Here is a 110357-nt window from a genome sequence, read left to right on the forward strand (position 1 = left end):
AACGCCCGGTTACATTCCGAACCCGGAAGCTAAGCCTCACAGCGCCGATGGTACTGCAGGGGGGACCCTGTGGGAGAGTAGGACGCCGCCGAACTTTTCTTATAGCCGTGGCTCCTGGAATTAAATTCCAGGAGCCACGGCTTTTTTGTTTTGCTGTCAAGTGTTTTGTTGTCAAGGGCCCCGGCCACCCCTCTGCACCGATGCACGGCAACTGAGGGTAAGGTCAGGGGGCATCATTGGCTCTTTCCCACAGGAGGCCCCCGGGTGGAGGTCCAGGAGACTCGCGTCCAGACGGACCGGGTCCTCACCATCCCGAACATCCTCAGCATGGCGCGTCTCGCCGGCGTGCCCCTCTTCCTGTGGTTGATCCTCAGGCCGGAGTTCGGAGGGCCCAACTGCGACGGCTGGGCGCTGCTGGTCCTGGCGCTGAGCGGGGTCAGTGACTACCTCGACGGCAAGCTCGCGCGCCGATGGAACCAGATCAGCAACCTGGGGCGGCTGCTCGACCCCGCGGCCGACCGGCTCTATATCCTCTCGACGCTGGTCGGGCTGACGTGGCGCGAGATTCTTCCGCTCTGGCTGACCGCGGTACTGCTGCTGCGCGAGCTGACTCTGCTGGTGATGGTGGGGATCCTCAGGCGCCACGGCTATCCGCCGCCCCAGGTGAACTTCCTGGGCAAGGCAGCGACCTTCAACCTGATGTACGCCTTTCCACTACTGCTCCTCAGTGACGGAACTAGCTGGCTCGCCTCACTCGCTGCTATTTTCGGATGGGCGTTCGCCGGATGGGGTACAACGCTGTACTGGTGGGCAGGGATCCTCTACGTGGTTCAGGTCCGCCGACTCGTGAAGGCGGACAACACAGCCGATTGAGCTTGCCGATTCGGCGGCTGTAGAGGCTCGAAGGCCCGCATCCGACATATGCGGGCTCATCCTGGCGGGCTAAGTCGGCTAGATCGTCGTCTATTTAGGAGGACGTTTCCGACATGAAGGCCGTCGTGATGGCCGGCGGTGAGGGCACTCGCCTTCGCCCCATGACCTCGAGTATGCCCAAGCCGCTCCTGCCGGTGGCCAACCGGCCGATCATGGAGCATGTGCTGCGCCTGCTGAAGAGGCATGGGCTCACCGAGACCGTAGTGACAGTGCAGTTCTTGGCGTCGCTCGTCAAGAACTACTTCGGCGACGGCGAAGAGCTCGGGATGGAGCTCACCTATGCCAATGAGGAGAAACCTCTTGGCACGGCCGGCAGCGTGAAGAACGCCGAGGAAGCACTGAAGGACGACGCCTTCCTTGTGATCTCCGGTGACGCTCTCACCGACTTCGACCTCACCGAGCTCATTTCCTTCCACAAGGAAAAGGGCGCCCTCGTCACCGTCTGTCTGACGCGTGTGCCCAATCCGCTGGAATTCGGCATCACCATCGTCGACGAAGAAGGAAAGGTCGAGCGCTTCCTCGAGAAGCCGACCTGGGGGCAGGTTTTCTCCGACACGGTGAACACGGGCATCTATGTGATGGAGCCCGAGGTCTTCGACTACGTCGAGGCCGATGTGCCGGTCGACTGGTCCGGCGACGTCTTCCCGCAGCTCATGAAGGAGGGCAAGCCCGTCTACGGGTATGTCGCCGAGGGCTACTGGGAGGACGTCGGCACGCACGAGAGCTACGTCAAGGCGCAGGCCGACGTGCTGGAGGGCAAGGTCGACGTCGAGCTCGACGGCTTCGAGATCTCGCCCGGGGTGTGGGTCGCCGAGGGCGCCGAAGTGCATCCTGACGCCGTGCTGCGTGGTCCGCTGTATATCGGGGACTACGCCAAGGTCGAGGCGAACGTCGAGATCCGTGAGCACACCGTCGTGGGCTCGAATGTCGTGGTGAAGAGCGGCGCCTTCCTGCACAAGGCCGTCGTGCACGACAACGTCTACATCGGGCAGCACAGTAATCTGCGGGGTTGCGTCGTCGGGAAGAACACCGACATCATGCGAGCCGCCCGCATCGAGGACGGTGCGGTCATCGGCGACGAGTGCCTCGTCGGCGAAGAATCGATCGTTCAGGGCAATGTGCGGGTCTACCCGTTCAAGACGATCGAGGCCGGCGCCTTCGTCAACACCTCCGTCATCTGGGAGTCCCGGGGCCAGGCGCATCTGTTCGGGGCGCGCGGGGTGTCCGGAATCCTGAACGTGGAGATCACGCCCGAGCTCGCGGTGCGCCTTGCGGGGGCGTATGCGACCACTCTGAAGAAGGGCTCGACCGTCACCACCGCGCGTGATCACTCGCGAGGCGCGCGGGCGCTGAAGCGGGCGGTGATCTCGGCGCTGCAGGCCAGCGCCATCGACGTACGCGACCTGGAGAACGTGCCGCTGCCGGTGGCTCGGCAGCAGACGGCCCGGGGGAGCGCCGGCGGGATCATGATCCGGACAACGCCCGGAGTGCCGGACTCCGTCGACATCATGTTCTTCGACGGGCGGGGAGCGGACCTGTCGCAGGGGAGCCAGCGGAAGCTGGACCGGGTGTACGCGCGTCAGGAGTACCGGCGGGCCTTCCCCGGTGAGATCGGGGACCTGCACTTCCCGTCGAGTGTCTTCGACTCCTACACGGGGTCCCTGCTGCGGAACGTGGACACCACAGGGGTGGCCGAGTCCGAGCTGAAGGTCGTGGTCGACGCGTCCAACGGAAGTGCCGGGCTCGTGCTGCCGAGCCTGCTCGGGAAGCTCGGGGTGGACGCCCTGACCATCAATCCGGGGCTCGACGAGTCGCGGCCCACGGAGACCGCCGACGCGCGGCGCTCCGGGCTCGTGCGGCTCGGGGAGATCGTGGCGTCCGCGCGGGCGGCCTTCGGGGTGCGGTTCGACCCGGTCGGCGAGCGGCTCTCGCTCGTGGACGAGAAGGGGCGGATCGTCGAGGACGACCGCGCCCTGCTGGTCATGCTCGACCTGGTGGCCGCCGAGCGGCGCAGCGGGCGGGTGGCGCTGCCGGTGACGACGACGCGCATCGCCGAGCAGGTCGCCGCGTACCACGGGACGCAGGTGGACTGGACGACCACGTCGCCCGACGACCTGACGAGGGTGGGGCGCGGGGACTCGACCATCTTCGGAGGCGATGGGCGGGGCGGGTTCATCGTGCCCGAGTTCAGCAGTGTCTTCGATGGAACCGCGGCGTTCGTGCGGCTCATCGGGCTGGTGGCGCGCACGCAGCTCACCCTGAGCCAGATCGACGCGCGCATCCCGCGCGCCCATGTGCTGCGGCGTGATCTCGCGACTCCGTGGGCCGTCAAGGGGCTTGTGATGCGGCGTGTGGTGGAGGCGGCGGGGGAGCGGTCCGTGGACACCACCGACGGGGTGCGGGTGGTGGAGACCGACGGGCGCTGGGTGCTCGTGCTGCCCGATCCGGCCGAGGCCGTCACCCATCTGTGGGCCGAAGGGCCCGATGACGCGTCCGCCCAGGCGCTGCTCGACGAGTGGTCCGCGGTGGTGGACAGCGCAGGTCGTTGACCTTTTCGGGGCGCCGGGCAGCACATGCAACAGGTGCTGCCCGGCGCGCCGGTGGGGCCATTCGGAGGTAGCGCCCGCGACGTGCGACGATGTGCGGCATGCCGCAGCAGCCCCCCGTTCGGAGCACCCCCTCGCGCCCCCGGCGCCCGGACGCCTCCATGTCGCTGCTCACCACCGTCATGGACCACAGTCTCGACGAGGGGTACGCGGAGGCGGCCGCCCGGAAGAAGGCCAGGGGGGACAGTGGTGTCCCTCGTCCGTTGCGGGCCAAACTCGGGCTCGCGGCAGGGCTCGTCCTTGCCGCGCTCGTGGTCACCGTGGGCGCCGCGCAGGCGCGGATAGCCGCTCCGGTGGTCGCCAAGGAGCGCGAGGAGCTCATCGACCGGGTCGAGGAGGCCACGGCCGGGGCCGACAAGCTCGAGGACGACGTGGACACGCTCCGCGACGACGTGGGCGAGCGGCAGCGTGCCGCGCTGAAGAAGCACGGCGGCAGCCAGGGCGAGTTGGTGGGCCTGCTCTCCGGCGCCACGGAAGTGCAGGGGCCCGGCGTCAAGCTGGTCGTGGACGACAAAAAGGAAGCCGACCAGGGTGGTGGCGGGCCGCGCGAGAGCGCCGGGTTCTCCGACACCGGGCGGGTGCGCGACCGCGACATGCAGCGTGTCGTCAACGGGCTGTGGCAGTCGGGCGCCGAGGCGATCTCGATCAATGACCAGCGGCTGACCGCACTGTCGGCGATCAGGGCCGCAGGTGACGCGATACTGGTCGACAACAGGCCGCTGGTGCCGCCGTATACGGTGCTGGCGGTGGGGGACGGGAAGCGCTTGAGCACCCGGTTCCAGAACAGCCGCGACGGTCAGTATCTGCATGCTCTGCAGGAGAACTTCGGCATCCGGACCAGCATTTCCGTGTCGGACGAGCTCGTGCTGCCGGCAGCGCCGAGTGTGACCGTACGAACAGCAGAGCCGAAGGCAGGAAAGGGCACATCGTGATCGCCGTACTGGGCCTCGTCGTGGGAGTCGTGGCCGGATTGTTGGTTCGGCCCGAGGTTCCGGCGGTGGTCGAGCCGTACCTTCCGATCGCCGTGGTCGCGGCACTCGACGCGGTGTTCGGAGGCCTGCGCGCGATGCTCGACGGCATCTTCGACGACAAGGTCTTCGTGGTGTCGTTCCTGTCGAACGTGGTGGTGGCCGCGCTGATCGTGTTCCTGGGCGACAAGTTGGGCGTGGGCGCCCAGCTGTCGACCGGTGTGGTCGTGGTCCTCGGCATCCGGATCTTCTCCAACGCCGCCGCGATCCGCCGGCACGTCTTCAGGGCGTGACGCCGATGAGCGCTGACGAGACGCCCGACTACAACCGCCGCAGGGAACTGCCCGCGGAGGTCCCGAGCGAGCCCGAGACGCCCGCCTCGGCGGAGCCCGAGGGGAAGCCGCAGCTCACCGGCCGTCAGAGGCTGGTGAAGGGGCTGTGGCCGCCGCGGGTGACCCGGCCTCAACTCATCGTCGCCCTGCTGCTGTTCGTGCTCGGCCTCGGTTTGGCCATCCAGGTGAGGTCCAACAACGACAGCAGTGCGCTGCGCGGCGCGCGACAGGAAGATCTCGTACGCATTCTCGATGAACTGGATGACCGTACTGAGCGTCTGGAAGAAGAGAAGCGGCGCCTCGAAGAGCAGCGGACCGGACTGGAGAACAGTTCGGACCAGGCCGAGGAGGCCCGCAAGCAGACGGTCGAGCGGGAGAGGCAACTCGGCATCCTGGCAGGCACGGTGGCGGCCCAAGGGCCCGGCATCACGCTGACCATCGAGGACAAGAAGGGGGCGATCGAGGCGGACATGCTGCTCGACGCCATTCAGGAACTGCGCGCCGCCGGCGCCGAGGCGATTCAGATCAATGACGTACGGGTGGTGGCCAACACCTACCTGTCGGACGCCGACGGCGGTGGCGTACGGGTGGACGGCCGCAAGGTCGGCGCACCGTACCTCTTCAAGGTGATCGGCAAGCCGCAGGATCTGGAACCTGCGCTGAACATCCCGGGAGGCGTGGTGCAGACTCTGGAGAAGGAGCAGGCCACGGTCACCGTGGAACGCTCGGAGAAGATCGTCGTGAGCGCCTTGCGACCTGCGAAGCGGCCTGACTACGCTCGGTCGTCCTCCCAGTGAGGGCGGGGCGCATGGGGGTCGCAAGGCGAGGGCATGAGGTTGCGGGGGGTCGGCGCACTGGAAGCCCGGTGCGTGGTGGAAACTGTTTGGTGGGTACGGACGTTGTGAGGATGTCCGGTTCACCGATGAATGCCGGTGTGTGCAATCAGGGTTCGTCCTGCCCCACGGGCGGGTCTGTTTCGGTCAAGGGGAATCGCCCGTGAAGTTGTTTGCGAAGTTGTTCGGCAAGAGTGCACGTGAGGACAGCGGCAATCCCGCCACTGCCCGACACCGTGCCCCGCGCCATGGAGACGCCGAGGACCAGGGCGCCGGGCGCCCGATGTTCCGCGATCAGGTCGCTGGTCCAGGTGGTGACATTTCGGGCGGACAGGGCGCGTCATCTGTTGACCCTGCCGGTCCCGGCCGCATAGGTTTCGGAGAACCGTCAACCTCAAGTACGGGTGGAGGGTTCACCCCCGACCCGTACGCATCGAATGCCCCCGCGGGGCAGCCGCGGCAGGAGGACCCGTCCATGGCTTTGGTGTGTACGAGGTGCGGGAACCGCAACGCCGAGGCGAGCCGGTTCTGTTCCAACTGCGGTGCGCCGCTGCGGGCCGGGGCCACGCCGGAGCGTGCGTCCGAGACGACCTCGACGATCTCCATCTCGGGCCTCGAGGCCTACGAGGCGGAGACGACGGGGCAGACTCCGTCCCCCGCGCTCTCGCCGGAGGCCCAGGCGGCCGTCGACGCGCTGCCGCTCGGTTCGGCGCTGCTCGTGGTGCGCCGCGGGCCGAACTCGGGCAGCCGTTTCCTGCTCGACGGCGAGCTGACCACCGCGGGCCGTCACCCGCAGAGCGACATCTTCCTGGACGACGTGACCGTGTCGCGTCGCCACGTGGAGTTCCGTCGCGTCCAGGACGGTTCCTTCACCGTCGCGGATGTGGGCAGTCTCAACGGCACGTACGTCAACCGGGAGCGGATCGACTCCGTCGCGCTGTCGAACGGTGACGAGGTGCAGATCGGCAAGTACCGCCTGGTCTTCTACGCGAGCCAGCGGGGCATCTGAACCACCCCCAGACTGCGTCTGGGGTGATCCCCAGGGAAGGTCCATGCTTCAAACACCGAGGGGCGGTGCCGGCAGCGGCACCGCCGCCGCGGACCGTCGGCTGATGAGCATCGGTACCGTGCTGAACGCGCTGCGTGACGAGTTTCCCGAGGTCACGATCTCCAAGATCAGGTTCTTGGAGGCCGAGGGGCTCATCGAGCCGCAGCGCACCCCTTCCGGATACCGGAAGTTCAGCCCGGAGGATGTCGAACGGCTCGGCCACGTCCTGAGGATGCAGCGGGACCACTATCTGCCGCTCAAGGTCATTCGTGAGCACCTGGACGCCCTGGCGCGCGGTGAGCGGCCTCCGCTGCCGTCCCTGGGGCGTCAGCGGGACGCCGGCGACGGTCAGGGCCCCGACGAGGCCGAGGGGCCGACGGCGGCCCGTGTGGGCCGGGACGAGCTGCTCGCCGCCGCGGAGATCGACGAGGGGCAGCTCGACGAGTGGGAGACGTACGGACTCGTCGCACCGCTGCCCGACGGCGGTTACGACGCGGAGGCCGTCACGGTCGCCTCGCTCGTCGTCGAACTCGGCCGGTTCGGGATCGAGCCACGGCATCTGCGGGCCATGAAGGCCGCCGCCGAGCGGGAGGCCGGGCTCGTGGACCAGGTGGTCGCGCCGCTGCGGCGGCACCGCAATCCGCAGACCAGGGCCCACGCCGAGGCCCGCACCAAGGAGCTGGCCGGGCTCACCGGTCGGCTGCACTCGGCGCTCGTACAGACCGCGCTCGGGGTCAGACTGCCCTGACTCGGTCAGTGCCCGGCCGGTACTCGGCGGGTGCCCGACTACCCAAACCTGCCAGCCACGTCCTAGGGTTGCTGTGTGAACGAGCTCGACGTCGTAGGTGTCCGGGTCGAAATGCCCTCCAACCAACCGATCGTGCTCCTGCGTGAAGTGGGAGGCGACCGGTACCTCCCCATCTGGATCGGACCAGGTGAGGCGACCGCCATCGCCTTTGCACAGCAGGGCATGGCACCCGCACGGCCGCTGACCCACGACCTGTTCAAGGACGTGCTGGAAGCGGTGGGCCAGGAGCTCTCCGAAGTGCGCATCACGGACCTGCGCGAAGGCGTCTTCTACGCCGAGCTGGTCTTCGCCAGCGGTGTCGAGGTCAGTGCGCGTCCGTCCGACGCCATAGCGCTGGCGCTGCGCACCGGGACGCCGATCTTCGGCAGCGACGGTGTCCTGGACGACGCGGGGATCGCGATCCCGGACGAGCAGGAGGACGAGGTGGAGAAGTTCCGCGAGTTCCTCGACCAGATCTCGCCCGAGGACTTCGGTACCAACAGCCAGTGAGCCGCTTTCCGGCGGCCCGCGTCGGACCATTCGGCTAGCCTTTCCCCGCGGTGAGGTACGGGAAACCACTCTCAGGGTGATTATCACTCGGCGTGCCGAGTGTGGCGATCGTTGACGAGCCCCTGGCGACTGCCTACCGTCGAGAAGGCAGGTCAAGGAGGGAGGTCGGCGTGAGAAGCAGCGGCGACGGTACGGCGATGGGCGGTCCGTTTCCGCTCCACGGCAGCGCGGCCGATCACTCTCCGAAACGACCGATGGCGGTCCAGGGGGGCGGGGACGCTACGTTCGAGCATTCCGAGCAGATCGGCTACCGCGGTCCCACCGCGTGCGCGGCCGCGGGCATCACGTACCGACAGCTCGACTACTGGGCACGGACCGGTCTGGTCGAGCCCAGTGTGCGTGCCGCGGGCGGTTCCGGTACGCAGCGGCTCTACAGCTTCCGCGACGTGGTCGTCCTCAAGGTCGTGAAGCGGTTCCTGGACACCGGGGTGTCGCTGCAGAACATTCGCACGACCGTCCAGCACCTGCGGGAGCGCGGGTTCCGTGACCTCGAGCGGATGACGCTCATGAGCGACGGCGCGACGGTGTACGAGTGCACGTCGCCCAGCGAGGTCCACGATCTGCTCCAGGGTGGGCAGGGGGTCTTCGGGATCGCCGTGGGGGTCGTCTGGCGGGATGTCGAGGCCGCGCTGTCCCAGTTGCACGGGGAGCGCATCGACACCGGCGAGACGCTTGTCGGGCACAACCCCGCCGACGAGCTGGCCAGACGGCGCAACAGGGCCGTCTGAGGCCGCGTTGTCAGTGGCGTAGGGCAGCATCGGAGATGTGAGAAGCGCGCCGACGATTCTGCATCTGGACATGGATGCCTTCTACGCGTCCGCGGAGCAGGCCGCGAAGCCGAGCCTGCGCGGCAAGGCCGTGGTGGTGGGCGGCCTCGGGCCGCGGGGTGTGGTGGCCACCGCTTCCTATGAGGCGCGGCGGTTCGGTGTGCACTCGGCGATGCCGATGGGGCAGGCGCGCAGGCTGGCGCCCAACGCCGCCTATCTTGTGCCGCGCTTCGGGTTGTACCGCGAGGTCAGCGAGCAGGTGATGGGGCTGCTGCGGGAGCTGTCGCCGCTGGTGGAGCCACTCAGTCTGGACGAGGCCTTCGTGGACCTGGAGGCGGGGGGCGTCGCCGACGACGAGGCGTCGGCCAGGGCCGTGGGGGAGCGGCTGCGGGCGGACATCAGGGCGGTCACCGGGCTCACCGGGTCGGTGGGGCTCGCCGTCTCCAAGATGCTGGCGAAGATCGCCTCCGAGGAGGCGAAGCCGGACGGGCTGCGGTTGATAGCGCCGGGCACCGAGAGGGCGTTGCTGGGGCCGATGCCGGTGCGGACGCTGCCCGGGGTGGGGCCGGCCACCGGGGACCATCTGCGGCGGGCCGGGATCACCACGGTCGAGGAGCTCGCGGAGGCCGGCGAGGACGAGCTCGTACGGCTGTTGGGCAAGGCGCACGGGGGCTCGCTGTACGCGATGGCGCTCGCGCACGACGAGCGGCCGGTGGTGGCCGAGCGGGACACGAAGTCGGTCAGCGTCGAGGACACGTACGACGTGGACATCCATGACCGGGTGCGGGTGCGGACCGAGGTCGCGCGGCTCGCCGACCGGTGCGTGCAGCGGTTGCGGGCCGCGGGGCACTCCGGGCGGACCATCGTGCTGAAGGTGCGGCGGTTCGACTTCTCGACGCTGACGCGTTCCGAGACGCTGAGAGGGCCCACGGACGACCCTGGAGTGGTGCGGGAGGCGGCGGCGCGGCTGCTGGAGTCCGTGGACACCACCGGGGGTGTTCGGCTGCTGGGGGTGGGCGTCACGGGGCTTGCTGACTACACGCAGGAGGACCTCTTCGCGCAGGCGCAGGCCGCTGAGGCCGAGGGCGAGGTGGAGGCGGCCGGGGAGGTGGAGCTCGGGGGCGAGGCGGATGACGAGGCACGGCCGGTGGAGGACGGGGGCGGTGCGGAGCCCGTGGCCCTGGTCGAGCGGCGGTGGGCGGCCGGGCACGATGTGCGGCACGCCGAGTACGGGCACGGGTGGGTGCAGGGGAGCGGCCTCGGCCGGGTGACCGTGCGCTTCGAGACGCCGTGGTCGGAGCCGGGGCGCGTGCGGACGTTCAGGACGGATGACCCGGATCTGGCGTCGGCGGAGCCGTTGCCGCTGGTGGGTGGGGAGTTGGCGGAGAGGGGTGAGCTGGGCGGGGCGGATGCCATGGGGCACGTCCTGGCCGTGGCTCCGGGACGGCCGTCCTCGGATGTCGCCGGGCAGGGGGAGGCGCCGCAGGTGGTGGGAGGGACGTAGGGGCAGGAGGGAGCAGGGGGTACTGGGGTGGGAGCGGGTTCTGGTGGTGGTCTTGCGGGGGTGGCGGGCCGCGGTGACGCTCGGGCGGCGACAGGAGCTGTGGGATGTCCTCGGCGGACGTGGGGCCGGTCGGTGGGTCAGGGGGTGTCTGTTCCTGCTATCTGGCCGAACGTCGTGTCGGGGGGCGGGGGCTGCGGGGGTGTGATGTCCAGGCCGTAGTGGTGGTAGAGCTGGAGTTCCTGTTCCGGGGAGAGGTGGCGGCCCACTCCGAAGTCCGGGGCGTCCTTGATCAGGGCTCGGTCGAAGGGGATGCGCAGGGTGCCGTCGTCGACCAGTTCGCTCGGTTCCAGCGGGACGAAGGCGTCGCGGCTGAACAGGCCGGTGCGTATGGCCGCCCACTCCGGGGTGCCGGTGGCATCGTCGAGATAGACCTCGTCGATCGTGCCGATCTTCGCCCCGTTCCGGTCGAACGCCTTGCGGCCGATCAGATTGCGCGGATCGATGTCGGTCTGCACGGGCCCTCCAGCTGATCGCGGGGTGTCGGATTTGGGCGTAACTCATCTTTAATCGCTCGTACTCACTACGAAAGAGCACTTCGGGGCAGGCGGCCACTCGAGGGATCGGCCATGGTCCTCGCTGGTAGGCTGGCGGCTGGCTGCTGACCCCGTGCGGGAGAGCTCTCCGGAACGCGATTCCCGGAGGCGCCGAAGGAGCAAATCCTCCCCGGAAACTCTCAGGCACCCGTACCGCACGGACGAGGTCACTCTGGAAAGCAGGGCGGGCGTCGGGCGGGCACGCCCGGGATCCTCCCTCACCGACGGTGAAAGCAGGACTGTCCACGGACGGGCCTGTGAAGCTCTCAGGTTGAGATGACAGAGGGGGAGGCCGTCCGGGTACCCGCGCCGGGGTACCCCTCGTAGGTCGCGCAGACCAGGAGGCCTCCGCAATGACTGCCACCAATCGCATCCCGCTCTCCGAGCTCGAACAGGGCATCCCCTTCGAGCAGCGGCACATCGGGCCCGATGCGGAAGCGCGGGCCAAGATGCTCGCCCAGGTCGGGTACGGCTCGCTCGACGAGCTGACCGCCGCCGCGGTGCCGGATGTGATCAAGAACGCCGAGGCGCTCGACCTGCCCGGCGCGCGCACCGAGGCCGAGGTCCTCGCCGAGCTGCGCTCCCTCGCGGACCGGAACCAGGTCCTCGATTCCATGATCGGGCTGGGCTATTACGGGACCTTCACCCCGCCGGTGATCCTGCGGAACGTCATGGAGAACCCGGCTTGGTACACGGCCTACACGCCCTACCAGCCCGAGATCTCGCAGGGGCGGCTCGAGGCGCTGCTCAACTTCCAGACGATGGTCGCCGAGCTGACCGGCCTGCCCACCTCCGGGGCCTCGCTCCTCGACGAGGGCACCGCCGCCGCCGAGGCCATGGCCCTGTCCCGGCGCATGGGCAAGGTCAAGAACGGCGTTTTCGTCGTTGACGCCGATGCTCTGCCGCAGACCGTCGCCGTGATGCGGACCCGTGCCGAGCCGACCGGCGTCGAGATCGTCGTCGCCGACCTGAGCGAGGGCATTCCCGCAGAGGTCGCCGAGCGCGGTGTCGTGGGCGTGCTCGTCCAGTACCCGGGCGCCTCCGGCGTCGTACGCGACATCAAGCCGCTCATCGACCAAGCGCACGAGCTCGGTGCCGTCGTCACCGTCGCCGCCGACCTGCTCGCCCTGACGCTGCTCACCTCGCCCGGTGAGCTCGGCGCCGACATCGCCGTCGGTACGACGCAGCGCTTCGGTGTCCCGATGGGCTTCGGCGGTCCGCACGCCGGGTACATGGCGGTGCGCGAGAAGTTCGCGCGCAGCCTGCCCGGCCGGCTCGTCGGCGTCTCCGTCGACGCGGACGGCAACAAGGCCTACCGGCTCGCGCTGCAGACCCGCGAGCAGCACATCCGCCGTGAGAAGGCCACCAGCAACATCTGTACCGCCCAGGTGCTGCTCGCCGTCATGGCCGGAATGTACGCCGTCTACCACGGGCCCGAGGGGCTCAGGGCCATCGCGCGGCGCACCCACAGGTACGCGACGCTGCTCGCCGCGGGGCTCACCGCCGGTGGCGTCGAGGTCGTGCACGGCGCGTACTTCGACACGCTGACCGTGCGGGTTCCCGGCAAGGCCGACGAGCTCGTCTCCGCCGCCCGCGAAGGCGGCGTGAACATCCACCAGGTCGACGCCGACCACGTCTCCATCGCCTGCGACGAGACCACCACGCGCAAGCAACTGACCGCCGTGTGGGGGGCCTTCGGGGTCGAGGCGGACGTCGAGGCGCTCGACGCCGAGGTCGCGGACACGCTGCCCGAGGCCCTGCTGCGCGGTGACGACTACCTCGCGCACCCGGTCTTCCACCAGCACCGCTCCGAGACCGCGATGCTGCGCTACCTGCGCAAGCTCGCCGACCGCGACTACGCGCTCGACCGCGGCATGATCCCGCTGGGCTCCTGCACGATGAAGCTCAACGCGACCACCGAGATGGAGCCGGTCACCTGGCCCGAGTTCGGCCAGCTGCACCCCTTCGCGCCCGCGCAGCAGGCGCAGGGCTACCTCACGCTCATCCGTGAGCTGGAGGAGCGGCTCGCCGAGGTCACCGGGTACGACAAGGTCTCGCTGCAGCCCAACGCCGGTTCGCAGGGCGAGCTCGCCGGACTGCTCGCCGTGCGCGGCTACCACCGCGCCAACGGCGACGAGCAGCGCACCGTCTGCCTCATCCCGTCCTCCGCGCACGGCACGAACGCGGCGAGCGCCGTCATGGCCGGCATGAAGGTCGTCGTCGTGAAGACCGCCGACGACGGCGAGATCGACGTCGCGGACCTGCGCGCCAAGATCGAGAAGCACCGCGACGAGCTGTCGGTGCTGATGATCACGTACCCGTCGACGCACGGTGTGTTCGAGGAGCACGTCGCCGACATCTGCGCCGAGGTGCACGAGGCCGGCGGCCAGGTGTACGTCGACGGCGCCAACCTCAACGCCCTGGTGGGCCTTGCCAAGCCGGGGCACTTCGGTGGCGACGTCTCGCACCTGAACCTGCACAAGACCTTCTGCATCCCGCACGGCGGCGGCGGCCCCGGCGTCGGCCCGGTCGGTGTGCGCCAGCACCTCGCGCCGTACCTGCCCAACCACCCGCTGCAGCCCGCGGCAGGTCCCGACACCGGTGTCGGCCCGATCTCCGCGGCGCCGTGGGGATCGGCCGGGATCCTGCCGATCTCCTGGTCGTACGTACGCCTCATGGGCGGCGAGGGGCTCAAGCGCGCCACCCAGGTCGCCGTCCTGTCGGCGAACTACATCGCCAAGCGGCTGGAGCCGCACTTCCCGGTGCTCTACACCGGCCCCGGCGACCTCGTCGCGCACGAGTGCATCATCGATCTGCGTCCGCTCTCCAAGGAGACCGGCGTCAGCGTGGACGACATCGCCAAGCGGCTCATCGACTACGGCTTCCACGCGCCGACCATGTCGTTCCCGGTCGCGGGGACGCTGATGATCGAGCCGACGGAGAGCGAGGACCTGAACGAGATCGACCGGTTCTGCGAGGCGATGATCGCCATCCGCCGGGAGATCGAGAAGGTCGGGAACGGGGAGTGGGCCGCGGACGACAACCCGCTGCGGAACGCCCCGCACACCGCCGCCGCGCTGAGCGGTGAGTGGGAGCACGGCTACAGCCGCGAGGAGGCCGTCTTCCCGGCCGGCGTGTCGGCCTCGGAGAAGTACTGGCCGCCGGTGCGCCGCATCGACCAGGCGTACGGCGACCGGAACCTGGTCTGCTCCTGCCCGCCGCTGGATGCGTACGAGGACTGATCCCGTGCCCGCGCGTGCGGGCATGCGGTGGGGCCGGTTCGGAGAGTCTCTCCGGGCCGGCCCCTCGTCTTTCGGTGGTGCGTCTTGTGTTCTTCGGTGGTGCGTCGCGCGCGGTGCGGTCGTGCGGATGTGCCCTCGTGCTCAGGCGGCTGTCATGACCTGGTCGGTGCCCAGCGGTCGGTGCGGGGCGATGATCTGGCCGTCCGGCAGCAGCTCACCGGTGTCCTCGAAGAGCAGGACGCCGTTGCACAGCAGGCTCCAGCCCTGCTCCGGGTGGCTTGCCGTGAGGAGCGCGGCTTCCCGGTCGGCGGAGTCGGCTGTCGGGCACGGTGGTTGGTGCTGGCACATGGAAGGGTTCTTTCGCTGCGATGAGATGGCTGTGACGTCGGTCCTGTGACTCGATGCGGTGTTCATAACCGCCCCCCGTTGTAGTCGGTCCGATCCCAGTGTTGCCCCACAGCCTGTCAATCCGCAGGGATTTTGCTGCAGCGGCTCCTACTGCTTAATGACGTATCACCCGGCCGGACGGTTCAGCCCAACTCCCCTGTCTCTTCGGGTGGTTCGGGGTGGCCCCTCTGGGCTAGTCCACCTGGGTGGGCAGCGCTGTGCCCCGCGGCCGGGCACCGCGGGGCACAGGAAGCGCGAGGGGTTCCGTCAGGCGGGTGAGCCGAGGAGCGGCGCCGGCGCCAGGCGGTGGTTGAGCATCGGAAGCAGTTCGGCGACGCGGTGCGGGCGGTGGGCCGCGATACCGGGCGGGGCGGGCGCGAGCGGGACGAGCAGGTCGGTGGCGGCCAGGGGGCCCTCGGCACCGTCGTCCGTGCAGTCGCGGTGCAGCCAGAGCGTGAGCATGTAGAGCTCGGGCACGGAGAGCAGGCGCGGCTGGCACGCCATCGGCATCGCCTCGGCGTGGCGCAGAGCGCGCTCGGTGGAGGCGATGTACGGGCCTTCGAAGAAGTGCGAGAAGGCCCAGCCGTCCGGAGTGAGCATCGTGTCGGCCGCGGCGAGGGCGCGCTCGCCGCAGCGGATCAGGAAGCGCCAGCCGGCGAGGCGGGTGGGCGCGGTGCCCTCGGGGGTGATGCGGTCCAACACGTGGACGGGCAGCGGGAGTTCCGGGCTCGTCGGGCCCTGGGCGGCCCGCAGGGACGGCGTGCGTGCCTCGCGTACGGCCGTGGGGGAACCGAGTGCCGCGAGGACGCTGCGCAGGGCGGGCGCGGGAGCCGGGGGGACATGCAGCGGCATGGTGGGTCGCCTCTCTCGTTCGACAGGCACGGTGGAGCGGGGGCAGGTGCGTGACGGCGCTGTCAGCTCTGGGACATCTGGGTCAGAGGGGCGGGGGCCGGGGACCGCGAGCGCCAACTCTCTGCCTAGATTGCGGAGTTTATACGAGGCGTGTTCGGGCGGTGTTTCGTCTAGACGTGCCCGATATTGTGAGCAAGGCCTTAACCGGCCGTTCTTGTGAGGGTTTTATCCCGATTTCGCGACGGCCCCGCTTCCGTGACCTCGGATTACCCGAGGCGAGCGGTCGGCCGATTCCCGTCGGTAGTTTTGACCAGGTACTTCGGAAGGGAATCTTCACCATGCCGCATGCCCGGTGAATGTGCCGGACCGCAACGGTGTCGAGCGTACTGGTCCACGGGCCCGCGCGGGGCGTTATCGATCACATTGGCTGGGCATCATCCCCCGTACACAGCGGCCGGACCCTTGGCTGCCCGATCGAGGAGGGACGCTCCGATGGGCGAGAAGGTCGTGGCGGGCACGTTCGACCTGACCGACCGGCACCTCTACCGCAAGAAGCTCCGGGAGTGTCTGACGGGTCTGGAGCGACTGTTGGAAGAGGGGCGCTTCGATCGTCCCAAGAATCTGATGGGCATGGAGATCGAGCTGAATCTCGCCGGGCCCGACGGACTGCCGAGAATGTTGAATGCGCAGGTTCTCGAGCGCATCGCGAGCCGGGATTTCCAGACCGAACTCGGAATGTTCAATCTGGAAGTGAACATTGCCCCGCACCGGCTCGGTGGACGCGTTCTCGACCAGCTCGCCGAAGAGCTGCGCACCGGGCTCAACTACGCCCACAGGAAAGCGAACGAGCTCTCTGCCGGCATTGTCATGATCGGTATTCTGCCGACCCTGAACCGGGCCGACCTCGTCTCCGCGAACCTCTCCGACGTCGACCGCTACGCCCTCCTGAACGACCAGATCGTGGCGGCGCGCGGTGAGCGCTTCGCCCTGGACATCGAGGGCGTGGAGCGGCTCACCTGCACCTCGGCCTCGATAGCGCCCGAAGCGGCGTGCACCTCCGTGCAGCTGCATCTGCAGGTCACCCCCGGCCGGTTCGCCGACGTGTGGAACGCGGCGCAGGCCGTCGCCGCGGCCCAGATCGCCGTGGGGGCCAACGCGCCGTTCCTGTTCGGCCGTGAGCTGTGGCGCGAGTCGCGGCCGCCGCTGTTCCTGCAGTCCACCGACACGCGCCCGCCCGAGTTGCAGGTCCAGGGGGTGCGGCCGCGTACCTGGTTCGGGGAGCGGTGGATCACCGGGCCGCTGGACCTGTTCGAGGAGAACCTGCGCTACTTCCCCGCGCTGCTGCCGCTGATGGACGAGGAGAACCCCCTGGGCGTCCTCGACGCGGGCGGAGTGCCGCGGCTCGGTGAACTGGTCCTGCACAACGGCACCGTGTACCGCTGGAACCGCCCGGTGTACGGCATCGCCGACGGCGTCCCGCATCTGCGCGTGGAGAACCGCGTGCTGCCCGCGGGGCCCACCATCACCGACGTCATCGCCAACGCCGCCTTCTACTACGGCCTCGTGCGGGCGCTCGCCGAGGAGGCGCGGCCCGTGTGGTCCCGGCTTCCCTTCGAGGCCGCGGCCCGCAACTTCGACATCGCCTGCCGGCACGGCATCGACGCCCGGCTGCAGTGGCCGCGGCGCGGCAGGCTCGGCGGCACCGCCGAGGTGGCGGCCGTCGATCTCGTACGCGACGAACTGCTGCCGCTCGCGGCCGCCGGGCTCGACGCGTGGGGCGTGGAGCCCGCCGACCGCGACCTGTACCTCGGGGTGATCGAGGAGCGGTGCCGACGGCGGGTCAACGGCGCGTCGTGGCAGGCGGCCACCTATCACCGGGCCCTGGACACGGGGCTCGCCAGGGAGGACGCGCTCGCCGCCACCACCAAGCGGTACTTCGAGCTGATGCATGAGGGAGAGCCCGTGCACACGTGGCCCGTGGGGCTGCCGGAGCCGGCGGTGCCGCTGGGCTGAGGCCTGCGCGCCGCTCGGCTCGGGGTGGCTCAGCCCTGGTTGCTGCCCGCCTCCGTGATGGCCTTGAGGATGACCGCGTGGATCTGCGCCGGGTCGTCGACCTGGTGGCCGGAGCCGCCGGTGGCCGCCGCGATCTGCTGGACCTCGTCCTTGTCCGCGTCGGGGCCGACAGCGATCGCGATGATCGGCACCGGCCTGCCGGGGTCGGAGAGGTCCTCGAGCTGGGAGATGAGGGAGCTGCGCGAGATGCTGCCCGGGTCCTGGTTCGCGCCGTCGGTCAGGATCACCAGGGCGTTGAACTTGCCGCGCGCGTACGACGAGCATGCCTCCTTGTAGGCGGCGAGCGTGGTGTCGTACAGGCCGGTCGCACCGCCCGGCACGGGCTGCAGATCGCTGAACGCCTGCGACAGCTCGTCGCGGTGGGTCACGCCTCCCTTGCGGTCGCCGAGCCTCTCGGTGGGCTGCAGCTTGCGGTAGTCACGGGTGCCGTCGAGCGCGGTGGCGAACTCCCACAGGCCGATCTCGTCCTCGTCGGTGAATCCGGCGAGCGCCTGCAGCAGCGAGGACTTGGTGACCTCCATGCGGGACTGGTTGCGGCCGGGGACGAGCTGGTTCATGGACTCCGACGCGTCGACGACCGTGCTGAGCCGGGCGCTCTGCACCGTGATCGTCCACATGCCCAGGGTCTCCTGGAGCTGCTTGTCCGAGGGCGGGTCGGTGGCCTCGGCGGCGTACGGCTGCGGGGCGCGGCCGCCCGCGGCGGCGACGAGTTCGTCGGAGGGCTGGTCGGGGTCGGTCCTGAACCCGTGGTCGGTCAGGATCTTCTGGCCCTCCGCGTCGCTGAACATCGTCATGAAGCGCAGCGCCGCGCGGCTCATGTCGGTGGACATCTTGTCGTCCTCGACGAGCGTGTACGGATAGTCGAGCCGGGGCGTGCCGTCCTTGGGATAGAACAGGTCGAGGCTGTTCTTCTCGCCCGCCGACGCGTTGTGCTCGAAGGCGGCCTGCTCGGAGAGGATCAGCGCCTGATTGCGGCGGGGGTTGCCCTGCTCGGTGCCCGAGTCGTCGCGGGCCAGGGTGTCCAGGAGCTGGCCGTCGCTGTCGGTGGTGCGGGTGGCCAGGGCCTTCGCGATGGAGGCGGCCTGGGTGTCGCCCTCCTTGCCGCCCCGCTTCTGCGCGGACGCGCCCAGTTTGGCGAGGGCGAGCAGTCCGGTCGCGCTGCGCGCGGGGTCGGCCGCGCCCAGGCGCAGCTTCTCGTCCTTCATGGCGGCCGCGGTCAACTCGGGCCAGTCGTACGTCTTCTCGGGCCAGCCCAGCGATTCGGCGGCGGACGGGACCATGGCGATGCCGACGGGCGACGAGGCGATGTTGCCCGCGGGGGAGACCTTGGTCTGCTTGGTGCCGAGGCCGACGCGCTGCACCCATATGTCGGAGTCCGGCACCCATACGTCGTACTCCGGGTCGTCTTTGCCGGAGCGGAGTTCGTCGGCGACCTTGTACGAGTCGCGCGCGGTGACCCGTACGTCAATGCAGTGCCCGTCCGAGGTGATCTCCGTCTCGCGGGCCTCGTCGGCGGCCTCGCGCAGGGCGGGGGCGATGTCGGGGGCGGAGGCGACGTCGAGGCGTACCGCGTCGTCCTCGCAGGAGCCGCCGAAGGAGAGGACCCCGCTGCGGACGGCTGCCGCCGTGCCTCCCGCGACCACGAGTACGAGAGCCGTGGCGATGGCGACCGTGCGGCCGCGGGCGCGCGGTCGGGGGTCGGGCGCGCCCGACCCGTGCTCATCGGGCAAGCTGTGACGTCCCATGGCGGTGGTGCCCCTCCTTGAGTGATGAAGCAAGGAAAGAGGGGGCGGTTCGCCCGAAATCGGCGTCCGTCCCCCTCGGCCTGTCGCGCACGATCTTCGTAACTTCTTTCGAGACCCTAGCGGGACGAGGATGGGGATGAGGCGGGAACACTCAACTGGAGGCGCAAGTGCAAGCGGAGCCGGGGCCGATGGCCGGTTCTTTTCCGCCGGGGGGACCCTCGCGGCGGATCCTGAGGGACGAGACGCTGCTCGTCCTGGCCCTCTCGCTCGGGGCGAGCGGGGTGTCCGCGCTGATCAGCTTTGTCGGGTCGGTCACCAAACCGGGCGGTCTGAAGGACCAGGCGGCCACCATGAACGCGTCGGCGGCGCCGGGTCGGCCGTGGCTTGATCTCGCGTGGCAATTGTTCGGAATCGCGAGTGCGTTGGTGCCGGTCGCGCTGGTCGCGCACTTCCTGCTGCGCGAGGGGGCCGGGCTGCGGACGCTCGGTTTCGACCGGACGCGGCCGTGGCCGGACCTGGGGCGCGGCACGGCGATCGCCGCGGTGATCGGCAGCACCGGTATCGCCTTCTATCTGGCGGCCCGTGGGCTCGGCTTCAATCTGACCGTGGTGCCCGAGGCGCTGCCCGACGTGTGGTGGAAGTACCCGGTCCTCGTGCTGTCCGCGGTGCAGAACGCGGTCCTCGAGGAAGTGATCGTCGTCGGGTATCTGCTGCGCAGGTTCGGGCAGTTGGGGTGGACGCCGATGGCCGCGCTGGTGGGCAGTTCGGTGCTGCGTGGCTCGTACCACCTGTATCAGGGCATCGGCGGGTTCATCGGGAACATGGCGATGGGGGTGGTCTTCGTGCTGCTCTACCGCCGGTGGGGGCGGGTCGGGCCGCTGGTGGTGGCCCATTCCCTGCTGGATGTCGGGGCGTTCGTGGGGTACGCGCTGCTCGCGGGGAAGGTGGGGTGGCTGCCCACGCCTTAGTGGGCAGCCACCTGTGATCTCGCCCGTCGGTGCCTCTTCGTCGCGTCAGGCGAGGAGGTCGCCCTCGATGACCGTGACCGCGTGTCCGGTCAGGAGCGTGCGGTCGCCGCGCAGTCGGGTGCGGACCAGGCCGGTGCGGGACGAGGCCTGCAGACCGGTCAGGTCCGTGCGGCCGAGGCGCTCGGACCAGAAGGGGGCGAGGGCCGTGTGCGCGCTGCCCGTCACCGGGTCCTCGTCGATGCCGACGCGCGGGAAGAAGCCGCGCGACACGAAGTCGTAGCCGCGGGAGGGGTCTTCGGCCGCGGCCGTGGCGATGATGCCGCGCTCGGAGAGGCGTACGAGGGCCTTGTGGTCGGGGGTGAGTGCGCGGACCGTCTTCTCGTCGGCGAGCTCGACCAGCAGGTCGCCGAGGTGCGGACCGGTGTCGTACGTGGCGAGCGGCTGGGCGCCGAGGGCCTCGGCGACGCCCTCGGGGGCCTCGGTGGCGGTGAGCGGGGCGGTCGGGAAGTCGAGGGTGAGGGTGCCGTCCTCATGCGCCGTCGCGGTGAGGACGCCCGCGCGGGTGGCGAAGCGGATCAGACCGGTGGCGGTACCCGTGGTGTGCAGGACGTGCGCCGTGGCCAAAGTGGCATGGCCGCAGAGGTCGACCTCGGTGGCGGGCGTGAACCAGCGCAGCGCCCAGTCGGCGTCGCCGCCCTCGGGCAGGCGGTGGGCGAACGCGGTCTCGGCGTGGTTGACCTCCCTGGCCACGTTCTGGAGCCAGGCGTCGTCGGGGTAGGCGTCGAGGAGAAGGACGCCCGCCGGGTTGCCGGCGAAGGGGCGGTCGGTGAAGGCGTCGACGATGCGGATGCGGTGGGAAGTCGGCATGTCGATGACGGTAGAGGGCCGACTCGGGGGTGGGGTAATGCCAATCGCGAGTTGTTGGACTGGTTCGTGGCCTTAACGGTGGGGTGCTGTTCGTCGGGCATTGCCATCCGAACAGTTCCGATATATCGTTGACGCATCGCGACAGATTCGCGACTGATCAAGGATTGATCGGAGACTGGTCGAGGCCGAGCGGCCCGATCAGGAGAACGACGAGCAGCAGTCAGAGGAGTGATCGTCATGCGTTCCCATGGCTTTGAACACGAGCACGGACGCGGCCGCCACGGCGGCGGCCACCCGGGCCGAGAGGGATTCGGCCGCGAAGGATTCGGCGGCTTCGGGGGCTTCGAGGGGCGGCGCGGCGCGTTCGGCCCGTTCGGTCCCGGCTTCGGCGGGCCCGGTGGCCCCTGGGGCGGCCGCGGCGGGCGAGGCGGAGGGCCGCGGGGGAGGGCGCGGCGCGGTGACGTACGCGCGTCGATCCTCGCCCTCCTGAAGGACCGCCCCATGCACGGCTACGAAATGATCCAGGAGATCGCCGAGCGCAGCGGCGGGGCGTGGAAGCCCAGCCCCGGTTCGGTGTACCCGACCCTCCAACTCCTGGAGGACGAGGGCCTGATCAGCAGCGCGAGCGAGGGCGGCAAGAAGCTCTTCTCGCTCACCGAGGCCGGTACCGAGGCGGCCGAAGAGGGTCCCGAAGCGCCCTGGGAAGAGGCCGGGCGCGGCGTCGACTGGGACACGCTGAACGAGATCCGGCAGGCCGGCTTCGGTCTGATGGAGGCGTTCGGCCAGGTCTGGAAGACCGGGAGCAAGGAGCAGCGCGAGAAGGCGCTCTCCGTCATCAACGACGCCCGCAAGAAGCTGTACCTGATTCTCGCCGATGAGGACTGAGGTGGTCGGGGCCGACGGTCCCTGCCACAGATGAGGCGCCCCGCACGGATGGTGTGGGGCGCCTCGTTGGTGTCTTCGTTGTTGGTGTCTCCGCTGTGCCTCGCCCGCTGTGCCCGCTGTGCCGTGCCCGCCGCGCTTGTCGGGCGGTCGGCTCCTCGGTGTCGCGGGGGCTTCAGGTCACCAGGCCGTCCAGTTTGCGCAGCGACTCGTTCAGGGCGGCGGTCGCCGAGTCCTTCAGCTTGCCCGCCATCAGGGATACGGCCGCGCCGGTGAACTCCCCCTCGATGCGGACCAGGGTGCCGGTCCCGTCCGGGAGGAGGGTGTAGCGGGTGCCGACGTTCACGCCCATCGGGCCCTTGCCCGCGATGGCCAGCGTGCGGGCGGTCTCCAACTCCTCGATGGTCCAGTCGACCTCGGCCGGGAAGCCCATGAGCTTCATGTTCTCCACGAAGGTGCCGCCCACCTCCAGGGTGGTGGGGCCGCCCTTGGGGAAGTTGGTGTGCGTGGCGTTCCACTCTCCGTACGAGGAGAAGTCGGTGAGTTGGGCCCAGACCTTCTCGACGGGTGCCTCGATCCGTGCTTCCGCGCTGACTTCGGCCATGCGGCCACCCCTTTCCGTCGGGTGCTGCGACAGCCGCAGCTACGGTGTCGCGGAACGTAGCCGCAGGGCCTGCAACATTCAATACTGATGAACCGTCAGATGTTGTGGAGCGTCCGACCTCGGCAGTTCCGACGCAGGTGGGGTACTGTTCCCCTGCTCTGCGACGGACGCAGGCGACGTGCCTTTGGAGGTGAGACCCATTACCGCAGCAGCAGGTCGGGTGCTCCCCTCTCGCGACCGCGCGGTTCACCGGGCATAGGTGAGCCGAGGGAGCCCCATCGGGATCCCGGAAGGTTTTCTTCGCATGTCGGTTTCGCGCCTCTCAGCTTTCTCCTCCTCGGCTTTCTCCCCCTCGGACTTCTCCCCTTCGGACTTCTCTCCCTCGGATCGGGCCTCCGCCGTCACCGCGCTGCGCGCCGCGGGCTGCGTCTTCGCCGAGGACGAGGCGGAGTTGATCCTTTCCACCGCGCGCACCCCGGACGAACTGGCCGCCATGGTGGAGCGCCGCGCCGGCGGGCTGCCGCTCGAACACGTCCTGGGCTGGGCCGAGTTCCGTGGCCTGCGCATCGCCGTCGACCCGGGGGTCTTCGTGCCGCGCAGGCGCACCGAGTTCCTCGTCGGACAGGCCGCCGCGCTCGCCGGGCGCGAAGCCGTCGTCGTCGATCTGTGCTGCGGGTCCGGGGCGCTCGGGGCCGCGCTCGCCGCGGGGCTCGGACGGGTCGAGCTGCACGCCGCCGACATCGACCCCGCGGCGGTCCGCTGCGCCCGCCGCAACGTCGCCGACGCCAGGGGGGAGGTGTACGAGGGCGACCTCTACGAACCGCTGCCCGGCGCGCTGCGGGGCCGTGTCGACATCCTGCTCGCCAACGTGCCCTACGTCCCCACCGAAGAGGTCGGCCTGCTGCCCGCCGAGGCCCGTGTCCACGAGGCGCTGGTGGCGCTCGACGGCGGCGCGGACGGGCTCGACGTCCTGCGACGGGTGACCGAGGAGGCGCCGGTGTGGCTCGCGCCCGGCGGCCATCTGCTGTTCGAGACGAGCGAGGGCCAGGTGCCCGCGGCCGTCGCCGCCGTCGAGCGGGCCGGTCTGGTGGCGCGGGTGGTGGACGACGAGGAGATGTACGCCACGGTCGTCATCGGGACCCGGCAACACGGGACCCGGCAACAGGTGTACGACGGTCAGGCGGGGTAGGCGTACACAGACAGAGAAGACCGGAGTTCCGGCTGGGAGGGCCGGGTGCGGGCGTTCGTCGGGGAGGCTCAGCCGACCCGTCGTATCACCGCCGCGTCGAACAGGTCCGACGCCCTCGGGAACGGGCCCTCGTCGTGGCAGTGCCAGGCCTCCCAGAACAGGTCGGCGGGCAGCGCGTCGTCGGGTGCGTACACCCGGTACACGTACTGCCTGCCGTCGATCGCCGGCAGGGCGACCATCCAGCACCCGTTCTCCATGCCTGTGAGGGACGTGTGGGGATGCGTCGTGGTTGCGTACGGGGCGCGGGGCAACATGGCGCGCGCCCCCGGAGGCACTTCGGTCAGATCTCATCCGTAAGGAGGACAACCAGCGCGCGGATGCCCAACCTGTGTCGGACGCGGAAATGCTTCCCGCCGCCGATGCATATGCCGCTGGGGGTTGATGTGGTGGGAGATGTGCAAAGCCGTACCCCGCCGGGTGCCGAATCCGGTCCGACCCGAGCAGACCTCGACTCCCGACTCAGCGCCGAGCTGGCGTCGGTGGTCGTCGGCGCGCGCCGTCGTGCCGTGCGGGACGGGGACCGGCAGATCGACACCGCGCACCTGCTCCACTCGCTCCTGGAGAGCGACCCCGAGGTCCGTGCCGCCTTCGAGAGCGGCGCGCACGTCGTGCGGCTCCTCGGCTATCTCGTGCAGCGCAGCATCGGCTACGGCCTGCAGTGGCAGGGCACCGTCGAGGACTCCGGCGCCGTGCCGGTGGTGACGTCCGTGAAGGAAGCGGGCTGGTCGCCCGCCGCCACCACCGCGATGGAGGTGGCCCTGGAGCGCGCCGAGCTGCGCGGTGAACCGCGGGCCCTCGGCATGGACCTGCTCGCGGGGCTCGTCGCCGACCCGGACTGCCGGGCCGTCGAGGTCCTCGCGCGGGCGGGCGTCGACGTCTCGACGCTCCTGCACCGTGTGGAGGCGGGGTGCAGGCAGTACGCGTCGGGGGGCCACGGATACGCCGGAGGTCAGGGCGCGGGGCACTGAGCGTCTTTCCGGTCCGTGGGTCGGTGAGCGTTTTCCCGGTCCGTGGGTCACTGAGCGACGTCCCGGTCCGCGAGTCTCTGGTTGTGGCCCTGGTCCGCGAGTCACTGGTTGCCGTCCCGGTCCGCGACGCACTGGTTGCCGTCCCGGTCGGGGGCCGTTGAGCGCCGTTGCGGTCGGGGGTCCGGCGTCCGCCGGTTGAGACAGGCGCCATACAGGGTGACGCTCATGACACTGCCTGCCATGATGTGCCGGTGCAAGCGTCTGACGGGATTCAGGAGAGCCGGGGGAGCCGGGCGAGTCGGGGGAACGCGGAGGCTCGGGGCGGGCGGGGGAGCGGCGGCAAGGGTGTCGGGCTCGGGCTCGCCCTGGTGTCGGCGGTCGCCTTCGGTGGCTCCGGTGTGGCGGCGAAGCCGCTGATCGAGGCGGGCCTCGACCCCCTGCACGTGGTGTGGCTGCGCGTCGCGGGCGCCGCCCTGGTGATGCTGCCCGTGGCCTGGCGCCACCGCGGACTGCTGCGGAGCAGGCCCGCGCTGCTCGCCGGGTTCGGTCTCCTCGCCGTCGCGGGCGTCCAGGCCTGCTACTTCGCCGCGCTCTCCCGCATCCCCGTCGGTGTCGCGCTGCTCATCGAGTACCTCGCGCCCGCGCTCGTCCTCGGCTGGGTGCGCTTCGTGCAGCGACGGCCCGTGACGCGGGCCGCCGCGCTCGGCGTGGTGCTCGCCGTCGGCGGTCTCGCCTGCGTCGTCGAGGTGTGGGCGGGGCTGAGCTTCGATGCCGTGGGTCTGCTGCTCGCGCTCGGGGCCGCCTGCTGCCAGGTCGGCTACTTCGTCCTGTCCGACCAGGGCAGCGAAGCGGGCGCGGACGCCCCCGACCCGCTCGGTGTCATCGCGTACGGACTGCTCGTCGGCACCGCCGTGCTGACCGTCGTCGCGCGGCCGTGGGGCATGGACTGGTCGGTGCTCGCGGGCGGCGCGGACCTGGACGGCTCGACCGTCCCCGCCTGGACCCTGCTCGCCTGGATCGTCCTGGTCGCGACCGTCGTCGCGTACGTCACCGGAGTGCTGTCCGTGCGCAGGCTCTCGCCCCAGGTCGCCGGCGTCGTGGCCTGCCTCGAAGCGGTCATCGCCACCGCGCTGGCCTGGGTGATCCTCGGCGAGCACCTCTCGGCGCCGCAGATCGTCGGCGGCGCCGTCGTGCTGGTGGGCGCGTTCATCGCCCAGTCGTCGGCACCGGCGGAAACCGTCGTGCGGGACGAGATCCCGCGATCCGAAACGGAGTTGTCGCGCAGCGGGAGCCGGTCCTAGGGCGCCGATCATGGTTCCGCACGTGCTCGTTCTCTCGCCGCCGCCCGCCGCTTAGCGCGGGGCGCCCACGGATGATGCCCGGGCCGGTGTGTTCTTGGCGCGGGGGCTGTTCTGTCGCGTTGGTGTTCCGGGCCGGTGACATGGGGCCGGTCAGCCTCTCTTTCTGGCAGTGCGCGGGCGGGTTCGTCCTGCTGCTCGCCGCGCGTCTGGTGCAGCCGCGCCGGGCGGCGCCGCGGCCTCGCCGAGTCCGTCGGATCGTGGGCGCTCGCCGGTCTGGTCGTTCTCGTCCTCGGCGACGGGGGCGGGGGCGGCGAAGCCGTCGTGGCGCCCGCGGGTGTCGGCTGGGCGCTCGTGTCGGCGGAGGGCCTGCTGCCGCACGCCGCCGACCCCGCGCGCGTGGGTGTCTGTCTGCTGTACATCGCCGCCGTGTCGACGGCGCTCGCGTACGCGCTGGACTTCGCGGGGGCGGCCGTCGTGCGGTCCGCGACCGTCTCCGTGATCACGCTTCTGGAGCCGGTGGGCGCCGCGGTCGTCGCGGTCGTGCTGCCGGGGGAGGCGATGACGGCGGCGACCGTGGCGGGCACCGTGCTGATGCTGGCCGCCGTGACAGGGCTCGCTGTCGCCGAGGCGTGCGGTGTCGCGGCGGCTCGGCGGGAAGTGGCCGCGGCGTAAGGGGAGTTGAGGCTTGGGTGGGTGCGCGGCGCCGTCGTGCCGCGCACCCGCGTGCGGCAGCGCGTGGCCCGGAGCCGTGCTCTGTCATGTGGCTCGGAGTCGTGTCGTGGTCCGTGGTCCGGAGTCGCGCAGCGTCGGCGGCTCAGGTTTCGCGGCGGCGCAGTTGGTGGGCGCGGGCCGACGCGTCCCGGGGGCCGCTCCGCTCGGCGAGGCCCGCGGCGATGCGGTCCTGTACCGCTTCCGGCTTGTGACTCGCGTACTTGAACTTCGCCCGTACGGCGGTGACGTCGAGGCGCAGCGCGCGGATGCCGGAGAGCATGCGGCCGTACGGGGCCTCGCCCACGGCCGCCCGCGCGGAACCCCCTTCCGGCTGGAAGTGGTCGACCTGGCGGTTCAGGAGGTCGGCCTTCTCGTCGGGGTCGTCGACGACGTGGGCGGTGCAGCGGAGCTGGACGGCGGCGTAGAAGCTGGTCGGCACGCCGTGCTCCGACGGGATGTCAGGCGCGGCCTGCCAGGGGCCCGGCACGTGCACGTAGTCGTCGACGACGCTCAACAGCACGTCGGGGTTGGTCTCCAGGGCGGGCCACAGGGGGTTGGGGCGCGCCAGGTGGGCGAGGACCCGGCCGTGCGGTCCGTGCTCCGCCTCGTACGTGAAGTGGAGAGGCTGGACGTGCGGCGGCTCGCCCGCAAGGCCGTTGACCGCGAGCTGGCCGAAGTCGTGCGCGGCCAGCCACTGTTGCCACTCGGTATCGGCGCGGGCCGCGTCCCAGGGGTGGATCAGCATCACAACTCGACCAGGTAGTCGGGGACTTCGGTGCCGGGGGCGAGGTCGGCGGCGGGGATGAGGGGGGCGTGGCCCTTGCGGAGCGGGACCACGCCCGCCCAGTGGGGGAGATCCATGTCTTCGGGGTCGTCGTTCGGGCCGCCGGTGCGGGCCTTCGCCGACACCTCGGTGAGGTCGAGGCGGATCACGGCGGTCGCCGCGAGCTCCTTGGCGTTCGCGGGGCGGGAGTCGGCGGAGCGGCCCGGCACGACGTGGTCGACCAGGGCGTCCAACGCGGTGCGCTTCTCCTCGGGGTCCGTGACCTGGTGGGCGGTGCCGTGGATCACCACGGAGCGGTAGTTGATCGAGTGGTGGAAGGCGGAGCGGGCCAGCACGAGGCCGTCGACATGGGTGACGGTCAGGCACACCTGCAGGCCCGGGTCCTCCTCCTGGCCCTGGGCGGCACCCGCCATGCGCAGCGGCCGGGAGCCGGTCGAGCCGTGTACGTAGAGGCGGTTGCCCACGCGGCCGTAGAGCGTCGGCAGCACGACAGGGGCGCCGTCGCGCACGAAGCCGAGGTGGCAGACGTACGCCTCGTCGAGTATCGCGTGCACCGTCTCGTGGTCGTACGCGGCGCGTTCCCGTGAGCGGGTGGGGACGGTGCGGTCGGTCGGTGCGTAGGCGGCGCTGTCCGGCTGGGCGGTGTCGGTGGTCGGCGTCGTCTGCATGGCCTCTCCCTGTACTGAACTGATCTGCGGGCTGTGCTGTGCTGATCTGTGTTCCGCTTGCTGTCGTTATTGCACTAGTGCATAATCTCTTTTGTGCTAGGAGAGTATCCGATCGAGGGTCGGCGCGCAGCAGAGATTGCGGCGAGCGTGGAGCGGGCCGTGGGTGACGGCGGCCTCGAGCCGGGTCAACTGCTGCCGCCTATGCGTGAGTTGGCGACGCGCCTGGGCGTGAATCCCAACACGGTCGCCGCCGCGTATCGCACGCTGCGTGAGCGCGGAGTCATCGAGACGGCGGGGCGGCGCGGCAGCCGCGTACGCCCGAAGCCCGCCACGACCGCGCGGGAACTGATGCGGGCGGACGTGCCGCCCGGCGTGCGGGACGTCTCCAAGGGGAACCCCGATCCGGCGCTTCTGCCCGCGCTCGCCGAGGCGTTCACCGCGGCCGCGGAGCAGTCCGACAAGGAACCCGTCCTCTACGGAGAGAGCTCCGTCGACCCGGAACTCGAACGGCACGCGCGTGTGGCCTTCGACGCGGACGGCATTCCCGCAGGGCCCGTCGCCGTCACCTCCGGATCGCTCGACGCCATCGAGCGGGTGCTCGCCGTCCACCTCAAGCCCGGCGACGCGGTGGCCGTCGAGGACCCGGGCTGGGGCAGCCTCCTCGATCTCGTCCCGGCGCTCGGGCTGCGCGTGGTCCCGGTCGGCGTGGACGACGAGGGGCCGCTGCCGGCCGATGTGGAGCGGGCGTTGGCGGGCGGGGCGCGCGCGGTGGTCGTGACGGACCGCGCGCAGAACCCCTGGGGCGCGGCCGTCACCGCTTCACGCGCGCGTGCCCTGCGGAAGGTGTTCGCCGCGCACAAGGACGTGCTGCTCATCGAGGACGACCATGGCCACGGCATCGTCGACCTGCCGCTGCACCCGCTGGCCGGGGTGACCCGCAGCTGGGCCCTGGTCCGCTCGACCGCCAAGGCGTACGGCCCCGACCTGCGGCTCGCCGTGCTCACCGGGGACCCCGTCACCGTGGACCGGCTGCTGGGGCGCCAGCGGCTCGGGCCCGGCTGGGTGAGCCGCCTCGTGCAGCGCGCCGTGGTGCGGCTCTGGGACGGCGGCGCGGTCGACGCGCGCGTGGTGGCCGCTTCCTACGGTCGGCGGCGGAACGCGCTGATCGCGGCGCTCGCCGAGCGGGGCGTGCCCTCGTACGGGCGCAGCGGCATGAACGTATGGGTGCCGGTGTCCGACGAGACCGGGGCGGTCGCGCGGCTGCTGCACGCCGGGTGGGCCGTCGCTCCGGGGGCACGGTTCCGGATGAGCGCGCCTCCCGCGGTGCGGATCACCGTGGCCGCGCTCGCCGACGAGGAGATCGTGGCGGTGGCGGACGCCGTGGCTTCGGCGGTCGGACCGGCGCCGGTGCGGCGGTACGACTGAGGGGAGGGTGGGGTCGGGGGCGGCTGTCCGGTGGGGTTGCCTGCCGGGCGGGGGCGTTGTGGTTGTCGCGGTGCGCGGTCGTGGTGGGTTCGGTGGTCGGGTCCGCGCCTGTGTGGTGGTGCGGCTGAGGAGTGCGGCCGGATGGGGCTGTCCAGTGGGGGGGTGTGCCGGGCGGGGCCGGGCGCCCGGCGGGGTTGCTTGCCGGGCGGGGCCGGGTGGCCGGTGGGGTCATTGGGTCGGGCGGGCTCGTGGTGTGCGCGGGCGGGACTGGGTGAGTGCCGCGCCCGCCAGGACGATCACCGCGCCGACCGGCGTCGACCAGCTCAGGGACTCGCCGAGCAGCGCGACGCCCGCCGCGGTCGCGATGACCGGGATGAAGTACGTGACCATCTGGGCGGTGGTCGGGCCGACCTCGGCGACCAGGGCGTACTGCAGCAGGAACGCGAGGCCCGTGCCGAGGGCGCCAAGTGCCACGATCGCCAGCAGTGGCACGACGGGGAAGTGCGTCGGCAGCGAGGTGAACAGCGGTGTCACGACGGCCAGTTCGGCGGTCGCGACCAGCAGCTGGGCACCGGACAGGGAGAGGTTCGAGTAGCCGGAACCCGCCAGGGTGCGGCGCACGTAGATCCAGCCGATCGGGTAGCTCAGCGAGGCGAGCAGTGCCATCGCGGTGCCGCGGAGGTCGAGGCCGCTGAAGCCCTGCCAGGCGCCGAGCACCGTGAGCACCCCGAAGAATCCGATGGCCAGGCCCGCGACGCGGCGCCGGGTCGGCCGGTCCTCGGAGAGCGCGACCAGTGACAGGGCCATGCCCCACAGCGGCGACGTCGCGTTGCAGATTCCGGCGAGCGTGGACGGAATCGTCAGCTCCGAGTACGCGAAGAGCGAGAACGGCAGGGCGTTGAGCAGGAAGGCCGCCACCGTCAGATGCAGCCAGGTCCGCGCCCCGCGAGGCAGGCGCTCGCGCTTGACCACCAGCACGGCGGCGACCACCGCCGTGCCGAACACCAGCCTGCCCAGGGTGACTTGGAAGGGGGCGTACCCCTCCGTGCCCACCTTGATCAGCAGGAAGCTGAAGCCCCAGATCGCGGAGAGGATGCCGAAGCGGACGCGCCAGTCGAGGGCGGGGCGCTTGGGGGTGACGCTGGTGGCTGTGGCTGTGGCTGTGGCTGTGGCTGTGGCTGTGGCGGTGGTGGTGGTTGGGCCCGTGGCGGTCGCTGGCGTGGGGGCGGTGGCTGTGGTGCGGGACGACGGGGTGGCGGTGCTCATGCGTCTCACGATGGGGTCTCGCGATCTCTTAGCACAAGCGAGATTTCGTGCCCGGTATCGCGTAGCATTGCTTACATGTTGAACCTGGAGCGCCTGCGTACGCTCGACGCCCTCGCCCGGCACGGCTCGGTCAGCGGTGCCGCCGCGGGACTGCACGTCACGACGTCGGCGGTCTCGCAGCAGATGACGAAGCTGGAGCGCGAGGTGGGCCAGCAGCTCCTCGCCAAGAACGGCCGCGGGGTGCGCCTGACCGATGCGGGGCGCCTGCTCGCCGAGCACGCCGCGCGGATCCTCTCGCAGGTCGAGCTGGCCCAGGCCGACCTGGAGGAGCAGCGCGGCAAGGCGGTCGGAGAGCTGCGGATCTCCGCGTTCCCCACGGCCATGCGCGGACTGATGCCCGCCACGCTGTCCGCGCTGCGCGCCGACCACCCCGGGCTCCGGGTCGGCTGCCAGGAGCTGGAGCCGACGCCGGCGGTGGCGGCCGTGGTGCGCGGCGACATCGACCTGGCGGTGGTCCTCGACTGGTACAACAAGCCGCTGCCGATCCCGGAGGGCCTGGCCAAGGCCCCGCTCCTCGACGACCCCGCCGATGTCGCGATGCCCGCGGCGCACCCCCTCGCCGACCGCGCCGAGGTGGACCTGGAGGAGTTCGCGGAGGACGAGTGGATCGCCTGGGCGGAGGGCGAGTTCTGCCACGAGTGGCTGATGTTCACGTTGCGCGGCAAGGGCATCGAACCGCGCGTCGCGCACCGCGCGGAGGAGCACCACACCCAGCTCGCGCTGGTCGCGGCCGGCCTCGGGGTGTGCGTGGCGCCGCGGTTGGGCCGCGACCCGATGCCTTCGGGGGTGCGTACGGTCCCGGTGCGGCATCGGGTGCGGCGCCATGTGTACGTGGTGTGGCGAGCGGACGCGGATCGCCGCCCGTCGATCCGCGCGGCGGTGGAGGCGCTGCGGGCGGCGGGGGCGGGGCTTCGGTAGGGGCGACCGGGCGCCCCCCAGGGGGCAGGGGGCAGGCGGCGGCCGGGCGAGCCCCCAGAGGCCCACCTCCATGGCTTCGTCAGGGGGCGAGACAGGCGTATCGAGTCAGACGTCTCATGCGTGTCGGCTCAGGCCTCCCAGGCGTGTCGGCTCAGGCGTCTCAGGCGTCTCAGGTGTGTCGGCTCAGGCGTCGAGCAGGAGGTCGAGGAGGAAAGCCGTCACGCCGTCGGCAGCTTGCGGAAGTCCCACGACGCCACCGCGTCCGGTGTCAGGCGCGCCCAGGCGTGGCGGCCGTCGTGCGGCATCTCGTCCAGGCCGAAGTTCTTGCGGGCGAACAGCCGCTCCGGGGCGTCGAGTTCGGGGCACGGTTCGCCCGTGCGCGGCGCCTCGCCGACGAACTCCACGGTGCCGGACAGCTCGACGCCGCGCAGCTCGCCGTACTCCTCACCGGCGTCGACCACCACGGCGATCCTGCCGTCCTTGCGCAGGTCGGCCCAGCGCTTGCTGCGGGTGATCGAGTACAGCCACAGCGAGGTGCCGTCCCAGGCGAACCAGAGCGTGCTGACGTGCGGGGCGCCGTCGGGGGACACGGTCGCCACCCGGCAGGTGCGCTCCGTGGTGAGGAACGTGTCGAGCTCGTCCGGCGTCATCATGATCCTGCGGCCCCGGCGTTGAGTGACGGCCATGTGTGGTCCTCCCGAGTGGCATCCCCGTGTTCGGCTGGGGGCACGGTCTCCACCTGCCCCCACGGTCTCCATCTGTCCCCACAGTCTCGACCTGCCCTGCAGTCCCGACCCGTCCTGCAGTCCCGACCCGTCCCGCAGTCTCACTTGCCCCTGCAGTCTCCACCTGCCCCGCAGCCTCTGACTGTGTGTCAGGAAAAGAATGGAGGGTCTTCCTTCGTGGCGCAATGGTCGTTAGCCTCGCGCGGATTCCGGGCGCCGGCCGTCCGGAGCGCCCACCGCCCCGGACGTCCGCGACAGGGGGAACCATGCCGTCGTACGAACAGCTCAGGGAACTCCTCGACCCCGCCACCACGGCCCTGCTCACCGTCGAGTGCCAGCAGGGCGTCGTGGGCACCGAGAGCGCGCTGCCCGAACTCGCCCGGGAGGCAAGGGCGTCGGGAGCCCTCGCCAATGTCGCGCGGCTGGTGTCCGCGGCCCACCAGAGCGGCGTCCAGGTGCTGCACGCCGTCGCCGAGCGGCGGCCCGACGGGCGCGGGGCCAGCCACAACGCACGCCTGTTCCGTGCCGCCTCCCGCCTGCCCGTGCAGCAGCTCTCGGGCACCACCGCCGTACGCATCGCGCCGCCGATCGAGGTGGCCGACGAGGACTTGGTCGTACGCCGCCTGCACGGCCTCTCGCCCCTGGCGGGCACCGACGTCGACCCCCTGCTGCGCAACCTGGGCTGCCGCACCCTGCTGGTGACCGGCGTCTCGGCCAACGTCGCGATCCCGAACGCCGTGTTCGACGCCGTGAACCTCGGCTACACCGTCTGTGTGCCCGCCGACGCCATCGCGGGAGTGCCCGCCGACTACACGCCCGCCATGGTCCGCAACACCCTCGCGCTCGTCGCGACCATCACCGCCACGCAGGACGTGCTCGGCGTCTGGAAGCGGCCGGGCCGCGCGAACTAGGCCAGTTTGATCGAGCCGCCCGTCACGGTGATGTCGGCCGCGGGCAGCGGCTGCGGCGCGGGGCCGCCGCGTACGCCGCCGTCCGCGATGTCGAACTTGCTGCCGTGGCAGGGGCAGTTGATCGTGCCGCCCTCGACGCTCGTCACCGGGCACTGCTTGTGGGTGCAGCGGTTGGAGAACGCCTTGAACTCACCCTTGGTGGGCTGGGTGACCACCACTTCCCGGTCCTTGAAGATCTTGCCCCCGCCGACGGGGATGTCCGACGTGCTGGCCAGCACGGCCCCGCCCGCGCCGCCGCCGTCGGGCGACGGCGCGCCCGCGGGCTCGGAGGAGTCCTTGTCGTCGCCCCCGCCACCGCAGGCGGTGAGGGCGGCGGCGAGGCCCGCGGCGCCGATCGTGGCCACGACGGTGCGGCGGCAGGGCGCGGAGACGGTCTCTTCGGCGGAGACGGTCCCTTCAGAAGTCGTCATGCCCAGAGGTACGGGGCCGCCGGCCGCTGTGTTCAAACGGTCAAGGATTTCTTCAGAAAGTCGAGTTCGAGCCGGAGCAGGTTCGCCGCCACCTCCTCCTGGGCGACCAGATGGCTCGCGCCGGGCAGCGGCAGCACCGTGTGCGGGCGCCCCGCGGCCAGCAGCGCCGCGGAGAAGCGCAGCATGTGGGCGGGCAGGACGTTGTCGTCCGAGAGCCCGTGCACCAGCATCAGAGGCCGCTCCAGGAGATGCGCGTGCGCGACCAGCGAGTTGCGCTCGTACTGCTCGGGCTGGACGTCGGGATGGCCCAGATAGCGCTCCTTCCAGTGCGTGTCGTACAGCCGCAGGTCCGTCGGGGCGGCGCCCGCCACCGCCGCGTGGAAGACGTCCGGGCGGTGCAGCACCGCGCCCGCCGCGAGGAAGCCGCCGAAGGACCAGCCGCGGATGCCCACGCGCTCCAGGTCCAGGTCGGGGAACCGCTCGGCCGCGGCGTGCAGCGCGTCCACCTGGTCGTCGATCACCGGCGTCAACTGGTCGCCGTGCACGGCCTTCTCCCAGTCCTCGCCGCGACCGGGGGTGCCGCGCCCGTCCGTGATCAGCACCGCGTAGCCCTGCTCGGCGAACCACTGCGCCACGACCGTCCACCACGCGCGCGCGTGGACCACGAGTTGGAGTCCCGGACCCGCATAGGGGCAGAGCAGCACCGGCAGCTTCCCGGAGCCCGCCTCGTGCCAGGACGGCAGGTACAGGGCGCTGCGCAACTCGCGCTTGCCGAGGGTGAGATGGCGGGGCCGGGGCGTCACCACCGGTTCCTCGGCGAACACCGCGATCCGCCCGGCGGGTTCGCCGCCGCGCAGCACGGTCACCGTCTGCCCCTCGGGGGTCCTGCTGTCGAGGACCACCGTGTCGCCGCCGACGGCCGCCGTGTGCACGCCCGGACCCTCGCTGATCCGCCGCGGGGTGCCGGTGCGGAGTTCGGGGTCGGGCTCGTCGTCCTGGTGGTCGAACGACCAGACGTGGACCTGGGTGGGGTCATCGGACGTCGCGGTGAACCACACCCGCTCGCCGACACGGCCCAGGACCTCCCGCACCTGCAGGCCGCGCGGCGTCCTGGTGTCGCCGACCCGCAGACCGCGCGTTCCGCCGACGACGTTCCAGGGCCGCACGGCCCGGCCGCTCGCGAGGCGCAGCGGCGTGCCCGGCATCAACTCCAGCCAGGCGGTGTCCCGTTGGTGCGAGACCATCCGCGTCTCGCCGGACCCCGGGTCCACCTCCATGATGTACATCGAGCGCTGGTCGCGGGTCTGGAGCGTGATCAGGGGGCCATGGGCGTCCCAGCACACCGTGGGGACGTACTGGAAGGCGCCGTCCGTCCACGCTCCGGAGTAGTGGTACTCGGAGACGTGGTCCGGGGTGCGCACCGCGACCCGCGTCCCGTCCACGCCCAGGACGTGCAGCGACGTCTCGGCGTTGGCGGTGCCCGCCGCCGGATAGCGCACCGCGCGCGGCGGCAGCTCGGGCCGTGCGGGGTCGGAGATCCACCACCGCTGCACCTGGGAGGCGTCCACGCGCGCGACGATCAGCGCGTCGCTCCGCGGGGACCACCAGAAGCCCCGCTGCCGGCCCATGGACTCGGCGGCCGCGTGATCGGCGAGACCGTACGTGACGTCGTCGCCCTCGGGCTCGGCGAGCACCCGGTCGTCCGTGCCGTCGGTGCCGATGACGCGCAGGGCGCCGCCGGTGACGTACGCGATGCGGGTCCCGTCGGGCGAGGGGCGCGGGTCGACCACGGGGCCCGCCGTGGCGATCCGGCGCGGTAGGCCGCCGTCCGTGTCCACCACCCACAGCGCGCCGCCCAGCGCGAAGGCCACCACGCGCGCGTGGTGGTCGGTCGCGAAGGCCACGACTCCTTGTGAGGCCTCGCGCGCGCGTTCCCTGCGGACGCGTTCGGCCTCCGGCAGCGGACCCGTCTCGCCGAGGCCGAACGGGTCGGCGAGTATGCGCTCGGCTCCGTCCTCGAACAACCACAGCCTGCTGACCGGGTCGTCGCCCGCGGTGGAGCGGACGAACAGCACCCGCTCGCCGTCGGGGGAGACCGTGAAACCGCGCGGCACGCCCAGGGAGAAGCGGCGCGTGCGCGCGAACTGACGAGGAAGATCAGGGGAGTCCATGCCGGGCACTGTAGGCAGGCGGGCGCGTGATCGAACAGAGCGTGATCGAACAGCGTGGGACCGGCAGTAATCTGGGCCCATGCTCAGCGAAGTCACCGCGGTCCGCTACGTCACGCCCCTGCGGGAGGGCGGGTCGCTGCCCGGAGTCGTCGAGGTCGACGACCACGGCACGTACGCGACGTACGTCATCAAGTTCACCGGCGCCGGCCAGGGCCGCAAGACACTCGTCGCCGAGGTGGTCTGCGGTGAACTGGCGCGCAGGCTCGGCCTGCGGATGCCGCGCCTCGTGCAGATCGCGCTCGACCCGGTCCTCGGCCTCGGCGAGCCCGACGAGCGCGTCCAGCAGCTGCTCAAGGCGAGCGGTGGACTCAACCTCGGCATGGACTTCCTGTCGGGCGCCCTCGGCTTCGACCCGCTCGCCCACGAGGTGGATCCGGCCGAGGCGGGGCGCGTCGTCTGGTTCGACGCGCTGATCAACAACGTGGACCGCTCCTGGCGCAACCCCAACCTGCTGCTGTGGCAGGGCGACCTGTGGCTCATCGACCACGGGGCCAGCATGATCTGGCACCACAACTGGCGCACCGCGGAGACCGCGTCCGCCAAGCCGTACGACGCTTCGGACCACGTCCTCGCCCCCTACGGCCCCGATGTCGCGGCGGCCGCCGCCGAGCTCGCCCCGCTCGTCACCGAGGAACTGCTCACCGAGGTCGTGGCCGAGGTGCCCGACGAGTGGCTGGCCGACGAGCCGGGCTTCGCCGACGCGGACGAGGTGCGCCGCGCGTACGTGGCGGCGCTGTTGCCGCGCGCCAAGACCATTCACGAGCGGATCACCCTGCCGGGGGCCGAGCCGAAGGGTGCCACCAAGTGAGCGAGCAGTCCGTGCCCGTACGGGACGTCTTCGAGTACGCGCTGGTGCGCGTCGTGCCGCGCGTGGAGCGCGGCGAGCAGTTCAACGCGGGCGTGGTGGTCTACTGCCGCGCCAAGTCCTTCGTGGCCGCCCGCACGCACCTCGACGAGGGCAAGCTCCTCGCCCTGGACCCGGCGGCCGACGTGCGCGGCATCGAGGCGGCGCTCGGCGCCGTCGAGCGGATCTGCGCGGGCGGAGCGGCCGCGGGCCAGGCCGAGGGCGACGACGCGGGGCGGCGCTTTCGCTGGCTCATCGCGCCGCGCTCCACGGTGGTGCAGCCGGGGCCGGTGCACACGGGCCTGACGGCGGATCCCGCGGCCGAGGTCGACCGCCTCCTCGACCTGCTGGTGCGGTAAAGAATCACAGCTCTCCTGTGTGCCGTTGACACCCGGTGCCAGGGCTTCTAGCGTCTCGTCCAGCTGAAGGTACTAAGCGGTCGCTCACCATCGGGGCGTACCGTAGAGAGCCGCATCCCAAGGGCGAGGAGAACCAGCATGTCCACCACTGAGCAGCGCGTCGCCGTCGTGACCGGAGCCGCGCGAGGCATCGGCGCGGCCACCGCCGTACGGCTCGCCGCCGAGGGCCGCGCCGTGGCCGTCCTCGACCTCGACGAGGCCGCCTGCAAGGACACCGTCGCGCAGATCACCGCTGCCGGTGGCAAGGCGATCGCCGTCGGCTGCGACGTGTCCGACGAGGCCCAGGTCGAGGCCGCCGTCGCCCGCATCGCCCAGGAGCTCGGCGCGCCGACCATCCTCGTCAACAACGCCGGCGTGCTCCGCGACAACCTCCTCTTCAAGATGAGCGCCAGCGACTGGGACACGGTCATGAACGTGCACCTGCGCGGCGCCTTCCTGATGTCGAAGGCCTGCCAGGCGCACATGGTCGACGCGGGCTTCGGCCGCATCGTCAACCTCTCCTCGTCCTCCGCCCTCGGCAACCGCGGCCAGGTCAACTACGCCGCCGCCAAGGCCGGCCTGCAGGGCTTCACCAAGACCCTCGCCAAGGAGCTCGGCAAGTTCGGCGTCACCGCCAACTCCGTCGCCCCCGGCTTCATCGTCACCGAGATGACCAAGGCCACCGCGGACCGCGTCGGCATGGACTTCGAGGAGTTCCAGGCCGCGGCCGCCACGCAGATCCCGGTGCAGCGCGTCGGCCGTCCCGAGGACATCGCCAACGCCATCGCCTTCTTCACGGGCGACGCCGCGGGCTTCGTCTCCGGCCAGGTCATGTACGTCGCCGGCGGCCCGCTCAACTGACCCGGAAGGCAAGGATCATGGCTGTGCAGGACAGTGGGAAGGCCGCGCTCGTCACGGGCGCGAGCCGCGGCATCGGATACGGCATCGCCGAGGCCCTGGTCGCCCGCGGCGACCGCGTCTGCATCACCGGGCGCAACGAGGACGCCCTCAAGGAGGCCGTCGAGAGGCTCGGCGCCGACCGGGTCATCGGCGTCGCGGGCAAGGCCCACGACGAGGCGCACCAGGCGGTCGCCGTGGAGCGCGCCATGGAGGCGTTCGGCCGCGTCGACTTCCTGGTCAACAACGCCGGCACGAACCCGGTGTTCGGACCGATGGCCGAGCTCGACCTCAACGTGGCGCGCAAGGTGTTCGAGACCAACGTGATCTCGGCGCTCGGCTTCGCCCAGCAGACCTGGCGGGCCTGGCAGAGCGAGCACGGCGGCGCGATCGTGAACATCGCCTCCGTCGCCGGTGTCTCCGCATCGCCGTTCATCGGGGCCTACGGGATGAGCAAGGCCGCCATGGTCAACCTCACCCTGCAGCTGGCGCACGAGTTCGCGCCGAAGGTGCGCGTGAACTCGATCGCGCCCGCGGTCGTCAAGACCAAGTTCGCCCAGGCGCTCTACGAGGGCCGTGAGGCGGAGGCGGCGGCCTCCTACCCGCTCGGCCGCCTCGGTGTGCCCGAGGACATCGGGGGCGCGGCCGCGTTCCTCACCTCCGCCCAGTCGGACTGGATCACGGGCCAGACACTCGTGGTCGATGGCGGCATCTTCCTCAATGCGGGCGTCGGCTGACGAAGGCCGCGCAATCGCTGGGTACGCCGTCAAAAGCGACGTTTAACCGCATCAAGTGCCCCGTCGGCGCCATGAGTTGGACCGGCGGGGCACTGCGATATGGTCTCCCGACCCCATGGCATGGCCGATCGAGGAGCGTGCGCGTGTTCAGTGAAGTTCCCCTTGCGAAGCGGAAGAGGGGTATGCGCCAACTGGCGGCGCTCACGTCCATGTCCCTGCTCGCTGGTTGCGGGGTGCTGTCCTCCGAAGGGTCGGAGGAGGAACAGCAGATCACCGTCGGCACGATGAGTGCGCCGAGCACCCTGGACCCGGCGAAGGCCTGGGACAGCTCCTGGGAGCTCTACAGAAACGTTTTCCAGACGCTGCTCAGCTTCCCTTCGGGGGCGACCGAGCCCGAGCCGGACGCCGCGGAGTCCTGCGAGTTCACGGACGCCTCCAACAAGGTCTTCACCTGCGAACTGCGCGAGGGCCTGAAGTTCTCCGACGGCGACCCGCTGGACGCGGCGGCCGTGAAGTACTCCTTCGACCGCATGCGGACGCTCGACGAGAAGGGCGTCGTCAAGGGCGGGCCCATGGGGCTGCTCGGCTCCCTCGACACGGTCGCGACGAAGGGCGAGAGCACCGTCGTCTTCCGCCTCAAGAAGCCGGACGCGACCTTCCCGTTCGTCCTCGCGACCCCGGCCATGTCGATCGTCGACCCCAAGGAGTATCCGGCGGACAAGCTCCGCGAGGGCGACGAGGTCACGGGGTCCGGGCCGTACACGCTCAAGTCGTACGTGCGCAACGAGAAGGCCGAGCTCCTCAGGAACGACCACTACAAGGGCGCGGCCGACGTCAAGAACGACGCCGTGACCATCCGCTACTTCAAGAAGTCGTCGGCCATGGTCGAGGCCCTCAAGGCCAAGCAGATCGACGTGACCTTCCGAGGCCTCGCCTCCGAGGACATTCTCGCCATGCAGGGCAAGGGCAGGCGCGAGCAGGACATCGAGCTCGTCGAGGGCTCGGGCACCGAGATCCGTTACCTGGTCTTCAACACCAAGGACCCCTGGGCGCGCAAGCTGCCGGTCCGGCGGGCGTTCGCGCAGGTCGTCGACCGCGGTGCCATCGCCCACAAGATCTACAAGGACACCGTCGAGCCGCTGTACTCGATGGTCCCCAGGGGGCTCACGGGCCACGCCACCGGGTTCTTCGACGACTACGGAAACCCCAGCACGGCCAAGGCGAGGAAGATCCTCACCGACGCCGGCATCAACGAGCCCGTGCCGCTGACCCTCTGGTTCACCTCCGACCGCTACGGATCGGCGACCGCGCTGGAGTTCGCCGAGCTCAAGCGGCAGCTGGAGGCGTCGGGCCTCTTCAGGATCACGCTCAAGAGCCGCCCCTGGACCGAGTTCCAGGAGGGCTACAGCAAGGGCGAGTACCCCGTCTTCGGACGCGGCTGGTTCCCCGACTTCCCCGACGCGGACAACTTCATCGCGCCGTTCGTCGGCCCCAAGAACGTGCTCAACACGCCCTATCCCTCCAAGGAGATCACCGACGAGGTGCTGCCGCGCGAGCGCAGGGAGACCGACAGGGGCGCGGTCATCGACCAGTTCGAGCGGGCGCAGGAGATCCTCGTCGACGACGTGCGGCTGCTGCCGCTGTGGCAGGGCAAGCAGTACATCATGTCCAGCGAGGAGATAGCGGGCGGCGAGCGTGCCCTCGACCCCTCGGCGATCATGATGATGTGGGAGCTGCAGCGCAAGACGAGCTGGTAGCGACGTGGGCGTGGGCGTGGCCGTGCGGCTCGGGGCCGCGGGCCGGGGGCCGGGGGAGCGGGCCGATTGTCAGTGGTCGCCGGTAGGTTCTTCGGTGAGAAGTGACCGCACACCGGAGGTTGTTGACGTGACCGACATCGCCATGCTGCCCGCGTCCTGGCGCGGAGTCCTCGGCGAGGAGCTGCAGAAGCCCTACTTCGAGGAGCTCACCGAGTTCGTCGAACAGGAGCGGTCGAAGGGTCCCGTCTACCCTCCGCGTGACGAGGTCTTCGCCGCCCTCGACGCGACGCCGTACGACGAGGTGAAGGTCCTGGTCCTCGGCCAGGACCCGTACCACGGCGAGGGGCAGGGCCACGGCCTCTGCTTCTCCGTGCGCCCCGGTGTGAAGACCCCGCCCTCGCTGCGGAACATCTACAAGGAGATGAAGGAGGAGCTCGGCCACCCCGTGCCGGACAACGGCTATCTGATGCCGTGGGCCCAGCAGGGCGTCCTCCTGTTGAACGCGGTCCTGACGGTCCGCGCGGGCGAGGCCAACTCCCACAAGGGCAAGGGCTGGGAGAAGTTCACGGACGCGGTGATCCGCGCGGTGGCCGACCGCCCCGACCCCGCCGTCTTCGTGCTGTGGGGGAACTACGCCCAGAAGAAGCTCCCCCTGATCGACGAGGAGCGGCACGTGGTCGTCAAGGGCGCGCACCCCTCACCGCTGTCCGCGAAGAAGTTCTTCGGCTCGCACCCCTTCACGCAGATCAACGAAGCGGTGGCGGCGCAGGGGCACGAGCCGATCGACTGGCGGATCCCGGACCTCGGCTGAGCGTCCTCGGCGTCGTACGCCAGCCCTCGGTGGCGTACGTCAGCCCTCAAGGGCGTACGTCAGGGAGTACGGAGTGGTGTGCTGGCCGCCCCGCGCCGTGAACGAACCGGTACCGGTGAGCCCCGTCAGCTCGCCGGTCGCCGAGCCGGGCAGCACGGTGAAGGCGCACTCGATGACGCCGTCGGCGCCGAAGGAACCGCGCTGCTCGATGACGAACGAGCCCCTGCGGCCTTCGAGGGTGCCGTCGATGAACTCGTGGCCGACGAAGCTGCCGACCGTCTCGCTCGTGTACGCGATGGAGTACTCGCAGGAGGCGCCCGCCGCCGCGACGGCGCCGGCGTAGTCGTTGGTGACGGCGGCGTGCGCGATGCGGGCGCCGCCGTCCGCGCCGGCGACGGGCTTCTCGTCCCAGTGGACGAAGGTGAAGGTGCCGGTGGTCTGGTGAGTCATGAGGTCTCCTCTGTGCCGAGGGCCCGGTCAGGCCGCTCTGGAGAAGATGCTCACAGCGGTACCTGACACCTTCTGTCAGGTACTGGGGCAGACTTGGGCGGCATGCGCGCCGACCGGCTCCTGGCCCTTCTCCTGCTGCTCCAGAACCGCGGACGCATGACCGGGCCCGAGCTCGCCGAGGAGCTTGAGGTCTCGGTCAGGACCGTCTACCGGGACGCCGAGGCGCTCGCCGCGTCCGGAGTGCCCGTCTACGCCGAGCGCGGACCGACGGGCGGCTTCCGGCTGCTCGACGGCTATCGGACCCGGCTCACGGGCCTCACTGACGACGAGGCCGACTCGCTGGCGCTCGCCGGGATGCCGGGGGCCGCCGCCGACCTGGGGCTCGGCGCGGAGCTGGCCACCGCTCAGCTGAAGTTGGCCGCCGCGCTGCCCGCCGGGCTCGCTGAGCGGTCGCGGCGCATCCAGGAGCGCTTCCACCTGGATGCGGCCGCGTGGTTCCGCACCGCGGACCCGGCGCCGCTGCTCGACGTGGTCGCCGACGCCGTCTGGCGGCAGCAGGTCCTGCGCGCGCACTACCGGCGCTGGGGCGGCGAAGTCCGGCGCGATCTCCATCCGTTGGGCCTCGTGCTCAAGGCGGGCAACTGGTACCTGGTGGCGTCCGCCGACGGCGGCGCACGTACGCATAGCGACGTACGTACGTATCGGGTGTCGCGGTTCCTGGCGGCGACCGTGGCGGAGGAGCCCTGCGACCGCCCCGACGGCTTCGATCTCGCGGCGTACTGGGACGAGGCCTCGCGCGGCCTGGAGGCGCGGGTGCTGCGGGGCACGGCGCGGCTGCGGGTCTCCCCGTCGGGGCTGCGGCTGCTGCCCGCGATGTTCGGGGCGGCGGGGGTGCGTGCCGTGGAGGGGGCGGGCGCGCCGGACCCGGACGGCTGGGCGGAGGTGGATCTCGACGTGGAGGAACTGCCGGTGGCGGTGAGCGACATCCTCCGGCTCGGCCTGGAGGCGGAGGTGCTCGGGCCGCCCGAGCTGCGCGCCGATGTGGCCAGGAGCGTCACCGGGCTGGCCCAGCGGTACGCGTGAGCGGCCCGCCCGCGAACGTGCCTGACCGGGATTGTCAGTGGTGGCCGCTAGCGTCGTCAGGGATGGGGGAGTCGGCCGCACGACCACGGAGGACCCGGTGACGGAGCAGCAGGAGCAGACGGCGGAGGACGCGATGATGACGCGGATCGGGCAGGCGGTCATGCTGCATCACGGCGGTGACCGCGAGGAGGCGCAGGACCGCTTCCTCGGTCTGTGGGGGGAGATCGGCGAGGACGGCGACCCGCTGCACCGCTGCACGCTCGCGCACTACATGGCGGACACGCAGGAGGACCCCTCGGACGAACTGGCGTGGGACCTGCGGGCGTTGTCGGCGGCGGACGAGCTCACCGACGAGCGGCTGAACGAACACCACAGGTCGCTCGCGGTGCGCGGTTTCTACCCCTCCCTGCACCTCAACCTGGCCGCGGACTACGTGAAACTGGGCCGCCCGGAAGCCGCCCGCAGCCATCTGCGCCGGGCCCGCGGCGCGGTGGGCTCCCTGGAGGACGACGGGTACGGGAACGGGATCAAGGCGGCCATCGCCCGCCTTGAGCGGCAGGTGGGGGAGGGGAGCGAGGAGGAGTGAGCTTCGGAGGGGAGGGGGGTGAGCTTCTGAGGGGGGGAGGGGTGAGCTTCTGAGAGGGGAGAGGAAGTGAAGGCTGGGGCGGGGTTCTGGGGTCAACGCCCGTACGTCTCGCGGCAGATGACCGCCTGAGGGCTGTCCGGCCGCCAGTTGCCGTACGCCTCGCCCAGCGCGCACACGTCCGTGCCGGGGGCCGCGCTCGTGCGGGAAGGGGCGGGGCGGGTGGCGCCCGCGTCCGGTCGTGACGCCGCGGGCCTGCGTGCCGGCGGGGGCGTGGGGCGCGGGGATCCGGGCGGCGCGGTGTCCGGGCGGGGCCCGGTGGCGGCGGCGGTCTTGCTCGGCGGTGCGGAGCGCCGGCGGGGCGGGCCCATGCGCTCCAGGGCCTCCCGGGCCGGGGCCTGCACGATCTGCGGCCGGTCCTTCCCCTCGGCGCGGGGGCCGGGAGGGGGTGCGGTGGCGGCCGCGGGGCGGGCTCCGTCGGGCCGCTCGACGCTCACACAGCCGGAGACGGCGGCCGAGGCGGCGGTCGTGACGGCCACGGAGACGAGGAGCGCGGCGGTGGTCGTCGTTCGGTGCACCCGCACAACTCTGCGGTGGCCGGGGGTGTTCGGTGCGGGAACGCGGTGACGTTGCCCCGCACGGGTGACGGGGTGGGCGTGCGGGGTGGCTAGCCCGCCCCCCCTGCGCGCCTTCCCTTGCGCCGGGTGCGGGTGCGTCGGGTAGACCCCCTGGCGCTCGCCCAGGCCCAGGCCCAGGTCAGGTCCAGGCCCAGGTCAGGTCCGGGCCCAGACTCGGGTCCGGGCCCCGGCCCCGCTCACCCGTTCAGCATCCCCCGCAGCAGCTCCCCCGCGCCCCTCCGCAGCTCCTCCTCGGACGGCACCGTCGCGTGGTACGAACCGGCCACGCACGAGAACATCAGGCCCTCGCACCACGCCACCAGGGAGAGCGTGTGGCGCTCGGGTTCGCGGGAGCCCGCGGCGCGGAGCAGGGCCACCAGGGGCTCGCGGAACTGGGCGCCCGTCGCGTCGTAGAAGCTGCGGAGCTCCGGCCTGCGGGTGGCCTCAAGGGCCAACTCGTAGCGGGACACGAGCAGTTGGCGGTAGTCGCCGGTCAGGTAGCGGTGCAGGGCCAGGGCGAGTCCCGCGGCCAGCGTCTCCAGGCCGGCCGCCGGGTCCGGCATCCCGGCGGGGTCGAGGACCTCGCTCTCCCGCTCGGCCTGCCGCCGCACCGCCGCCTCCAGGAGGGCGAGCCGGGTGCGCGCGTGGTTGGACGTCGAGCCCTGCGGCAGCCCCGCCGCCTCGTCGACGGCCCTATGGGTGAGGCCGCGCATGCCGCGCTCGGCGAGCAGGGCGAGGGCGGTGTCGGCGATGAGTTCGGTGCGGGGAGCACCCGTGCTGCGTACGGACATGGCGGAAACCTTACCCGGCTCACTACAGCTGTAGTACGGTCATGTCGTCGCTCACTACAGCTGTAGTGAGCGGGTGGGTGACGCGTACGCGGCGGCCGCGTACGGCACCGCAGAGGAGGAGCCATGAAGCAACAGCCCCACGCAGTCGTCATCGGCGGCGGCATCGGCGGGCTCACCGCGGCCATCGGCCTGCACGCGTCCGGGTGGAGCGTCACGGTCCTTGAGCGTGCCGCCACGCTGGAGCCGGTCGGCGCGGGCATCGGTCTCGCCCCCAACTCCCAGCGCGCCCTGGACACCCTGGGCCTCGGCGACCGGGTCCGCGCGCTGGCCGCCTGGCAGGGCGACGGCGGCATGCGGGCCCAGAACGGCCGCTGGCTGGTGCGCACGAGCGCGGCCGAGGCCGAGGCGGCGTACGGCGGATCCCTGGTCATGCTGCACCGCGCGACCCTCGTCGACCTGCTCGTCTCCGCGCTGCCCGAGGGGACGCTGCGCACCGGCACGCGGGCCCGCCTCACGGACCCCGGCGGCCCCGACCGCCGCGCCGTCGTCACCACCGGCGACGGCGACGTCGAGGCGGACCTCGTCGTCGGCGCCGACGGCATCAACTCCGCCGTGCGCACGGCGCTCTTCCCGGCCCACCCCGGGACCGTGTACGCGGGGTTCACCACATGGCGCTTCGTCATCCCCGCGCCGGGACGGGCCTTCGCGCCGCACGAGACCTGGGGCCGCGGCGGCGTATGGGGCACCCAGCCGCTGAAGGACGGCCGGGTGTACGCGTACGCCACGGCCCGGCTGCCCGAGGGCGGCAGGGCGCCCGACAACGAGAAGGCCGAGCTGGAGCGCCGCTTCGCCGACTGGCACGACCCCATCCCCGAGATGATCGCAGCCGTCCGCGCGCAGGACGTCCTGCGCAACGACGTCCGCCATCTGCCGACGCCGCTCGCCCGCTTCCACCGCGGCCGCGTCGCCCTCGTCGGGGACGCCGCGCACGCCATGACGCCGAGCCTCGGCCAGGGCGGCAACCAGGCCATCGAGGACGGCGTCGTCCTCGCCCACCACGCGGCGCCCGGCAACGACCTCGCCGCGGGACTCGCCGCCTACAGCGCGGCACGCGTCCCGCGCACCACGGAGATCGTCGAGCGCGCCGCCCGCGCCTCCCGCGTCACGCACCTCACCAGCGCCCCGCTCATCGCCGTACGCAACACCCTTGTCTCGGCGGCGTCGCGGCTCGGCCCGAACCTCCTCATGCGCAGCTTCTCCTCCATCGCCGACTGGCGTCCTCCGCAGGCCCCGTATGCTGCGGGAACGGCGACCGGAGCCCTCCAGCCCAGCACGGAGGCGACGGGTCGCGAGCCAGCACAGCGGTAGGCCAGTGGTAGTGGTCGGTAGGGAGACAAGGGTGAAGATCGGCTGCATCGGACTCGGTGACATCGCGCAGAAGGCGTATCTGCCCGTCCTCACCACCCTGCCCGGCGTCGAACTGCACCTGCAGACGCGTACGCCCGCGACGCTCGCCCGCGTCGCAGGCGTCCACCACATCCCCGAGGAGCGCTGCCACACCGACCTGGACGCGCTGCTCGCCCAGGGGCTGGACGCCGCGTTCGTGCACGCGCCGACCGCCGTGCACCCGGAGATCGTCACCCGCCTCGTCGAAGCGGGCGTGCCGACCTACGTCGACAAGCCCATCGCGTACGAGCTCGCCGACTCCGAGCGGCTCGTGGACCTCGCGGAGGAGCGCGGCGTCAGCCTCGCCGTCGGCTTCAACCGCCGTTACGCACCCGGGTACGCGCAATGCGTGGAGCACCCGCGCGAGGTGATCCTGATGCAGAAGAACCGCGTCGGGCTGCCGGAGGACCCGCGCACGCTCGTCCTCGACGACTTCATCCACGTCGTGGACACGCTGCGGTTCCTGGCGCCGGGGCCCGTCGACGACGTCACCGTGCGCGCCCGCGTCGAGGACGGGCTCATGCAGCACGTGGTGCTCCAGCTGGCCGGTGACGGGTTCGTCGCGATCGGCATGATGAACCGGCTCAGCGGCTCCACCGAGGAGATCCTTGAGGTCTCCGGTCAGGACACCAAGCGGCAGGTGGTCAACCTCGCCGAGGTCATCGACCACAAGGGCCAGCCCAGCGTGCGGCGGCGCGGTGACTGGGTGCCGGTGGCCCGCCAGCGCGGCATCGAGCAGGTGGTGCTCGCCTTCCTCGACGCCGTGCGCGCGGGCAAGGTGCTCAGCGCCCGGGACGCGCTGGCGACCCATGAACTGTGCGAGCGCGTGGTCCGTGCCGTTCAGGAACAGCGGCGGGGCGCCTGAGGGACCGCGCGCCCTCGGCCGCGCACAGGGCGGCGAGCACGAGCACCGCGATGTGCACCGGCCAGTCGCCCCACCTCACGTACGCCGTCGTGCCCTTGGCCAGCGGCACGTCGTACACCTCGGCGGCGCTCGCCGAGGTGCCGAGCGGGGTGCCGACGCGTGAACCGTCCGGGGCGTGCACCGCGGAGACCCCGGTGAGCGTGGCGTGCACCATCGGGCGGCCCGTCTCGGCGGCCCGCAGCGCCGCGAGCGAGGCGTGCTGCCGCGGCGCCCAGCTGTCCTGGAACGACGACGTGGCGGACTGGGCGAGGAGCACCTGGGCGCCGTCGCGCGTGAGCCGGCGGCTCATGTCGGGGAACGCCGACTCGAAGCAGACCAGCGGGCCGACGCGCAGGCCGTCCCCCGCGTCCATCACCACCTGCCGGTCGCCGCGCCTGCGGTCCTCGCCCGCCGCCTTGCCGACCGACGTGGCCCAGCCGAGCAGGGAGCGCGCGGGAACGTACTCGCCGAAGGGGACGAGCCGCATCTTGTCGTAGCGGTCGCCGGTCGGTCCCTGCGGGCCCACCAGGACGGAGCTCTTGAAGATGCCGGGCCGGTCGGAGCGGCGCGCGTCGACGTTCACCAGGATGTCCGCGCCGACCTCGCGGGAGAGCGCGGCGATCCGGCGCGCGACGTCGGGCCGATCGGCCAGGTCGAAGCCGACGCTGCTCTCGCCCCAGACGACGAGGTCCAGGTCCTGGCCCGCAAGCGTGCGGGTCAGCGCCTCCTCGCGAGCGAAGCGCTTGTCGGCGCCCGCGATGCCGTTGATGACGCCGGGCTGGACGACGGCGATCCGGGTGTGCCCCGCGGCTTCGGGGCGCGGTGCCCACGCCCAGGCGGCGGTGGTCGCGGCGGCCACGGCGAGCAGGCCCGCCAGGGCGGGGGCGGCCGCGGTGCCCGCGGGGGGCCGAGGGGGCGTGGGGGTGCCTGCGGTCGTGGGGATGCGTGTGGTGGTGGGGGTGCGTGCGCTGGTAGGGGTGTGTGCGGTGGTGGCGGTGCGCGTGGTCGTGGCGGTGTGCTCGGCCGCAGCGACGACCAGCAGCGCGACCGCGGTGTTCATGGCCACGACCAGCGCGCTGACCAGCCACACCCCGCCCACCGACACGAGCCGCAGCGCCGGTCCCACCTGCCACTGGCTGGCCCCGAGCAGACCCCACGGCCCGCCCAACCCCTCCCAGGACCTGACCAGTTCGACCATCAGCCAGGCCGAGGGCAGCATTAGGAGCGCGACCGCGGCCCGCCCGCGCGTCGGCGCGCCGCCGAGGTAACGCCGCGCCAGCCAGCCCCACGGCGCCCACAGCAGGCCGAGCAGCGCGGCGATGACGACCGTGAACACATGCAGGCTCGGCACCAGCCAGTGGTGCACCGCCAGCATGAAGCCGAGGCCGCCGAGCCAGCCGTCGAGCGCGGCGCGGCGCCCGGTCGGGGCCGACCTCGCGAGCAGGATCCACGGCACCAGCGCGACGTACGCGAACCACCACAGCGACGGGGCGGGGAAGGCCAGGGCGGGGAGCGCCCCGGCCGTGACGGCGGCGGCGCCGCGCCACCGGCGCGACGCGAGCAGCGGCACGGCGCGCCGCCTCAGCCGCCCCCACCGGTCGTCGCCGAACAGGTCCATGCAGCGCCTCCCTCGGTCCCCGACGCCAGGTCGTGCCGTGCCACCAGTGTGCGCGTCGCCGACGATCTAGGACAGTGGGCGTTGGTCCATGCGCTGGATGTCGTGCGCTGGGTGTCGTGCGTCGGATGCCATACGGCGGGTGTCATACGGCGGGTGTCATACGTCGGACGTCATGCGTCGGAGGCCGTCTCCCGATGCCGTTCGTCGGCAGTGCGGCGCCACTTCTCCGTGACGACCACGTGGCGCAGCCGCCAGCCGCTGTGTGTACGCAGGAGCGCGAAGGAGTAGCGGCCGCCGCAGACGAAGTCCGGTGCCGTGCCCGTGGCCGGGGCGGCGGCGTCGGCCGCAGCGAGACGCATGGGGTTCACGTAGTCGGCCTGGACGTGCGCGGTGTCGCCCACGTCCTGGTCGAGCGTCCCGAAGTCCAACTTGCGGTTGGTTATCAGGTGTTGGCGCATCGGGAACAGCCGCATCGTCTCCGCGAGCCATGCGGCGATCTCGTCGACTCCTCCTTCGATGCCGCCCGCGGAGCGGTAGTCGGCGCGTCCGCCGGGGGCGAAGAGCTGTCGGTAGCCGTTCCAGTCGCCGTCGTCGACGGTCACGGCGTAGTCGGTGATGAGGGCGTCGATCGCCAACCGGTCGATCACGGCTGCGAGTTCCACACGCTGCGTCATCGGCTCAGTGTTGGGCACGGGCGGTGCCGAGCCAAGGGGCTTGCAGGGAGGAAGAGTTAGCGTGGGGGAGTGAGGACCAAGGGTGTTCTGATGGATGTCGGCGGAGTGCTGGTCCGGGAGTACCTGCCGGCCGCGGCGCGGGAGTGGGGCGCGAGGCTCGGGATCTCGGCGCAGGCCTTCCTGGCGGCACTCTATGAAGGCAACGAATCCGGTGTCCTGATCGGCGTCGTCACCGAGGACGCGTGGTGGCACACGGTCGGGCGGCGGCTGGGGATCGGCGCGGAGCTGGTCGCCGAGGTGCGGCGGGACCTGGCGGCGCGGGAGACGTGGGACGAGCGACTCGTGGGGCGGATGAGGGAGTTGAGGGGGTTGCGGGGCGGGCGGGACAGGGAGGGCTGGCGAGGCCGGCAGGGCCTTCCTGGGCGTACGGAGGGCGTGGCTACCGCCGTCGTCAGCAATACGTGGCCGAGCCTGCGGACGAGGATGACCGACACCGGGCTCCTCGACATCGCCGACCATCTGGTCCTGTCCTGCGAGGTGGGCTGCGCCAAGCCGGACCTCCGCATCTACGAGATCGCCGTGCGGCGGACGGGTACGGAGCCTGCCCGGACGCTGTTCGTCGACGACGTGGCGGAGAACGTCGAGGCCGCGCGGGCGCTCGGGATGGTCGGCCATGTCCATACGGGCGTGGAGGACACGCTGAACAGGCTCGACGCCTTCCTGCGCTCCTAGGCCGCCTTCGCCGCGGTCCTAGGCGGCCTTCACCACCTCTTCGCGGACAGCGGCCGCCCACTCCGTCACCAACTGCTCGTACTCTCTGCGCTGTTCGGCGGTGAGTCGGCCGCCGGCGCGCAGCCACAGGCCGCGGATCCGCTCGTTCAGTTCGACGGAAGACCGCACGGAACCATGGGGTGGTGGGGTTAAGGGCATGGCGTCAAGCCTAGGGGATGGCTACGACAATCGGAACTGTCAGCTACCGCACACCTCCGCCACGTGATCGTCCCGTCCGGTCGCCGTGCCCAGAACGGTGTGGAACGGTATGAATCGGAAGGAATGTCCCATCCCCTACCGGGAGAGGTTGGTGGCGCCATGTCCTCGAAGCGACGCCGCAAGAAGAAGGCCCGCCGCAAGCACGCGGCCAACCACGGCCGACGGCCCCAGTCCTGACGGGCGCCGCGTGCGCGGCCCCCTGTGAATGTCGTACGGCGGCCCCCTGCGGATGTGGCAAAGGGGCCCCTACGAATGTGACAAAGGGGCGCTGAGGCGCCCCGGCGCCGGACATGATGCCGGGCATGGAGGAACCCGGGAAGAGATTCAGGCCAGGGCAGCGGGCGGCGGTCGCCGCTCTGGTCGTCATCGGCGCGGGGGCGATGGTCACCGCTGTCGTCCAGGTGCCCTGGCTGGTGGAGGGCGACCGGGTCGAGGACCGGAACGGCGAGCTCGTCCCCGCGGCCGGCATCATCATCACGGGACTCCGCACCGCGCTGATCGCGATCGTCGCCGGAGCCATCGCCGCACTCGGCCTCTGGTACACGCACAAGAAGCACGCACTGGACCGGCGGCAACTGCAGCAGGCGCAGGAGCAGTTCCAGCTGGCGCAGCGTCAATTCGAGCACGCGCAGGAACAGTTCGCCCACACGCAGGCCAAGGACAGGGAGCAGGCCGACCTCGCCCGCGAGGCGCAGGTGACCGACCGCTACGTGGAAGCGATCAAGCTCCTCAGCTCGGACGGCGACACGCAACGCCTGGGCGGCATCTACAGCCTCGAACGGACGATGCGCGACAGCGAGAAGGACCACGCGACGATCGTGGCGGTCCTGGCGGCGTTCATCAGGCAACACGCACCTCGGGACGGCTTCTTCCCGCGCCCGGACGAAGTGGTCCAGGCGGCGGTGACGGTCCTGGGGCGCCGCCCGCCCCGGGAAGAGGCGACACGCCTGGACCTGAGGCGCACCAACCTCGCGTCCCTGGACCTGTCCCACGCCGACTTCACCAGGGCCCGCCTGGCAGGCGCGGATCTGCGCGGTGCCAACCTCCACCACGCGGACTTCTCCGAGGCCTGGGCCCCCGAGGCGGACTTCAGGGGAAGCTACGCGCTCGCGACGCGGTTCCACGGGGCGTATCTGCGCAAGGCCCACTTCTCGATGGAGCAAGTGCCCGCGGGAATGCCGGAGTTCAACGAGGTCGTCACCGACCCGGACGCGGGCACGAACAGCGCTCCCGAACAGGAGAATCCGCATCAGGGGCCTGCTTGACCTGACGTCGAACCCATGTGCCCTGCATCTGAATCGGCGACTCGGATGGAAAAGAACCGTGCGGCAGCCGGGACCGGGACCCCGTCCCGGCTGCGTCGGCGGCCGTCGGCGGGCGAGAGCCAGGGCAAGGGTGAAGGCGCTCGGCGCCGACGGCGCTGCCGACCCCGGCGGCTCGGGCGGACGGTGCCGCCGGTCCACGGTGACCCGCTCCATGCTCGGTGGACACCCCTGGAGCGTATGCCTGCCGAGAAGCGTCCTCAGCGGCATGGGGCAGGGTGGGAGCACGATGGCGATGGGCGACGAGCCGGGTCTCGGGGAACTGCTCCTCACGTTTCTGGTGATCGGGGGCGCTGTGACTGTGATCGGCGGGGTGGTGATTCTGTCGCTCGTCGGGCTGACGATGTGGGTGACGGCGCCGTTGCGGCGGCGCAGGCGCGACGCGTCCGACGACGGCTAGTCCAGCCCGCCGCCCGCCGCCCGCCGCACCCCGCACGTCCGCCCGCCCTGTCGCTGCCGCTCCTGGCCGCACACCAAAGCCCCGCCGGTGACGGCGGGGCTTCAGAGGCGGTGGTCAGGAGTCGTCGCGCTTCAGGGAGTCCTTCACGCCCTCGGCGCGGTCCTTCAAGGAGTCCATCGCGTCCTTGACGCCGCCCTTGGCCTGGTCCGTCCGGCCCTCGGCTTCCTTGCGCTCGTCGCCGGTGACCTTCCCGAGCATCTCCTTGGCCTTGCCCTTGAGCTTGTCCATGTTGCCGTCGTCACCCATGACTACTCCCTACGGTGGCGGTCGGGTACCCGATCAACGTAGGCCGGGAGCCCGCCCCTCGCCTGTTGGAAGGTCGCGCTCCGTGACCGCCGTCCACGTCGTGGAACCCGAAGCCGAGCGGCGCGAGCCGGCGGCTCTAGGCCGTGTCCCCGTCCGGCTCGGGGTGGCGCAAGCGGCGCTTCAGCTCGGCCTCGACGGCGAGCCGCGACTCCCTGGACTCGGCGATCTTCGCCTGTGCTTCCTTGGCGGCTTCGAACCACTCGACCCAGGCGGCGTTCCACTCGGCGTGCTGCTCCGCGGTCCACTCGGACGTCGGCACTTTCTCTTCGGTGCCGTCCAGGAGCTTGCGTGTGCCGAGACGTTTCTGCACGTCAAGGAGGCGAGCGTGCGCCGCGTCAGCGGCCTGCTGCAGATCAGTCAGTTCAGTTGAGAGTTCAATCGCCACTGCGGAATCTTAAGCCGCCTCCACGACTTCTTCACGTACCCCGCCCGGTCACCCCGCCGATTCCCCCGCGTGCGGACTCAGCGCCCCGGTCGCCACCAGCACGATCAGGACGATGCCGAGCAGGATCCGGTAGTAGACGAACGGCATGAAGCTCTTGGTCGTGATGAACTTCATGAACCACGCGATGACCGCATAGCCGACCACGAAGGCGATGATCGTGGCGAAGATCGTCGGGCCCCAGGAGACGTGGCCCTCGCCCGCGTCCTTCAGCTCGTAGGCGCCGGAGGCGAGGACGGCGGGGATGGCGAGGAGGAAGGAGTAGCGGGCCGCGGCCTCGCGGGTGTAGCCCATCAGGAGGCCGCCGCTGATCGTGGCGCCCGAGCGGGAGACGCCGGGGATCAGGGCCATGGCCTGGCAGACGCCGAAGATCAGGCCGTCTTTGACGCCCAGTTCCTTGAGGTCCTTGCGGCGGCGTACGGCGCGGTGCTTGCCGCCCGTCTCGTCGCGGGCCGCCAGGCGGTCGGCGATGCCGAGGACGATGCCCATCACGATCAGCGTGGTGGCGATCAGGCGGAGGTCCCGGAAGGGACCCTCGATCTGGTCCTTGAGCGTGACGCCGAGGACGCCGATCGGGATGGAGCCCACGATGACCAGCCAGCCCATCTGCGCGTCGTGGTCCGAGCGCGGCACCTTGCCGACGAGCGAGCCGAACCACGCCGAGATGATGCGCGCGATGTCCTTGCGGAAGTAGATCAGCACGGCGGTCTCGGTGCCGATCTGCGTGATCGCCGTGAACGCCGCCCCGGGGTCGTGCCAGCCCGCGAACGCCGCGGTCAGCCGCAGATGCGCGCTGGAGGAGATCGGGAGGAACTCGGTCAGTCCCTGGACGAGCCCGAGGATGAAGGATTCAAGCCAAGACATGAAAGCTGCGCCGTCCAAGTAACTGTGGTGTGACTGAGGCGGAATGCCGGGGCACGAGGGGTGATCATGTCCCTCGTCGTGGGGGCAGCGTAGCGGGCTTGGGTTACGAGACCGTGGGAGGGCCGACCCGGATCACTTGGGCGGCGTCGCGGAGGGGCCCGCCGCCGTCCACCCCGGCGTCTGGGGATGCGCCGTCAGATCGTCGTGGCGGACCGCCTCGCCGCAGGCCGAGCAGGTCACCACCGGGGCCAGTTCGTGGCCGCAGGAGTGTTCGAGGATCATCGGGCGGCCGTCCTCGCCCCGCAGGTGGCGGTCGCCCCACGCCATGAGGGTCATCAGGACGGGCTCCAGTTCGAGACCGGCCCGCGTCGGCCGGTACAGGAAGCGCCGCGGGTGCTCGCTGTAGGCCACCTTCTCCAGGACGCCGGCCTCCACGAGGCGGCGAAGGCGCGTGGCGAGGACGTCGCGGGGCGCGCCGATGTTGCGTACCAACTGGTCGAAGCGCTCGTTGCCGAGGCACACCTCGCGCAGCACGAGCAGGGAGTACTTCTCGCCGACGAGGGCGAGGGCGTCGGCGATGGAGCAGGGGCGCGGATCCTTCATGCGCGCAGTCTAGGGGGCGGAGAGGAGAGGGTTTGAATTTCCAACTCACCTCGCTATGGTGAGTTTGGATTTCCTACTCACTGGTAGCCGAAAGAGGCCGCACCATGCGTGACGCCGTCGTCGTCGAAGCCGTACGCACCCCCGTAGGCAAGGGCAAGCCCAACGGCGCCCTCGCCTCCGTCCACCCGGTCGAGCTCCTCGCCCACACCCTGCGCACCCTCGTCGAACGCACCGGGATAGACCCGGCCCTGGTCGACGACGTGATCGGCGGCACCGTCGACCAGGTCGCCGAGCAGGCCATGAACACCACCCGCTACGCCGTCCTGTCGGCCGGCTTCCCCGAGTCCGTGCCCGCCACCACCGTCGACCGCCAGTGCGGCTCCTCGCAGCAGGCCGTGCACTTCGCGGCGCAGGGCGTCATGTCGGGCGCGTACGACGTGGTCGTGGCCTGCGGCGTGGAGTCGATGAGCCGCGTACCGATGTGGTCGAACGTGCCCCCGGGCGCCGACCCGTTCGGGCCCGGCGTCGCCGCGCGCTATCCGGAAGGGCTGGTCCCGCAGGGCATCAGCGCCGAGCTCATCGCCGCCAAGTGGTCCATCGGGCGCGCGCGCATGGACGAGTTCGCCACGGCCTCGCACCAGCGGGCCGCCCGCGCCTGGGACGCCGGTCTCCTGGACGCGGAGACCGCGCCGATCGCGGGCCTCACACGCGACGAGTCCGTACGCCCCGCCACCACCCCCGAGGTCCTCGCGGGGCTCAAGCCCGCCTACTACGACCCGCACTTCGGCGAGCGCTTCCCGCAGATCGACTGGTCGGTGACGGCAGGCAACTCCAGCCCCATCAACGACGGGGCGTCCGCCGTCCTCATCACCACCAGCGAGAACGCCGCCCGCCTCGGCCTGCGCCCGCTCGCCAGGCTGCACAGCTTCGCCGTCACCGGCTCCGACCCGCTGCTCATGCTCACCGGCATCCTGCCCGCCACCGAGAAGGTGCTGCGCAAGGCCTCACTGACCCTCGACGACATCGACCTCTTCGAGGTCAACGAGGCCTTCGCGAGCGTCGTCCTCGCCTGGCTGCAGGAGACCGGCGCCGACCCGGCGAAGGTCAACGTGCACGGCGGTGCCATCGCGCTCGGCCACCCGCTGGGCGCCAGCGGCACCCGCCTGATGACCACGCTCGTCCACGCGATGCGGGCCCGCGGCGCGCGCTACGCCCTGCAGACCATGTGCGAGGCGGGCGGCCTCGCCAACGCGACGGTCCTCGAAGCCCTGTGACGGATTCGCGGTGACGGGTCAGCGGCCGCGCAGGTGATGGCGCTTGAACCACGCCACCGCCACCCCGCCGAGCCCCGTCACCGCGATGAACCCCATCGCGATCAGGAAGGCGGGCGACGTCGGCGTCGACGCGCGGGCGCCCGCGACGACGTACGCGGCCGTGTTCGGGATCGAGCCCAGGCCCGTGGCGAGCAGGAACGGCAGCCAGCCCATCCGGGACACCGCCGCGCAGTAGTTCGCCGCGGCGAACGGCACACCGGGAAAGAGCCGCACCGCCAGCATCGACCGGAAGCCGTGCCGGCTGAGCTGGCCGTCCGCGGCCTTCAACCAGCGGCCCCGCAGCAGCGGCCGCAGCGCGTCCTGGCCGAGCATCCGGCCGAGCCCGAAGGCGATCCCCGCGCCGAGCACCGTGCCCGCGATCGCCGCGACGAGCCCCGCCTGCGAGCCGAAGAGCGCGCCCGCCGCCAGATTGAGCAGCGGACGTGGCACGAACGCGGCGGTGCACGCCCCGTACGCCACGGCGTACAGGGCGACCGCCGTGGCGCCGCCGAGCTGCGCCGGCCACCCGTCGGACAGGATCCGCTGCGGTTCGAAGAGCAGCACGCACGTCCCGGCCGCGGCGAGCAGCACCACGAGCAGGGACAGCCGCGACCACGGCGACAGCAGGGCCCTGGTGCAGCGCACGGCGAAGCCCTGCGGGCGGGCGGTTGCGGTCTCGAACATCCGGGAAGACTAACCGGCTCATGTGTCTGATCGCCGTATGGTGCGTCTCATGAGCGTCACAGTCCCGGGAAGTGACCTGGCCGACACGGTCCTCGAACGGCTCGTCGCGAGCTACTCCGCGGCGGCCGATCCGCGGCGGGCCGTGCGGATGAAGGCGTACATGAAGGACGTCGCCCCCTTCCTCGGCCTGAGCTCGCCCGAGCGGCGTGACCTGGCCCGCGCCGTCCTCGCCGGGACCCCGCGCCCGGACGAGGCGGACTGCGCGGCTCTCGCGCTGCGCTGCTGGGAGCTGCCCGAGCGCGAGTACGCCTACTTCGCCGTCGACTATCTGCGCCGCCACGTGAAGCGCTGCTCGTCCGGCTTCCTGCCGGTCGCCCGGCACCTCGTGACGACGCACTCCTGGTGGGACACCGTCGACCTGCTCGCCGCGCATGTCGTCGGCGGCCTGGTCGCGGCCGACCCGGAGCTGCGGTCCGTCATGGACGAGTGGATCGAGGACGAGAACCTGTGGGTGGTCCGCACCGCCCTGCTCCACCAGCTCCGCCACAAGACGGCCACCGACGCCGACCGGCTCTTCGCCTACTGCGTGCGCCGGTCCGGGCACCCCGACTTCTTCGTCCGCAAGGCGATCGGCTGGTGCCTTCGGGAGTACGCCAAGACCGACCCGGACGCGGTGCGCGCCTTCGTCGAAGCGGAGCGGGGCAGGCTCGCGCCGCTTTCGGTGCGGGAGGCGCTGAAGAACCTCTGAGTCCCGCCCCGCTCTTCGCGCGTCCCGAGCGCAACTCTTCGGCACGGGCGCGCCGTTGCGGGCCGAAATTCATTCGACGCGCCCGCGTCCTTGGGCAATGATCGGCGTCATGTTCCGGCACGCCTTCCTCACAGATACGCCCGCAGTCGCGGGCGCGGTGAAGGCTGCCGTCCTCCCCGTCGCCGCATTCGACGGCGCCCGAAGCTGACCCTCTCCGGACATTCCGGCGGACCCCGCAGGGGGAGGGTCGGCGCGGTACCGGGGTCCCCGCCTCATCCAAGGAGGCCATCACTCTTTGTTCCTGGAAGGAACAGCCATGCCCAAGACGGCATACGTACGCACCAAGCCGCACCTGAACATCGGCACCATGGGCCACGTCGACCACGGCAAGACCACCCTGACCGCCGCCATCACCAAGGTCCTCAGCGAGCGCGGCACCGGCACGTTCGTGCCCTTCGTCCGCATCGACCGCGCGCCCGAGGAGGCGCAGCGCGGCATCACCATCAACATCGCCCACGTCGAGTACGAGACGGACACCCGGCACTACGCGCACGTGGACATGCCCGGCCACGCCGACTACGTGAAGAACATGGTCACCGGGGCCGCGCAGCTCGACGGGGCGATCCTCGTGGTCTCCGCGCTCGACGGGATCATGCCGCAGACCGCCGAACACGTGCTGCTCGCCCGCCAGGTCGGCGTCGACCACATCGTCGTCGCCCTCAACAAGGCCGACGCGGGCGACGAGGAGCTCGCCGACCTCGTCGAGCTGGAGGTCCGCGACCTGCTCTCCTCGCACGGGTACGGAGGGGACTCGGTCCCCGTCGTCCGCGTCTCCGGCCTCAAGGCCCTGGAGGGTGACCCGCGGTGGACGGCCGCCGTCGAGGCGCTGCTCGACGCCGTCGACACGTACGTGCCGATGCCCGAGCGATACCTCGACGCGCCCTTTCTCCTGCCTGTCGAGAACGTGCTCACCATCACCGGGCGCGGCACCGTCGTCACCGGTGCGGTTGAGCGCGGCACGGTCCGCATCGGCGACCGCGTGGAGGTGCTCGGCGCGGACACCGAGACGGTGGTCACCGGCCTGGAGACCTTCGGCAAGCCCATGGAGGAGGCGCAGGCGGGCGACAACGTGGCGCTGCTGCTGCGTGGTCTGCCACGCGACGCCGTACGACGCGGCCATGTCGTCGCGGCGCCCGGCAGCACCAGTCCGAGCAGGCGCTTCACCGCGCAGGTGTACGTCCTGTCGGCGCGCGAGGGCGGCCGCACGACGCCGATCGCCACCGGGTACCGGCCGCAGTTCTACATCCGCACCGCGGACGTGGTCGGCGACGTCGACCTCGGCGAAGCGGCCGTCGCCCACCCCGGCGACACGGTCACGATGACGGTCGAACTCGGCCGTGACGTACCGCTGGAGACGGGCCTCGGCTTCGCGATCCGCGAGGGCGGCCGCACCGTCGGCGCGGGCACCGTGACGGGTCTCGCCTGACGGGCCGCACCCCCTCCCGTCCGCCCCGGGGGAACCGGACCCCCGGGGCGGAGGGGCACAATGGAGGGCGTGGACGAGCATGAGTTCGAGGGTCAGGGCGAGGGCGGGAGCGAGGCCGAAGCCGTGCCCGTGCTGCGCGAAGTCGACCACGGCACCGCCAAGTTGATGCCCGACGTCGACCGGCCGCGGGCATGGTTGCTGACCGTGGACGGGGCGCCTCAGTCGTACGTGGACCTGGACGCGCCCACGCACCTGGAGTTCGAGTACGCCCAGCGGCTCGCCCACGTCCTGGACACCGCGGCCGAGCCGGAGCGCCCGCTGGACGTCGTCCACCTCGGCGGGGGAGCCCTCACCCTGCCCCGCTACCTCGCCGCCACCCGCCCCGGCTCCCGGCAGGACGTCGTCGAGGCGGACCGCGGGCTGCTCCGACTGGTCACCGAGCGGCTGCCCTTGGCGGAAGGGAGCGGCATCGCCGTGCACGGGGCCGATGCCAGGGCGTGGCTGGACTCCGCGCCCGACGACAGCGCCGACATCCTGGTCGCCGACGTCTTCGGCGGCTCCCGCGTGCCCGCGCACCTCACCACGGTCGCGTACGCGAGGACCGCCGACCGCGTGCTGCGCCCCGGCGGCCACTACACCGCGAACCTCGCCGACGGCGCGCCCTTCGCCTTCCTCCGCTCCCAACTGGCCACCTTCGCCCAGGTCTTCGAGGAGCTCGCGCTGATCGCCGAGCCGTCGGTGCTGCGCGGGCGCCGGTTCGGGAACGCGGTGCTCGTCGCCTCGCACGCGCCGATCGACGTGGTGGCGCTGGCCCGGCGCGCGGCGTCCGACGTCTTCCCGGCGCGCGTGGAGTACGGCGACGCGCTGCGGCGCCTCATCGGCGACGCGAAGGCTGTCCGCGACGAGGACGCGGTCCCCTCACCCGAGCCGCCCGACGGCGCCTTCAGCATCGGTTGAAGCCACCTGCGCGCCCGCGGCCGCCACTTCCTTCGTGCGCCGCGTCAGGTGGCGCACGTCGGGGACGAAGAGCACCGCGGCCGTCACCATGACCACCAGCGCCGCGCATCCCCACAGCGAGGGCGTGCGCCCGAACGCCGACTCCGCGGGCCCTGCGAGCGCGGTCGCCAGGGGCACCATCGCGATCGAACCGAACCAGTCGTAAGCGGCGACGCGCGACAGCTTCTCCTCCGGGATCTCCTGGTGCATCGCGGTCATCCAGGAGACGCCGAACACCTCGATCGCCACTCCGGTGACGAACATCACCGCGACGAGCCCCGCGACCGGCAGCGGCACCGCGAGCGCCGCCGAGGGTGCGGCCAGCGGGAAGACGCAGAGGGTGCCCGCGAACAGCAGCCGCCGCGGCTTCCACCGCATCATCAGGATCGCGCCGCCGACCGTGCCCGCCCCGAACGCGCCGAGCGCCAGGCCCCACGGCCCCGCGCCGCCCAGTTCGTCGCGCGCCACCAGCGGCCCGAACACCGACTCGGCGGCGCCGACCACCGCGACCACCACCGAGAACTGCGCCACGATCGACCACAGCCAGGGCCGCCCGGTGAACTCCCGCCAGCCGTCCCGCAGATCGGCGAGGAGTCCGCCGCCGGGGGCGCGCTCCGGGATGTGGCCGACGTCGAGGAAGGAGCGCAGCGCACCGGCGACCGCGAACGCCGCGGCGTCCACGGCGAGCACCCAGCCGGGCCCGATCGCCGCGACCATCAGGCCGCCGAGCGCGGCACCGCCCAGGCCCGCGCCCTGCATCGCCATCCGGTACAGCGCGAACGCCCGGCTGACCTGTTCGCCGCTGACCGACGACATCAGCATGCCCTCGGCCGCGGGCCCGAAGAAGGCCTGGCCGATGCCGCCGAGGCCGGTGAGCAGCATCATCTGCCACAGCTGCGGATCGCCCGCGATGACGAGCACGGCGAACGCCGCCTGGGAGAGGCAGTTGAGGGCGTTGGCGGCGACCATGACGTGGTGGCGCGGCAGCCGGTCGGCGACGGCGCCGCCGATGAGCAGGAAGAGGACCAGCGGCAGTGTGCGCGCGGCGGCCACCAGTCCGACGTCACCGCCGTCGCCGCCCGCCTCCAGAACCGCGAACGCCGCCGCGATCAACGCCCCGTGGCTTCCGAGGTTCGTCACGATCGCGGCGGCGGTCAGCAGTGTGTAGTTGCGGCCCGCCCAGGCGGGCTTGCGGCGCGGTGCGGGGGCGGGAGTCGTCATCCCGGGACTATCCCCGGCAGGAGTCCGACTTGCCAAATGGATTCTCCCGCCGCCCGCTCCGCACTGCGGGGTCAGTACCTGCGCAGGTGACCCGAGTAGGCGTAGCCGGTCTTGGAGCTGCCCACGTGGTCGACGTGGTACCAGACATTGCCCTTGCTGTTCACGCACCGCTGGGTGGTGACGACCTTGGCCCCCGCGTTGAGGAAGCCGCGGAGCGGCGAGCTCTCGTGGATCCAGTTCCGCAGCGGAGTACCGTCGATGGTCTTCATGCGCTGGCTGTCCGCGTTGCACTTGAAGTCGGCCGCGGAAGCGGAGCTCGCACCGGCGACGGGAACGGCGGCCGCCAGCGCGGCCGCCACGGCGAGTCCGGTCATGACTCGGCTCTTCATGTTCTTCCCCTGTATCGATCTTGAGTTGGCGTGTCGACGCACTCCGGAACCCGAAGCCGAACCCGAGTTGAACCCGGACTCGGCCGGAGTGCGTCTGATCCGGAGTGTGTCTGATCATGTATACGACATGACTCAGGACTCGTCGGACGCGGCCTCGCTCCACCGCACGGTGGCGAGAATCTTCTTGACCGTGGCGTCGGAGATTTCCTCCTTGACGCCCTTGGCGCCGTAGAGGGTCCAGGCCACGTACTCGCCGGCCTCGTTCTTGAAGCCGAACGTGGTGGCCTTGCCCTCGGAGTCGCACTTGGCCGACGTCGCGGCACCGGACGTCGTCGACGTCGCGAGGCTGCCCTTGATGCCGGACTTGGTGGTGTAGTCCTCGATCTTGCCGATCTTGATCTTCTTCTTGTCGGCCTTGGTCTGCTCGGTGTAGCCGCCGAAGACCCACCAAGCCGAGTCGTTGCGCGCGATGTCCTGGGTGTTCTTGGCGCCGTTCTGGCCCTTCGTGCCGACCGTGGCGAGCGACGTGTCGTCGGGCTCGCCGTCCTTGTCGTCGTCGGACGTGCACCACTTCTCTTTGTAGACCGCGGGCGCGGACATGCCGATGATGGTCTTCGCGCCCTTGTCCTTGCGGTCGTCGAAGGCGATGAAGGTGTCCGGCGTCTCGACCTTCCAGTCGGGAGGCACGTCGAAGGCGGTGCCCCACTTGGGGTTCACCACGACCTGCCAGCCGGGGATCGTGGCCTTGTCCACGCCGCCCTCGCCGCGGGCGTTCCCGTCGTCGCTCGCCGTCGGGCTCGGCTTCTTCGACACGGACTTCGAGGGCTTCGCGGGGCCCGCCTCGTCGTCCTTCTTGTCGTCGCCGCCACCGAGGACCAGGAAGCCGGTGACGCCGGCCGCCACCAGCACGGCGAGCGACGCGACGATCGCGGTGATCTTCGTCTTGTTGTCGCCGCCACCGCCCTGGCCGCCGCCGTTCAGCTGCTGCGTCGGCATGGGCGGCGGTGTCGGCGCCGCCCACTGCGACTGCTCGGGCTGCGAGAAGCCGCCCGACTGCGGCTGCTGGTAGCCACCCGCCGGGGGCTGCTGGTAGCCACCCGCGGGCGGCTGCTGCTGGTACCCCGGCTGCTGATAGGGATTCGGCTGCTGGTACCCCGGCTGCTGGTACGGGTTCTGACTCTGGTCCTGCGGGTTCTGCTCGCCCCCGGGCGGCTGCTGTTCTGGCCACATGGCCAGTAACCATAGAGGTGCCGGGGGCCCCGGTGCCACGGGCGCCCCCGCGGGACGGGGCACCGGAGCGCCGGGGGTGTGGGGAGCGTACGGAGAAAGCGGCCGAAAGCGTCAGGATTCCGTGGGCTCGCCGTGGGTGCGCACCGTGCTCAGGATCTTCATCACGGTCGCCTCGGGGATCTCGTCCTCGACTCCGGTGGCGCCGTAGAGGCTCCAGGCCACGTAGTCGCCCGCGGAGTTCTTGAAGCCGAAGGTGATCGCCTTGCCGTCCGTGGCGCACTTGCCCCGCATGGGCGTGTTCTTGGACCTGGCCCAGGCGATGCTGCCCTTGATGCCGGACTTCGTGGTGAACGGCTCGGCCTTCTCGTCGGAGGTGAAGCTCTTCTTGTCCGGCTGCGTGTAGGCGGCGTAGATCCACCACCCGACCTGGTTGACCGCGACCTCGTCGGTGTTCTTCGCGCCCTTGGCGCCCTTGGTCCCCACGGCCGCGAGTTCGTGGTCCTCGGTCCTGCCGTCCTTGTCGTCGTCGGCGGTGCACCACGTGGACTTCAGATACGCGGGCGCCGACATGGTCATCAGCGGCTTGCCGGTCTTGTTGTCCTCGAAGGCGATCGCCGAGCCGGGGTTCTGGATCTCCCACTCGGGCGGTACGTCGAAGGCGGTGCCCCACCTGGGGTTCACGACGACCTTCCAGCCCTTGACGGTCGGCTTGAGGCCGTTGTCCGTGCCGCGCTCGCTGTCGTCGCCCTCGCCGTCGCCCGCGGGGGCGCTCGGCTCCTTGGCCTCGGGCCGCGCGGGGGAGTCGGCCTTGGTGTCCTTGTCGTCGCTGCCGCCGAGCACCAGGAGGCCGGTCACTCCGGCGGCCACGACCACGGCCGCCGCCGCCACGATCGAGATGATCTTGACCTTGTTGCGGCCGCCGCCGCTTCCGCCGCCCCCGGCAGGGGCCTGCGGCACGCCTGCCGGGACGGTCGGCGTGCTCCACTGCCCCGGCTGCCCGGCCGCGGGCTGCTGGTAGGGGTTGGGCGCCTGATATCCCGGCTGCTGATAGGGATTCGGCTGCTGGTACCCCGGCTGTTGGTACGGGTTCTGACTCTGGTCCTGCGGGTTCTGCTCGCCCCCGGGCGGCTGCTGTCCTGGCCACATGGCGGGAAACGATACGGGGAACGATCACGCAAGATCACAGCCGCCCCGGGGGAGCGGAACACGCCGCTCCCCCGGGGCCCGTCAGCTCTCGCCCGGCTCGTACTCGCGCACCGTCGCGAGGATCTTCTGCACGGTGGCGTCCGGGAGTTCGTCCGCGACGCCCTTGGCGCCGTGGAAGGACCAGGAGGCGAACTCGCCGCCGGAGTCCTTGAAGGCGAAGACCGTGGCCTTGCCGTCGGAGTCGCACTTGTCCCGCTTCGCCGCGCCCTGCGAACTGGCGCTCACCAGGCTGCCCTTGAGGCCCGACTTGGTGGTGTAGGGCTCGACGGGGCCGGTGGTGACCTTGCTCTTGTCGGGCTGTGTGTACGCGCCGTAGACCCAGCCGGTCGCGTCCTTGCGGGCGGCCTCCTCGGGGCTCCTGGCGCCGCGGTTGCCGCGCGTGCCCGCGGAGGCGAGGGACGTGTAGTCCTTCTCGCCGTCCTTGTCGTCGTCGCTCGCGCACCACTTCTCCTTGAAGTGCGCGGGAGCGGCGTACGCGGCGAGGAACTCGGCGTTCTCGTCCTCGGCGTCCTCGGCCTCCACGACACCGCCGGCCCAGTCCCTCGACTCCAGGGACCAGTCGGCGGGCACGTCGAAGGCGATGCCCCGCTTGGGGTTCACGACGACCTTCCAGCCGGGCACGGTCGGCTCGGGCATCCCGTCGCCGGTACGGGGACGGGAGTCGTCGGAGGCGGTCGGGCCGGGCGAGGCGGAGGACGTGGCGGGGTCGGGCTTCGCGGTGTCGTCCTTGTCGCCGCCGAGGAGCAGGAAGCCGGTGACGCCCGCGGCGACCACGACGGCGCCGGCCGCGACGAGGGCGACCAGCTTGGTCCTGTCGCCGCCACCGCCACCGCCGTTGCCGCCCCGCGGAGGTTCGGGCGCGGCGCCCTGCGGGGTGCCGGGCACCGTCGGGGCGTTCCACGGAGCCTGCTGCTCATAGGGGTCGGGCTGCTGGTACCCCGGCTGCTGGTACGGGTTCTGCCCCTGGTTCGGCTGGTTCGGCTCGCCCCCGGGCGGCTGCTGTCCTTGCCACATGGGCGTCAACGATAGGTGACGGTGATCTCCGTGGCGGAGGGTCCTGGATCTCCGCGGCGGAGGCCCTGGCCAAGGAACGCTACCGGTGGGTAACATCGCTGCCATGAGCGCAGACCAGATGTCGATCGGCGAGATGCTCGCCGCCACGGTTCCGATGGCCAGGACGCTGAACCTCGAGTTCCGTGAGACCGCGCCGGAGCGGGCCGTGGTGGCCCTTCCCGATCAGGCCGACTACCACAACCACGTCGGCGGCCCGCACGCCGGTGCCATGTTCACGCTGGGCGAGTCCGCGAGCGGGGCCATCGTCCTCGCCGCCTTCGGGGCCGAGCTCTCGCGCGCCGTGCCGCTCGCCGTCAGCGCCGAGATCTCGTACAAGAAGCTCGCGATGGGCCCCGTGACGGCCACGGCGACGCTCGGCCGCCCGGCCGCCGACGTGATCGCGGAACTGGACGAGGGAAAGCGTCCCGAATTCCCCGTCGCCGTCGCGATCCAGCGCGAGGACGGCGCGGTGACCGGCGAAATGACCGTGGTGTGGACGCTGCGTCCCCATAGCTGAGCGAATTCACTGGAAATCAGTGAGGTAAAAGGCGCCGCGACAATGTCGCGGCGCCTTTTCGTTTTCCCCGCACCGGGTGACGGGTCGACCACGGACGGTCACTCCATCGAGGGTGGCCCGGTGACCGGCGAGGCTCGTCCCGCGGTGCTCCGTTAGCATGTCTCGACTTACGCCGAGCGGCGCAAAGAGTGACTTAGCTAACTAACACCGGACAAAACGACCAAGAAAACGAGATCTATAGTGTCGCGGGTGCTTTCGCGAATAAACTGCAGAACTGCGTTCGCCGCGTGGCGTCAGCCACGGGTGATGCTGTGGACCGCGGCCGGTGTGGTGGCCCTCGCCTTCTTCATCGCGTTGGAGATCGCCGCCCGTCACTACGGCATGCCCGGGCCGATCACCAATCAGGCGCGCGAGGTGATCTTCGCCCCCAAGTCGGGCCCGCTGCTGTACGCCAGCATGGGCCTGATGCTGGTGGTGCTCACCTGGCGGCAGCGGTTCATCGCGATCGGCGTCGCCGTCGGCATCGACCTCGTCTTCTTCCTGGTGCGATGGATCGTCGACGCCAAGATGATGTTCGGCAACGGCGCCCTCTGGGTGATCATCGCCGTCGCCGTCATCGCCGTCACCCGCCGCACCGGGCCGGAACGCGTCCTGTTGCTGAAGGGCGTCGGCCTCGGCCTGCTCCTCGTGGCCGGCCGCAAGACCGGTGACGCCTGGCTGCTCATCACCTCGAAGACCCGCCCCATGGTCCTCGATCAGTACGTGGCGACCGCCGACCACGCGCTGGGCAACCCCTCGTGGGTGGCGGGCAAGATCGTCGAGGCCACCGGTTCGGTCGGCGCGCACGTCCTCGACTGGGTCTACATCCAGCTCGCGGTGGCCGCGGTCGCCGTCGCGCTCTACCAGCTGCGCAACGTGGCGAAGGAGCGCGCCTTCCCCGTCCACCACCTGGTGCGCACGTTCCTGGTGATCGGCCTGCTCGGCCCCGGCATTTACATGATCTTCCCGGTGGTCGGGCCGATCTTCGCCTACGGAGCCGACGGCACCCACTGGGCGGTGGCCCACCTGTGGCCGGACACCACGCCCGCGCTCGTCACCCCGCAGCACATGCCGTTCGACGAGATCACGCCGCGCAACTGCATGCCCAGCCTGCACACCGCGTGGGCGACCGCGATCTTCATCCACTCCCGCAAGGGTCCGCGCCTGCTGCGCTACGGCGGGGTGTTCTGGCTGATCACCACGCTCGGCGCCACGCTGGGATTCGGCTACCACTACGGCGCGGACATCATTTCCGGCGTGGTCTTCACGCTCACGATCGACGCGGCACTGCGTGCGTACGACCGCGGTTGGGACCGGTCGGGAATTCAGTTGGTCGTGTACGGCGCTGCGGTCTTCACCGCGATGCTGCTTTCCTATCGCTTCATTCCGATGGAAATGGCCCGGATTCCGTGGCTGTTCGGACCGCTTCTCGTTCTGGCGATGGCCTCGGTCATCTACGGCTACATGAGGACCATGCGCATGTGGCAGCCGAAGGCCGTGCCGGTCCCGAAGCCGGAACCGGCGCCCGAGCTGGTCTGAGCGCAGATGTGAACGCCTCGGGGGCGGCACCGTCCGGTGCCGCCCCCGAGGCGTTGCGCGTCCTCAGGACTGGGGACGGCTGCCGTGGTTCGCGCCGTTCTTGCGGCGGGCCTTCTTCTTGCGGCGTCGCTTCGAGGACATCGCTACCTCCTTGGTGCTGGTGTTGCTCCCGGGAAGGCCCGGGCGATCACGCGCCGCCTACCCAGAGCCACGCGTCGCGATGTTGTGGTCTGCGTCACTCCTGGAGTGCGTGGCGTGTTCAAGTCATTGACACGAGTCATCTCCGGTCGTAGTTTTCCCGCCGCTCCTCGTGGTGTCTAACGGTGTGTCAAGTCCGTCTTGTCGCATAGTGCGTTCAAAGGCCGAACGGCGACCCGCCATTGGCACGTGTACACGCTTCGCCTCGCAAGGCCGTGTCCGCGCACAGAAGGCACAGAAGGAAGTGACGGCTCATGTCCGACTCCGTGTCCCGCCGCTCCGCCCTCGGGCTGCTCGGCGGCGCGATCGCGGTGGCCGCCGCGGCCACCGCCGGTCTCGCGGTGCCCTCGCACGCGGCCGCCGGGGCCAGACGGGGCCCCGGCGCGGGTCCCCGCGTCGAGTCCCTGCTCGGCAAGCTCACCCTCGACGAGAAGATCTCCCTGCTGCACGGCGCACGGGACCCGAAGAACCTCGGCCAGGCCGGATACGTCCCCGGAGTGCCGCGCCTGGGCATCCCTCCGCTGCGGCTCGCCGACGGACCCGCGGGCGTCCGCGTCACCGCCCGCGCCACCGCCCTGCCCGCGCCCGTCCTGCTCGCCTCCGCCTTCGACCCCGCGCTCGCCCTCCGCTACGGCCAGTGCATCGGCCGCGAGGGCCGCGCCCTGGGGCAGGACGTGCTGCTCTCGCCGATGGTCAACCTCATCCGCACCCCGTACGCGGGCCGCAACTTCGAGACCTTCGGCGAGGACCCGCTGCTCGCCGCCGATCTGGTCGCCGAGGAGATCAAGGGCATCCAGGGCGAGGGCCTCATCGCGACCGTCAAGCACTTCACCCTGAACAACCAGGAGAAGGACCGCATGTCCATCGACGTGCGGGCCGACGAGCGGACGATGCACGAGACGGAGCTGCGCGGCTTCGAGGCGGCCGTCGCCGCGGGCACCGGCGCCGTGATGGGCGCGTACAACAAGGTCAACGGCACCTTCGCCTGCGAGAACAAGGCCCTGCTCGACGACGTCCTGCGCGAGCGCTGGGGCTTTTCGGGCTGGGTGATGACCGACTGGTTCGCGCAGCACAGCACCGCCGCCTCCCTCGCCGCGGGGCTCGACATGGAGATGCCGGGCGACCTCTACTTCGGCGGCGCCCTGAAGCGGGCCGTCGAGGACGGCAGCGTTCCCGAGGCGCACGTCGACCGCTCCGTGCGGCGGATCCTCGGCGTCATGGAGCGGTTCGGGCTGCTCGAAGGCAAGCCGCCGCGGCGCCCGGAGCGCGACCCCGCGGCCGGCGCCGTCGTCGCCCTCGACGTCGCCAAGGCCGGCGCCACCCTGCTGCGCAACGTGGACGGGGCCCTGCCGCTGACGGGCCGAGCCGCCCGTGACATCGCCGTCGTCGGGCCCACCGGCCGCCATCCGTTCGTCAGCGGCGGCGGCAGCGCCCATGTGATCCCCGACCGCGCGGAGAGCCCGCTCGACGCCATCACCGCCCGCGCCGGGCGCGGCGCCCGGGTCACGTACGCACTGGGCGAGGACCTCTACGGCAGGGCGATCCCCGAGGCGGCGCTCGGCGCAGGCCTCGACCCGGAGGGCCAGGAGGTCGCCGCGGGCAGGGAGTGGACGTACGAAGGGACCCTGACGCTCGACGAGCCCGACGAGTGGACGTTCGTCATCCACTACTCGGGCGAGCGGCCCAAGGTCGAACTGGACGGCGCCGAACTCTTCCCGCCGGTGCCCGGCATCGGTGAGTTCTTCTCCGGCGGCCTCGTCTCCACCGCCCCCGACGGGCTGCAGGTGCGCCGCGCGACCGAGGTCCTCACGCGCGGCGTGCACCGGCTGACGATCAAGGCGAAGGGCGGCGAGCACGGCCAGACGTTCCGGATCCGCCGCGTCACCGGAGCCACGCGCGCGGCGGACGTCGCCGAGGCGGTGCGGGCGGCGCGCGGCGCGCACAGCGTCGTCCTGTTCGCGTACGAGGACGCCACCGAGGGCCAGGACCGCACCCGGCTCGCCCTGCCCGGCCACCAGGAGGCGCTGATCAGGGCGGTGGCCGCCGCCAACCCGCGCACCACGGTGGTCCTGAACACCTCGTCGGCCACCTCCATGCCGTGGCTGGAGCGGACCGCCGCCGTGCTGCAGATGTACTACCCCGGGCAGGAGGGCGCGGCCGCCACCGCCGCCGTCCTGTTCGGGGACTGCGACCCCGGAGGACGGCTCACCCAGTCCTTCCCGGTGGACGACCAGCACCATCCGACGGCAGGGAATCCGCGACGCTATCCGGGGGTCGACGGCGTCGAGGAGTACTCGGAGGGCATCCACGTCGGGTACCGCTGGTACGACGCCGAAGGGGTGCGGCCGCTCTTCCCCTTCGGGCACGGCCTGTCGTACACCACCTTCTCCTACACGGATCTGACGGTGCGTCGCGTCTCCGGGCCCGGCGTCGACGTGAGCTTCGTCGTGCGCAACACGGGGGTGCGCGACGGGGTGAGCGTCGCGCAGGTGTACCTCGGGCCCTCTCCCGACCTGCGGATGAAACAGGCGCGGGTGCTCGCCGGCTATCGGCGGATCGAGCTGAGGGCGGGGGAGCGGCGGCGCGTCACCGTGCGCGTCGACGAGCGGACCCTGTCGGCGTGGGACGTGAAGCTCCCCGGCTGGGTGCTCGGCACCGGCCGTCGAACCGTCCAAGTGGGCACTTCCGCACGTGACGTGATCCTCTCCGCGAGCATCGACATCAAGGGAGCCGGTTGATGAGAAGAAGCAGGGCGAGCAGAGGGAACAGGGCGAGCAGAGGGAGCAGGGCGGGCGCGAGGCGGGGCAGGAGCCGGATACGGCGCGCCGCGTCGGTCGCCGCCGTCCTGGCGGCGGCCGCCGCGGCCACCCTCGTGCCGCAGCCGGCGGGGGCGGCCGGCTCCGCGGCCGAGAGCTCCACGACCGACGTGGACGGCGGCACGCTCGTGCGCACCCGGGCGGGCTGGATCCGCGGCGAATCCACCGCCGAGGGACGGCAGTTCCTCGGGATTCCGTACGCGCGCCGACCCGTCGGCGACCTGCGCTGGAAGGAGCCGCGGCCCGCCGAGCCGTGGGACGGGGTGCGTCAGGCCACGGCGTTCGGCAACCGCTGCGTACAGAGCGCCAGTTGGGACCCGGGCTACGAGAACCCCAGTCACACCGAGGACTGCCTGTCCCTCAACGTCTACGCCCCCGAGGGCCACGGAGGCGCGCACAAGCGCCCCGTGATGGTGTGGCTGCACGGTGGCGGGCTGACCGCGGGCGCGGGCGAGGACATCGTGCCCGACACCTTCGCCCGCCGCACCGGCACGGTCGTCGTGACCGTCAACTACCGTCTCGGCGCCATGGGTTTCCTCGCCACCGAGGGGGCCGACGGGCTCGACGGCGAGGCGTCCGACGGGGTATCGGGCAACTACGGCCTCCTCGACCAGCAGGCCGCCCTGCGCTGGGTGCGGGCCGAGATCGGCCGGTTCGGCGGCGACGCCGACCGCGTGACCATCGCGGGCGAGTCCGCGGGCGGCCGCTCCGTGTGCACCCTGATCGCCTCGCCCACCGCCCGCGGCCTCTACCGCGCGGGCATCGTGGAGAGCGGCGCGTACGGCGACTGCGCGGGCCGCGCGCGCGAGCGCGCCACCCGCGACGGTGCGGCCTTCGCGAAGAAGGCGGGCTGCCCGGACCCGAGGACGGCGCTCGCCTGCCTGCGCGCCAAGCCCGCCGAGGACATCCTCGCCGCGCAGGCCGGCTTCGACTGGGGCCCGGTCGTCGGCGGCGCCTTCCTGCCGAGGCAGCCGGGGGAGGCGTACGCGAACGGCGGCGCCGCCCGCGTGCCCGTCCTGAACGGCGCGAACAGCGACGAAGGAAGCCTCTACGCCTTCTCGCGGTACGACGGGCAGGGCGAGCCGCTCACCGCCGAGCAGTACCCGCGGGCGCTCACCGACGCCTACGGGCCCGAACTCGGCGGCCGTGTCCGCGCCGCCTACCCGCTCGCGGAGCACGCCTCGCCGACGCACGCCTACGGCGCGGCGGTCGGGGACCGGTCGTTCGCCTGCCCGGCGCTGCGCCTGAACACCGCGCTCGCGGCCCGCGGGCCCGTCTACGCCTACGAGTTCGCGGACCGCACCTCGCCGCCCTTTGCGTCACTGCGCGAGCTGGGCACCGACTTCGACTTCGGCGCGACGCACGTCAACGAAGTCCAGTACCTCTTCAAGCACTTCGGCCTGCCGACGCCGCTGAACGCCGAACAGCGGGCGCTCTCACGGCAGATGGTCCGGTACTGGGGCTCCTTCATCCGCGACGGAGTGCCGCGCGCCGACGGCGGGCCGACCGCGCCCGACCAGCGGGAGCGGCCAGGACGGGTGCTCTCGCTGCGCACCGCCTCGGCCGGCGGGACCGCGATCAGCACGACCGTGGGCGACGAACACCGGTGCGATCTCTGGGACGCCGTTCCGGCCAGGTGATCGCAGCCGGGTAGGCTGCCCGGCGTGCGCGGCCGAGGGGGGGGCGCGCACGCCGGGCACTGGCAATTCGAACCACGGGAGGAACCGGCGTTGCACGTCCAGGAGTGGCTGGAGCACGTACCAGCCGTCAGTATCTACGCGCTGGTGGGCCTCGTCATCGGACTGGAGAGCCTGGGCATCCCGCTGCCCGGTGAGATCGTCCTGGTCTCCGCGGCGCTCCTGTCCTCCCAGCACGGCGAGCTCAATCCGGTGATCCTGGGGGCCTGCGCCACCGCGGGTGCCATCATCGGCGACTCCATCGGGTACGCCATCGGGCGCAAGGGCGGACGGCCGCTGCTCGCCTGGCTGGAGCGGAAGTTCCCCAAGCACTTCAGCGCCGCGAACGTGGCGACCGCCGAGCGGTCCTTCCAGAAGTGGGGCATGTGGGCGGTCTTCTTCGGCCGCTTCGTCGCCCTGCTCCGCATCTTCGCCGGGCCGCTCGCGGGCGTCCTGCGCATGCCGTACTGGAAGTTCCTGATTGCCAACGTCCTCGGCGGCATCGTCTGGGCGGGCGGCACCACCGCCGTCATCTACTACATCGGCGTGGTCGCGGAGGACTGGCTCAAGCGGTTCTCGTACGTGGGGCTCGGCATCGCCGTGCTGATCGGTGTCGGCTCGATGCTGTTCGTCAAGCGGCGGGCCAAGAAGGCGGCGGCGGAGGCCGAGGCCGCGACGATCACGGTGGCCGAGCCGCAGCCCGTGCCCGCCGCCGACTGACTCACTCCGCGGCGTGCGCGTCGCGATGGGCCTTGGCGAGCTCGACGTACAGCGTGCCGTTCAGGGAGATGCCCTCGCGCTCCTCGTCCGTGAGCTGCCTGCGCACCTTGGCGGGCACGCCCGCGACGAGCGAGCCCGGGGGCACCTGCATGCCCTGGGGCACGAGCGCCTGGGCCGCGACCAGTGAACCGGCGCCGATCACCGCGCCGTTGAGGACGGTGGCGCCCATGCCGACCAGGCTGTCGTCCTCGACGGTGCAGCCGTGCAGGACGGCGTTGTGCCCCACCGAGACGCGCTCGCCGATCGTGATGGGGAAGCCCGGGTCGACGTGCAGGGTGCAGTTGTCCTGGATGTTGCTGTCGGCGCCCACCACGATGGGGCCGCAGTCGGCGCGCAGCACCGCCCCGTACCAGGCGCTCGCCCCGGCGTGCAGGGTCACCTCGCCGAGCACGACGGACGTCGGCGCGGTGAAGGCGTCCTGATCGATCTTGGGGTGCTTGCCGCCGATGCCGGTGATCAGTGCCTCGTGGCCCATCGGATGTCTCCCTCTTGTGTACGTCGTCACGCCTGACGGCACCGTACGGGACCCGGCGGTCCGTGCCGCCGCGTGGGGTGAAGATCACAGCGCGACGGCCTGCGCTCCACCGGGGCGCTGAGTAACGTGAGCGCGTGCCGAAGAACAGGAACACGTTCTCATCTCTCGCCGCCGGGCCGCGTCGCCTGGCGCAGCGTGCCGTCCACGCGGGCTGGGAGTGGGTGCAGCGCACGGGCGCGGTCACCGCGGAGCATCCGGGGCGGCTGCGGTTCGGCGCGATCGGTGAGGGCACGAAGCTGGCCTTCCCGCAGGGCACGGTCTTCGGCGAGCCGTGGATCCGGCTCGGCGACCACTGCATCGTGGGCCAGCACGTGACGCTCACCGCGGGGATGATGCCGGACCTCGACCTCGGGCCCGAGCCGATCCTGCGGATCGGCAACGGGGTCGTGCTCGGGCGCGGCAGTCACGTCATCGCCGACACGGCGGTGACCATCGGCGACGACTGCTACTTCGGTCCCTATGTGTACGTGACCTCCACCAACCATTCGTACGACGACCCGCACACGCCCATCGGCAAGCAGTGGCCGCGGATGGAGCCGGTGGAGATCGGGCCCGGCTGCTGGATCGGTACGGGGGCGGTGATCCTGCCGGGGGCGCGGATCGGGCGGAACGTGGTGGTCGCCGCGGGCGCCGTCGTCCGGGGCGAGGTGCCCGATCACGCCGTGGTGGCGGGGGCGCCCGCGCGGGTGGTGCGGACGTGGGATGCGGAGCGGGGCTGGCAGCCGCCTCTGCGCACGCCTGCGCCTGTGCCGATTCCTGAGGGGGTCACGCCGGAACAGTTGCTTGCCCTGGGGGAATTGGGCGAGGGATGACTGGGGCTGCTTTTCGGGTGCGGGTGATTCGTGGCTTGTCGCGCAGTTCCCCGCGCCCCTGACGGGGCACGGATGCGCAGTACAGTGTGTTGAACCCTGTATCCAGAATATTGGACGGAATGTGTCGGACCTCGACCAGCTGACCCAGTCCCTCGCGCGCAACCTCAGACGGTGGCGCAACGAAAGGGGCTTCACCCTCGACGCCCTGGCGGCCCGCGCCGGCGTCAGCCGCGGCATGATCATCCAGATCGAGCAGGCAAGGACCAACCCCAGCGTGGGCATCACGGTGAAGCTCGCCGACGCGCTGGGCGTCAGCATCACCACCCTGCTCGACTACGAACAGGGCTCGCACGTACGGCTCGTGCCGCCGGAGCAGGCGGTGCGCATGTGGTCCACGGAGGCCGGCAGCAGCACCACGCTCCTGGTGGGGACCGAGGCGCGTGGACCCTTCGAGCTGTGGTCCTGGCACCTGATGCCGGACGAGGGCAGCGACTCGGACGCCCATCCGCCGGGCACCGTCGAGCTGTTGCACGTCGCGCGGGGCGAACTGACCCTCGTCGTCGACGGTGTGGAGCACTCCGTCCCCGCGGGCACGGCCGCCACCTTCGAGGCCGATGTCCCGCACGGCTACCACAACAAGGGCGCCGAGCCGGTGGAGATGACCATGTCCGTCTCGGTGCCGCCCGCCCACGCGGCCTCCTACTGACGCCTGTTAGCGTGCCGCCATGCGTGCTCCTCTCGGTGATTTCGACGTCGTCCGCACCGCTCCCGAAGCCCTCGACCTGCTCGTCCCGTCCGTCGCGGACGCCGTACGCGGCTGGAGCGGGCCGGTGCCGGCCGACGAGCTGATCCACGTCGACACCGAGCCGGAGTGGGCCGACACGGCCACCTTCCTGGAGCACTACGGCCCCGAACTGCTCTCCCGGTCCGCCAACTGCGTGGTCGTCGCGGGCAAGCGCGGCGGTGAGACCACGCTCGCCGCGTGCGTCGTGCTGTCCGGGACACGGGTGGACGTGAACGGAGTCGTCCGCCGCCAACTCGGCGTGCGCAAGGCGTCGTTCGCGCCGATGGAGACGGCGACGGGGGAGACCGGAATGGAGTACGGCGGCATCACGCCGATCGGGCTGCCCGCCGCGTGGCCGCTGCTGGTGGACGCGGCCGTCGCCGACCTGCCGCACGTCCTGGTCGGCAGCGGCGGCCGGCGCGGCAAGCTCATCGTGCCGGGCAAGGTCTTCGCCGGGCTGCCCGGCGCGGTCGTCGTCGAGGGGCTCGGCGTCGCCGCCTGAACCTCAGGAGGGGCGGCAGTCTCAGGAGGGGCGGGTCCTCAGGAGGGGCGGCGCCGCAGTCGCACCCGGTACGCGTAGCGCTCCGGCAGGAAGCGGCTGACCGCCAGCTCGACGGGGCGCCCCGCCGTACTGACGTACAGCCGGTCGATGCGCAGCAGCGGATGCGCGGGCGGGCAGCCGAGGCGGGCGCTCGCCTCCGCGTCCGCGAGGGCGACTGTCACGCTCTGTTCCGCCTCGGCGACGGGGTGCGGGAGCCGCCCGTCGAGCAGGCCGATCACCGTCGACCTGCCGACCGTGCCCCTCTTCGTCAACTCCGGCAGGCCGGCGAGGAGTTCGCCGACCTCGGGCGGCAGGAACACGGTCGTCAGGCAGAGCGGGGCGTTCTCGTGCAGTCGCAGGAGCACGGCCCTGTCCACCTGGTCGGTGCCGAGCCGCAGCCGTCCCGCCGCGTCGCGGTCGGCCGCGCGGCGCAGCGGCGAGACGAGCCGCATCGTCGTGTCGAGGGACAGCGCCATCAGATCCTCGACCGAACCGAACTGCCGCACGTAGCGGTCGTGTCGGCGCGCCGCGAACGTGCCGCGGCCCGGGGCCCGGTCCACCAGGCCCTCCGCCACCAGGTCCTGGAAGGCCCGCCGCACCGTCTGGCGGCTCACGCCGTTGGCCGCCGCGATTTCGGCCTCCGTGGGCAGCCGCACGCCTTCGGGGAAGTCGTGCCGCAGGATCGCCTCGCGCAGCTCGCGGGCCAGGCGGGCGTAGGCGCTGTCACCCCGAACGGACACGGAGACCCCCCGAGGTTCAGCCGTCCAGGCCGCCGCGCGCGACCAGTTGACGGGCGATCACATTGCGCTGGATCTCGTTGGTCCCCTCGCCCACGATCATCAGCGGCGCGTCGCGGAAGTAGCGCTCGACGTCGAACTCCGTGGAGTAGCCGTTGCCGCCGTGGACGCGGACCGCGTCCAGCGTGATCCGCATGGCCGTCTCCGACGCGAAGAGCTTGGCCATGCCCGCCTCCATGTCGACGCGCCGCCCCGCGTCCGCCTCGCGCGCCGCGTGCAGGGTGAGCTGACGGGCCGCCGACAGCGAAGTGGCCATGTCCGCGAGGTAGTTGCCGATGGACTGGTGCTGCCAGATCGGCACCCCGAACGACTCCCGCTCCTGGGCGTAGCGCAGCGCGTCCTCGAACGCGGCGCGCCCCACGCCGAGCGCACGCGCCGCGACCTGCAGCCGCCCGGTCTCCAGGCCCTTCATCATCTGCCCGAAGCCCTTGCCCTCGACCCCGCCGAGCAGCGCGTCGGCCGGTGCGCGGTAGCCGAAGAAGAACAGCTCGCAGCTCTCCACGCCCTTGTAGCCGAGCTTCGGCAGGTCGCGCGAGACGGTCAGGCCGGGGCCGTGCTCGACGAGCAGCACCGAGATGCCGCGGTGGCGCGGCTCGGCGTACGGGTCGGTCTTGCACAGCAGCGCGATCAGCCGGGAGCGGCGGGAGTTGGTGATCCAGGTCTTCGCGCCGTCGACGACGTACCCGTCCCCGTCGTCGGCGCGGCGCGCGACGGTGCGCAGCGCCTGCAGGTCCGAGCCGCCGCCCGGTTCGGTCAGCGCCATCGTGGCGCGCACCTCGCCGGAGGCCATGCGGGGCAGCCAGCGGCGCTTCTGCTCCTCGGTGCCGAAGTGCCCGAGGAGCTTCGCGACGACCGTGTGGCCGCCCATCGCGCCCGCCAGGCTCATCCAGCCGCGCGCCAGCTCCTCGGTGACCAGGACGTAGCAGGACGTGGAGACGGGGGTGCCGCCGAACTCCTCGGGCACGGCGAGCCCGAAGACGCCGAGCTCCTTCATCCCCTCGATGAGCTCCTCGGGATAGGTGTCGGTGTGCTCCAACTCGCGTACGACGGGCCGGACCCGGCGGTCGACGAAGTCCCGTACGGTCGCGACGACGAGTTGCTCGTCGGGCGGCAGGGTGTCAAGGGCGCTCACCGGCACACCCCTTCCGCGCGCAGCCGTGCGATGTCGTCGGGGCCGCGGCCCAGCTCGGCGAGGATCGCGTCGGTGTGCTCGCCCGCCTCCGGCACCGGATCCATGCGCGGGACGACTCCGGAGAGGGCGGCCGGGGGCAGCAGCGCCTGCACGGGCTCGTCGGTGCCCGGCACCTGGATGTCCCGCCAGCGTCCGCGCTCGGTGAGCACCGGGTGGTCGAGGAACTCGTGCACGGAATTGACCCCGGCGTTGGCGATGCCGGTGCGGTCCAGGAGCTTCATCGCCTCCTCGCCGCCGAGTTCACGGAAGCGTACGGAGATGATCGCGTCGAGGGCGTCGCGGTGCGCCACGCGGTCGGCCCCGGTGGCGAACCGCGGGTCGTCCGCCAGCTCGGGGCGGCCGATGAACTCCCGGCACAGGGCGGCCCATTCGCGCTCGTTCTGCACGGAGAGCAGCACGTCCTTGCCGTCGGCGGCGGTGAACGGGCCGTACGGCGCGACCGTGGCGTGCCGGGCGCCGACGCGGGGCGGCTGGGTGCCGCCGTAGCGCGTGTAGTAGGCGGGCTGGCTCATCCACTCGGCGAGGGCGTCGAAGAGGGAGACCTCGACGGTGGGCGCGCGGCCGGTCGTCGCGCGGGTGAACAGGGCGGAGAGGATGCCGCTGTAGGCGTACATGCCGCCCGCGATGTCGGCCACCGAGATGCCCACGCGCACCGCCTCCTCGGGCGTTCCGGTGAGCTGGAGCAGCCCGGTCTGGCACTGCACGAGCAGGTCGTACGCCTTGCGCTCGGCCCAGGGGCCTTCCGTGCCGTAGCCGCTGACGGTGCAGGGGATCAGGGACGGGTGGCGGGCCTGCAGCTCCTCGGGGCGAAGGCCCATGCGGGCGGCGGCGCCGGGGGCGAGGTTCTGCACGAACACGTCGGCGCCCGAAAGGAGTTCGGCGAGGATCTGCCGGCCCTGTGCCGACTTGAGGTCGAGGGTGAGGGACTCCTTGGAGCGGTTCAGCCAGACGAAGTAGCTGGCCTGGCCGTGCACCGTGGTGTCGTACCGCCGCGCGAAGTCGCCGCCGCCCGGACGTTCGACCTTGATGACGCGGGCCCCGAGATCGGCGAGCTGCCGGGTGGCGAAGGGCGCGGCGACGGCCTGCTCCAGGCTGACGACGGTGATGCCGGCGAGGGGGAGGGGAGGTGGCATGCCGCGTTTGTACGGCCAAAGGGCGAAGCGGGTCAATGGCGGCTCCGCGCCTCCGCGAGGCGGGCGGCCCGATCTCGACGTACGCCCGACGTACGGCCGACGCGCTCCTGAAGGGCGCAGTTCAGCCGGTGCCGTCACGGTGCTGAACGCACCGTCGTCCCCACCGTACCGAGAACGGAACTGTCATGGCCTCGACATCGCTCGTTCCGACGGACACCGGTTCGTACGTCACCTCCATCGCGGACACCCCCGAACAGATCAGGGCCGCCCAGCGGCTGCGCCACCGCGTCTTCGCACAGGAGATGGGCGCGCGTCTCGACACCCCCCTGCCCGGCCACGACATCGACGCCTTCGACGACCTCGCCGACCACCTCGTCGTCACCGACACCTCGACCGGCGACGTCGTCGGCACCTACCGGCTGCTTCCCCCGGGGCGCACCGAACGGTCCTACTCCGACGGTGAGTTCGACCTGCGCGCGCTCGGCGGCCTGCGGTCCTCCACCGTGGAGGCGGGCCGCTCCTGCGTGCACCCCGACCACCGCTCCGGCGCCGTCATCAACCTCATGTGGTCGGCGCTCGCCCGCTACGTCCTGCTCTCCGGCCACCGCCACCTGGCGGGCTGCGCCTCCGTGCCGCTGGCCGACGGCGGCCGGGCGGCGGCCGGGGCCTGGCTGCTCGGCACCGCCAAGCACGCCGCGCCGCCCGAACTCCGGGTCCACCCCCGGCGCCCCTGGACGCCCACGGGCCCGGTGCCGGAGCGCCCGACGTACGCCGACATGCCGCCCCTGCTGCGCGGCTACCTCCGCCTCGGCGCATGGATCTGCGGTGCCCCCGCACACGACACCGACTTCGACGTCGCCGACTTCTTCGTGCTCCTCGACATGGAGCGGCTCAGCGCGCGCCACCGCCGTTACTTCCTCGGGGCGCACGCGTGAGGGGCCCCTGGACGGTCGACCGCGGCTGCCCCGCGAGCTGCGCGGCGGAGCCGGACGCACGCGTGCCGCTGGGTGAACTCGCCCGCAGGTACGCCGCGTTGACGTACACCCTGACCCGGGCCGTGGCGCGGGGCGAGCGGCTCGCCGAGCCCCAGGTCCTGCGGGCCGAGGCGCACGCCGTCCTGCGCGCGCTCGGGGTGCGCCTGGAGGTGGCGCGTGCCGCACGGCTGAGCGCGCGCGACCGCGGCGTGGGCACGCTCGTCGTGGCCAACCACATCTCCTGGCTCGACGCCGTCGCCCTGCTCGCCGTCGAGCCGGTGAGCGTCCTCGCCAAGCGCGAGGTGGGCCGGTGGCCGCTGATCGGCACGCTGTCCCGGCGGGTGGGGACACGGTTCATCGACAGGGACGGCAGCCCGCGCCGACTGCCCCGCGCCGTGGCCGAGTTGGCGCGGGACCTGCGGGGCGGCACGTCCGTCCTGGTCTTTCCCCAGGCGACGACGTGGTGCTCCGCGACGGGCGGCGGCTTCCGGCGGGCCGCTTTCCAGGCTGCGGTGGACGCGGGCGCACCGGTGCGCCCCGTGACGGTCGAGTACCGGCAGGGCGGCGCCGCCGTCACCGCGGCCGCCTTCCTGGGCGAGGAGGACTTCACCGCCTCGCTGCGCAGGGTGGCGGCCGCGGCCGACCTGACCGCCCGGGTCACGGTCCACGATCCGCTCGTCGGCGCCGACCGGCGGGCGCTGGCCGAGGCCGCGCGGCGGGCCGTGGTCGCAACGGCCGCCCCGCTCAGCGGCGGTTCCTGGCGCGCGGCCGCCTGCGGTCCGCCTGCCGCAGGCAGGTCCGCGAGCCGGGGGCGGTCGGGCGCGTGACGCAGACGGTGCTGCTGTCGAGCGGCGCGTCCGCGAGGCGGCGCCAGATCAGGGCGACGTGGCGGGCGAAGCGGACGGCGGGCTTGTGGGCGAAGACGATGTACGCCATGAGGGCACCTCCCGAAGGGGCGGCGCGGCAGCGCGAAGGGACGCGGGAGGCGTCAGCGCGTACCGCGAGGAGACGGGTGAAGGGTGTTCAGGAGTCGGCTGCGACTCGGACTCGGACTCTGGTCCACGGTTCCCGCCTCCTCTCCTCAGGCTTCGCATGTGATGCGACAGGGACGCGATCGCCCCCAAGGTAAACGGCGGTTGCCCGTCGGACCAGGGGCCGAAGGTCCCGAACCGTCGCGTCGGGAGCTACGCGGCCGCGTCCGCGGCGTCCCCTCCGCAGGGGGCGGCGGGGGACCCGGGGGCCACGGACGCCGCGGCCCTCGGGGCGCACTCGATCATGAGCAGGAGCGCCTCGTCCCTGGCCCACGCGCCGATGTGCTCCCTCAGCTCGCCCGCCATCCGGTCCAGGCACACACCGGGGTCGAGGGCGTCCAGGGCTCCCGCGCGCGATGCGAGGGGGTAGAGGGTGCCCTTGGCGTCGGGGGTGTCGCTCGCGCCGTCGGTGTGCAGGAGCAGGCGGCGGCCCGGTGTGAGCCGGACCGTGGTGGCGTAGATCGGGATGTCGTGGTCGACCAGGTCGAAGAGGCCGAGCGGGGGCAGCAGCGAGACGAGGCTGAGCGGGTGCGCGATGCCGTCCGCCACGACCAGCGGCGGCGGGTGGCCGCAGCAGAGCAGGGTCGTGGTGCCGTCGTCGGCGACGGCGATGAGCAGGGCCTTGGCGAACAGGTCGTCCTTGGCGAGCAGGGTGTCCAGGCGCCGGGCCGACTCCGCGAGGCCGGGTGTCTCGCCCGCGGTCCTGGCCCATTGGTAGAGCAGGCTCGCGGCCTTCTCCTGGGTCCCGGCGCCTTTGCCCATGAAGTCCACGACCAGGAGGCGCACGCCGAACGCGGTGGGCCGCAGGTCGCAGAAGTCGGCGGTCATCCTCCCCTCGGCGTCGGCGGGCAGGGCGCGCATCTCGACGCGTACGTTCCCGATCCACGAGGAGGCGTTGCGCAGGTGGTCGGGTTCGGCCGCCTCGGCCGGGCAGGGGGCGGAGGGCCGGCCGAGGCAGCGCGCGAGGACGGTGAGCAGAACGATGTTGACCAGGGTCGCCCCGATGACGATCGGCCGGTCGCGCCAGTGGTCCATGCCGAGCAGCAGCGTCGCCCCGAACGCCGCGGCGCCGGTCAGGAGGGACCGGCGCCGCGGGGCGGGAAGGAACAGGGGCAGCGCCGAGACACCGGCCAGGGCCGCCACGACCCCGGGGTGCGTCCCCCTGAAGGCGATGTCGAGGGCGACGACGAGGGCGATCCCCAGGACGACAGCAGCTCTGACCGTGTGGACCGCCCTCGGAACGGGAAGTTGAGACATCGCCGCACCATGCCCTCTCGCGCTTCGCCTGCGGCACAGCGTAGCGACGGGACGGCAGTGCTTCGGTGCGACGACAGAACAGGGCACCGGCGCGGTCAGGGGCGGTCGCTCAACGCCCCGTCAGACGCTTGAAGTTGTCACCGAACGTCCACCCCTTCGAGCCGTCCCAGTTGATCGACCACGTCATGAGGCCCTTCAGGCCGCCGTTGTACGTGTTCCACGCCTGGGCCACCAGGTTCGGCGCCATGTAGCCGCCGCCCGCGCCCGGTTGGGCCGGGAGCCCCGGGACCTGCTTGTCGTAGGGGACCTTGATGGTGGTGCCCTGGATGACCAGGCCCTTGTTGAGGCAGTCGGTCTGCTTGGTGAAGCCCTGGACGGTGCCCGCGGAGTAGGAGTCGCCGGAGCAGCCGTACATGCTGCCGTTGTAGTACTGCATGTTGAGCCACCACAGGCGGCCGTTGTCCGCGTACTTCTTGATGATCGGCAGGTACGCGCCCCAGATGGAGCCGTAGACGACGCTGCCCCCGGTGACGTACGCCGTCTCGGGGGCCATCGTGAGGCCGAAGCCCGCGGGCATGCGGGCGAGCACGCCGTCGATGATGCGGATCAGGTTGGACTGCGAGGGCGAGAGCTGGTTGATGTTGCCGCTGCCCACGAGGCCGGTCTCGATGTCGATGTCGATGCCGTCGAAGTTGTACTTCTTCAGGATCGGCACGATCGTCTCGACGAAGCGGTCCGCGACGGCGGGCGAGCTCAGGTCGATCCCGGCCGCCGCGCCGCCGATGGACATCAGGATGGTCGCGCCGTCGGCCTTGGCCTGGCACATCTCGGCGGGCGTCGCGACCTTCACCGTCGCGTCCATGCCGTCCTCCCACAGGACGGTGCCGTCCGAACGGATCACGGGGAAGGCCGCGTTGATCACGTTGTAGCCGTGCTCGCGGATGCGGGAGTCGGTGATGGGGGTCCAGCCGAACGGCGGGTGCACGCCGTTGGCGGCGCCGTCCCAGTTCTCCCAGTACCCCTGGAGCACCTTGCCCGCGGGCTTCGGCTTGAGGGCGCAGGTGTCGGCCCGCGGCGCGGGCGACGCGGCGTCCGGGGCGGCCGCGGCGGCCGGCAGTTGTGCGACACAGACCAGTGCCAGGGCGGACCCCAGCAGGCGTAACGTCCGACCGATCACGCTGTGCTCCCTGGGTGCGGTGGGGGAGGGGGAGGGGGACCTGGAGGCGTGCGTGGTGCGATGCGTCAACCTAGGCTGGCCTGGACCAGCCGTCAATAGGTCTGTACCAAAGGGGAGTTGACGGTGTGGGGGCGGGTGTCGGGGCGGCTCAGTCGTCCACCGGGAGGCCTTTGGGTTCCTTGATCCGCTTCATGATGATCTGGGAGTTGACCTCCGTGACCCCCGCGAGTGCCGTGAGCCGTTCGATCCAGAGCCTCTCGTACGCGGCGAGGTCCGCGACGGCGATGCGCAGCAGGCAGCCGGGGCTCCCGAACAGGCGGTGCGCCTCGATCACGTCGGGGATGTCCTGGAGCGCCTCCTCGAACGCCTCGACCGTCTCGCGGTCGCGCCGCACCTCGATCGAGACGAGCACCTCGAAGCCGCGGCCGACGGCCGCCGGGTCGACGACCGCGCGGTACCCCTGGATCACCCCGTCGAGCTCCAGCTGGCGCACCCGCCGCATGCACGGCGACGCGCTCAGGCCGACCCGCTGGGCCAGCTCCTGGTTGGTCAGTCGCCCGTCGTTCTGCAGCTCGCGCAAGATGTTACGGTCGATGTCGTCCATGGCGCAATTATCCACCACGCACATTGCGGAGGCGTCAGATCTTGGCAAGCACATTGCGCCGCGTTCGATCTATCGTTGCGTTGAGGTCGGCCACCACTCGGGAGGCTGATGGGCCTCGGGATTCCTGGGAGGTACGCAGACGTGGGAGCACAGGCGCGACGGATCGTCGTCATCAGCACCGGCGGGACGATCGCGAGCCGCTGGCAGGGCACCGGCTTCGCCGCCGACGCCCCCGGCCGCGAGGTGCTCGCCACGGCCGCGCTGCCCCAGGGCATATCCTCCGAGGTCATCGACCTGTTCAACGTGAACAGCCCGCGCCTGACCTCCGCCCAGCAGCTCACCCTGCTGCGCACCGTGCACGAGGTGCTCGCCGACCCCGGCGTCGACGGCATCGTCGTCACCCACGGCACGGACACCCTGGAGGAGTCCGCCTTCCTGCTCGACCTCCACCACGACGACCCCCGCCCCGTGGTCTTCACCGGGGCCCAGAAGCCGCTCGGCGCCGAGGACGGCGACGGGCCCGGCAACCTCTACGACGCGCTGCTCACCGCCGCGACCGTCCGCGACCTCGGTGTCCTCGTCGTCTTCGACGGCAAGGTGCACGCCGCACGCGGCACCGTGAAGACCCAGACCCTGGCCGCCGACGCCTTCGCCGACCCCTCCGGACCGCAGGTCGGCAAGGTCGGCTTCGGCAAGGTCTCGATACTGCACCGCCCGGAGCGCCCCGCGCCGCTGCCGCTGCCCTCCGCGGCGGTGACCCTGCCGCGCATCGACATGGTCATGCACCACGTGGACGCCGACCCGCTGTTCGTGGAGACGGCGGTCGCGGCGGGCGCCCAGGGCGTCGTGCTCGTCGCCACCGGCGCGGGCAACGCGACCCCCGAGTTCGTCCGCGCCGTCACCGCCGCCATCGACAAGGGCGTCCTGGTCGCCCTCACCACCCGTGTCCCCGCCGGCCCCGTCACCGAGATCTACACGCACGGCGGTGCGGTCGACCTCGCGGCGGCCGGAGCGGTGCTCACGGGGACGCTGCGGGCGGGGCAGGCGCGGACCGCGGTGCTCGCGGCCCTGCTCTCGGCCTCCGGCCCGGGGGAGCGGGTCGAAGCCTTGCGTCACGTCGTCGGTGCGGCCGTGGCTTCGGGTGAGGCCGCCGCTGCCTGATCGTGTTTGTCTGCGGGGCCGTTGTGGCTGGTCGCGCAGTTCCCCGCGCCCCTCACGGGGCGCTTCGGCCCCGGAAGAGAAACAAGCAAGCACCATGAGTACCGCTTCTGTACCCGCCCTTCGTCGTGAGCACGATCTGCTCGGCGATCGTGATGTCCCCGCGGACGCCTACTGGGGCATCCACTCCCTGCGGGCCACCGAGAACTTCCCCATCACGGGCATCCCGATCTCCGTGTACCCGCAGCTGATCGACGCGCTCGCCGCCGTCAAGCAGGCCGCCGCCCGGGCCAACGAGGAGCTCGGTCTGCTCCCGAAGGCCAAGGCCGACGCCATCGCCGCCGCCTGCGCGGAAATCCGCGGGGGGCGTCTGCACGACCAGTTCGTCGTCGACGTCATCCAGGGCGGCGCGGGCACCTCCACCAACATGAACGCCAACGAGGTCGTCGCCAACCGGGCGTTGGAACTCCTCGGGCACCCCAAGGGCGCGTACGAGCACCTGCACCCCAACGAGGACGTCAACCTCAGCCAGTCCACCAACGACGTCTACCCGACCGCGGTCAAGGTCGCGACGATCAGCGCGGTGCACGGGCTGCTGCGCGCGATGTCGGTGGTGCAGGACGCCTTCGCGGCAAAGGCGCTGGAGTTCCGTGACGTCCTGAAGATGGGCCGCACCCAGCTCCAGGACGCGGTGCCGATGACGCTCGGCCAGGAGTTCTCCGCGTACGCCGTGATGCTCGACGAGGACCGGATGCGCCTCGCCGAGGCCGTCGAGCTGATCCACGAGATCAACCTCGGCGCCACCGCGATCGGCACGGGCCTCAACGCCCCCGCCGGATACGCCGAGACCGCCCGCCGCCACCTCGCCGAGATCACCGGCATGCCGCTGGTCACGGCCGCCAACCTGGTCGAGGCCACGCAGGACTGCGGCGCCTTCGTGCACCTGTCGGGCGTCCTGAAGCGGATCGCCGTCAAGCTCTCCAAGAGCTGCAACGACCTGCGGCTGCTCTCCTCGGGCCCGCGCGCGGGGCTCAACGAGATCAACCTGCCGCCGGTGCAGGCCGGTTCGAGCATCATGCCGGGCAAGGTCAACCCGGTCATCCCCGAGGTGGTCAACCAGGTCGCCTTCGAGGTGATCGGCAACGACGTCACCATCACCATGGCCGCGGAGGCGGGCCAGCTCCAGCTCAACGCCTTCGAGCCGATCATCCTGCACTCGCTGGCGAAGAGCATCACCTCGCTGCGCGCGGCCTGCCACACCCTCGCCGAGCGCTGCGTGGAGGGCATCACCGCCAACACGGAGGTGCTGCGGGCCTCGGTGGAGACGTCCATCGGTCTGGTGACCGCGCTCAATCCGCACATCGGCTACACCGCGGCGACGGAGATCGCGCGCGAGGCCCTGAGCACGGGGCGGGGCGTGGCTGAACTGGTGCTGGAGAAGGGGCTGTTGCCCCCGGAGCGGCTTGCCGAGCTGCTCACGCCCGAGCGGGTGGCGGGCGCTGCCTGAGCCCCGTAAGGGGCGCGGGGAGCCGCGCGACCAGCCACATCGAGCCCGCAGAAAGACGACTCAGCGGCCAGCCACAAGCACATCCAACGCCGCCTGAGCCGTGAACTCCCGCTGGCCGCCCCGCACAAGCAACTCCGCTTCGGCGAAAGCCGGGTCATCGGCGTGGGCGGCCACATAGGGGATGGCCACACACCGCATCCCGGCCGCCCGCGCAGCCTCCGCGCCAGGCGCCGCGTCCTCGAAGACCACGCAGTCCTTCGGCTCCGCGCCGAGGAGCGCGGCCGCGGCGAGGAAGACGTCCGGGGCGGGCTTGCCGCGCGGGACCTCCTCGGCCGAGACGAACGTGGTCAGCTGGGCGTCCAGGCCCGTGCCGGCCAGGATCGCCCCGATGGCCGCGCGCGAGGAGCCGGACGCCACGGCCATCGGCACGCCCGCGTCGTGCAGCCGCTCGACGAGCTTCCGCATCTCCGGGTAGACGTGCGTCTCGGCGCGGGCCAGCGCCAGATAGCGGCGGTCCAGGTCGGCGAGCAGCTCGGCATGGGACGCCTCGATCCCGTACTCCTTCTTCCACGTCGCGAGCGTCTCGTGGGAGCTGATGCCGACGTAACGCTCGTTGTCGGCCCAGGTGTACTCGCGGCCCGCGTGGTCGGCGAGCAGGGCCCGCGAGGCCTCGAAGTAGTTGGGCTCGCTGTCCACGAGTGTGCCGTCGAGATCGAAGATGACCGAGGTGGTACCGAAGGTGCTCATGTCTCCAGCATGCCAAAGGCCCAGCTCACGAGCGCTCGGCGGTCGTCAGGACCGGCTCACGACCGCGTGGCCGTCGCCCTGCCCACCGACTCGACCAGCGGCAGGAGCCGGTGCGGCACCCGCTCCCGCAGCGCCATCTCCGTACGCGTCCGGACCACGCCCGGCAGCTTGATCAGCTGCTGGATGACGTCCTCCAGGTGGCCGTTGTCCCGTGCCGCGACACGGGTCAGCAGGTCGCCGCCGCCCGTGATCGAGTGCGCCTCGATGATCTCGGGCACGGCGGCGAGCGCGTCCCCGACGTCGTCCAGGTGCCCCTGGGTGACCTCGATGTGGACGAAGGCGAGCACGGGGTGGCCGAGCGCGGCGGGGGAGAGGAAGGGGCCCGTGCCGGTGATCACGCCGTCCCGCTCCAGGCGGTCGAGTCTGGCCTGCAGGGTGCCGCGGGCGATGCCGAGGACGCGCGCGTACTCGCGCAGGCTGGTGCGGGGCTGTTCGAGGAGCAGTCGCAGGATGCGGGTGTCGAGTTCGTCGACGGCCATGGTCCGAGGTTCTCCCAGGTGGGCGAGGCTGAACGGTGGTGACTGTAGCCGCTGGCCACGGAGTTACGGCTGTGCCTGGGCCGCGATGAACTCGTCCCGGGCGGCGACCGCGTCGGCCGGCGGCGCGGAGATCCTGGGCACGGCGCCGAAGTCCGAGTACTCCTCGTTGATCACCTCGCGGCCCCTCCTGCCCCTGCCGGTCTCCCGGGACCTGAGGACGAGGTCGTCCTTGCCGGCCCACATGTCGATGCCCCTCCCCGTGACCTGCACTGTTCTTGCTTCTCCTGGGTCGTACCGACTCGGCGGTGCCGGATGTGGGGTGATCCTAACCGCGAGAGCTCGTACGCGCGTGCCCATATTCGAATGGGTGTCTTTCCGCTGAAATCGTGACGTACGGGATTGTCCGGGGAAACCTCCACTTCAACCCCCGGCGCTCCAGGGGTGATTCACCTTCCACGGAGGTACGCATGCAACGGCGCAGAATCCGGCCCGGACGGACCGGGCGGCATCTCGCCGCCGCCGGAGCCCTGGGGGCGGTGTGCGCGACCACGGCCCTGGTCCCCCAGGCGACCGCCGCGCCGCTCCCGCCGATGGTCCACTACACGGGCCCGCTCCAGGCCGAGTACAACGCCCCGACCAAGGTCTCGGCCAAGTTCAGCGCCACCGGCGGCGGGATCTCCGGGGCGAAGGCCACCTTCAGCGTGGGCGACGGGTCGTGCACGGCCACCACCGGCGCGGGCGGCACCGCGTCGTGCACGCTGCAGCCGCGGGGCAAGCCCGGCCGGCACGGGGTGAGCGTGCGCGTGGAGAGCGAGAAGGGCAACGTCGGCACCTCGCGGGCGTTCCGGATCACCAGGGCGACGACCCAGCTCGATTACACCGGCACCAAGCACCTCGCCAACGACGAACCCGCCCGCCTCGCCGCGTCGTTGACGGACGGCGCGGGCCAGCCGGTCCCGGGCCGCCCGGTCCGCTTCGGGCTCGGCGCCGGCGCGCACCGCCAGGACTGCACCGGCGAGAGCGACGCCAAGGGCGCCGCGGCCTGCACCGTCGACAAGGCCGACCAGCCGCTGAACGACAAGGGCACCGTGCCCGTCGACGCGGCCTTCGCCGGAGACACGTACTACAAGCCGTCCCGGGCCGAGGCGACCGCCCTCCTGCAGTACGCCACCGGCCGCGCCTACGGCGTCATGGGCCGGGTGAACCTGCTGCTCGCCAAGCTCGACCTGCCGCCGCAGCCCGACACCGGCAGGATCCGCACCGCGCGGGCCACCACCACCGCGCCGCCGTGCGGCGCGGAGGTGCGCACGCTCGTGCTGGACGCCGACGCCGTGTGCGCCAAGGTCGTCACGAGCCTCGCCCCGGGAAAATCGACGGCGACCACGACCACCACCGGGGTGCGGATCGGGCTGCCGGGGCTGCCCGTGATCGAGGCCGCCGGGATCGAGGCGGTCTCCACCAGCACCTGCGAGGGCACGAGCGGCCGCGCCCGCCTGACGCTGAAGATCGCGGGCAAGGAGGTCGTCGTCGCCGAACCGAACACCGAGATCGACCTGGGCCTGGCCAGGCTCGTCGTCGACGAACGGCTGCCCGTGCCCGGCGCGGACCACGGCCTGACCGTCAACGCCCTGCACCTCAAGGACCGTCTCGGACTGATCGACGTCGTGCTCGGCTCCGCCACGAGCGACGCCCACCACTGCAAGCCGAAGGGCAAGGAATGAGCAAGCGCAGCAACCGCCACGGGCCGCGCGCCGCGCTGTGCGCCACGGCCCTCGTCGCCGCGGGCGCCCTCGCCGCCGCCACGGCACCGGCCCCGGCGGCCGAGTCGCCCGCCCCCACCGCAGTGAACACGGCGGGCATCCGGCTCACGGGCCCCGATGCGGACGGGTTCCGCCTGGTGAAGCAGGACCGGCTGAGCCCGGACACGTACGTCAGTGAATGGCGCGGCGGCGGCGTGACCGTGCGCACGGCCACCCGTAGGGGCGCGGAGGTCCGCGTCGACGCGGGGGAGCGCGACCTGCGGGTCGACGTCAGCCAGTCCACACCCATGCGGGGCAAGAGCGACGCCCAGCTGCGCGCGGCCTACCGCGACCGGGTCGCCACGGCCGCCGAACAGGTCGTCGCCATGGGCGCCGATCCCGCCCGGGCCCGCGAGGAGTTCGGCGACGGCAGGGCGGCCGAGATCATCGACAGCTGGTGCGTCGACTACGACGCCGAGGACGGCGCGATCGACTCGCGCGCCTGCGCGGTCCGCAAGCTCGACCAGGACAGCCCCCAGCACGGCCGCTACATCGTCGACGAGATGACGCACTCCGCCGTGGGCAAGGAGACCACGTGGCTGACCTACCGGATGGCCCGGGTGGAGACCACCGTCAAGTACAGGGGCGCCCAGAACGTCGTGAAGTGGGAACCCGCCGACGACACGGACCTGAAGGGCAGTTGCGCCACCGTCAACGTCGGCCTCACCGGCACCAGCGGCCAGACCTTCGGCGTGCAGAAGGAGATCTGCGGCGACACCCACGGCCCGGCGCAGCTCCCCGACGCCAAGGACATGACGTTCAAGTTCGCCTGGAGCGGCACGTCCAAGGTGAACCACTACGTCAAGGCCATCGGCACCACGCTGGTGAAGCAGGGGAACAAGGAGGACAGGAGCCACACCGCGCTGAGCACCCACGTGTGGTGGACGTGGCGGTTCCTGATCTGAGGCGCCCGCGCCTGTCCTCGTCGCCCCGGCGGCTCCCCGCGCGCTACCTGGGCGTGACCCACACCTGCCGCTTGTTCGTGTTCGCCGTGTACAGCTGGACCTTGGTGCCGTTGGCGGTGGAGCCGCCCGTCACGTCGAGGACCTTGCCGGACGCGGCGTGCACGATCTGGCCCCTGGCGTTGACCGACCAGCGCTGCGAGGCACCGCCGGTGCAGTCGTAGAGGCTGATCTTGTTGCCGTTGGTGCTCTTGTTGCGGTAGTTGTCCAGGCACTTGCCCAGGGCCCGGAAGGTGCCGTCCTTGCCGAGGATCCAGGACTGCGCGACGCCGCCGTTGCACTTGTAGAGCTGGATCTGCGTGCCGTTGGCCGCCTTGCCGCCCTTGACGTCCAGGCACTTGGCGCCGATGCCGGTGACCTTGCCCTGCGGGGACAGGGCTGCGCCGCCGCCGCGGGCCAGGTGCCGCAGGCCCTGCACGTCGTACTGCTGGACGTAGGTGCCCGCGCGCTTGTCCTGGTAGGCGTTGGTGGGCGTGCACATCACCGGGAACTGGCCGGAGTCCGTGCCCTTGACGCAGTCGCCGCGCGCCGCGCTGCGGTTGGCGTGCGCGAGGCCCATCGTGTGCCCGAGCTCGTGGCTGATGTGGTTGCGCAGATACGTCGCGCCCATGGACGGCGCCGGCTCGCCGTCCGCGGTGAAGAACTCGTCGTCGATGTAGGCGTGCCCGCTGGTCACCGTGTCGGCGACGGACGAGGAGTAGAAGCCGCAGCTCAGGTTCTTGCTGCCGGAGCCGTCACGGACGACCTTCCAGCCCTGCGAACCGCCGTCGGCGGGCGGTACGCAGGGGCGGTGCAGCAGGCCGATGACGATCTCGCCCTTGGGGCGGACGTGGTCCCAGCCGACCGGACGCGTGTCGACGGTCACCGGCAGGGAGGTCACCCGCTTCAGGTCGGCCGCGGACGCCTTGACGTAGGGGGCCAGCCAGTCGGCGGCCTTCTTGTCGTAGAACTTGATGGTGTAGCCGGTCGCGAGGTACTTGGACGCGCCGCCCGACACCCAGCCCTCGCCGTGCGGGGCAGCGGCGGCGCGCCGGGCCGGGGCCGCCGAGCGGGCGGGCTCCAGCGTCATGACCCCGTCCTCGAAGGCCGTCCCGTCCGGGCCCGAGACGCCGAAGTCCGCCTTCTCCGCGTGGGACGGCGCGGCCGGCGCGGCGGCCGGGCGCGTGGTCCGCGGCTCCTCGTCGCCGCCGGTGCCGAAGGCTGCGGGCGACAGCTGGATCCCCGCCACGACGGCCGCCGCGGCTCCTGCGGCGGCCATCGCCATGCGGCGCTTGCGGGCGCCGCGCCTGCGTATGGAACTCACGTCTCCGTCGTCCTCTCGCTGTGGAGCATGGGCGGACCCCGGGCCCGCTCCGGTGGGGAACGGGGATCCGGGGTCGCACCGATGATAGGCGTGAAGTGAGGGACGGATGCTGCCAGTTGGGGTTGGTGTGCCGCGGAGTGCGTGGTGCCTCGGGACGCGTCGCGTCAGTGCGCGTTCTCCGTCGGGCGCAGGCCCTTGGGGATCTTCGCCCAGGTGAGCGCCGCGGCGGCCAGCGGCAGCGCGGCCGCCAGCAGGAACGTCGGCGTCATCCCGGAGGTGAACGCGTCACCGGCCCGCGCGAGCAGGGTGGCGCCGGCCGGCCCCGTGAGCTCGGAGGCCACCCGCGCGGCCTCGCCGATCGAGTCGCTCACGGCCGACGCGGTGTCGGCCCCGAGCCCCAGCTCGGGCAGGTTCACGCGGTACAGCGCGGTGGCGATGGAGCCGAGGACGGCCACGCCCATGGCGGCACCGAGTTCGTAGCAGGTCTCCTCGACGGCCGCGGCACCGCTGACGTGCTCGGCCGGGGTGGCGGCCATGAGCGTCACGGACGCGGCGGTCGTCGCGATGCCGACGCCGCAGCCGATCACCGCGAGCGCGAAGGCCATCCCGCCGTAGCCGAGCGGCCCCGACAGCTGGAGGAGCCACGGCAGGGCGAGGCCCGCCGTCATCAGGACCAGGCCGCCGCCCATGACGTGGCGGATCGGCAGGCGGTGCATGAGCGCCGGAGTGATCAGCGAGGTCAGGACCAGGCCCAGCGGCGCGGGCAGCAGCCGGACGCCCGCCTCCAGCGGGGTGTAGCCCTGTCCGTACTGGAACCACTGGGTGATCAGGAACAGCGCCGAGCCCAGCGCGATCATGCCGAGGAAGATCGAGGCGGCGGCGATGGCGAAGGGACGGGACGCGAAGAGGCGTACCTGAAGCAGCGGGTGATCCAGGCGCAGCTGGCGGCGGACGAAGACCGTCAGCGTCACCGCGGCGACGACGAGCAGGGTCCAGGCCATGGGGTCGGCGGGGCCGCCCTTGCCGAGCTGCTTGATGCCGCCCGCGAGGGCGAGCATGCCGACGACGGACTGACCGACGCCCCACCAGTCCCAGCGGCCCTCGCGGGGCTGGTGGGACTCGGGCACGAGCCACAGGCCGAGCGCGATGATCACCAGCGCGACCGGGATGTTGATCAGGAACGCGGACTGCCAGCCGTCGTGCTCGACGAGGAGGCCGCCGACGACGGGGCCGAGCGCCATGCCGCCACCGAAGACGGCGGCCCACACGGCGTAGGCGAGGGCGCGCTCGCGGGCGTCGGTGAAGACCTTCCGCAGGATCGACAGCGTGGCCGGCATGATCGCCGCGCCGCCCGCGCCGAGCAGCGCACGCGCCGCGATGACCTGCCAGGCGGCGGTCGCGAAGACGGCGAGCAGCGAGGCGAGGGCGAAGACTCCGAAGCCGATCAGGAGCAGCCGCTTGCGGCCCCACCGGTCACCGAGCGCACCCGCGGTGACCAGGAGGCCGGAGAGCACGAGGGCGTAGATGTCGATGATCCACAGCTGCTGTACGGAGCTGGGCCGCAGATCGGCGACCAGGGACGGGAAGGCGACGTTCAGGATCGTGGTGTCCATGGCGATCAGCAGGAGGCTGCCGGAGAGGATCGCGAGGACGGCCCAGCGCCGTGGATCACGTTGCGGGGTCATGGCTGTAACACCTCAATTTCGAATGAGACATCAATGTCTCACATGAAACGGCGAGGTGTCCACCGTGGGTGTCCCGCGTGGGGGCGCCCGTCCGCTGGCGCCCTGCTCGTCACCGCACCGGCCGCAGCGCCTCCGGCGTGAGGTCCGCGAGCGTCGGATAGCCGTCGACGGCCATGAGCAGATCGGCCTCGGCGAGCAGCGAACGCAGGACGTGCGTGACGCCGTCGGCCCCGCCGATGCCGAGCCCGTACGCGTACGGACGGCCCACGCCGACGGCGGTGGCGCCGAGCGCGACGGCCTTGACGACGTCCGCGCCGCTGCGCACCCCCGAGTCGAACAGGACGGGAAGTCCTTCGGCGGCCTCGACGACCGCGGGGAGCACGTCGAGGGCGGGCAGTCCGCCGTTGGCCTGGCGGCCGCCGTGGTTGGAGCAGTAGATGCCGTCCACCCCGCCGTCCCTGGCGCGGCGCACGTCCTCGGGGTGGCACAGGCCCTTCACGATCAGCGGCAGCGAGGTCGTCGAGCGCAGCCACGGAAGGTCCTCCCAGGTGAGCGGGTTGCCGAAGACCTGCACCCACTTCAGGACCGCGGACTGCGGATCCTGCTCGGGGGTGGCGGGCAGCAGGCCGCGGAAGACCGGGTCGGTGGTGTAGTTGGCCAGGCAGTGGCCGCGCAGCAGGGGGAAGTTGGAGGTGGCGAGGTCGCGCGGGCGCCACCCGGTGACCCAGGTGTCCATCGTGACGACGATCGCCTTGAACCCGGACTGCTCGGCCCGCCGGACCAGGCTCTCGGCGAGCCCGCGGTCGGTCGGCGTGTACAGCTGGAAGAAGCCGGGCGTCTCGCCGAGCTCGGCGGCGACCTCCTCCATCGGGTCGGCGGACAGCGTGGAGGCGATCATCGGGACGCCGGTCCGCGCGGCCGCCCGCGCGGTCGCGAGATCGCCGTGCCCGTCCTGCGCGCAGATGCCGAGGACGCCGATGGGCGCCATGAACAGCGGGGAGGGGAGCGTCATGCCGAACAGGTCGACGGACAGGTCGCGCCGCGCCGCGCCGACGAACATCCGGGGGATGAGCCCCCAGTGGTCGAACGCGGTGACGTTGGCGTTCTGCGTCCGCTCGTTCCCGGCGCCGCCCGCGACGTACGAGATGACGGAGGGCGGCAGCGCGGCGTGGGCGCGTGCCTCCAACTCGGCGAACGTCATGGGGTACTTGGGGATGACGCCGCGCAGCCCGTCGAGGTAGATCTCGTCCTGGTAGTCCTTGAAGGGGCGGGGCGTCTGGTTCACGGGAGGCCTTTCGGTGGCGGTCGGGTGGGAGGGGTCGGAGCGGAGGGGCCGGGCGGCAGGGGCCGGACAGGAGGGGCTGGGCGGGGGTGGCCGGAGTGCGAACTCCGCGTACTCGCTGACGTCGGTGTCAGCGGCCCGGCGCCCAGTCTTGTTTGAAGCCGATGTCAAGGTCAATACGCCACAACCATGGCAACCGGCGGGGGAGAAAGGGCAGTTCGTGACCGTGTCGACCGCGACGACAGCGCCATCCGTACGACCGTCGCCGACCTCGCGGCGATGCATATGCGACTCCTGCGCGCGGCGCGGTACGGCCAGGTGGACGGGCGGATTGGCGATCAGCAGGCGCGGGCATCACCGTGAGGCAGGGCCGGTCGCGCAAGACATGTCGCGACCCCGGTGGCGACAGTGGTCGCGGGTGGACGCCGGTTGTCCCAGGGAGGGGAAGTGAGTTGCCATGCGTGCGCATCAGCGCGCCCATCGGCCTACCGCACGGGTGGAGTACGCGCTGCCGCAGGAGCCCGCATCGGCGGGCCGGGCAAGGAAGTTGACCTCGGCGTTCCTCGCCAGGGCCCATCGCCGCACGGCCGCGGCGGACGCCGACCGGGCCGATCCGGTGGACGCGGAGCGGATGGACGACGCCACGCTGATCGTCTCCGAGCTCGTGTCCAACGCGGTGCGGCACGCGCACGGAGGCTGCCGGCTGAGGGTGGAGGTCTCCGGTGGCCGCGTGATCGTCGAGGTCTACGACGCCAGTCCCGTACGCCCGCGGCTCCTGCAGCCGAGCGGCGACAGGGAGAGCGGCCGCGGCCTGGCCATGGTCCGCCAACTCGCCGAGCGCCTGGAGGTCGTGGGGGCGCACCGGGGTGGCAAGACGGTGCGGGCGGTGCTGGCCTGAGGGCGGAGCGGTCGGAACCGGAGCCCGCCTGATGATCAGCGTGGGCCGCGGTGGGGGTCCGGACGCCTGCCTCATCGAGGGAGCCGGGCGCACCGGCTCAGGGGAGGGCCGGCGCCGCCTCGTCCGCGAGCGCGGCCAGTCGGGCCACGACGGCCGCGGAGACGTCCCGCACCAGCGCACCCGCCGTGCGGCGCGTCACGGCGGGCGCGCGAGCCACCTCCCGCGAAGCACGGCACGTTTCACCTCAACACGCCGTGCCTGTCGGTTAGTTCGTCGCTCATGCGCACGTCTCGGCGACCGTCTCGACCGCCATGACCCTCTCGACCGCCTCGTACGGCTCGGACGGTGTGGGCCCCGCACGCCACGGCGAGCGTGACCGCGAGTGCCGCGACCGCGACGAGGAGCCATCCGGCGTCGGGCACGAACAGCAGGATCTGCGCCAGGTCCACCCCCGTGACCTGCCGGGGCAGCACGTGCACGGCCGCGTGTGCGAGGAGCAGCAGCCCCACGGCCGTGGCGACACCGCCGACGACGATGAGCCGCTTCCCCCGCGTCTTCGCCGTACGCGTCTGTGCCGTGTGCACCTTCGGCATGCGCGGCCGGATCAGCCGGAACAGCGACCAGCCGAGCGCGAGGGTCAGCGCGAGTACGGCGCCGGCGAGGACGGTCAGCATGGTGGCGAGCATCGGATCGGCGGGGGCGGGCTCGGGCCGGCCGCCGAGCAGGATGCGCATCGCGCCGAACGCGGTGGAGTTGAGCTGCTCGTCGCGCAGCGGGTTGTAGGCGTTGTGCTGCACGACGACCGCGAGGTCCCGGTCGGGCGCGAGGACGACGGTGCCGTGGAAGCCGGGGGTCGCGCCGCCGTGCCACACGATGCGCTCGCCCAGGTCGTCGAAGGCGTCGTCGCGCCAACCCAGGCCGTAGCGGTGGGAGGACCCGGCCTTGACGGTGCCCCTGTGCAGCTCGCGCAGTCCCTCCGGCGAGACCACGGTGCGGGCCGCCGCACCGCCGCCGCCGAGATGGGCCGTGGCGAACCGGCTGAGGTCGTCGATGTCGGCGCCGACGTATCCGTAGGGCACGCCCGAGGTGTCGAAGGGGGTGTCGAAGACCTTCGGGTGGCCGAAGAAGTAGCGGTGTCCCGGGGCGAGTCGGCGCCGCTCGGCGTCTCGGGCGTCGACGATCGCGCCGTCCATGCCCAGCGGCCGCAGCACCTCGGCGCGCAGCCATCGCTCGAAGGGCCGGCCGGTGACCTTCTCCACGACCGCGCCGAGCAGCATGTAGTTGGCGTTGCTGTACTGGTGGCGCTCGCCGGGGGGTGTGCTGGTGCGGACGTGCGCGAGGCCGCGGGCCACGCGCTCCACCCCGCCCGGGGCGTTGTCGAACCGGTCGGCGCCCGTCAGGCCGTCCAACTCGGTCAATCCGCTTGTCTGGTTGAGCAGATGACGGATCGTCATGCTCCGCGCCGAGGTGCCCGAGGGGTCGAACCACGGCAGGTAGCGGCGTACGGGGGCGTCGAGCTCCACCTCGTCCGCCTCGGCCAGGCGCATCACGGCGGTCGCCGTGATCGGCTTGGACAGGGAGCCGACGAGGAACGGGGTCCGGCGCGTCACCGGATCGCCGTTGCCGTCCTTGCCCCACGTCCGCCGGTGGACCACCTCGTCGCCCTCGACCACCGCGAGCGCCATGCCGGGGGCCCGCGTCCGCTCGCGCTGTTCCTCGGCGTAGGCGTCGACGCGGTCCATCAGGCCGGATGACGGGGCGGTGGACGGCGCGGTGGGTGCGACCGCCGCCGAAGGGGCCGCTGCCGACGGGGCCGCCGCCGACCCCATGACGGCGACGACCGCCGAGCACGCGGCGCCGACCCTGCGCACCCACGGGCGCCGAGCCCGCCGTAAGCCTCTGGACATGCCTGTACCCATGGGGCCTCCCCGTAACCGTATGTGCGTACGGTTATGACGTTACCGTACAGCGGTATGGTCAACCCATGCCTCGCGTAGCCGATCACCAAGAGCGCCGTCACCAAGTAGCCGCCGCGGTGGGGCGGATCATCGCCGCCGACGGCCTGGGCGCGGTCACGGTCGCCAAGACCGCCGCGGAGGCCGGGATCTCGGTCGGGCTCGTCCAGCACTACTTCCGCAGCAAGGACGAGATGCTGCTGTTCGCGTACGGCCACGTCCTGGAGCGCTTCGAGCAGCGCGTGACCGCCCTCATCGGGAGCGCCGAGGCCAAGGGGGCGCGCATCGAGCACATGGTCCTGGACGCGCTGGCCGAGAGCATGCCGCTGGACGCCGAGCGCAGACAGGACTGGCGCGTCGCGCTCGCCTTCACGGGACGCGCGGCCGACGACCCGCGCCTCGGCGAGCTCAAGACCGCCGCGCTGGCCCGCACCCGCGCCCACATCGCCCAGGCGATCGTGAACGCCAAGGAGTGCGGAGAGGTCCCGCCCGAGGTGGACGAGCACGTCCAGGCGGCCCGCATCGCCGCGTACACCGAGGGGCTGACCGCCCACCTCTACGCGGACCCGGACGGCCTGCCGCCCGCCGCCGCCCTGTCCGCGCTCGCCGACCACCTCGCGGGGGTCTTCACCGGCGTCTGCACCCTGCGCGACCGGGAGCCGGGGGAGCGTCCCGCCGCCGGACAGCCGCCGGGCGCGCACGGCCGCGTGAGCTGTGCCGCGCCCAACTCGCCGACCACACCGAGGTGATGGCGTACGCCATGCCCGCCTGCGGACGGGACGGCACCGATCGCCTTCGAGGAACGCCTCGCCGGTCACGGCATGGGCGAGGGCTGTCTGCGCTTGCGCAAGCCCGAGCGGATCGACTTCACGCTCGTGCGCGATCTGTTGAGGGTCACGGCGGCCGGGCCCGGCACGGTCTGCTGAGTCCGCGAAAACTCCGTTGCGAGGCGGGCCACCGGCCCCGGAGAGTGGAGTCATGACCACCTCCCTCAAGCCGCCCGCGGGCCTGACCGTGCGCCCGGCCACGCCCGACGACGCGGCGACGGTGTGCGCGCTGCTCAACGAAGTGGACCTGCTGGAGATAGGCCGCGCCGACACCGAACTGTCGGAGATCCAGGCCGACTTGAAGCATCCCGAGATGGACCTGGAGCACGACTCCTGGCTGCTGTTCGACGGCGACCTGCTCATCGGGTACGCCGTGCTGTGGGACGAGTCGGGCGGCGAGCGCATCGACGTCGACCACTACGTCCTGCCGGGCCACCCGCAGGGTTCCCTGTACCTGTTCGACCTGCTGGAGGCCCGCGCGGCGGAGCGGGCCGCGGCCAACGGCGCGGCGCGCGCGGTCGTCCACCTGCACCTCAACACCTCACCCACCACGGACCCGGCGGCGGTGCGGGCCCGAGGCTGGCGCACCGTGCGCCGCTACAACGTGATGGAGCGTCAACTCGCCGCCACGGCGGACCAGGTGCCCGCTCCGCCGCCCGGCGTGACGCTGCGCGCCTGCCTCGCCGAGGAGGACCGCAGGCGCGCCCACGCCCTCCTCCAGGAGTGCTTCACCGACCACTTCGACCACCAGCCCCGCACGTACACGCAGTGGCTCGACGACATCGACGGCGAGCGCGTCGACTGGTCGCTCATCTGGGTCGCGCACGTGGCGGGCGTCGGCGACGCGGCCGTCCTTCGCACCCACAACGACCGTGCGTCGATGGCCTGGATCGGCAACCTCGGGGTCCGCTCCGAGGTCCGCGGGCGCGGCCTCGGCAGCCACCTCCTGCGCCACGCCTTCGGGCACTACGCCGCGCTGGGCCGCGACCGCATCGGCCTCGGCGTCGACACCGACAACAGCAGCGGCGCCCTCGCCCTGTACGAACGGCACGGCATGACCCTCGACTACGCCGTGGACACATGGGAGTTGATCCTCCCGGCCTGAGACCTCCTACGGGGGGAGGCCTCAGGCCGGGACCGGCCGGGCTGCCGCGCGCCTAGCGCAGGGCACTGCCGAAGAGGGCGGCGGCGTTCGGCGCGCCGACGTCCTTGGGGCCGAAGGCGACGGAGTCCGTGGCCGTCGGGCCCGACGCCGTGCCGCGCAGCGACCAGACGGCGCCGGCCCGCGCGTTCTCCGCGGTCGACGACGCCGCGAGGTCGCCGCGGCCGTCGCCGGTGACATCGAGCAGCGCCACGGCCGCACCGAGGGCGTCGTTCTTCTCGGCGACTCCGGGCACGCCCGCCGTGTCCTGGTGGAAGGCCCGGGCCCCGGTGCCCGTCACGCCGTCCGCGCCGCCGCGCACCAGGACGACCGCGCCCGCGTCGGTGACCGAGCCGACGTCCTCGCCGGGGACGCCGAGCGCGACGTCCGCGTAGCCGTCGCCCGTCACGTCGCCGACGGCGACCGACGCGCCGAAGCGGTCGCCGCTCTCCTCGGTGCCCGGCACACCGGGCAGGTCCTGGTCGAACCGCCGCACGTCCTCCCTGAGGCCGGCCGCCGAGCCGAGGGCGACCGTCACCTTGTCCGGGTCCTCGTCGTCGAAGTCGCCGCCGCCGACCACCAGGTCGTCGTAGTCGTCGCCGTTGACGTCGCCGACGCCCAGCGCGCCGCGCGAGCCCGGCGCCGCACCCCGCTTGAAGCCGGTGGCGCCGCCGTACAGGACGGCGTTCCCCCACTGGCCGTCGCCGTGGTAGTCGTTCACGGCGATGTCGGCGCGGCCGTCGCCGTTGATGTCGCCGACCGCCCTGGGCACCACCGGGCCCTGCACGGACCGGGGCCCGTCGACGCAGATCTCGGGCTTCTCGCGGCAGGAGAGGTCGGGGCGCTCCTCGTGCTCGTAGCTCCACCACTGCGACTCGTCCATGAAGTCGAGGGTCTCGGCCGGGGCCCCGGTGCGCGTGAGAGGCCCCTTCCAGAGGCGGGCTTTCTGGGCGACCGGGTCGTCGCCGTGCGAGGCCGTACGGGCGAACAGGGCCAGGTCGGTGGTGCCGTCGCCGTCGAAGTCGCCGGCCTGCGGCGCGAATCCGAAGGTGTCGATCCGCGTGCCGCCGGTGAGGCCGGACGCCGAACCCCACAGGATCACCGCGCCCGCTTCGGTGCCCGGACCGGTGGAACCGATCACCAGGTCGGCGTACCCGTCGTGGTCCAGGTCGCCCTTGGTGAACGTGGCGCCGAACTCCTGCTTGGCGGTGGCCGCGCCGGGCACCCCGGCGGTGGAGCGGCTGACGGTCTTCTTCACGGCCGGGTCGAGGCCGTCCTCGGCCCCGTACGTCACCACCACGTACCCGGCCTTCTCCTTGCCGGAGACCGTGCCGCCCGGGGCGCCGACGACGAGATCGGCGTAGCCGTCGCCGTTGAAGTCGTCCGTCGCCCGCACGGCGGCGTCCGCGCGGGCACTGCCCTGCCCCAGCGTCAGGGCCGCAAGGCCGCTGCCCACCAACAGCGAAGCGGCGATCAGGGGCATGGTGCGACGGACTCTGCGGCCTGCGAGCGACATACGACTTCCTCTGTTCCCCGGATGGTCATGAACGATCAGTTGACCGGCCGTGACCACCAAAGGTTGTACGGCGCCCCGGGGGACCAGGGGGCTACTGCGGAACGTTCAGGACGAAGTCGAAGTCGGCCTCCTTCGCGTTTCCGACCGTGCGTACGTTCATGAGGAGCCGTGAGTCGAAGATCGGGTCCGTGTTGTTGCGCGGCTCACCGGGGAAGTACAGCTGGGTCGTGAGGATGGGGCGGCCGGGGGCCTGCACCTTGACGTGCAGGTGCCGGGTGCGCCCGGGATACAGGCCGGGCACGATCGTGGTGAGCTTGAACGCGCCGTTGGCGTCGGTGAATTGGTGCCCCCGGAAGCGGTAGCCCGCGTTGTCGTACGTGCCGTAGGTGTCGGCCTGCCAGAAGTCGAGCAGGGCCCGGGAGATGGGCTTGCAGCGGAGCCCGAAGACGTAACCGGTGACGGTGAGGCGCACGCCCGGAGTGCCGGGCTGGACGAGGGAGGAGCGCTGCGGGGAGTTGGGCTTGAAGTAGGGGCCCTCCATCTGCGGGATGGTCGGGTCGTCCCCGTCGTCGCAGGACGGGGTCGCCTCCACGGCGTCGCCCCGCGCGCCCGCGGTCCTGGCGAGGGCGGGCACGCCCATGAGGGTCACGGGCACGGCCATGCCCACCGCGGCCGCGGCCCTCAGGACGGTCTTGCGGCTGGGCCCCCTGCGGGTGCCGTTGACGTCGCCGACGCCGTCGGTTCCGTCGGTGCGGCCGGTGCCGTCTTCGGCCGGGGTGCCGATCTCGTGGTCCATCGCTCCTCCTGGGGCTGCGGGGATGGGTGGGTTCCGGATCGGCTATGAAGCTATGCGGAGGAGCGGGGGCGGGCGATGGACTCGAGCCGGTGGTCGTGGTGAATATCTCCACCGCCGCGGCGGAAGTCCCCGGGGCTCGCCCCGGTCTCGCGGCGGAAGAAGCGGCAGAAGTAGGCCGGGTCCCCGAACCCGACCCGCCCCGCGACCTGACGGACCGACAAATCGGTGCGCAGCAACAGGCGTTTGGCCTCGTGCACCCGGGCCTGCCGGATCAGTTCGCCGGGGGTGCGGCCGGTGAAGGCCTTCACCACCTCGCTGAGGTAGCTCACCGAGACGCCGAGCCGGTCCGCGCACGACCGCACCGACTCCAGGGCGCCCTCCGGCGTGCCGAGCAGCGCCGTGAACTCCGCGGCCATCGATCCGGGCCGCGAGCGGGGTCCCGGCGACGGCTCGGGCGGCGCCGTCTGTGCCGCCGCCTGATGGTGGGCGGGCAGCCGGGCCGCCCGCACGACCAGGATGTGCAGCAGGGCCCGCAGTACGCTCTGGAAGCCGTCGGCACCCGCCCGGTACTCGTCGTCGAGCTCGGCGACGAGACGCCCGGCCCACTCCGCCGCCTCCTCGGGCAGGTCGAGCCAGGACCGCCGGCCCAGCACCCGCAGGACGTACCGGTCGGCGGGGTGGTCGACGAGGAAGTCGTCGGTGAACAGGATGACGTACCCCTCCAGGCCGGTCACGTCCTGCCAGTGGTGGACCTGGCCGGGGGTGAGGAAGCACAGGTTCGGCGGGCGCAGGGCGAACCGGCTCAGGTCGACGACGTGCCCGCCGGTGCCGCCGGTGACGAGGACGATCTCGTGGAAGGTGTGCCGGTGCGGGAACGTGGCCCGCGACATGGCGCCGATCGTGTCGAACGTACCGATCGCGAACGGCAGGGAGTTGGGCATCGGCACCTGCAGCCGATGGGTCGGCATGCCGTCCTCGCCCGGCTCTCCGCTGTTCCCCTCACCGGGCAGGACCGTTGTGCCGCGCATGGGTTGGCTCCTTGTCGCTGCTCGTCGTCTTCGCTCGTCTTCGCTCGCCGCTGCTCGTCTTCGGTCGTCGGGCTCATCGGCCGGTCGTCTCCCGGGCCCGGAGATTGGTCCGGACCAGAGATGTCCCACGATGGCACCCTTCCGTGCGTAGGCGCCAGCAAGTGGGCGGCAGTACTGGGTCGTTCCTTGTCGAGGTCGAGCGCCGCGCCCGCCTGCCCTTCGGTGCTCGCTCGGTGCTGCCTCCGGTCAGGGTGCGGAAGCCGACCGGTCCGCGCGGACGACCCCGAACGCGTCCGCCATGCGCAGGGCCGCCTCCAGGTCCCCGTCGACCGTGATGACCCCGGCGCTCAGCGCGTCCTCGAGTGGCAGGGATCCCGCGCCCAGTTGGAGCAGGGTGCCCAGGTCGGTGACGAGAGTCGCGGCCGCGTCCGGAGCGGGGCCGAGGTCCGTCTCGACGGTGCCGTCGTCGACGCGGGCGTGGAAGACGAGGTCGTCGACCACGAACTCGTAGATCTCGCGCACGCCGCGGGCGCGGTCGGGGCGGAAGGTGGAGCCGACCGCGCCGACGACGCCGTGGCGGCCGTCGGTGGCCTCCAGATGCGTGCCGAGGATGCCGATCGCCCGTGCCGCGGCGGGGAGTTCGCCCTCCAGGCGGGCCAGGCCGCGGGCCACGGCGTCCTCGATGTCCACGAGCCTGGCGCCGACGGCGAGGAGTGTGCCGAGGTCGGTCGTGATGGCGCAGACGGCGTCCGCAGCGCCGCCGTGCCGGATGTCGAGAGTGCCGTCGTCGACCCGGAGGTGGAACGTGCTGTCGTCCACCCGGAATTCGTACGTCTCCCGCACGCCGCGGGCCTGTTCGGGCCGGAAGCTGGCCCGCAGACAGCCGAGCATCCAGCTGAGCCGGAAGGTGTCGCCGGGCCGGGACGGCGCCGGGAGCCGCATGCCCCAGCGCGTGAGCTCGTCGAGCAACGGCCGCATGGCTGCGCCGAGTTCGGTCAGCTCGTACGCCGTCGACGCCGCCGGGGGCGCGAGTCCGACCCGGTCGACGATGCCCGCGTCGCGCAGCTCGCGCAGCCGCTCCGCCAGGACGTTGGGGCCGATGCCGGGCAGGCCCTCGACGAGGTCCGTGTAGCGCCGCGGGCCGAGCAGCAGCTCGCGCACGATCAGCAGCGACCAGCGACCGCCGACGACGTCCAGGGCGCGGGCCGCGGGACAGGACTGGTCGTAGCTGCGGGTCATGTGGGAGCGGCCGCCTTTCCCGATCTTGATAGTGGGCACTTAGTTTTTCCATAGCGTGCGCCCGGTGTCGAGACCTGAGCCGTCCCGGTGCCCTGATCTGTCCCGGCGGGCCATGTGTCCCGACAGGCCATGTGTCCCATTGGGACACTTTGAGGAGTACAGTCGGGCACATGAGCACCACACAGGGCCGTCGGACCCGCAAGGTCCAGGAGAGCCGGGAGGCCATGGCGAACGCCGCCGTGGACCTGGCCCTCGCCCACGGCCTCGACCAGGTCACCGTCGAGACGATCAGCGAACGCGCCGACGTCTCCCGCCGCACCTTCTCCCGGTACTTCTCCGGCAAGGACGACGCCGTGGTCGACGCCCTGCGCGCCGACTTCGCGCGGATCAACGCCGCGCTCGCCGCCCGCCCCGCCGAGGAGAGCCCGCTCACGGCCTACTACCGGGCCCTGCGGAGCTGGCTGGACGACGAACCGACGGCCTGGCACCGCCTGCCCCGCACGCGCGACCTGCTGCGCCTGCTCCACGAGGAGCAGGCGCAGCTGCCCGCCTACCTGCGGGTGCAGGACGAGGCCCAGAACGAGTCGGTGGCGATCGTCGCGCGCCGGCTCGGCCTGGACGCCGACCGCGACCTGCGCCCCGCCCTCGCGGTCTCGCTCGCGGTCGGCGCGTTCGGCACCGCCGTGCGGTTCTGGATCGCGCCCGGCCGGACCACCTCCCTGCCGCGGCTCATCGACACCGCCTTCGCGGCCCTGGCCGACGAACCCGCACCCCGTACCACCACCAAGTGAAACCAGGCACCACCATGAGCACCACCACGAACACCGGCACCGACACCACCACAGGTACCACCGCCGGAGCCGGGAACGGCACCACCACCGGCACCAGCAGCCCCGGCGCCTCGGCCACCGCCCCGGCGGAGTTCGCGGGGAGGACCGCCCTCGTCACCGGAGCGGCGTCCGGCATCGGCCTCGAGGTCGCCCGCCGGCTCGCCGCGGCGGGCGCGGCGGTCGTCGTCGCCGACCACAACGAACAGGGCGCGCGGGACGTCGCCCGGTCGCTCACCGAGGCCGGCGGCCGGGCCGCCGCCGTGCGCGTCGACGTCACCGACCCCGAATCGGTGCGCCACGCCGTCGACTTCACCGTCGAGACCTTCGGCGGGCTCCAGCTGGCCGTCAACAACGCCGGCATCGCCGGGGCCTCCGCCCCCACCGGCGAGTACACGGTCGAGGACTGGCGGCGCGTGATCGACACGAACCTCAACGGCGTCTTCTACTCCCTCCGCTACGAGCTCCCGCGGATCCTCGCCGCGGGCGGCGGCGCCGTCGTCAACATGTCCTCCATCCTCGGCACCAACGGCTTCGCGGGATCCGCGGCCTACTCCGCCGCCAAGCACGCGGTCGTCGGCCTGACCAAGACCGCCGCCGTGGAGTACGCGTCCCGGGGCGTCCGCGTGAACGCCGTCGCCCCGGGATTCATCGACACCCCGCTGCTCAAGGGCGACGAGGCCCAGCGCGAACAGCTGGTCGCGCTCCACCCGCAGGGCCGCCTGGGCACCGCCGACGAGGTCGCCGAGCTCACGCTGTTCCTGCTCTCGGACCGCGCCTCGTTCGTCAACGGCAGCTACCACCTGGTCGACGGCGGCTACGCGGCCCGCTGATCCGGCGGAGGCCCGTACGAGCGGAAGACCTACGACGAGAAGAGAGAGGCACCCCATGTCAGGTCGAGAACTCCCGGGCCTGCCCGCCCGGATGAAGGCCGTCCAGTACCGCACCGTCGGCGCCGCCCCCGAGGTGGTCACCGTCCCGCGCCCCGAACCGGGCCCGGGCCAGGTGCTGTTGAAGGTCACCGCGGCCGGCGTCTGCCACTCCGACATCGCCGTGATGAGCCTGCCCGCCGAGGCGCTGAGGTTCCCGCTGCCGCTCACCCTCGGCCACGAGGGCGCCGGGACCGTCGCGGCCCTCGGCGAGGGCGTCACGGGCTTCGGCGTCGGCGACTCCGTCGCCGTGTACGGGCCGTGGGGCTGCGGCACCTGCCGGATGTGCGCGCAGGGCAAGGAGAACTACTGCACGCGCGCCGCGGACCTCGGCATCCGTCCGCCCGGCCTGGGGGCGCCCGGCGCCATCGCCGAGTACATGATCGTGGACGACGCGCGCCACCTGGTGCCGCTCGGCGACCTCGACCCGGTGACCGCCGTGCCGCTCACCGACGCGGGGCTGACCCCGTACCACGCGGTGAAGACGTCGCTGCCGAAGCTGACCCCCGGTTCCACCGCCGTGGTCATCGGCACCGGCGGCCTGGGACACGTCGCCATCCAGCTGCTGCGGGCGCTGACCCCGGCCCGCGTGATCGCCCTGGACGTGACGGAGGAGAAGCTGCGCCTCGCCCGCGAGGTCGGCGCCCACGAAGCGGTCCTGTCGGACGAGGCGGCGGCCGGGAAGGTCCGCGAGCTGACCGGCGGCCTGGGCGCGGAGGCGGTGTTCGACTTCGTCGGCGCCCCGCCCACCGCCGCCACGGCCATGGCCTGCGCCGCGGTGGAGGGGGACGTCGCCATCGTCGGCCTCGGCGGCGGCGCCGCGTCCGTCGGCTTCGGCACGACCCCCTACGACGTCGCGGTCCGCTCCCCGTACTGGGGCAGCAGGTCCGAGCTGATCGAGGTCCTCGACCTGGCCAGGGCCGGCGCGATCGACGTCCATGTGGAGACGTACGCGTTGGACGACGCCCCGACGGCGTACGAGCGCCTGCACGAGGGACGCGTCAACGGCCGGGCGGTCGTCCTCCCGAACGGCTGGGCCCCCTCAACTCCCTCCACGCGGTTCACAGTGGGTTGAGGCGGGACCTGAGCAGGCAGAACTCGTTGCCTTCGGGGTCGGTCAGGACATGCCACGGCTCGTCGCCCGTCTGGCCGATGTCGGCCGGGCGGGCGACGAGCTTCAGCAGGCGGTCGAGCTCGGCGTCCTGATCGCGGTCCGTGGCGTTGACGTCGATGTGCAGCCGGGACTTGCCCTTCTCCGGCTCGTCCCGGTAGCTGAGGATGATCGTCGGCTGCGGGCCGCCGAACCCTTCGCGCGGTCCGATCTCCAGCGTGCCGTCGTCCTCGCGGTCGAGCACCACGAAGTCCAGTACCTCGCACCAGAACCGCGCGAGGAGCTCGGGATCGCGGCAGCCGAGCACGAGTTCACTGATGCGACATGCCATCGACGAGACCTTCTCTCAGCGGCGAGAACAGTTCCGCGACCGTATCGGACGAGGCGGCGCGGGTGAAAGGAATTCAGGGGCGGGTCGAAGGGCGTCCTTGCCGGGCCCGGAGATCCAAGGGGGCTTTCCCCCCGGGGCATTGGGGGGAATACCGGAGCGAGGGGAGGCGCGCGGTCCCTCTAGCGTGCGGTGCATGCGGACCAAGACATGGACATGGACATGGATACGGACGGCTGTTTCCGGCGCCGCCCTGCTGGCCGTGGGGGCGGGAGCCCTGCCCGCCGCGGCCGAACCGGGGGAGCCTGCGGGGACGGCGGAGTCGGCGGGGCCGTCGTCAGGGCTTGGGCGGTACGGCGCGCAGGACATCGACTGGCGGGGCTGCGCACGTGGCCAGGACGACACGATGGGGCGGGAGTTGGACGCGGCGGGTGCCCGATGCGCCGACGTCACCGTGCCGTTGGACTACCGCGACCCGGGCGGCCGGACGCTCACCGTCGCGATCTCCCGGATCCGCGCCACCGACCCCGCCCACCGCGTCGGCGCCCTGCTGCTCAACAACGGCGGCCCCGGCAGCCCGAGCCTCGACACGACGTACGTGGCGAAGGCCATGGGCAAGGTCGCGGCGACGTACGACCTGATCGGCATGGACCCGCGGTTCGTGGGCCGTTCCACGCCGATGGACTGCGGCTGGGACGTCGGCTCGGCGGTCTTCTCGGCGGGACCCGACCGCGCCGGGTTCGAGCGCTCGGTCGCCCGCCAGCGCGACCTGGCCGAACGGTGCGAACGGACCAACGGCGACGTGCTGCCGCACGTCACCACCCGCAACACCGCCCGCGACATGGACGTCGTCAGGGCCGCCCTGGGCGAGGAGCGGATCTCCTATCTCGGCTATTCGTACGGCAGTTACCTGGGCCAGGTCTACACCGAGCTGTTCCCCGGCCGCACCGACCGCATGGTGCTCGACGGCGTCATATCCCCCGCCCGCTACCAGCAGAACCTGCTGGCCAAGGGCGCGGCGGCCAACGAACGGGCCCTGCGCGCCTGGGCCCGCTGGACCGCCGACCGCGACGCCGTCCACGGCCTCGGCACCACCACAGGGGAAGTGCTCGCCGTCGTGGAGAGGATCCTGCGGGCGGCCGCCGAAAAGCCGCTGCGGGTGGGGAAGTTCAGGGTCGACCAGCACTTCGCCCCCGTCATCTACTTCGGCGGGCTGCGCAGCGACCTCGACGAGTACCGCGCCGACCTGGCCGAGGTGACGCGCGTGCTCGCGCGGGCCGCCGACGGCCACCGCGTCACGCCGGGGCCCACGTTGACCGAGGTGCTCACGTTCCTGACGACCGCGTCCGGCTCGGCACAGGGCAGCGTGCAGACCGCCATCCTCTGCGGGGACGTCGCCACCCGCCGCGGTACTGAGAGCTACTGGCGCGACATCCGGGCCGCCCGGCACTCGGCTCCCTTCGCCGCTCCGCTGACGCACAACATCTCCGCCTGCGAGTTCTGGGACCGCCCCGCCGAGAAGCCGACCACGGTCGACAACGACGTACCGGCCCTGCTGGTCAGCGCCACGGGCGACACCCGCACCGTCCACCCAGGAGCGCGGGAGGTGCGCGGCCAGTGGTCCCGCTCCCGGCTGATCACCCTGCGCGGCGCCATCCAGCACGGCGTCTACGGCGAGTACGGCAACGCCTGCGCGGACGCACATGTCAACGCCTACCTGGCCACCGGCGAGCTTCCGCGACGCGACCTGACGTGCCGCGCCTAGGTGTGCCGCGCCCGGCTGTGCGTACCCACCCGAGGTCCGCACGACCGTGTCGTGCCGTGCTCAGTCCTGACGGATCACGCCAGGTGGTGCAGTGCCACCGCTGTGTGCACGGCGATGCCGGTGGCCATCGCCTCCTCGTCGAACACCACCCGGTTCGAGTGGCAGTCCGGGCCGCCCTCGGCCCGCGCCCCGGGCGGCCTGGCGCCGAGCCAGGCCATCGCGCCGGGGACGCGTTCGAGTACGTAGCTGAAGTCCTCGGCGCCCATGACCGGGTGCGGCAGCAGCCGGACCCGGTCGGGGCCGAGCAGCTCGGTCAGGCGCCGGCGCGCCGACTCCGTGAAGTCGGGATCGCTGACGACCGGCGGATAGCCGTCGGTCGACTCGACGTCCACCGCGGCGCCGTGGGCCGCCGCCACGTGGTGCGCGACACGTGCGACGGCGTCGCGCACGGCCTGCCGGGTGGCGGGTGTCAGGGTGCGGATGGTGCCGTGGAGCTCGGCGGTCTCGGGAATGATGTTGGTGGTGGTGCCCGCCTGGATGCGGGCCACGGTGACCACGGCCGGGTCGAAGACGCTGACCGTGCGGGTCACCGCCGTCTGCAGGGCCTGCACGATCTCGCAGGCCACGGGGACGGGATCGAGGGCCAGATGGGGAGCCGACGCGTGGCCGCCGCGGCCGCGCACCGTCAGCTTGAACAGGTCGGACGCGGCGTAGGTCGGGCCCGGGCGCAGGTGGACGGTGCCGGTCTCGAAGCGGGTGCTGATGTGCAGGGCGAAGGCGGCGTCCACGTCACCGGCGTCACCGGAGCCGCTTTCGGCTCCGGTACCGGTTCCGTCGAGGAGCCCTTCTTCGATCATGTGCCGGGCGCCTCCGCCGCTCTCCTCGCCGGGCTGGAACATGAACACCACGCGGCCGTGGAACCGGTCGCGGTGCGCGCAGAGCAGCCGGGCGGCGCCGATCAGCATGGCGACGTGCGTGTCGTGACCGCAGGCGTGCATGACGCCGGGCGTCCGCGAGGCGAACTCCAGCCCCGTCTCCTCGGTCTGCGGCAGCGCGTCCATGTCGCCGCGCAGCAGGATCGTGCGCCGGGGGCCGGTGGCGGTGCGTGGCACGGCGGTGCCGTCGAGCGTGGCGACGACGGAGGTGAGCCTCTTGCCCGTACGGATCGTCAGGGGAAGGCCGTCCAGGGCGTCGAGGACGGTGCGCTGGGTGTGGGGGAGGTGGAGGCCGAGTTCAGGGGCGCGGTGGAGGGCGCGCCGTACGGCGACGACGTCAGGGAGCAGCCGACGGGCCTCCGCCAGGTGGGTCTCGTCACGGGGTTCGTGGTTCGGCATCAGGTGTCCCTCCTCGCCGTGTGCGCCTCGATCCAGGCGTGGATCGCCGACGCCGTCGTCTCCGCATGTTCCTGCAGCATCGTCAGGTGGTCGCCGGGCACGTCCACG

109 protein-coding genes, 1 rRNA gene, 2 pseudogenes and 1 riboswitch (1 of these 113 running past the window's edge) are annotated in these 110357 nt (G+C 71.7%); of the genes and pseudogenes, 61 read left to right on the forward strand and 51 right to left on the reverse strand.

All coding sequences use genetic code 11. From position 1 onward, the window contains the following. The 11 genes from rrf to ACZ4D5_RS37695 all read left to right on the forward strand — a co-directional run. Positions 1-94: ribosomal RNA gene (gene rrf, locus ACZ4D5_RS37645) — 5S ribosomal RNA — on the forward strand; the annotation flags it as partial. Between the two features lie 170 nt (positions 95-264). Next, positions 265-873: a CDP-alcohol phosphatidyltransferase family protein gene (locus ACZ4D5_RS37650; RefSeq protein WP_362342270.1), complete on the forward strand. Its 609-nt coding sequence runs from the start codon at positions 265-267 to the stop codon at positions 871-873. 113 nt (positions 874-986) lie between these two features. After that, a complete protein-coding gene (locus tag ACZ4D5_RS37655; protein ID WP_467776980.1) occupies positions 987-3482 on the forward strand; it encodes a sugar phosphate nucleotidyltransferase in 2496 nt (831 codons plus the stop codon). Positions 3483-3571: 89 nt separating this feature from the next. Continuing rightward, positions 3572-4471, forward strand: coding sequence for a DUF881 domain-containing protein (locus ACZ4D5_RS37660; RefSeq protein WP_467776981.1), 900 nt, complete (start codon positions 3572-3574; stop codon positions 4469-4471). Next, complete coding sequence (locus tag ACZ4D5_RS37665; RefSeq protein WP_003988855.1) at positions 4468-4800, forward strand: small basic family protein; 333 nt, start codon at positions 4468-4470, stop codon at positions 4798-4800. The genes ACZ4D5_RS37660 and ACZ4D5_RS37665 overlap by 4 nt, the downstream gene beginning before the upstream one ends. A gap of 5 nt (positions 4801-4805) precedes the next feature. Continuing rightward, a complete protein-coding gene (locus ACZ4D5_RS37670) occupies positions 4806-5636 on the forward strand; it encodes a DUF881 domain-containing protein (RefSeq protein WP_467776982.1) in 831 nt (276 codons plus the stop codon). Positions 5637-5718: 82 nt separating this feature from the next. After that, positions 5719-6681 carry an FHA domain-containing protein gene (locus tag ACZ4D5_RS37675; RefSeq protein WP_467777129.1) on the forward strand — a complete coding sequence of 321 codons (963 nt, stop codon included), beginning with the start codon at positions 5719-5721 and terminating at the stop codon, positions 6679-6681. Between the two features lie 43 nt (positions 6682-6724). After that, positions 6725-7468, forward strand: a complete 744-nt coding sequence (gene ftsR / locus ACZ4D5_RS37680; protein ID WP_467776983.1) for a transcriptional regulator FtsR — start codon at positions 6725-6727, stop codon at positions 7466-7468. A gap of 75 nt (positions 7469-7543) precedes the next feature. Beyond that, the gene (locus ACZ4D5_RS37685) at positions 7544-8017 is read left to right on the forward strand and encodes a bifunctional nuclease family protein (RefSeq protein ID WP_063795355.1); all 474 of its coding nucleotides are present in this window, start codon (positions 7544-7546) and stop codon (positions 8015-8017) included. Positions 8018-8187: 170 nt separating this feature from the next. Next, positions 8188-8805 (forward strand): MerR family transcriptional regulator, encoded by a 618-nt coding sequence (locus ACZ4D5_RS37690; protein ID WP_467776984.1) that lies wholly within the window; start codon positions 8188-8190, stop codon positions 8803-8805. A 37-nt stretch (positions 8806-8842) separates the two neighbouring features. Continuing rightward, on the forward strand, positions 8843-10348 hold the full coding sequence (locus ACZ4D5_RS37695; RefSeq protein ID WP_467776985.1) for a DNA polymerase IV: 1506 nt from the start codon (positions 8843-8845) through the stop codon (positions 10346-10348). Between the two features lie 137 nt (positions 10349-10485). Here ACZ4D5_RS37695 and ACZ4D5_RS37700 read toward each other — a convergent pair whose 3' ends face one another. Continuing rightward, positions 10486-10863, reverse strand: coding sequence for a PRC-barrel domain-containing protein (locus ACZ4D5_RS37700; RefSeq protein WP_467776986.1), 378 nt, complete (start codon positions 10861-10863; stop codon positions 10486-10488). 144 nt (positions 10864-11007) lie between these two features. Beyond that, a riboswitch (glycine riboswitch) is annotated at positions 11008-11107 on the forward strand. 187 nt (positions 11108-11294) lie between these two features. Here ACZ4D5_RS37700 and gcvP point away from each other — a divergent pair. Beyond that, positions 11295-14183, forward strand: coding sequence for an aminomethyl-transferring glycine dehydrogenase (gcvP, locus tag ACZ4D5_RS37705; protein ID WP_467776987.1), 2889 nt, complete (start codon positions 11295-11297; stop codon positions 14181-14183). Between the two features lie 141 nt (positions 14184-14324). On the opposite strand, the gene ACZ4D5_RS37710 is transcribed toward gcvP, so the two are convergent. Further along, positions 14325-14531 carry a DUF5999 family protein gene (locus ACZ4D5_RS37710; protein ID WP_275941829.1) on the reverse strand — a complete coding sequence of 69 codons (207 nt, stop codon included), beginning with the start codon at positions 14529-14531 and terminating at the stop codon, positions 14325-14327. A 306-nt stretch (positions 14532-14837) separates the two neighbouring features. Further along, the gene (locus ACZ4D5_RS37715) at positions 14838-15422 is read right to left on the reverse strand and encodes a hypothetical protein (protein ID WP_467776988.1); all 585 of its coding nucleotides are present in this window, start codon (positions 15420-15422) and stop codon (positions 14838-14840) included. A gap of 492 nt (positions 15423-15914) precedes the next feature. Here ACZ4D5_RS37715 and ACZ4D5_RS37720 point away from each other — a divergent pair, with 492 nt between their 5' ends. Then, positions 15915-17435, forward strand: coding sequence for a glutamate-cysteine ligase family protein (locus ACZ4D5_RS37720; RefSeq protein WP_467776989.1), 1521 nt, complete (start codon positions 15915-15917; stop codon positions 17433-17435). A gap of 29 nt (positions 17436-17464) precedes the next feature. On the opposite strand, the gene ACZ4D5_RS37725 is transcribed toward ACZ4D5_RS37720, so the two are convergent. Further along, positions 17465-19240, reverse strand: coding sequence for a substrate-binding and VWA domain-containing protein (locus ACZ4D5_RS37725; RefSeq protein WP_467776990.1), 1776 nt, complete (start codon positions 19238-19240; stop codon positions 17465-17467). A gap of 167 nt (positions 19241-19407) precedes the next feature. Between ACZ4D5_RS37725 and ACZ4D5_RS37730 the strand changes: the two genes are divergently transcribed. Continuing rightward, positions 19408-20208, forward strand: coding sequence for a CPBP family intramembrane glutamic endopeptidase (locus ACZ4D5_RS37730; protein ID WP_467776991.1), 801 nt, complete (start codon positions 19408-19410; stop codon positions 20206-20208). A 45-nt stretch (positions 20209-20253) separates the two neighbouring features. Here ACZ4D5_RS37730 and ACZ4D5_RS37735 read toward each other — a convergent pair whose 3' ends face one another. Further along, entirely contained in the window at positions 20254-21075 is an 822-nt protein-coding gene (locus tag ACZ4D5_RS37735; protein ID WP_467776992.1) for a PhzF family phenazine biosynthesis protein, read from the reverse strand. Positions 21076-21312: 237 nt separating this feature from the next. Here ACZ4D5_RS37735 and ACZ4D5_RS37740 point away from each other — a divergent pair, with 237 nt between their 5' ends. Continuing rightward, positions 21313-21960, forward strand: a complete 648-nt coding sequence (locus ACZ4D5_RS37740) for a PadR family transcriptional regulator (RefSeq protein WP_467776993.1) — start codon at positions 21313-21315, stop codon at positions 21958-21960. A gap of 172 nt (positions 21961-22132) precedes the next feature. Here the strand turns inward: ACZ4D5_RS37740 and ACZ4D5_RS37745 are convergent, their stop codons facing one another. Beyond that, complete coding sequence (locus ACZ4D5_RS37745; RefSeq protein WP_467776994.1) at positions 22133-22561, reverse strand: type II toxin-antitoxin system Rv0910 family toxin; 429 nt, start codon at positions 22559-22561, stop codon at positions 22133-22135. A 304-nt stretch (positions 22562-22865) separates the two neighbouring features. Between ACZ4D5_RS37745 and ACZ4D5_RS37750 the strand changes: the two genes are divergently transcribed. Next, the gene (locus ACZ4D5_RS37750) at positions 22866-23750 is read left to right on the forward strand and encodes a putative protein N(5)-glutamine methyltransferase (protein ID WP_467776995.1); all 885 of its coding nucleotides are present in this window, start codon (positions 22866-22868) and stop codon (positions 23748-23750) included. A gap of 68 nt (positions 23751-23818) precedes the next feature. Here ACZ4D5_RS37750 and ACZ4D5_RS37755 read toward each other — a convergent pair whose 3' ends face one another. Beyond that, positions 23819-24007, reverse strand: coding sequence for a hypothetical protein (locus ACZ4D5_RS37755; RefSeq protein ID WP_362342221.1), 189 nt, complete (start codon positions 24005-24007; stop codon positions 23819-23821). Between the two features lie 198 nt (positions 24008-24205). Between ACZ4D5_RS37755 and ACZ4D5_RS37760 the strand changes: the two genes are divergently transcribed. The 3 genes and pseudogenes from ACZ4D5_RS37760 (at position 24206) to ACZ4D5_RS37770 (ending at position 26751) form a co-directional block, all read left to right on the forward strand. Further along, positions 24206-24778, forward strand: coding sequence for a peptidase (locus ACZ4D5_RS37760; protein ID WP_467776996.1), 573 nt, complete (start codon positions 24206-24208; stop codon positions 24776-24778). Positions 24779-25047: 269 nt separating this feature from the next. Further along, the gene (locus ACZ4D5_RS37765; RefSeq protein WP_467777130.1) at positions 25048-26079 is read left to right on the forward strand and encodes an EamA family transporter; all 1032 of its coding nucleotides are present in this window, start codon (positions 25048-25050) and stop codon (positions 26077-26079) included. A 71-nt stretch (positions 26080-26150) separates the two neighbouring features. Further along, positions 26151-26751, forward strand: a pseudogene (locus tag ACZ4D5_RS37770) (EamA family transporter). A 142-nt stretch (positions 26752-26893) separates the two neighbouring features. On the opposite strand, the gene ACZ4D5_RS37775 reads toward ACZ4D5_RS37770, so the two are convergent. Then, complete coding sequence (locus ACZ4D5_RS37775; protein WP_467776997.1) at positions 26894-27535, reverse strand: FMN-binding negative transcriptional regulator; 642 nt, start codon at positions 27533-27535, stop codon at positions 26894-26896. Next, a complete protein-coding gene (locus ACZ4D5_RS37780; RefSeq protein ID WP_467776998.1) occupies positions 27535-28242 on the reverse strand; it encodes a pyridoxamine 5'-phosphate oxidase family protein in 708 nt (235 codons plus the stop codon). The genes ACZ4D5_RS37775 and ACZ4D5_RS37780 overlap by 1 nt, the downstream gene beginning before the upstream one ends. Before the next feature lie 93 nt (positions 28243-28335). Between ACZ4D5_RS37780 and ACZ4D5_RS37785 the strand changes: the two genes are divergently transcribed. Beyond that, positions 28336-29667, forward strand: a complete 1332-nt coding sequence (locus ACZ4D5_RS37785) for an aminotransferase class I/II-fold pyridoxal phosphate-dependent enzyme (RefSeq protein WP_467776999.1) — start codon at positions 28336-28338, stop codon at positions 29665-29667. 228 nt (positions 29668-29895) lie between these two features. Here ACZ4D5_RS37785 and ACZ4D5_RS37790 read toward each other — a convergent pair whose 3' ends face one another. After that, positions 29896-30933, reverse strand: coding sequence for a DMT family transporter (locus ACZ4D5_RS37790; protein ID WP_467777000.1), 1038 nt, complete (start codon positions 30931-30933; stop codon positions 29896-29898). A gap of 75 nt (positions 30934-31008) precedes the next feature. On the opposite strand from ACZ4D5_RS37790, the gene ACZ4D5_RS37795 reads away from it, so the two are divergent. Beyond that, complete coding sequence (locus ACZ4D5_RS37795; RefSeq protein WP_467777001.1) at positions 31009-31911, forward strand: LysR family transcriptional regulator; 903 nt, start codon at positions 31009-31011, stop codon at positions 31909-31911. Between the two features lie 218 nt (positions 31912-32129). On the opposite strand, the gene ACZ4D5_RS37800 is transcribed toward ACZ4D5_RS37795, so the two are convergent. Then, entirely contained in the window at positions 32130-32597 is a 468-nt protein-coding gene (locus ACZ4D5_RS37800) for a pyridoxamine 5'-phosphate oxidase family protein (protein ID WP_467777002.1), read from the reverse strand. A 305-nt stretch (positions 32598-32902) separates the two neighbouring features. Between ACZ4D5_RS37800 and ACZ4D5_RS37805 the strand changes: the two genes are divergently transcribed. Further along, entirely contained in the window at positions 32903-33547 is a 645-nt protein-coding gene (locus tag ACZ4D5_RS37805; protein ID WP_467777003.1) for a cysteine hydrolase family protein, read from the forward strand. On the opposite strand, the gene ACZ4D5_RS37810 is transcribed toward ACZ4D5_RS37805, so the two are convergent. Beyond that, complete coding sequence (locus ACZ4D5_RS37810; RefSeq protein ID WP_467777004.1) at positions 33544-34017, reverse strand: Rieske (2Fe-2S) protein; 474 nt, start codon at positions 34015-34017, stop codon at positions 33544-33546. The two genes, ACZ4D5_RS37805 and ACZ4D5_RS37810, sit on opposite strands and share 4 nt — an antisense overlap. A 32-nt stretch (positions 34018-34049) precedes the next feature. Then, complete coding sequence (locus ACZ4D5_RS37815) at positions 34050-36188, reverse strand: S9 family peptidase (RefSeq protein WP_467777005.1); 2139 nt, start codon at positions 36186-36188, stop codon at positions 34050-34052. Positions 36189-36267: 79 nt separating this feature from the next. Here ACZ4D5_RS37815 and ACZ4D5_RS37820 point away from each other — a divergent pair, with 79 nt between their 5' ends. The 6 genes from ACZ4D5_RS37820 (at position 36268) to ung (ending at position 41692) form a co-directional block, all read left to right on the forward strand. Continuing rightward, on the forward strand, positions 36268-37056 hold the full coding sequence (locus tag ACZ4D5_RS37820; RefSeq protein WP_467777006.1) for a HipA family kinase: 789 nt from the start codon (positions 36268-36270) through the stop codon (positions 37054-37056). Positions 37057-37067: 11 nt separating this feature from the next. Next, a complete protein-coding gene (locus tag ACZ4D5_RS37825) occupies positions 37068-37451 on the forward strand; it encodes a DUF3037 domain-containing protein (RefSeq protein WP_467777131.1) in 384 nt (127 codons plus the stop codon). Between the two features lie 138 nt (positions 37452-37589). Continuing rightward, positions 37590-38351 (forward strand): 3-oxoacyl-ACP reductase FabG, encoded by a 762-nt coding sequence (fabG, locus tag ACZ4D5_RS37830; RefSeq protein WP_467777007.1) that lies wholly within the window; start codon positions 37590-37592, stop codon positions 38349-38351. 17 nt (positions 38352-38368) lie between these two features. Beyond that, positions 38369-39124 carry an SDR family oxidoreductase gene (locus ACZ4D5_RS37835; protein WP_467777008.1) on the forward strand — a complete coding sequence of 252 codons (756 nt, stop codon included), beginning with the start codon at positions 38369-38371 and terminating at the stop codon, positions 39122-39124. 182 nt (positions 39125-39306) lie between these two features. After that, the gene (locus ACZ4D5_RS37840; protein WP_467777009.1) at positions 39307-40881 is read left to right on the forward strand and encodes an ABC transporter substrate-binding protein; all 1575 of its coding nucleotides are present in this window, start codon (positions 39307-39309) and stop codon (positions 40879-40881) included. A gap of 127 nt (positions 40882-41008) precedes the next feature. Next, positions 41009-41692: a uracil-DNA glycosylase gene (gene ung / locus ACZ4D5_RS37845; RefSeq protein WP_467777010.1), complete on the forward strand. Its 684-nt coding sequence runs from the start codon at positions 41009-41011 to the stop codon at positions 41690-41692. Positions 41693-41731: 39 nt separating this feature from the next. Here the strand turns inward: ung and ACZ4D5_RS37850 are convergent, their stop codons facing one another. Then, the gene (locus ACZ4D5_RS37850) at positions 41732-42142 is read right to left on the reverse strand and encodes a DUF3224 domain-containing protein (RefSeq protein ID WP_467777011.1); all 411 of its coding nucleotides are present in this window, start codon (positions 42140-42142) and stop codon (positions 41732-41734) included. A gap of 102 nt (positions 42143-42244) precedes the next feature. Between ACZ4D5_RS37850 and ACZ4D5_RS37855 the strand changes: the two genes are divergently transcribed. Together ACZ4D5_RS37855 and ACZ4D5_RS37860 are read left to right on the forward strand one after the other, a co-directional pair. Then, positions 42245-43225, forward strand: a complete 981-nt coding sequence (locus ACZ4D5_RS37855) for a helix-turn-helix transcriptional regulator (RefSeq protein ID WP_467777012.1) — start codon at positions 42245-42247, stop codon at positions 43223-43225. A 97-nt stretch (positions 43226-43322) separates the two neighbouring features. Continuing rightward, positions 43323-43811, forward strand: a complete 489-nt coding sequence (locus ACZ4D5_RS37860; protein WP_467777013.1) for a hypothetical protein — start codon at positions 43323-43325, stop codon at positions 43809-43811. Positions 43812-43903: 92 nt separating this feature from the next. Here ACZ4D5_RS37860 and ACZ4D5_RS37865 read toward each other — a convergent pair whose 3' ends face one another. Beyond that, positions 43904-44386 (reverse strand): hypothetical protein, encoded by a 483-nt coding sequence (locus ACZ4D5_RS37865; protein WP_467777014.1) that lies wholly within the window; start codon positions 44384-44386, stop codon positions 43904-43906. Positions 44387-44622: 236 nt separating this feature from the next. Further along, positions 44623-45216, reverse strand: coding sequence for a TetR/AcrR family transcriptional regulator (locus ACZ4D5_RS37870; protein ID WP_467777015.1), 594 nt, complete (start codon positions 45214-45216; stop codon positions 44623-44625). Positions 45217-45339: 123 nt separating this feature from the next. Here ACZ4D5_RS37870 and ACZ4D5_RS37875 point away from each other — a divergent pair, with 123 nt between their 5' ends. Together ACZ4D5_RS37875 and ACZ4D5_RS37880 are read left to right on the forward strand one after the other, a co-directional pair. Continuing rightward, positions 45340-46584, forward strand: a complete 1245-nt coding sequence (locus ACZ4D5_RS37875) for an FAD-dependent monooxygenase (RefSeq protein WP_467777016.1) — start codon at positions 45340-45342, stop codon at positions 46582-46584. Between the two features lie 31 nt (positions 46585-46615). After that, positions 46616-47527, forward strand: a complete 912-nt coding sequence (locus ACZ4D5_RS37880) for a Gfo/Idh/MocA family protein (protein WP_467777017.1) — start codon at positions 46616-46618, stop codon at positions 47525-47527. Here the strand turns inward: ACZ4D5_RS37880 and lnt are convergent. Then, the gene (gene lnt, locus ACZ4D5_RS37885) at positions 47445-49184 is read right to left on the reverse strand and encodes an apolipoprotein N-acyltransferase (RefSeq protein WP_467777018.1); all 1740 of its coding nucleotides are present in this window, start codon (positions 49182-49184) and stop codon (positions 47445-47447) included. The two genes, ACZ4D5_RS37880 and lnt, sit on opposite strands and share 83 nt — an antisense overlap. Before the next feature lie 170 nt (positions 49185-49354). Then, entirely contained in the window at positions 49355-49858 is a 504-nt protein-coding gene (locus tag ACZ4D5_RS37890) for a nuclear transport factor 2 family protein (RefSeq protein ID WP_467777019.1), read from the reverse strand. Between the two features lie 90 nt (positions 49859-49948). Between ACZ4D5_RS37890 and ACZ4D5_RS37895 the strand changes: the two genes are divergently transcribed. Further along, positions 49949-50590, forward strand: a complete 642-nt coding sequence (locus tag ACZ4D5_RS37895; RefSeq protein WP_467777020.1) for an HAD-IA family hydrolase — start codon at positions 49949-49951, stop codon at positions 50588-50590. An 18-nt stretch (positions 50591-50608) separates the two neighbouring features. Here the strand turns inward: ACZ4D5_RS37895 and ACZ4D5_RS37900 are convergent, their stop codons facing one another. After that, entirely contained in the window at positions 50609-50758 is a 150-nt protein-coding gene (locus ACZ4D5_RS37900) for a hypothetical protein (protein ID WP_467777021.1), read from the reverse strand. Positions 50759-50947: 189 nt separating this feature from the next. On the opposite strand from ACZ4D5_RS37900, the gene ACZ4D5_RS37905 reads away from it, so the two are divergent. The 3 genes from ACZ4D5_RS37905 (at position 50948) to ACZ4D5_RS37915 (ending at position 52570) form a co-directional block, all read left to right on the forward strand. Then, entirely contained in the window at positions 50948-51025 is a 78-nt protein-coding gene (locus tag ACZ4D5_RS37905; RefSeq protein ID WP_467560784.1) for a 50S ribosomal protein bL37, read from the forward strand. A gap of 125 nt (positions 51026-51150) precedes the next feature. Beyond that, positions 51151-52113 carry a pentapeptide repeat-containing protein gene (locus ACZ4D5_RS37910; RefSeq protein ID WP_467777022.1) on the forward strand — a complete coding sequence of 321 codons (963 nt, stop codon included), beginning with the start codon at positions 51151-51153 and terminating at the stop codon, positions 52111-52113. Between the two features lie 286 nt (positions 52114-52399). Beyond that, a complete protein-coding gene (locus ACZ4D5_RS37915; RefSeq protein WP_467777023.1) occupies positions 52400-52570 on the forward strand; it encodes a hypothetical protein in 171 nt (56 codons plus the stop codon). 114 nt (positions 52571-52684) lie between these two features. On the opposite strand, the gene ACZ4D5_RS37920 is transcribed toward ACZ4D5_RS37915, so the two are convergent. The 4 genes from ACZ4D5_RS37920 to ACZ4D5_RS37935 all read right to left on the reverse strand — a co-directional run bounded on the left by ACZ4D5_RS37920 (position 52685) and on the right by ACZ4D5_RS37935 (position 54845). After that, positions 52685-52876 (reverse strand): CsbD family protein, encoded by a 192-nt coding sequence (locus tag ACZ4D5_RS37920; RefSeq protein ID WP_467777024.1) that lies wholly within the window; start codon positions 52874-52876, stop codon positions 52685-52687. Positions 52877-53012: 136 nt separating this feature from the next. Next, the gene (locus ACZ4D5_RS37925; RefSeq protein ID WP_467777025.1) at positions 53013-53246 is read right to left on the reverse strand and encodes a hypothetical protein; all 234 of its coding nucleotides are present in this window, start codon (positions 53244-53246) and stop codon (positions 53013-53015) included. Between the two features lie 123 nt (positions 53247-53369). Continuing rightward, complete coding sequence (locus ACZ4D5_RS37930) at positions 53370-54242, reverse strand: undecaprenyl-diphosphate phosphatase (protein ID WP_467777026.1); 873 nt, start codon at positions 54240-54242, stop codon at positions 53370-53372. A 132-nt stretch (positions 54243-54374) separates the two neighbouring features. Beyond that, positions 54375-54845 (reverse strand): winged helix-turn-helix transcriptional regulator, encoded by a 471-nt coding sequence (locus ACZ4D5_RS37935; protein ID WP_467777027.1) that lies wholly within the window; start codon positions 54843-54845, stop codon positions 54375-54377. 104 nt (positions 54846-54949) lie between these two features. Between ACZ4D5_RS37935 and ACZ4D5_RS37940 the strand changes: the two genes are divergently transcribed. Further along, complete coding sequence (locus ACZ4D5_RS37940; RefSeq protein WP_467777028.1) at positions 54950-56119, forward strand: thiolase family protein; 1170 nt, start codon at positions 54950-54952, stop codon at positions 56117-56119. An 18-nt stretch (positions 56120-56137) separates the two neighbouring features. Here the strand turns inward: ACZ4D5_RS37940 and ACZ4D5_RS37945 are convergent, their stop codons facing one another. Next, the gene (locus ACZ4D5_RS37945) at positions 56138-56842 is read right to left on the reverse strand and encodes a TVP38/TMEM64 family protein (protein WP_467777029.1); all 705 of its coding nucleotides are present in this window, start codon (positions 56840-56842) and stop codon (positions 56138-56140) included. Between the two features lie 49 nt (positions 56843-56891). Here ACZ4D5_RS37945 and ACZ4D5_RS37950 point away from each other — a divergent pair, with 49 nt between their 5' ends. From ACZ4D5_RS37950 to ACZ4D5_RS37960, 3 genes are all read left to right on the forward strand, one after another. Beyond that, positions 56892-57590, forward strand: a complete 699-nt coding sequence (locus ACZ4D5_RS37950) for a DNA alkylation repair protein (RefSeq protein ID WP_467777030.1) — start codon at positions 56892-56894, stop codon at positions 57588-57590. 316 nt (positions 57591-57906) lie between these two features. Further along, entirely contained in the window at positions 57907-59076 is a 1170-nt protein-coding gene (gene tuf, locus ACZ4D5_RS37955; protein WP_467777031.1) for an elongation factor Tu, read from the forward strand. A 60-nt stretch (positions 59077-59136) separates the two neighbouring features. Beyond that, on the forward strand, positions 59137-60033 hold the full coding sequence (locus ACZ4D5_RS37960) for a spermidine synthase (RefSeq protein ID WP_467777032.1): 897 nt from the start codon (positions 59137-59139) through the stop codon (positions 60031-60033). Here the strand turns inward: ACZ4D5_RS37960 and ACZ4D5_RS37965 are convergent. The 5 genes from ACZ4D5_RS37965 to ACZ4D5_RS37985 all read right to left on the reverse strand — a co-directional run bounded on the left by ACZ4D5_RS37965 (position 59995) and on the right by ACZ4D5_RS37985 (position 65132). Continuing rightward, the gene (locus ACZ4D5_RS37965; protein WP_467777033.1) at positions 59995-61293 is read right to left on the reverse strand and encodes an MFS transporter; all 1299 of its coding nucleotides are present in this window, start codon (positions 61291-61293) and stop codon (positions 59995-59997) included. The genes ACZ4D5_RS37960 and ACZ4D5_RS37965 overlap by 39 nt on opposite strands. A gap of 71 nt (positions 61294-61364) precedes the next feature. Continuing rightward, positions 61365-61682: a hypothetical protein gene (locus ACZ4D5_RS37970; RefSeq protein WP_467777034.1), complete on the reverse strand. Its 318-nt coding sequence runs from the start codon at positions 61680-61682 to the stop codon at positions 61365-61367. Positions 61683-61814: 132 nt separating this feature from the next. Continuing rightward, the gene (locus ACZ4D5_RS37975; RefSeq protein ID WP_467777035.1) at positions 61815-62912 is read right to left on the reverse strand and encodes a DUF8017 domain-containing protein; all 1098 of its coding nucleotides are present in this window, start codon (positions 62910-62912) and stop codon (positions 61815-61817) included. 111 nt (positions 62913-63023) lie between these two features. After that, entirely contained in the window at positions 63024-64058 is a 1035-nt protein-coding gene (locus ACZ4D5_RS37980; protein ID WP_467777036.1) for a DUF8017 domain-containing protein, read from the reverse strand. An 81-nt stretch (positions 64059-64139) separates the two neighbouring features. Next, a complete protein-coding gene (locus ACZ4D5_RS37985; protein WP_467777037.1) occupies positions 64140-65132 on the reverse strand; it encodes a DUF8017 domain-containing protein in 993 nt (330 codons plus the stop codon). A gap of 103 nt (positions 65133-65235) precedes the next feature. Between ACZ4D5_RS37985 and ACZ4D5_RS37990 the strand changes: the two genes are divergently transcribed. Continuing rightward, entirely contained in the window at positions 65236-65688 is a 453-nt protein-coding gene (locus ACZ4D5_RS37990; protein ID WP_467777038.1) for a DUF4442 domain-containing protein, read from the forward strand. Positions 65689-65994: 306 nt separating this feature from the next. Further along, positions 65995-67266: a phosphatase PAP2 family protein gene (locus tag ACZ4D5_RS37995; RefSeq protein ID WP_467777039.1), complete on the forward strand. Its 1272-nt coding sequence runs from the start codon at positions 65995-65997 to the stop codon at positions 67264-67266. 63 nt (positions 67267-67329) lie between these two features. Here ACZ4D5_RS37995 and ACZ4D5_RS38000 read toward each other — a convergent pair whose 3' ends face one another. Then, complete coding sequence (locus ACZ4D5_RS38000) at positions 67330-67407, reverse strand: 50S ribosomal protein bL37 (protein ID WP_370443954.1); 78 nt, start codon at positions 67405-67407, stop codon at positions 67330-67332. Between the two features lie 311 nt (positions 67408-67718). Between ACZ4D5_RS38000 and ACZ4D5_RS38005 the strand changes: the two genes are divergently transcribed. The 3 genes from ACZ4D5_RS38005 to ACZ4D5_RS38015 all read left to right on the forward strand — a co-directional run bounded on the left by ACZ4D5_RS38005 (position 67719) and on the right by ACZ4D5_RS38015 (position 72676). Beyond that, positions 67719-70202 (forward strand): beta-glucosidase, encoded by a 2484-nt coding sequence (locus tag ACZ4D5_RS38005; RefSeq protein ID WP_467777040.1) that lies wholly within the window; start codon positions 67719-67721, stop codon positions 70200-70202. Next, positions 70202-71920: a carboxylesterase/lipase family protein gene (locus ACZ4D5_RS38010; RefSeq protein WP_467777041.1), complete on the forward strand. Its 1719-nt coding sequence runs from the start codon at positions 70202-70204 to the stop codon at positions 71918-71920. The genes ACZ4D5_RS38005 and ACZ4D5_RS38010 overlap by 1 nt, the downstream gene beginning before the upstream one ends. Positions 71921-72010: 90 nt before the next feature. Next, on the forward strand, positions 72011-72676 hold the full coding sequence (locus ACZ4D5_RS38015) for a DedA family protein (RefSeq protein ID WP_467777042.1): 666 nt from the start codon (positions 72011-72013) through the stop codon (positions 72674-72676). Position 72677: 1 nt separating this feature from the next. Here the strand turns inward: ACZ4D5_RS38015 and ACZ4D5_RS38020 are convergent, their stop codons facing one another. Beyond that, a complete protein-coding gene (locus ACZ4D5_RS38020) occupies positions 72678-73211 on the reverse strand; it encodes a gamma carbonic anhydrase family protein (protein ID WP_467777043.1) in 534 nt (177 codons plus the stop codon). Positions 73212-73345: 134 nt separating this feature from the next. On the opposite strand from ACZ4D5_RS38020, the gene ACZ4D5_RS38025 reads away from it, so the two are divergent. The 3 genes from ACZ4D5_RS38025 (at position 73346) to ACZ4D5_RS38035 (ending at position 75369) form a co-directional block, all read left to right on the forward strand. Continuing rightward, on the forward strand, positions 73346-74083 hold the full coding sequence (locus ACZ4D5_RS38025) for an acyltransferase (protein ID WP_467777044.1): 738 nt from the start codon (positions 73346-73348) through the stop codon (positions 74081-74083). A 121-nt stretch (positions 74084-74204) separates the two neighbouring features. Beyond that, positions 74205-74789 carry a helix-turn-helix domain-containing protein gene (locus ACZ4D5_RS38030; RefSeq protein WP_467777045.1) on the forward strand — a complete coding sequence of 195 codons (585 nt, stop codon included), beginning with the start codon at positions 74205-74207 and terminating at the stop codon, positions 74787-74789. A 19-nt stretch (positions 74790-74808) separates the two neighbouring features. Then, entirely contained in the window at positions 74809-75369 is a 561-nt protein-coding gene (locus tag ACZ4D5_RS38035; protein ID WP_467777046.1) for a YbaK/EbsC family protein, read from the forward strand. Between the two features lie 38 nt (positions 75370-75407). On the opposite strand, the gene ACZ4D5_RS38040 is transcribed toward ACZ4D5_RS38035, so the two are convergent. The 3 genes from ACZ4D5_RS38040 to ACZ4D5_RS38050 are packed head-to-tail and all read right to left on the reverse strand — an operon-like array spanning position 75408 to position 78530. Further along, positions 75408-76148, reverse strand: a complete 741-nt coding sequence (locus ACZ4D5_RS38040) for a GntR family transcriptional regulator (protein WP_467777047.1) — start codon at positions 76146-76148, stop codon at positions 75408-75410. A 16-nt stretch (positions 76149-76164) separates the two neighbouring features. Further along, positions 76165-77337 carry an acyl-CoA dehydrogenase family protein gene (locus ACZ4D5_RS38045; protein ID WP_467777048.1) on the reverse strand — a complete coding sequence of 391 codons (1173 nt, stop codon included), beginning with the start codon at positions 77335-77337 and terminating at the stop codon, positions 76165-76167. Next, the gene (locus ACZ4D5_RS38050) at positions 77334-78530 is read right to left on the reverse strand and encodes a CaiB/BaiF CoA transferase family protein (RefSeq protein WP_467777049.1); all 1197 of its coding nucleotides are present in this window, start codon (positions 78528-78530) and stop codon (positions 77334-77336) included. Before ACZ4D5_RS38050 ends, ACZ4D5_RS38045 begins: the two co-directional genes overlap by 4 nt. Before the next feature lie 185 nt (positions 78531-78715). Between ACZ4D5_RS38050 and ACZ4D5_RS38055 the strand changes: the two genes are divergently transcribed. Beyond that, positions 78716-79465 carry a GNAT family N-acetyltransferase gene (locus ACZ4D5_RS38055; protein WP_467777050.1) on the forward strand — a complete coding sequence of 250 codons (750 nt, stop codon included), beginning with the start codon at positions 78716-78718 and terminating at the stop codon, positions 79463-79465. Beyond that, positions 79462-80331: a lysophospholipid acyltransferase family protein gene (locus ACZ4D5_RS38060; protein WP_467777051.1), complete on the forward strand. Its 870-nt coding sequence runs from the start codon at positions 79462-79464 to the stop codon at positions 80329-80331. The genes ACZ4D5_RS38055 and ACZ4D5_RS38060 overlap by 4 nt, the downstream gene beginning before the upstream one ends. A gap of 357 nt (positions 80332-80688) precedes the next feature. On the opposite strand, the gene ACZ4D5_RS38065 is transcribed toward ACZ4D5_RS38060, so the two are convergent. The 3 genes from ACZ4D5_RS38065 to ACZ4D5_RS38075 form a co-directional block, all read right to left on the reverse strand. Further along, a complete protein-coding gene (locus tag ACZ4D5_RS38065) occupies positions 80689-81792 on the reverse strand; it encodes a SpoIIE family protein phosphatase (RefSeq protein ID WP_467777052.1) in 1104 nt (367 codons plus the stop codon). A 109-nt stretch (positions 81793-81901) separates the two neighbouring features. Further along, complete coding sequence (locus ACZ4D5_RS38070; protein ID WP_467777132.1) at positions 81902-82966, reverse strand: chitinase; 1065 nt, start codon at positions 82964-82966, stop codon at positions 81902-81904. A 151-nt stretch (positions 82967-83117) separates the two neighbouring features. Next, positions 83118-83573, reverse strand: a complete 456-nt coding sequence (locus ACZ4D5_RS38075; protein WP_467777053.1) for an Lrp/AsnC family transcriptional regulator — start codon at positions 83571-83573, stop codon at positions 83118-83120. 108 nt (positions 83574-83681) lie between these two features. Here ACZ4D5_RS38075 and ACZ4D5_RS38080 point away from each other — a divergent pair, with 108 nt between their 5' ends. Together ACZ4D5_RS38080 and aspA are read left to right on the forward strand one after the other, a co-directional pair. Further along, on the forward strand, positions 83682-84734 hold the full coding sequence (locus tag ACZ4D5_RS38080; RefSeq protein ID WP_467777054.1) for an asparaginase: 1053 nt from the start codon (positions 83682-83684) through the stop codon (positions 84732-84734). A 94-nt stretch (positions 84735-84828) separates the two neighbouring features. Further along, a complete protein-coding gene (aspA, locus tag ACZ4D5_RS38085) occupies positions 84829-86238 on the forward strand; it encodes an aspartate ammonia-lyase (protein ID WP_467777055.1) in 1410 nt (469 codons plus the stop codon). Between the two features lie 60 nt (positions 86239-86298). Here aspA and ACZ4D5_RS38090 read toward each other — a convergent pair whose 3' ends face one another. The 3 genes from ACZ4D5_RS38090 to ACZ4D5_RS38100 form a co-directional block, all read right to left on the reverse strand. After that, a complete protein-coding gene (locus ACZ4D5_RS38090) occupies positions 86299-86985 on the reverse strand; it encodes an HAD family hydrolase (protein ID WP_467777056.1) in 687 nt (228 codons plus the stop codon). 56 nt (positions 86986-87041) lie between these two features. Continuing rightward, entirely contained in the window at positions 87042-87524 is a 483-nt protein-coding gene (locus tag ACZ4D5_RS38095) for an Lrp/AsnC family transcriptional regulator (protein ID WP_467777057.1), read from the reverse strand. Positions 87525-87587: 63 nt separating this feature from the next. Further along, complete coding sequence (locus ACZ4D5_RS38100) at positions 87588-87794, reverse strand: hypothetical protein (RefSeq protein ID WP_467777058.1); 207 nt, start codon at positions 87792-87794, stop codon at positions 87588-87590. Between the two features lie 197 nt (positions 87795-87991). On the opposite strand from ACZ4D5_RS38100, the gene ACZ4D5_RS38105 reads away from it, so the two are divergent. Together ACZ4D5_RS38105 and ACZ4D5_RS38110 are read left to right on the forward strand one after the other, a co-directional pair. Then, positions 87992-89245 (forward strand): choice-of-anchor P family protein, encoded by a 1254-nt coding sequence (locus ACZ4D5_RS38105; protein WP_467777059.1) that lies wholly within the window; start codon positions 87992-87994, stop codon positions 89243-89245. Continuing rightward, the gene (locus ACZ4D5_RS38110) at positions 89242-90228 is read left to right on the forward strand and encodes a hypothetical protein (RefSeq protein ID WP_467777060.1); all 987 of its coding nucleotides are present in this window, start codon (positions 89242-89244) and stop codon (positions 90226-90228) included. Before ACZ4D5_RS38105 ends, ACZ4D5_RS38110 begins: the two co-directional genes overlap by 4 nt. Positions 90229-90271: 43 nt before the next feature. Here ACZ4D5_RS38110 and ACZ4D5_RS38115 read toward each other — a convergent pair whose 3' ends face one another. The 3 genes from ACZ4D5_RS38115 to ACZ4D5_RS38125 all read right to left on the reverse strand — a co-directional run bounded on the left by ACZ4D5_RS38115 (position 90272) and on the right by ACZ4D5_RS38125 (position 94558). Continuing rightward, complete coding sequence (locus tag ACZ4D5_RS38115) at positions 90272-91588, reverse strand: RICIN domain-containing protein (protein WP_467777061.1); 1317 nt, start codon at positions 91586-91588, stop codon at positions 90272-90274. 164 nt (positions 91589-91752) lie between these two features. After that, a complete protein-coding gene (locus ACZ4D5_RS38120) occupies positions 91753-93273 on the reverse strand; it encodes an MFS transporter (RefSeq protein WP_467777062.1) in 1521 nt (506 codons plus the stop codon). Between the two features lie 109 nt (positions 93274-93382). Continuing rightward, positions 93383-94558 (reverse strand): alpha-hydroxy-acid oxidizing protein, encoded by a 1176-nt coding sequence (locus ACZ4D5_RS38125; RefSeq protein WP_467777063.1) that lies wholly within the window; start codon positions 94556-94558, stop codon positions 93383-93385. Between the two features lie 454 nt (positions 94559-95012). Here ACZ4D5_RS38125 and ACZ4D5_RS38130 point away from each other — a divergent pair, with 454 nt between their 5' ends. Continuing rightward, complete coding sequence (locus ACZ4D5_RS38130; protein ID WP_467777064.1) at positions 95013-95453, forward strand: ATP-binding protein; 441 nt, start codon at positions 95013-95015, stop codon at positions 95451-95453. 239 nt (positions 95454-95692) lie between these two features. Here the strand turns inward: ACZ4D5_RS38130 and ACZ4D5_RS38135 are convergent, their stop codons facing one another. Next, positions 95693-97360 (reverse strand): serine hydrolase domain-containing protein, encoded by a 1668-nt coding sequence (locus ACZ4D5_RS38135; RefSeq protein ID WP_467777065.1) that lies wholly within the window; start codon positions 97358-97360, stop codon positions 95693-95695. Positions 97361-97437: 77 nt separating this feature from the next. Between ACZ4D5_RS38135 and ACZ4D5_RS38140 the strand changes: the two genes are divergently transcribed. Both ACZ4D5_RS38140 and ACZ4D5_RS38145 read left to right on the forward strand, forming a co-directional pair. Further along, positions 97438-98157, forward strand: coding sequence for a TetR/AcrR family transcriptional regulator (locus tag ACZ4D5_RS38140; protein ID WP_467777066.1), 720 nt, complete (start codon positions 97438-97440; stop codon positions 98155-98157). Positions 98158-98386: 229 nt separating this feature from the next. After that, positions 98387-99340, forward strand: coding sequence for a GNAT family N-acetyltransferase (locus tag ACZ4D5_RS38145; RefSeq protein WP_467777067.1), 954 nt, complete (start codon positions 98387-98389; stop codon positions 99338-99340). 52 nt (positions 99341-99392) lie between these two features. Here the strand turns inward: ACZ4D5_RS38145 and ACZ4D5_RS38150 are convergent, their stop codons facing one another. The 4 genes and pseudogenes from ACZ4D5_RS38150 to ACZ4D5_RS38165 form a co-directional block, all read right to left on the reverse strand. Next, complete coding sequence (locus ACZ4D5_RS38150; RefSeq protein WP_467777068.1) at positions 99393-100892, reverse strand: hypothetical protein; 1500 nt, start codon at positions 100890-100892, stop codon at positions 99393-99395. 94 nt (positions 100893-100986) lie between these two features. Beyond that, positions 100987-101688 (reverse strand): annotated as a pseudogene (locus ACZ4D5_RS38155) (dioxygenase family protein); the annotation flags it as partial. A 50-nt stretch (positions 101689-101738) separates the two neighbouring features. After that, entirely contained in the window at positions 101739-102716 is a 978-nt protein-coding gene (locus ACZ4D5_RS38160) for a helix-turn-helix transcriptional regulator (RefSeq protein WP_467777069.1), read from the reverse strand. 246 nt (positions 102717-102962) lie between these two features. Further along, a complete protein-coding gene (locus tag ACZ4D5_RS38165; RefSeq protein ID WP_467777070.1) occupies positions 102963-103994 on the reverse strand; it encodes a winged helix-turn-helix transcriptional regulator in 1032 nt (343 codons plus the stop codon). 131 nt (positions 103995-104125) lie between these two features. On the opposite strand from ACZ4D5_RS38165, the gene ACZ4D5_RS38170 reads away from it, so the two are divergent. From ACZ4D5_RS38170 to ACZ4D5_RS38180, 3 genes are all read left to right on the forward strand, one after another. Then, positions 104126-104746 (forward strand): TetR family transcriptional regulator, encoded by a 621-nt coding sequence (locus tag ACZ4D5_RS38170; RefSeq protein WP_467777071.1) that lies wholly within the window; start codon positions 104126-104128, stop codon positions 104744-104746. Positions 104747-104760: 14 nt separating this feature from the next. Then, complete coding sequence (locus ACZ4D5_RS38175; protein WP_467777072.1) at positions 104761-105615, forward strand: SDR family NAD(P)-dependent oxidoreductase; 855 nt, start codon at positions 104761-104763, stop codon at positions 105613-105615. A gap of 91 nt (positions 105616-105706) precedes the next feature. Continuing rightward, the gene (locus ACZ4D5_RS38180; RefSeq protein ID WP_467777133.1) at positions 105707-106786 is read left to right on the forward strand and encodes an NAD(P)-dependent alcohol dehydrogenase; all 1080 of its coding nucleotides are present in this window, start codon (positions 105707-105709) and stop codon (positions 106784-106786) included. On the opposite strand, the gene ACZ4D5_RS38185 is transcribed toward ACZ4D5_RS38180, so the two are convergent. Next, entirely contained in the window at positions 106773-107153 is a 381-nt protein-coding gene (locus tag ACZ4D5_RS38185) for a VOC family protein (RefSeq protein ID WP_467777073.1), read from the reverse strand. The two genes, ACZ4D5_RS38180 and ACZ4D5_RS38185, sit on opposite strands and share 14 nt — an antisense overlap. A 193-nt stretch (positions 107154-107346) precedes the next feature. On the opposite strand from ACZ4D5_RS38185, the gene ACZ4D5_RS38190 reads away from it, so the two are divergent. Then, positions 107347-108915 carry an alpha/beta fold hydrolase gene (locus ACZ4D5_RS38190; protein WP_467777074.1) on the forward strand — a complete coding sequence of 523 codons (1569 nt, stop codon included), beginning with the start codon at positions 107347-107349 and terminating at the stop codon, positions 108913-108915. Positions 108916-108989: 74 nt separating this feature from the next. On the opposite strand, the gene ACZ4D5_RS38195 is transcribed toward ACZ4D5_RS38190, so the two are convergent. Together ACZ4D5_RS38195 and ACZ4D5_RS38200 are read right to left on the reverse strand one after the other, a co-directional pair. Continuing rightward, the gene (locus ACZ4D5_RS38195) at positions 108990-110249 is read right to left on the reverse strand and encodes a M20 metallopeptidase family protein (protein WP_467777075.1); all 1260 of its coding nucleotides are present in this window, start codon (positions 110247-110249) and stop codon (positions 108990-108992) included. After that, positions 110249-110357, reverse strand: the 3' end of a protein-coding gene (locus tag ACZ4D5_RS38200) for a type I polyketide synthase (protein ID WP_467777076.1). The gene runs 8213 nt beyond the window's last position; the window shows 109 of its 8322 coding nt (coding positions 8214-8322); the start codon falls outside the window, past its right edge — the gene reads right to left on this strand; the stop codon is at positions 110249-110251. Before ACZ4D5_RS38200 ends, ACZ4D5_RS38195 begins: the two co-directional genes overlap by 1 nt.

This window comes from Streptomyces sp. NPDC025651, from assembly GCF_055558735.1.

Coding starts and splice junctions, on each gene's coding strand:
- ACZ4D5_RS37655 (WP_467776980.1), top strand. CDS start 987: ATGAAGGCCGTCGTGATGGCCGGCGGTGAGGGCACTCGCCTTCGCCCC.
- ACZ4D5_RS37660 (WP_467776981.1), top strand. CDS start 3,572: ATGTGCGGCATGCCGCAGCAGCCCCCCGTTCGGAGCACCCCCTCGCGC.
- ACZ4D5_RS37670 (WP_467776982.1), top strand. CDS start 4,806: ATGAGCGCTGACGAGACGCCCGACTACAACCGCCGCAGGGAACTGCCC.
- ftsR (WP_467776983.1), top strand. CDS start 6,725: ATGCTTCAAACACCGAGGGGCGGTGCCGGCAGCGGCACCGCCGCCGCG.
- gcvP (WP_467776987.1), top strand. CDS start 11,295: ATGACTGCCACCAATCGCATCCCGCTCTCCGAGCTCGAACAGGGCATC.
- ACZ4D5_RS37710 (WP_275941829.1), bottom strand. CDS start 14,531: ATGTGCCAGCACCAACCACCGTGCCCGACAGCCGACTCCGCCGACCGG.
- ACZ4D5_RS37715 (WP_467776988.1), bottom strand. CDS start 15,422: ATGCCGCTGCATGTCCCCCCGGCTCCCGCGCCCGCCCTGCGCAGCGTC.
- ACZ4D5_RS37720 (WP_467776989.1), top strand. CDS start 15,915: ATGGGCGAGAAGGTCGTGGCGGGCACGTTCGACCTGACCGACCGGCAC.
- ACZ4D5_RS37725 (WP_467776990.1), bottom strand. CDS start 19,240: ATGGGACGTCACAGCTTGCCCGATGAGCACGGGTCGGGCGCGCCCGAC.
- ACZ4D5_RS37735 (WP_467776992.1), bottom strand. CDS start 21,075: ATGCCGACTTCCCACCGCATCCGCATCGTCGACGCCTTCACCGACCGC.
- ACZ4D5_RS37740 (WP_467776993.1), top strand. CDS start 21,313: ATGCGTTCCCATGGCTTTGAACACGAGCACGGACGCGGCCGCCACGGC.
- ACZ4D5_RS37745 (WP_467776994.1), bottom strand. CDS start 22,561: ATGGCCGAAGTCAGCGCGGAAGCACGGATCGAGGCACCCGTCGAGAAG.
- ACZ4D5_RS37750 (WP_467776995.1), top strand. CDS start 22,866: ATGTCGGTTTCGCGCCTCTCAGCTTTCTCCTCCTCGGCTTTCTCCCCC.
- ACZ4D5_RS37755 (WP_362342221.1), bottom strand. CDS start 24,007: ATGGAGAACGGGTGCTGGATGGTCGCCCTGCCGGCGATCGACGGCAGG.
- ACZ4D5_RS37775 (WP_467776997.1), bottom strand. CDS start 27,535: ATGCTGATCCACCCCTGGGACGCGGCCCGCGCCGATACCGAGTGGCAA.
- ACZ4D5_RS37780 (WP_467776998.1), bottom strand. CDS start 28,242: ATGCAGACGACGCCGACCACCGACACCGCCCAGCCGGACAGCGCCGCC.
- ACZ4D5_RS37790 (WP_467777000.1), bottom strand. CDS start 30,933: ATGAGCACCGCCACCCCGTCGTCCCGCACCACAGCCACCGCCCCCACG.
- ACZ4D5_RS37795 (WP_467777001.1), top strand. CDS start 31,009: ATGTTGAACCTGGAGCGCCTGCGTACGCTCGACGCCCTCGCCCGGCAC.
- ACZ4D5_RS37800 (WP_467777002.1), bottom strand. CDS start 32,597: ATGGCCGTCACTCAACGCCGGGGCCGCAGGATCATGATGACGCCGGAC.
- ACZ4D5_RS37805 (WP_467777003.1), top strand. CDS start 32,903: ATGCCGTCGTACGAACAGCTCAGGGAACTCCTCGACCCCGCCACCACG.
- ACZ4D5_RS37810 (WP_467777004.1), bottom strand. CDS start 34,017: ATGACGACTTCTGAAGGGACCGTCTCCGCCGAAGAGACCGTCTCCGCG.
- ACZ4D5_RS37815 (WP_467777005.1), bottom strand. CDS start 36,188: ATGGACTCCCCTGATCTTCCTCGTCAGTTCGCGCGCACGCGCCGCTTC.
- ACZ4D5_RS37820 (WP_467777006.1), top strand. CDS start 36,268: ATGCTCAGCGAAGTCACCGCGGTCCGCTACGTCACGCCCCTGCGGGAG.
- fabG (WP_467777007.1), top strand. CDS start 37,590: ATGTCCACCACTGAGCAGCGCGTCGCCGTCGTGACCGGAGCCGCGCGA.
- ACZ4D5_RS37835 (WP_467777008.1), top strand. CDS start 38,369: ATGGCTGTGCAGGACAGTGGGAAGGCCGCGCTCGTCACGGGCGCGAGC.
- ACZ4D5_RS37840 (WP_467777009.1), top strand. CDS start 39,307: ATGCGCCAACTGGCGGCGCTCACGTCCATGTCCCTGCTCGCTGGTTGC.
- ACZ4D5_RS37850 (WP_467777011.1), bottom strand. CDS start 42,142: ATGACTCACCAGACCACCGGCACCTTCACCTTCGTCCACTGGGACGAG.
- ACZ4D5_RS37855 (WP_467777012.1), top strand. CDS start 42,245: ATGCGCGCCGACCGGCTCCTGGCCCTTCTCCTGCTGCTCCAGAACCGC.
- ACZ4D5_RS37870 (WP_467777015.1), bottom strand. CDS start 45,216: ATGTCCGTACGCAGCACGGGTGCTCCCCGCACCGAACTCATCGCCGAC.
- ACZ4D5_RS37875 (WP_467777016.1), top strand. CDS start 45,340: ATGAAGCAACAGCCCCACGCAGTCGTCATCGGCGGCGGCATCGGCGGG.
- lnt (WP_467777018.1), bottom strand. CDS start 49,184: ATGGACCTGTTCGGCGACGACCGGTGGGGGCGGCTGAGGCGGCGCGCC.
- ACZ4D5_RS37890 (WP_467777019.1), bottom strand. CDS start 49,858: ATGACGCAGCGTGTGGAACTCGCAGCCGTGATCGACCGGTTGGCGATC.
- ACZ4D5_RS37895 (WP_467777020.1), top strand. CDS start 49,949: ATGGATGTCGGCGGAGTGCTGGTCCGGGAGTACCTGCCGGCCGCGGCG.
- ACZ4D5_RS37905 (WP_467560784.1), top strand. CDS start 50,948: ATGTCCTCGAAGCGACGCCGCAAGAAGAAGGCCCGCCGCAAGCACGCG.
- ACZ4D5_RS37910 (WP_467777022.1), top strand. CDS start 51,151: ATGGAGGAACCCGGGAAGAGATTCAGGCCAGGGCAGCGGGCGGCGGTC.
- ACZ4D5_RS37915 (WP_467777023.1), top strand. CDS start 52,400: ATGGCGATGGGCGACGAGCCGGGTCTCGGGGAACTGCTCCTCACGTTT.
- ACZ4D5_RS37920 (WP_467777024.1), bottom strand. CDS start 52,876: ATGGGTGACGACGGCAACATGGACAAGCTCAAGGGCAAGGCCAAGGAG.
- ACZ4D5_RS37930 (WP_467777026.1), bottom strand. CDS start 54,242: ATGTCTTGGCTTGAATCCTTCATCCTCGGGCTCGTCCAGGGACTGACC.
- ACZ4D5_RS37935 (WP_467777027.1), bottom strand. CDS start 54,845: ATGAAGGATCCGCGCCCCTGCTCCATCGCCGACGCCCTCGCCCTCGTC.
- ACZ4D5_RS37940 (WP_467777028.1), top strand. CDS start 54,950: ATGCGTGACGCCGTCGTCGTCGAAGCCGTACGCACCCCCGTAGGCAAG.
- ACZ4D5_RS37945 (WP_467777029.1), bottom strand. CDS start 56,842: ATGTTCGAGACCGCAACCGCCCGCCCGCAGGGCTTCGCCGTGCGCTGC.
- ACZ4D5_RS37950 (WP_467777030.1), top strand. CDS start 56,892: ATGAGCGTCACAGTCCCGGGAAGTGACCTGGCCGACACGGTCCTCGAA.
- tuf (WP_467777031.1), top strand. CDS start 57,907: ATGCCCAAGACGGCATACGTACGCACCAAGCCGCACCTGAACATCGGC.
- ACZ4D5_RS37960 (WP_467777032.1), top strand. CDS start 59,137: ATGGAGGGCGTGGACGAGCATGAGTTCGAGGGTCAGGGCGAGGGCGGG.
- ACZ4D5_RS37965 (WP_467777033.1), bottom strand. CDS start 61,293: ATGACGACTCCCGCCCCCGCACCGCGCCGCAAGCCCGCCTGGGCGGGC.
- ACZ4D5_RS37970 (WP_467777034.1), bottom strand. CDS start 61,682: ATGAAGAGCCGAGTCATGACCGGACTCGCCGTGGCGGCCGCGCTGGCG.
- ACZ4D5_RS37975 (WP_467777035.1), bottom strand. CDS start 62,912: ATGTGGCCAGAACAGCAGCCGCCCGGGGGCGAGCAGAACCCGCAGGAC.
- ACZ4D5_RS37980 (WP_467777036.1), bottom strand. CDS start 64,058: ATGTGGCCAGGACAGCAGCCGCCCGGGGGCGAGCAGAACCCGCAGGAC.
- ACZ4D5_RS37985 (WP_467777037.1), bottom strand. CDS start 65,132: ATGTGGCAAGGACAGCAGCCGCCCGGGGGCGAGCCGAACCAGCCGAAC.
- ACZ4D5_RS37990 (WP_467777038.1), top strand. CDS start 65,236: ATGAGCGCAGACCAGATGTCGATCGGCGAGATGCTCGCCGCCACGGTT.
- ACZ4D5_RS37995 (WP_467777039.1), top strand. CDS start 65,995: ATGCTGTGGACCGCGGCCGGTGTGGTGGCCCTCGCCTTCTTCATCGCG.
- ACZ4D5_RS38000 (WP_370443954.1), bottom strand. CDS start 67,407: ATGTCCTCGAAGCGACGCCGCAAGAAGAAGGCCCGCCGCAAGAACGGC.
- ACZ4D5_RS38005 (WP_467777040.1), top strand. CDS start 67,719: ATGTCCGACTCCGTGTCCCGCCGCTCCGCCCTCGGGCTGCTCGGCGGC.
- ACZ4D5_RS38010 (WP_467777041.1), top strand. CDS start 70,202: ATGAGAAGAAGCAGGGCGAGCAGAGGGAACAGGGCGAGCAGAGGGAGC.
- ACZ4D5_RS38020 (WP_467777043.1), bottom strand. CDS start 73,211: ATGGGCCACGAGGCACTGATCACCGGCATCGGCGGCAAGCACCCCAAG.
- ACZ4D5_RS38035 (WP_467777046.1), top strand. CDS start 74,809: ATGCGTGCTCCTCTCGGTGATTTCGACGTCGTCCGCACCGCTCCCGAA.
- ACZ4D5_RS38050 (WP_467777049.1), bottom strand. CDS start 78,530: ATGCCACCTCCCCTCCCCCTCGCCGGCATCACCGTCGTCAGCCTGGAG.
- ACZ4D5_RS38055 (WP_467777050.1), top strand. CDS start 78,716: ATGGCCTCGACATCGCTCGTTCCGACGGACACCGGTTCGTACGTCACC.
- ACZ4D5_RS38065 (WP_467777052.1), bottom strand. CDS start 81,792: ATGTCTCAACTTCCCGTTCCGAGGGCGGTCCACACGGTCAGAGCTGCT.
- ACZ4D5_RS38075 (WP_467777053.1), bottom strand. CDS start 83,573: ATGGACGACATCGACCGTAACATCTTGCGCGAGCTGCAGAACGACGGG.
- ACZ4D5_RS38080 (WP_467777054.1), top strand. CDS start 83,682: ATGGGCCTCGGGATTCCTGGGAGGTACGCAGACGTGGGAGCACAGGCG.
- aspA (WP_467777055.1), top strand. CDS start 84,829: ATGAGTACCGCTTCTGTACCCGCCCTTCGTCGTGAGCACGATCTGCTC.
- ACZ4D5_RS38090 (WP_467777056.1), bottom strand. CDS start 86,985: ATGAGCACCTTCGGTACCACCTCGGTCATCTTCGATCTCGACGGCACA.
- ACZ4D5_RS38095 (WP_467777057.1), bottom strand. CDS start 87,524: ATGGCCGTCGACGAACTCGACACCCGCATCCTGCGACTGCTCCTCGAA.
- ACZ4D5_RS38105 (WP_467777059.1), top strand. CDS start 87,992: ATGCAACGGCGCAGAATCCGGCCCGGACGGACCGGGCGGCATCTCGCC.
- ACZ4D5_RS38110 (WP_467777060.1), top strand. CDS start 89,242: ATGAGCAAGCGCAGCAACCGCCACGGGCCGCGCGCCGCGCTGTGCGCC.
- ACZ4D5_RS38120 (WP_467777062.1), bottom strand. CDS start 93,273: ATGACCCCGCAACGTGATCCACGGCGCTGGGCCGTCCTCGCGATCCTC.
- ACZ4D5_RS38130 (WP_467777064.1), top strand. CDS start 95,013: ATGCGTGCGCATCAGCGCGCCCATCGGCCTACCGCACGGGTGGAGTAC.
- ACZ4D5_RS38135 (WP_467777065.1), bottom strand. CDS start 97,360: ATGTCCAGAGGCTTACGGCGGGCTCGGCGCCCGTGGGTGCGCAGGGTC.
- ACZ4D5_RS38140 (WP_467777066.1), top strand. CDS start 97,438: ATGCCTCGCGTAGCCGATCACCAAGAGCGCCGTCACCAAGTAGCCGCC.
- ACZ4D5_RS38145 (WP_467777067.1), top strand. CDS start 98,387: ATGACCACCTCCCTCAAGCCGCCCGCGGGCCTGACCGTGCGCCCGGCC.
- ACZ4D5_RS38150 (WP_467777068.1), bottom strand. CDS start 100,892: ATGTCGCTCGCAGGCCGCAGAGTCCGTCGCACCATGCCCCTGATCGCC.
- ACZ4D5_RS38160 (WP_467777069.1), bottom strand. CDS start 102,716: ATGCGCGGCACAACGGTCCTGCCCGGTGAGGGGAACAGCGGAGAGCCG.
- ACZ4D5_RS38170 (WP_467777071.1), top strand. CDS start 104,126: ATGAGCACCACACAGGGCCGTCGGACCCGCAAGGTCCAGGAGAGCCGG.
- ACZ4D5_RS38175 (WP_467777072.1), top strand. CDS start 104,761: ATGAGCACCACCACGAACACCGGCACCGACACCACCACAGGTACCACC.
- ACZ4D5_RS38180 (WP_467777133.1), top strand. CDS start 105,707: ATGAAGGCCGTCCAGTACCGCACCGTCGGCGCCGCCCCCGAGGTGGTC.
- ACZ4D5_RS38185 (WP_467777073.1), bottom strand. CDS start 107,153: ATGGCATGTCGCATCAGTGAACTCGTGCTCGGCTGCCGCGATCCCGAG.
- ACZ4D5_RS38190 (WP_467777074.1), top strand. CDS start 107,347: ATGCGGACCAAGACATGGACATGGACATGGATACGGACGGCTGTTTCC.
- ACZ4D5_RS38195 (WP_467777075.1), bottom strand. CDS start 110,249: ATGCCGAACCACGAACCCCGTGACGAGACCCACCTGGCGGAGGCCCGT.